This is a genomic window from Prevotella sp. P4-119 (assembly GCF_002251345.1).
Taxonomy (GTDB): Bacteria; Bacteroidota; Bacteroidia; order Bacteroidales; family Bacteroidaceae; genus Prevotella.
Window position 1 is genome coordinate 1 of sequence record NZ_NPJB01000084.1, and the last position, 115,343, is coordinate 115,343.

Genomic DNA, 115,343 nt, shown 5'->3' on the forward strand with positions numbered 1-115,343 from the left:
GGAGCTGCTGGATGCGCTCAGGGGGAACGAAACTGCCGCGCACCAGTTCCTTCATCATGCACTCGGCTATCCACTGTGCATCTTTCACGTCGCTCTTGTGACCGGGAAGCTGCTTGATGAAATAGGGATTGATAAGTTTCAGCTTGAAATGCGGTTCCAGTATGCGCCATACAGGAATCCAATAGACACTTGTGCTTTCCATACCAACCTCCTGCACGTGATACGTGAGCATCAAATCACGCATTTCCTCAAGCTGATTTGTTAAAACACCATACTTTTTCTCAAAAATCTCACCCGTGCTGCTCATAATACAAAGAAATATGCTATCTTTGTGCACGTCAAGTCCGCATACTATTCTCATAAGCCTAACTTTAGAGGATTAAACAATAGGCCCCAAATATACAAAATTGTGACGAAAGAGCACGTATATAGGACAAGAATCTGTGGCGGACTTGACATTTTTTCTCTCAAACACTGCCCGATTCGGGGAAATGACATTAGGTTTTTTATCCCGACTGGCTTATAATTCGGGGGTTTTATGTAAATTTGCATCATGTTAAGGTTTAAATAATAGCATTATGACTTTATTCGATCAGATTAGCGAGGACATCAAGTCCGCAATGAAGGCTCGCGACAAGGTTCGTTTGGAGACGCTCCGCAACATTAAGAAAGTGTTCCTTGAGGCAAAGACTGCTCCTGGAGCCAACGACTCATTGGCTGATGCTGATGCATTGAAGATTATCTCAAAACTTGCCAAGCAGGGCAAGGAGACTGCGGCAACCTACACACAAGCAGGACGCCAGGATTTAGCTGATGCTGAGTTGGCACAGGTAGAAGTGTTGGAGAGTTATCTGCCGAAACAACTTTCCCAAGAGGAAATTGAGGCAGAGGTGAAGAAGATTATTGCTGAAGTGGGAGCCACAAGCATGAAGGAGATGGGAAAGGTAATGGGCACAGCCAGCAAGCAGTTGGCAGGAAAGGCGGATGGCCGAGTCATTTCTGAGATTGTAAAGAAACTCTTGGCATAAACTTTGATTCTATGTCTGGAATTAGTGGCACAATAATGGCACAGAGCACTGTAACTCGTTGGTGCTCAGCACGTGCTTTAAACTTCAATGAGGACGAGTATTAAACACTGCTGGCACTCCCTGTCAGTTTAAACTGTTACATAGCGGTATGTGAATCTTGAGAAGGTTCCCATACCGCTGTTTTTCTCGCGCGCACGCACACGCGATGTCGCAAAGATTCGGCCACTCGACCACCATTGCTTATAAGCAGTTATATCACAATGCTTTATATGGGTGGTCGAATATTTCTTGCTTACGTTTTCGACCACTCTTCGACCACATTGCCACCACTGTTGCACACATGAAACAGTCCAAGTACGATAGTTGCTGTCTCTTCAAGTGCAGTCATTGGCGTTTGCCAGCACATTGTCCCATGTAGGAACAATAGTTTATATCTTGCATTTTCTTGTCGTGAGGTCAATACGCCAATACGTTCCAGAGGTCGCGTATGCGTGCTTCTGGATCCCATTTCTCTTTGAAAGTCCATAGTGCAGTGACTGCATGGAAAAGTGGTTTCTCTTCCGATTCCTCCAGATTATCGTTAAGCCATCCGCTGTTTCCTCCTTCGCGCGAGCAGTTATAATAGTATGTGCGTAGTCCCCAAGGACACGGATCGAGCACCTTGTCGCTGTAAGCATAGCAGATGTTGGTGTCGAGAATCTGTTTCGACAGTCTGCAGTTGAGCAGGAAAAACTGTGAATCGTGGTGGTATCTACCGAGTATGGTAGGCGATTTAGCATCGAAATACGAGTCTTTGATAACCAGTTTCTGGTCTTTCGAACCTCGTCCGTCGTGCCAGATGATGGCGCGGCTATCGCCCAAAAAGCGGCAACGGGTGGCGTAGCACCATCCTCTGGGGCATAGGAAATCCACACCGGGACATCTCAGATACAGGTCAGCGTGGTAGTACATGCCGTCAGTCTTTGCCCACAAAGCCAGTGCATCATTACCGTCCGCCCATACATTAGAGTTGATAACGATGGTTCTGGTGGCTCTTCCGAAGATAGCCATTTGGTGTGTAGTGGTGTTTTCTATTGTTGTTCCGTAGTTGTTATATACCGTCAGTCCGCTTATCACGCAGTCGTCAGCTCCCTCTTGAAGTACTATCACACCGTTGCCAGTAGGCTTTCCGTGATATTCCGGCATTTTATTGGTTTTAGCAGTTTCAGCCAAAACGATGATTGTGCTGTCGCGGTCTTCACCTACCAGTACGATGTTGGGTCGGTCGATCACCACCTTTTGGTGGTAAGTACCCTTGCGAATCAGAATCTTATAGGGTTTGGTAGGTTGCTGTGGCGCCTTCTCAATAGCCAGTTGAATGCTGTCTCCGGGATTGACAATGGCATCAAAATCTGCCATGTTCGCCTTTGGCTTTCTAAACCACTGTAGTAGTCCCGTCTCGTTTCCACCTTTGGTTTGCAGACTGATAGCCACCTTATGTTTGGGATCGTAGCGTTCTGCCCATTTGTTGTAATCTTCATAGAGTGACGAAGGACCTTCGGTGTACCATGCATAACCATTGCGTCGTTCGCTACCAATCTGGTAGAGATGTCTTCTGGGCACACCATCTCTGTCGCAAACAAACGGTTCACCATATTCCAAATCATAGAAGCGAGCCCATATAGGATGTGCATTCTTGTCAGCCACCAGTTGTGTGTCGCGGTAGGGCGATCCCCATTTTCCGATGTGCGCAACCCTCATTCCCGTCAGTTTGTGGTCGTCAAACCATTTCATAGCGCCGTGGATAGCCGTCTTGACCTCGTCACTTGGATGATCCAGGCTCATCAGCAGACGCACCAGTCCGGCACTCTCCGAACTGCAGAACGAAGCCAACTCGAAGGCTCTTGCTTTTGCAGGCTCCAGCGTTTCCCTATCGTGTTGCTGACACCACACCGTAGGTTTACCGTCGCGTCTTATTTGTGTAGCGAGAATACAATCGATACCTTTATCGAAAGCCACTTTCATTTTCTTGCGCATCTCCTTTGTGATGAGTTTTCCTTGATAGGGCTCCTGCTGTTCCACCATGTCTTTCAGCATCAACATGGTGTGTTCCATGGCATGGTCGTTATAGGTGATATGAATCTGATAGTCGCGCATTACAGGCCAAAACTGCGGCCATCCGCCGTTGGGATACTGCCCGCTGAGCAGATAATTCACCCCTTTGCAGAACGCATCTTTATATCGTTCATCCTTCGTTTGTTGGTAGAGTCGTGCCAAGAAAATCATTTGTGTGGTCGTGGCATCATTGTCGGTAGTAGAGTCGTTGCGTCTTGATTTCTCCGCCATCACCTGTTCGCGTTCCTTGTCTGTCATGCGTTTCACCATGTCAATGTTCTTAGGCCATCCGCCTGTCACACGTTGGTAGAGTAGGAGTTGGTCGCCTATACGTCGTGCCTCCTCAGTGCGGAAGAACTGCGGATCAGTTTCCCTCAATACCTGTTTGTAGCCTTTTTGTGCTGTTGCTGCCATGACAAAAGCAAAACACAGTAGGATCATCATCTCGATGCGCTTATTGCGCAGATTGATTTTAGTAGTAGTTGTTATTCCCATACAATTTAGTAGTTTGTTTTTCTAATATAGTAATTGTGCCTACAAAGGTAGTGCAAACCTCTGAAATACAAAAGAAAAACACTTTTTTCTTTTGTATTTCAGAGGTGCCGCCTACCTGTGTCCTCATGTTCTCTTACGATTTTCTGTATCGTTACACAATATATCGTTAGAAAAGTCGTTATATTCTATGTGAAACGTTTACCGCTGATATGGATATTCTTGTTGGCATCACTGCGAGTGTTGGCACAGCAGGATGTGTCTTTTGCACATTATTGGGCAATGGAACCATCATTCAATCCTGCCGCCGTTGGCAAGGAGTCCAAGATCAATATAACGGGAGCCTATCAGTTGAGCATGGCAGGCTATGAACAGCATCCGCGTACGATGAATCTGGCAGCCGACATGCCTTTCCGACTGCTCAATATGACCCATGGCGTGGGCATACAGTTGTTGAACGATGAGATAGGACTCTTCACCCATAAGCGCATGGCGTTGCAGTATGCGTTGCAGTGCCGCTTGTTTGGAGGTCATCTGCGCTTCGGTTTGCAGGCAGGAGTATTGAGCGAGGGTTTCAAAGGCTCCGAACTTGATGCAGAAAACAGTAGCGATCCCGCGCTACCCACCGCCGATGTCAATGGTACAGCCTTCGATTTCAGTGGCGGACTCTATTATCTTCACCGCAACTGGTATGTCGGTGTCTCTGTTTTACACGCCACAGCCCCAGCGGTAGAGATGGGTAATCGCAGCTTGTTACAGGTCGATCGCATCTATTATCTTACTGCAGGCTACACTTTCCGATTGCGCAATCCCCATCTGGCGATATTGCCCAGCGTGCTTGCCTATACCGATGGCACCTCGCAGCGAGCTGATTTCACCGCCCGTTTGCGTTATACCAACGATGAAAAGATGCTCTATGGGGGAGTGGGCTATAGTCCCACCAACTCGGTAACAGCCATGATTGGCGGAAATTTCCACGGCGTACACATTGGTTACAGCTATGAGATGTACACCACAGGAACAGGCGTTGGCAATGGCAGCCACGAACTCTTCGTGGGCTATCAAACCAATATTGACATCGGACCGCGCCGCCGCAACCGCCATCAGAGTGTGCGCATCCTGTAACAGACAATAGACATATAACAACAGACCATAATAGACAAAAAACGATATGAATACACTACGACACATACCACACGTCAGACACACCATCCGCTGGTATCATCCCGCGTTGCTTCTACTCTTCGCAATGCTCGCTGCCAGTTGTCTTGGATCCAAAATCAGTTCGTCTCAAGGTGGCGAAGTGACTGGCCATAGTGGTCGCACCTTTGCCGAACCGACCCCTTACGGCATGACCCTTGTGAAGCGAGGCCATGTCAAAATGGGTATTGAGCAACAAGATTCGCTATGGGGCAGACGCACACCAGTGCGCGACATCTCGGTGGAGAGTTTCTGGATGGACGAGCGCGAGGTGACCAATTCCATGTATCGCCAGTTTGTCAGCTACGTCCGCGACTCTATTATCCGCGAGCGTTTAGCCGATCCAAACTATGGTGGCGATGAGACCTATAAGATAGAAGAAGACCGTTACGGCAATCCCGTCACTCCCCATCTCAATTGGAAAAAACCGTTGCCACGGCGTCCTAACGAGGACGAACAGCGTGCTTTCGAAAGCCTATATACCACCAATCCAGTGACGGGTGAGAAACTTATCGATTGGCGCCAACTCAATTATCGGTATGAAATATACGACTATGCCGAGGCAGCCAAGCGCAAATACCGCACCAATCCGCAAGAACGCGTGTTGAATACCGATTATCGTCCCAATCCCAATGAGCGCATCTGGATATCCAAAGATACGGCATATATCGACGATGAAGGTCGCATCGTGCGAGAAACCATCAACCGCGAATACACCGGTCCGTGGGATTTCCTCAATACCTATATTGTCAATGTCTATCCCGACACCACCTGTTGGGTCAACGATTTTCCCAATGCCGCCAATGAGAACTATATGCGGTTCTACTATTCGAGTGCCGCCTATAATGACTATCCTGTAGTTGGTGTCACTTGGGAACAGGCCAATGCCTTCTGTGCCTGGCGCACTGCCCATCTGTTGCGTGGTCTTGGCGAGGCAGCACGCTATGTGCAGCGCTATCGTCTGCCTACCGAAGCCGAGTGGGAATATGCAGCACGTGGTAAAAACCAGAATGAATTTCCATGGGACAATAAGGAAATGGCATCCGGTAACGGGTGCTATTATGCCAACTTCAAGCCCGACAACGGTAATTACACCAAAGACGGTAACCTCATTACCAGTCGCACAGGCATCTATAATGCCAATTCCAACGGACTTTACGATATGGCAGGCAACGTAGCCGAATGGACCAGCACCATCTATACCGAGGCAGGTGTTGAACAAATGAACGATATCAACCCCGACCTTCGCTACAATGCAGCACCCGAAGATCCCTACCGCATGAAGAAAAAGACCGTGAAAGGTGGATCTTGGAAAGACCCCGAATCGATGGTCCGTTCCGCCTGGCGCACCTTTGAGTATCAGAATCAGCCACGCAGTTACATCGGTTTCCGCTGTGTGCGCAGTATGGCTAATACCAATAGCGGTAAAGTGAAAAACAAAAAATAAGCATATTCACCCTCAAAAACGAAACACCATGACAGAATATAGCAAGTTGAATATCATCTATAAACTACAGAAATGGATGGACAGCGTAGCCGGTCAAACCTTTCTGAACTATGCCTACAGTTGGGGTGCAGCCATAGTCATTTTAGGCACACTCTTTAAGTTGACCTACCTTCCCTATGCCAATATCTTTCTCTATTTAGGTATGGGAACCGAGGTCTTCGTATTTTTCCTGTCGGCTTTCGACCGTCCGTTCGACAAGACAGCCGATGGCATGGAACTGAAAACTCATAGCGATATGGCGGTTAACGAACCATCTTCTGTCTCCGCAACCACTGTGCCTTCATTGTCTGGCACCGCTTCGTCTTCTCCGTCTGGCGTCGCTTCGTCTTCCCCGTCGGGTAGCGTTTCTTCGTCTGGATTTATCTCTGTTTCGGGTGATATCAACATTCCACAATGGCATGCGCCACAGATTCCAGAAGGTCTCGACGAGCAGATAGCCGGTTATACCGCCGAGTTGGAGAATCTCAACCGCACGTTGACCAGCATCAGCCGCGTCTATGAAATGCAGCTCAAGAGTGCCAGTACGCAGATCGGAACAATAGACAGTATCAACGAACAGACGCGCCACATGGCCACTCAGATAGCCGAACTCAACCGCATCTATGCCCGCATGATCGAGGCCATGTCCGTTCAAAACAAGATGCAATAGCCCATTCAAATCCCAATAATTCCGTATTATGGCAATCAAGAAACGTCCATTATCGCCCCGTCAGAAGATGATCAATCTGATGTATGTCATCCTCATGGCGATGCTGGCGCTTAATGTATCGACCGAAGTGCTTGAAGGTTTTTCGGTAGTAGAAGATAGTTTGCGCCGCACAGCGCAGACCGCTACCGATGAAAACCGCACACTTTATGCCGATTTTGAAGCACAGATGAAGCGCAATCCGCAGAAGGTTCGCCAGTGGTTTGAGTGTGCACAGCAGGTACGCCAAATGAGTGATTCGCTCTATCTGTTGGCTGATGAGTTGAAACAAGCCATTGTCTGCGAGGCCGATGGCCCCGACGGCGATGTGCTAAACATCCGCAAGAAGGAAGACCTCGACGCAGCTTCAACGGTGATGCTCACTGTGGGTAGGGGTCGTGGCGAAGCCCTTCGCCAGGCGATAGTGCGCTATCGCGAGTATATACTGACGCTTCTTCCCGACAGTGCCCAGCAGCGCATGGTGGCTCAAAGCCTATCCACCGAACCCTCTGCCGAGGCTCGTGCCGTAGGTAAAAATTGGCAGGAATATATGTTCGACCACATGCCTGTGTCTGCTGCCGTCACTATGCTGACCAAATTGCAAAACGATGTGCGCCATGCCGAAGGTGAGGTTTTACACCGTCTGATGGCCAATGTCGATATGAAAGACCTACGTGTGAATAGCGTCAGTGCATTGGTCATTCCCGAATCACAAACTGTAGTGCGAGGCGAACGCTTTTCTGCCCGCATCGTGATGGCAGCAGTAGATACCACTCAGAATCCTCAGATTTTCATCGGCGGTCGTCCTGTTCAGTTGCCCGGTGGCCGTTATGAGGCACTCACCACCCGTGCTGGCGACTTCACCCTATCGGGTTTTATCCAGATGCCCAACGGTCGTGGCGATATGGTGCGCCGTGAGTTTAGTCAAAAATACACGGTGGTAGAACCCTCCGCCACCGTTTCCGCCTCGTTGATGAATGTGCTTTATGCCGGTTACAACAATCCGTTGAGCATCTCCGTGCCGGGTGTTCCCGTCACCAAGATACAGGCATCGATGACAGGCGGCACCTTGCAGCCCGTCGGTCCGGGTCGCTATATTGCCCGGCCCACTACTCCAGGCAGTGAAGTGGCTATCACCGTCACCTCCACCAACAGTGGTCGTGCGCAACAGATGGGGCGCTTCGCCTTCCGTGTGCGTCGTTTGCCCGACCCCACACCTTATATTAATATAGCTGCCGAAGGTGGTGGCAGAAGTCGTTACCATGGTGGTGCGCTGTCGAAAGCCCAACTCGTAGGCACCGACGGTATAGGCGCAGCCATCGACGATGGTATTCTCGATGTGCCCTTCCGCGTACAGAGTTTTGAAACCGTCTTCTTCGACAATATGGGTAATGCCGTTCCTGTGGCAAGCCAAGGCGCACATTTCTCTGCTCGCCAGAAGGATGTGATACGCCGTTTGCAGCGCAACCGTCGCTTCTATGTATCGCGTGTGACCGCCGTAGGTCCCGATGGAATCGCCCGAAAATTAAACACTTCGATGGAAATTATCGTGAAATAATACATCAATAAACTACCTCCACGACTATGAAGAGAATCCTCCTGATAACCGCTCTCGCCACGGTGTTGACGATTACCGCCACCACTTCAGTGGCACAACCCAAGGCGCGTCGCCAGCAAACCACAGCCACTCCGCAGCAACAAGGCATCAGTCAACGCGCCCGTCTGATGTATCCCACATCGCTCGATATGCCTGAAGATGTGGTGTGGCGTCGTGACCTTTATCGCGAAATCCACCTCGACACCGATGCCAACTCCGGTCTGTATTACCCCGTGGAACCCATCGACCGCCAGTTGAACCTCTTTACCTATATCTTCAAATTGGCACTCAACGGTTATATTCCCATTTACGAATACCGATTAGATGGGCAGGAATCGTTCAGCGACTCCTCGCGTGTGGCTATCAAAACCGTGCTCGACGACCAGCAGATCTATTATGAAAAGAAAAACAATCGCTTGCATGTGGATAATAGCGACATTCCTTCTGCCGATGTCAAACTCTACTATCTGAAGGAAAGTGCCTACTACGACCAGACCAATGCACAGTTTCGTCGCAAGGTCATCGCCCTCTGTCCTGTCATTGTGCTCGACGATGAGTTTGGCGGAATGCCATCCAAGCGTCCTTTGTTCTGGGTGCGTTATGCCGATTTGGAACCCTTCCTCAACCGCCAGACGGTAACAGCATCGTCGGTGAACGATGCTGCCACCATGACGCTCGAAGACTATTTCACCCTCCATTGCTATCAGGGACCCATCTATAAGACCGGTCAGCGACAGGGAAAACGCATGCCGCAGTTTGGCGACACAGCCGATGCCGACCAGCAACAGCAGGCAGCTTTGCGTCAGGCGAAACAGATAGACGAGGAATTGGCAGCCTTCGAACGCCGTGTGTTTGGTCATACACCACAGCGCGACTCTATAGAAGCAGCCAACAAGAAAGCATTGGAACAGGGTGAAACAGTAAAAAGCAAGAAGTCAAAAACCGTAAGAAGTCGCCGCGTGCGCACGGTGAAAAGCAAGGCAGCACCCCGCAGTTCCTCCTCGTCGGCAGGTTCGCGCCAACCCCGTGTGACGGTACGTCGCCAGCGTCATTGACCCACATGATGCAGCAAAAATGATGAAAAACCGACAAAAATGTTGTCTTTCTCAGATATAATGCGTATCTTTGTTGCGCAATTCATAAATTAAAGTAGATATGAAAAAGTTGTTTACCTTGATTGCTCTCGCCTGCATGGCATGGGCAATGCCTGCACAGGCACAGGTTGATTTCGGTGTGAAAGCAGGTCTCAACCTTACCAATTTTTCGATTAACGACAGTAAAGTTCTTGCCGCAGAAAACAAGACTGGCTTCTTTGCCGGTGTTACAGCCAAGGTAACCCTGCCGGTTGTAGGTCTCGGCGTTGATGGATCTGTGCTCTACGACCAGCGTGAAGCTAAGTTGAAAGGACCGGGCACAACCCTGAAACAGCAGTCAATCCAGATTCCTGTCAACCTGCGTTATGGCGTTGGACTTGGTGATATTGCCAATATCTTCGCTTATGCCGGACCTCAGTTTGGTTTCAACATCGGTGGAAAGAACGATTCATTCGATGAAAGACTTGATAACGTCAACAACTGGCGCTTTAAGGACAGCAACCTCAGTGGTAATGTCGGCGTAGGTGTTACCCTGTTGAAACACTTGCAAGCCTCAGTCAACTATAACTTTGCCATCGGTAAAACCGGTGATTTTGATTCTGTTGGTGATGCCATCGACAGTATGGACAAGAAAACTGTCAAAGCCAAAGCCAATGCTTGGCAGGTATCGCTGGCATACTTCTTCTAAGCAAACTGCAACAACCAAAATAGTTTGGGCGGTCCTTCGAGACCGCCTTTTTCTGTTTCTCACCACATCCATGAACCACTCTACGAGACAGCTTCTTGTGGCCAGCCGACATCGTGGAAGAACTGTCCGAAACAACCACTCGCTTGCTCTGCCTCCAACATTTTTCTCTTTTCTATCTATCATTTCCGGTCGGGGAGTATATGCGTTTGCGTTTTTTTTCATTATCTTTGACCCAAGGTCTTAGGTAGGCTGCACCTCGGGAATGAAAAGAAAAACTCGTTTTCCTTTTGCATTTCGCTCGGTTTGCACTACCTTTGCAGAGATGATGACCTATGCTGATATCATTCTGCCCGTGCCTTTGCACGCCACATTCACCTACTCCGTGCCCGAAGGCATGTGTGTAGGCGAGGGAATGCGTGTGCTCGTTTCGTTCGGTCGCAATAAGAAATATGTGGGCATAGTCGATCGTTTACATCACGACAAGCCCGAACACTATGAGGTGAAACCGTTGCTTCAGGTGATGGATCCTATCCCCATCGTCAATCCGTCGCAGTTGAAGCTGTGGCACTGGATAGCCGATTACTATCTGTCGCCCATCGGCGATGTGTATAAGGCAGCCATGCCTGCCGGCTTGAAAGCCGAGGAAGGCTATAAACCCAAGACCGAAACCTATATTCGACTTACGCCAGCCTACCGCAACGAGGCTTCTATCCATGTGGCCATCAATATGCTGACGCGTGCACAGAAGCAGTTGGAGGCCTTCAATACCTATCTATTTCTCTCCCATTGGGATGAGGTAGCCCAGTCAACGCCTATTGCCGAGGTGACGCGCGAAGAACTTATGAACAGCAGTCATGCCACTTCAGCCATCATCAGCCAGTTGGAAAAACGAGGCATGCTTGAGACCTACGAGGTGGAAGTGGGGCGCTTAAACCATGGCGGTGACTATCATCCCGAACTCATCCCGCCGCTATCCGAAGCGCAGACCACTGCCTACAACAGTCTTTTGATGCAGATGATGGGCCATCCCGTCACGTTGCTACATGGTGTGACAGGTAGTGGCAAGACCGAAATCTATATTCACCTCATCCGCCGAGCCCTCGAACACAAGCAACAGGTGTTATATCTCTTGCCTGAAATAGCATTGACGGTGCAGATGATGCAACGCCTGCAACGCGTGTTTGGCGACCGCCTGGGCATCTACCACTCCAAATATTCGGATGCTGAGCGCGTGGAAATCTGGCAGAAGCAACTCTCATCACATCCCTACGACATCATTCTCGGTGCTCGCTCGGCAGTGCTCTTACCTTTTCAGGAACTGGGTTTGGTCATTGTCGATGAGGAACATGAAAACTCTTACAAGCAGCAAGACCCTGCTCCCCGATACCATGCGCGATCGGCAGCCATCGTCTTGGCACACATGACCGGTGCCAAAACCGTGTTGGGCACCGCCACTCCATCCATGGAAACCTACTACAATACGCAGACCGGCAAGTATGGGCTTGTTTCGCTGACTCAACGTTTTCAGGGCATGCAACTGCCGCGTATCGAAGTGGTCGATGTGGCACGGCTGCAACATCGCAAGGAGATGAAAGGGCCGTTCTCGCCACTTTTGCTCACCAGCATGCGTGAAGCGCTGCAACAAGGAGAGCAGGTCATACTCTTTCAAAATCGCCGTGGCTTCGCGCCGATGGTGGAGTGTCATCAGTGCGGATGGGTGCCGAGGTGTCAGCATTGTGATGTTTCGCTCACGTTGCACCGCCAAATCAACCAGCTGACCTGTCACTATTGTGGCTATACGTATCAGATACCTGATAGATGTCCGTGTTGCGAGTCGAAAGATCTGCGTTCGCGTGGTTTCGGAACCGAGAAGATAGAAGAGCAGATACGCGACCTTTTCCCCGAAGCACGCATTGCACGCATGGATCTTGATACCACCCGAACGCGCAATGCCTACGAGCGTATCATCAGCGATTTCGGTGCCGGGCGCACCAACATCCTTATCGGTACGCAGATGGTGACCAAGGGACTCGACTTCGACAAGGTGAGCGTGGTGGGCATATTAAATGCCGATTCCATGCTCAACTATCCCGATTTCCGTGCTTACGAACAAGCCTTTATGATGATGTCGCAAGTGGCAGGACGTGCAGGCAGAAAAGGTCATCAGGGGCTGGTCATACTACAAACGAAGAATACCGAAGTGCCTGTCATCGGACAAGTGGTGGCACATAACTACACAGCGCTCTACCATGACCTTGTGGAAGAGCGCCAGCTCTTCCGCTATCCGCCGTTCACTCATCTGGTCTATGTATTTCTGAAGCATCGCTACGATGCCACGGTAGAGACTGCCGCTATAGAGATGGGGTCGCGGTTGCGTCAGTTGTTTGGCGCCAGAGTGCTTGGTCCCGATAAACCCGCAGTGGCAAAAGTGAAGTCGCAGAATATCCGCAAACTCGTTTTGAAACTCGAACTGGGTATTGATCTGCCTCGTGTGCGCCAATGTTTGTTGCAGGTGCAACAGCAAATGATGGGCGACAAGCGCTATTCATCGCTTGTCATCTACTACGATGTCGATCCGCAATAGGATGTAAAGATCGTTGTTGCACTTTCCAAACCATGATTTCAACCGTCAGAAACCTATGGCAATGCCGTCCTCAAATTTGGTTTATGCCACGCAAAAACCATTCATTTTGCAATGCTTTCGATGTTACAGTAATTCCCTGATAATAAGCTGTTTGAAGCCTGTGTAACTTACATAGCTCTGCAAATTCATTGAGTTTGCAGACCAAATTCATTGAGTTTGCTCAGCAATTTCATTGAATTTGCTGACCAATTTCAATTGAATTGCTGAGGAAAACAAATTGAATTGCTGAGGAAAACAAATTGATTTGCTGAGGAAAACAAATTGATTTGCTGAGGGAAGTATGTTGGGTAGGGATGTGATGTAACGAAAAAAACAAAGCCGTGGAGAAGATTCTCCGCGGCTTTGTTGCGTAAGTATGACAGTCGCGAACGACTTGCTTGTTATGAATGGTATTAGAAATCGATGTCGAGACCCAGCGCAAACACATTGTTGTTGCGGGTGAAATCGCTGCTGTAGCTGAGGCTCTTGTCAGCGGTGAGCTGCACTTTCTCCTCCACCTTCTTATGCTGATAGAAGGTGTGGAAGTAAGCCACGTTGAGATGCATCTTGTCGGTGAGGTGGACCACAGCACCGCCAGCTACTGAGTTGGAACTAACTACGAATGAACGGTCCTCCATATACTCGTCGGAAATGCCGTAGTTGGTGTTCTGCCATCCAGCACTTACGGTGAGTTTCTTGCATACATCATATTCTGCACCGGCATTCCATTCGAGTGTTCCGCGCTTCAACAGTTTCTGACGGTCGTTGTATGAAGTGGCGTGTTTATCGTCAAACCAGTGGAAACCTACGTTGATGCGGAGTGCATCGATGGGTTTGTAGCCAGCACCGATAGTCAGATAGGCAGGAATATCACCGGCAATTTTCTTGCCATCCTCATATTCTCCGATGGCTGCATCCAGTTTCTGGTCGAACTGTGATTTAAGCTGACCCATGGCAGCGGTAACGTGTTCGTTGCCAAGGATAGCGTCAGCAGCAGCTTCGGGAACACCAGCCTGGATATAAGCAGTTCTCAGATTGTCTGCCAAGTTACCGATACTTGGGGCATAGTTGACTGCCTTGTTCTTCAAGCGCATACGAGTCTTGAACTCATACTTTGCAGCGAAGTTCCACTTGCCGGTTTTGTAATCCACAGCAAGGATAGGGGTGAAGCCCAGTCCGCTCTGGTCACAGCTCAGTTCGATATTGGCTGCGTTGGGCTTTGAAGGGTCGAGCACCTGGTAGAGTGGCATTGCGCCAACCTTGATGTCGCGCACATAGCCATAATAGTTACAGGTGGCATATACGCCGCGCACACCGGCAAAGGCGCTGAAGTTGTCGCTTACACGGTATGCAGCACCTACAGAGAGACCGAAGTAATACTGGCGACCGTGCATATAGCTGTCGTAGCTGTATTTGCCATCGGTTCCGAAAGCAGCGTCAGAACTGAAAAAACGGCTGGGAATGGGCAGACCCATGGCTTGTCCTACAGCAGCACCCACCTGGTCGATACCGCCTGCCAACTGGCAAGCACCCATGGCTGTCTCGGCTACAATCTTCTCGAACGAACCCAGTCCGTTGTCGAAAGTACATTTACCGCCGCCACCAGTCAGTGCAAAGTTGGCTTGCAACGACCAACGGTTCTTGTTGTAAGCATACTGAAATGATGGGATGACTGGAGCTAAAGCCTTACCTTTGAAAGTGCGTGGGGTAATGGCATTGTTCACATTATTAGTGAAAAGCATATAATCGTTCTCAATGTCACGGGTCTGATAAGCCAACTGCCAGTTGATGGCGAGGTGGTGTCCGTCGGCCATGAATGCCACGCCGGCAGGATTGTAATATACTCCGTCGATACCGATGGATGCCTCACGGCTCATCATTCGGTTAAAGGCAGCGTGCTGGTTGGTATTGGTCAGCAGACCTCCAGCATACGCACAAATAGTTGTCATCATGAAAACAACACAGGTAATAAAACTCTTTTTCATTCCTTTGAATTAAACAAAATTATCTTAAAATTGGCTGCAAAGGTAGTTGTATTGTTCTGATTTTCCGTAAATGTCACAAGGATATTAAGGTTTGTTAACTAAAATTTGTACTAAACATGCACAAAAAGGCGCGTTTGTGCAGTATTTTCTTGCACAAACACGCCCTTTGGTGTGCAATATTTCGGGTGCGTTTATTCCTTTTTCGCCTCTTTCTTTTCCGTAGGATAGTTGATACGGGTGTGATATACCGTCTTTAGCTTTTCGATGAGTATGGTTTTAGCATACTGTATATCTCTGAAGGTGATAGGACATTCGCGGAAGTATCCTTCGCTCATTTGCGAGTCGATAATGCGGTTCACCAAGTCGCGAATGTTTTGTTCGGTATAGTCGGAGAGCGACCGTGAAGCCGCCTCTACCGAGTCAGCCATCATCAATATGGCTTGTTCGCGAGTGAAGGGATTGGGACCGGGATAGGTGAAGAGCAGGTCGTCAACATCCTCGTTGGGGTGTTCGTTCTTGTATCTGATGTAGAAGAACTTGGCTTTTCCCTGTCCGTGGTGGGTCGATATGAAGTCGCGAATGGGTTTAGGCAGGTTGTAGCGGTCTGCCATTTTCTGTCCTTCGGTTACGTGGCTGATGATAATCTGTGCGCTCTTGATGTCGTCAATCATGTCGTGGGGATCCACACCCGTCTGGTTTTCGGTAAAATAGATAGGGTTCGACAACTTACCTATGTCATGATATAGCGCGCCCGTGCGCACGAGTGTGGCGTTGGCGCCTATCTTGTTGGCAATCTCTCCAGCAAGGTTTGCCACTTGGATAGAGTGGTTGAAGGTGCCGGGAGCTATCTCACTCATGCGGCGCAAGAGGTCGTTGTTGGAATTGGAGAGTTCGATCAGGGTGATGTCGCTGGTGAATCCGAAGAGTTTCTCTACCAGATAGAGTAGCGGATAAGCGAAGAGCAGGGTCACACCGTTTACCATCAGATAGTTGTACGAACTATAGTCTATCTGTGTCAGCGAACTGTTGCGCATCCAGTCGAATGCCAGATTGGTAATCATGGCGGCAGCGGTGGCAATGATGGCTGTCTTGAAAAGCTGGGAACGCTGTGTCATTTCGCGAAGCGAACAGATGGCAGTAAGACCGGCAACCGACTCTACCACGATAAATTCGAAGGGGTGGGCGAGCATGATGGCACAGATGAGTACCATGGTTATGTGTGCCATAAATGCCGTTCGCGAGTCGAGGAACACACGGATAAAGATGGGCACCATGGCATACGGCAACAGATAGACGTGGATGAACGTGTTGCGTACAAAGATTGCTGTGAGCAGACAGAACACCACCGTCAATACGTAGAGCATGGCTATGCTACGCGGTTTCTCCAGATAGTCGCGCCGGAAAAGAAAGATATAGACCGTAAAGGTGATCATGAAGATAGCCACATACATGATCTGTCCGAGCAGTACCAACTGGTTTTGCGTGCTGTCTTGCTGCAACCGCTCGTTTTCTTTCATATACGATTCAATGATGCGGTAGGTCTTGTCGGTCACGATTTCGCCTCGGCCAATCACCTTCTGTCCCTTCTGCACCACACCGCTTGCCAGTGCAATGCTGGAGAGAATGTCGCTCTTGCTTGCTTCGCTGCGCTCGCGGTCAAAGTAAAGATTGTTGGTGATATAGTCGTTGAGGTCGCATTTCTGTAGGATGGGGCGCTGCAGGGCAAGGGGTTCTTCGCGGAAAAGCTGCTCATAGGCGGTCTTGGTGGAATAGACGCTTGCCACAGGAATACTTCCTGCCACCTTGCCGCTTACCACGCGAATCATGGCGGCAGTATCTGCGCGCAGTTCTGAATAATCGGCTGAAGGCATGATGCCCTGCTGGTATAGCTCGTGAAGGCACTTCACTATCATGTTGACATACTCAGGACCAAGGCCTGGAATACCGTCGGCAAAATCGGTGCGGAACTTGCGTATCATGCGACTCTCCGTCTCCTTGTCGTATTTGTAGTAGGGCTCATAGTCCTTCATCAAGCTGTCTTTCTCGGCATTGATGGCGGCTTCCGACTTATAAACGGGGAAATCGAAGGGGGCGGTGAAGTCGGCATATTTCCATGGTTTGCCCTGTTCGGCAAAGAAATAGTTGCGGCTGTCGCGGGGAATGGCCCACACAATCAACAGCACGGAAACGGTGATGAGTGCTGCGCAAATCATTAAGCTGCGCCAATAGTTATTTTCTTTCACGGGCAGAATAATTTTCGTTATTGATAATGAAGCTGTCTTCCGACTTTTTGGCAAAGTTACGATAAAAAACGGAAAGTATGTGGTTTTCAAGCAAAAAAACATGAATATATGAAAAAAAATGTGTACTTTTGCAAAGTATTAATCCGTTTCTAAGATTATTTGTAAGATGACAGAAAGAAAAGTAAGGGTGCGTTTTGCTCCGAGTCCTACTGGCGCGCTTCATATCGGAGGTGTGCGAACTGCATTGTATAATTATCTTTTTGCCCGTCAGCATGGCGGACAATTGGTGTTTCGTATAGAGGATACCGATTCCAACCGCTTCGTGCCTGGTGCCGAAGAGTATATCATAGAATCGTTTAAGTGGCTGGGTATCCAGTTTGACGAGGGTGTTTCCTTCGGTGGCGATAAGGGACCTTACCGTCAGAGCGAGCGTCGCGATATCTACAAGAAATATGTGAAGCAACTGCTCGATGGAGGCAGTGCCTATATTGCCTTCGATACTCCACAGGAGTTGGAAGCCAAGCGTGCAGAGATACAAAACTTCCAGTACGATTGCCACACCCGTCAGCAGATGCGCAACTCGCTGACCATGTCTGCCGAAGAAGTGCAGGCACTGATTGCTGAAGGCAAGCAGTATGTTGTGCGTTTCAAGGTGGAACCCGGTCAGGAGATATTGGTCAACGATATGATTCGTGGCGAAGTACACGTCAAGAGCGATATCGTAGATGATAAAGTGCTCTATAAGAGTGCCGACGAACTGCCCACTTATCACCTCGCCAACATAGTGGATGACCATCTGATGGAAATCTCTCACGTGATTCGTGGTGAGGAATGGTTGCCCAGTGCACCGCTCCACGTCATGCTCTATCGCGCCTTTGGATGGGAAGATACTATGCCACGTTTTGCCCATCTGCCGTTGTTGCTCAAACCAGACGGTAAGGGTAAGCTCTCTAAGCGCGATGGCGACCGCCTCGGTTTCCCTGTGTTCCCCCTCGAATGGCATGATCCTAAGACTGGCGAAGTATCATCGGGATACCGCGAGAGTGGCTATTTTCCAGAGGCTGTTATCAATTTCTTGGCACTGTTGGGATGGAATCCCGGTACCGAACAGGAGATGTTCACACTCGACGAACTCGTCAAGCTGTTTGATATCACTAAGTGTTCGAAGGCTGGCGCACGCTTCGCTTACGAGAAAGGAATATGGTTCAACCACGAATATATCCTTAAGAAGAGCAACGAAGAAATTGCCTCACTCTTCGAACCCATCTGTCGTGAACATGGAGTCAACGATTCATCGGAGCGCATTCTGCAGGTGGTGACGATGATGAAAGACCGCGTCTCGTTTGTTAAGGAACTGTGGCCCCTCTGCTCGTTCTTCTTCGAAGCACCCACAGCCTATGATGAGAAAACAGCTAAGAAACGTTGGAAAGCCGATTCGGCACAGCAGCTTACCGAACTGATTGATGTGCTGGAGGGTATCGACGACTTCTCATTGGAGAATCAGGAAAAGATTGTACACGAGTGGATAGAGCAAAAAGAATATAAACTCGGCAATATCATGAATGCCTGGCGACTCACTCTCGTCGGCGAAGGCAAGGGTCCTGGTATGTTCGACATATCGGCATTCCTCGGCAAGGAAGAGACCATTGCCCGTATGAAAAAGGCAATTGAAGTGTTGGGCTAATCACTTGGCGCGCTATTTATGTATAATATCGTCATTTATATCTATCTCATTGGTGTGGTCATAGCCTCGCTTTTCAGTAAAAAGGTGAGGAATATGTGGCGTGGAGAACGTCAGGCCATTGGCATCATCAAGGAGAAAATGGATCCTAATGCGCAGTATGTATGGTTTCATGCTGCGTCGCTGGGTGAGTTTGAACAGGGGCGTCCGCTCATGGAACAGCTGAAGCGTGAACATCCGGAATATAAGATTCTGCTGACGTTCTTCTCGCCTTCGGGCTATGAGGTGCGCAAAAACTATGAAGGCGCAGATATCATTACCTATCTGCCCCTTGACACGATCATGAATGCACGCCGTTTCCTGCGTACCATACGTCCGGTCATGGCATTCTTCATCAAGTATGAGTTTTGGTACAACTACCTGCACATCCTCAAATACAGAAAGGTGCCGGTATATAGTGTGTCGAGTATCTTCAGACCGGAACAGGTGTTCTTCAAGTGGTATGGACGTAGCTACGGACGCGTACTGCACTGCTTTACCCACTTCTTCGTTCAGAACGAGATCAGCCGACAACTGTTGGCAAAGATTGGCATCAACGAGGTGACCGTGGTTGGCGATACCCGTTTTGACCGCGTGCTGCAAATCAAAGAGGCTGCCAAGCAGTTGCCTGTGGTGGAAGCATTTACTGACGGACACCGCACATTTGTGGCTGGTTCGAGCTGGCAACCCGATGAAGATATCTTCATCCCATGGTTTAATGCACATAAAGACTGGAAACTCATCATCGCTCCACACGTCATCGGGGAGGATCATCTGCAACAGATTCTATCGAAAATAGAAGGTAAGGCGGTGCGCTACACACAGGCTTCGGCTGAAGAGGTGCGCGATGCACAGGTGCTTATCATCGACTGTTTCGGTTTGCTCAGCAGCATCTATCACTACGGTGAAGTGGCGTATGTGGGTGGAGGATTCGGTGTGGGCATCCATAACCTGCCTGAGGCTGCGGTATGGGGAGTGCCCGTGATCTTCGGACCCAACAACCAGCGATTCCAGGAAGCACAGCAGCTCAAGGCGTGCGGCGGTGGACTGGAAATCAACGGTGCTGCCGATTTCCAGCGTATCATGGATCGCTTTGATGCCAACCCACAGCAGGTGGAGGCTGACGGAAAGAAGGCTGGCGACTATGTGAAAGGTAAGGCTGGCGCCACAGACAAGGTGCTGCACAGTGTAGGACTCTAATCATTGACTATCTTATGGCTTTAATCAAGACGATAAAAGGACTCGCACCCAAATGGGGACGCGACTGCTATTTTAGTGAAAATGCCACCATCGTGGGCGAAGTGACCATGGGCGACGAGTGTTCTATATGGTTTAATGCGGTGGTAAGGGGCGATGTGGCTCCTATTACCATCGGCGACCGCACCAATGTGCAAGATGGATCCTGTATTCATGTGACCCACGATACGGGTCCGACAGTGATCGGCAGCGATGTAACCATCGGTCATAACGTCACCGTACATGCCTGCACCATCCACGACGGAGCACTCATTGGCATGGGATCAACACTGCTCGACGGATGTGAAGTGGGCGAGGGAGCTATCGTGGCTGCCGGTGCATTGGTGCTCCAAAACACGAAGATAGGACCTCACGAGATATGGGGTGGAGTGCCTGCCAAATATCTTAAACCTACGCGTCCGGGACAGACAGATAATGCCAAGCACTATGTGGAATACTCCAAATGGTATAAGGAGGAAAATCCAGATTGCCATTTCGGCAAACAAACAGAATAATCATGAACATCGGAAAGACGCTACTGACGGTATTTGCCATGATGGTTGTCATGGCGAAAGTACAAGCCCAACCCGCTCCCTATGAATGGACTTCGCCAAGCAGCAATGCCTCGCAGTCGATGCCGTGTGGCGGAGGTGATGTGGGCATGAACGTCTGGGTGGAACAGGGTGATGTGCTCTTCTACCTCTCGCGCAGCGGCTGTTTCGATGAAAACAATAGTTTGCTGAAGCTCGGACGCTTCCGCATTCATCTCTCGCGACCATTCAATACTACTGCCTTCCGTCAACGGTTGGTGTTGCAGGAAGGCTATTGTGAAGTGACCGACGGTAGTCAGACCGTATTGATATGGGCGGATGTGGAGAAACCCGTGGTACATGTGGAGATGACCGACAAGCAGGGCAACTGTCAGGCAGAGGTATCGTATGAGTCGTGGAGAACCCATGACAGGCTGCTTGGCAAGCGTGGTCGTTTCCAAACTTCCTATAAATTTGCTGCTCCTAAAACGCTTGTCACAAGGCGCGACAGTATTCTGAAGGCTGCGGACAAGCTGATATTCTTCCATCATAACAGTGATGTGACCATCTTCGATGCTACGGTGAAGCAGCAGAAAATGGAGACGGTGAAACAACAGATGTATAATCCTTTGGCGAAACTGACCTTCGGTGGACAACTGACAGGCGACGGCTTTGTGTTTGACAGTCATTCTACAGGGCAATATGCCAGTACCGACTATGAGCGATGGACCTATCGCTCGACCAGAAAAGCATCGCGCCAAGCGGTTATGATTGCTATGGCTACGTGTCAGGGAACCATGGCGCAATGGATGCAACAACTGGCACAAACCACGAAAACCGTCAATCAGAAACGTGACAAGAAAGTCGCTCGGCAGTGGTGGCGGCAGTTCTGGCAACGCAGTTTCGTAGAGGGCAACGTTCCCGCTGTGCGCAACTATACCTTGTTCCGCTATATGTTAGGGTGCAACAGTCGTGGCGAATGGCCTACAAAATTCAACGGCGGGCTCTTTACTTTCGATCCGGAATATGTGGAAAAGGCTCCTGAATATCGCATCACACCCGACTACCGCAACTGGGGCGGTGGTGTGCATACGGCACAAAACCAACGGTTGGTGTATTGGCCGATGCTGAAAAACGGCGATTATGATGTGCTTAAACCACAACTCGACTTCTATCTTCGCATCTATCGCAATGCAGAATTGCGGTCGAAGGTGTATTGGAACCATGGCGGTGCGTGTCTCACAGAACAGGTGGAAAACTATGGTTTGCCTTGTTTGCCGGAGTATGGCACGAAGCGTCCCGATGACTTTGACCCTGGCATGGAGCGCAATGCGTGGTTGGAATACGAATGGGACACCTGCTTGGAGTTTTGCATGATGGCGTTGGAGGCGCATCGCTATTCGGGTATGGATATCTCCGACTATGTGCCGATGATACGATCATGTCTCCGCTTCTTCGATGAACACTATCAGTATCTGGCACGCAAACGCAGTGCAAAGACGCTCGATGGAAATGGAAAACTGGTGCTCTATCCCGGAAGTGGATGTGAGACTATCAAGGGTGCCTATAATTCTACTTCTACTATTGCGGCTTTGCGCACCGTGACCACAGCACTCATTGACTATCTGGGTGGCGACTCGCTGCTCGCTGACTTCTATCAGCGATTGCCGGAGATTACGGTTCGCGATGGAAAAATTGCTCCTGCCGTACATTATGAAAGGGTGCAGAATGTGGAAACACCACAACTCTATCCGGTATTTCCATGGCGCATCTATGGCGTAGGACGCCCTGATATCGACGTGGCGAAACGCACCTATCAGGAAGATTCATTGGCGCTGAAGTTCCGAACGCACATCGGTTGGAAACAGGATGTGATATGGGCAGCATGTCTCGGCATGAGAGATGAGGCAAAAGGACTATTGGAAAAGAAACTTGCCGACGGTCCGCATCGCTTTCCGGCATTTTGGGGACCTGGCTATGATTGGACTCCTGACCACAACTGGGGCGGTTCGGGCATGATTGGCATGCAGGAAATGCTGTTGCAGGAAGTTGGTGATAAACTCTATATCTTCCCGGCATGGCCTGAAGAGTGGGATGTTCACTTCCGACTACATGCTGCTCACGGCACCATTGTTGAGGCTGAAATGAAAGGTGGAAAGGTGGTTTCGGTCAAAGTGACACCTGTCGAAAGACAGAAAGATGTGGTGAATGTATTGCAGTAGCCGTTGCAAGGATTCATGCAGACACCAGTTTGTTGTCGTGTGGTCGAATGGTGGTCGAATGGTGGTCGAATGGTGGTCGTAAATCTGTACTGTATTTTTTGTGATTGATTGTAGGTCAATAAGATAGAAAAACAGGGTGGTCGATGGTCGAATATTTCGTGTGTCGCGTGCGCGTGCGCGATACATATATATAATGTGAACAAATACTTTTCTTGATTTAACCACTATGCTTCATGGTTTATGGAGCTTAGAAACTATGGTGTGTTCCGTTGATAAGCAACATTTCCTATATAACAAAGAAAAGGTCCTGACGGCATGGTCAGGACCTTTGAACAATAGTTCGTGTAAGTTATGAATTAGAGGTTGGGGTTCATTTCCTTCCATTCAGCAACGGGAGGAACGATGCCCAGTTCTACGATCTCGTCGCGCATCTTGCAAAGGTGCTCGTAAGACTTGGCGAGTGAAGCCATCTCCTCTTCTGTACCAGCAGGCTCAACAAAGTGAACACCAGTCTTGTCGATGGTAGAAGGCATAGCCATCATCACGTTCTTGAAACCACACTTGTCGCAGTTTACATAGCAACCAGCAGGCAGAGTGAACTTCTCACCACCCATAGCAGCCTCAATCATCTTCACAGCATTGTAGGCAGGGCTCTGGAATGAGCTACGACCACGGAGCTTGATGATGTTTGAACCACCCTGTACGGTGTGGTGCTTGATCTCTTCCCAACGCTCAGCTGAGAGGCCCATCTCTGAGAGAGGTTTGCCGTCAACCTTAACCTGAGAAGCGAATACTGCCATCTGCTCACCGTGACCACCATAGGTGTGAGCACCGGTAACCTTATCCTGCTGAACACCGAACTCCAGTGCGAGAGCCTGCTGCAGACGGGTTGAGTCAAGAGCAGCAAGTGAAGTCAGCTGGTTGGGTTTCAGACCTGAGTGGATAAGAGCAGTAAGAGCTGTTACGTCAGCGGGGTTGAAGATAACAACAACGTGCTCCACTTCGGGGCAGTACTTCTTGATGTTGTCACCAAACTCAGCAGCGATCTGGCAGTTACCTTTCAGCAGATCCTCGCGAGTCATACCGTCTTTACGGGGAGCACCACCTGAAGAGATGATGTATTTAGCACCTGTGAAAGCCTCTTCGGGATTAACAGTATAAGTAACGTTAGCACCTGCGAAAGCGCACTGCTGAATTTCGTCGAATACACCATGAACACCTGGCTCATAGATATCGTACAGACAGATGTTAGGAGTCAGACCGAGCATCAAAGCGCTCTGTACCATGTTTGAACCAATCATACCGCCGGCACCGACGATCAAAAGCTTGTCATTTGATAAATATTCCATAGTTGTTTTTTATTAATGATGTTTGTTCTTCTTTCGATGCAAAGTTAGCAAAAAAACTTATTATATGAAACACTTTAATTGCAATTTAATGTTATAAAAATTAAAATATCATACGTTTGTAAACTCCATGTGGCATAATGAGCCTGTTATTTTGTATCTTTGCCTATGAATAACAGAAATACTAATGATGAACCCTAAAACGCTCATATATATAATAGGTGTATTAATATTATATTCTTGCCACGGAAAGCAGATGCGTAGCGAACTGCAACGGATAGATTCGCTTAATCAAACTGGTGCAAAACTGGATACTGTGACATCGTTACAGAATATGGTTATGTGGTTTGATAAATGGGGGACTTCTAATGAAAAAATGGCAGCACATTATTTAATGGGTCGTTCGGCTTATGATAAAGGCGATATGCCTAAAGCGCTTGTCTGTTTCCGACAAGCGATGGAGTATGCTGACACCATGTCTGCTGAATGTGATTTTAAAAGGTTGAGTCGGGTCTATGGACAGATAGCGGAGGTGTATCATCAACAACGTGTACCTCAGATGGAACTTGATGCAGAGAAAAAGGCAGTTGATTATGCTTGGCGCGCTAAAGATTCATTGTCTGCATGGATGTTTTATTCTTATCTTGCTCCAGTGTTTAATATGCTGAACCAACCTGACTCTGCATTGTACTATAGTAGAAGAGCATCTGCCATGTTGCGAGCTATGGGGCATGAATCAATTGCTGCGGCAATGGAAATTGATGTGGCTGCTTTTGAATTGCAACGGCGGAATTATCCAGAGGTCATACGCATACTGAATGAATATGAAAAGCATTCTGGTTTCTTTGATCAGAAAGGGAATGTCGAAAGAGGAAAAGAACTCTATTATGTATATCGAGGAAAGTATTACCAATATACAGGCCATTCGGATAGTGCGGTCTTGTATTATCGTAAAGCATTACGTCCATGGGCATCATTCAGTGCCAAAGTAAATGCGTATAAAGGGCTAATGGACTATTTTCAACAACAAAAGCAAGAGGATTCTATTGTAAAATATGCAAAGTTGTATTGTCAAACTAATGATACTGCTAATCTCATTCATTCTGGCGATGAGATTGTAAGGGCTACTGCTATTTATAACTATGAAGATAGTCAGCATAAGGCAATGAAAGCAACGAAAAAGACTAAGCACTATCGATTTGTTACGGGTATAGTAGTTGTTGCGTTTGTGTGTTTGACAGGGCTTCTGTGTGTGTTCGTCCGACGACGTAGAAGAATTGTGCAACAACATAGAAATACTATTTGTGAGAGATATATGCAGTTGACTACTGAATATAATAAAGTAGTGGAGGAACTGAATCAATCGCGATTGGGATGGGAGGAATTCCAAAAGAATAAAAAACAGGAGTTAGAAAAACTTCGTCAGGAATTGGTGCGCTATGTAGATTCAGAGATGAAACAGACAGAATGGAATGATGAAATGGCGTTGTTGCATAGTCCGATAGTATGTCAGTTTCATAAAAATGCATCGCGTGCATTTGTGCCTTCGCAGATGGAATGGATAGAACTCGAAAAGGTGATTAAACAGGATCTTCCGCAATTCACAGAGGTTTTATACGACAAAAGACATATGATGTCTGAAAAGGAACAGATGACTTGTGTGTTGACTCGTCTTCATTTTACTCCTGCAGAAATGTCAGTTCTGATGGGTGTCACTAAACAACGAGTGGCTAATCTTCGCAGTGATGCGAATCGAAAATTGTTTGGAGAAAAAAGTGCAAAGACACTAAAAAAGAACATTATGCGACTTGGATAAGTAAAAGATGTAATAAATGTATTTTATCTGATAACGCTTTGATAATTAAACAGTAAAGCCTCTGTTACTGGTTGACGCATGTAAAAGATGTACTTCTTTTTCTTGCTTAAAAAATAAAAACAAACTACCTTTACCGACGAAAACTAAAACTGTAATGTCAATCTGTGGGCGTCAGGTACGCACAGATTCCAATCATAGATGAAGCAAAATGTAGCTGATTTTGTTGCATAATGGAGGCGAGGGTATCCCAATCTCGGATAGAAACCGGTTAATTGTCGACTGTAAACTGGACGGGAAGTTTGAAAACTTAAACAGATAAAAAAAATGAAAAAGAAACTAATTTCGTTGCTGTTGCTACTTGGTATAGGTATAGCCTTCCCTGTTGTGGCATCAGCACAAACAGAGGTTGTCGTAACTAAACAACGTGTTACAGGCTGTACAATTATAGAGATATATGAAGACGGAGAATTGAAGAGCGAAGCAATTTATAATTCCGATGGTGAACGTATTTTATAAAGAAATCGCTATGTTATAATTTTTATCTTTCCAGGCTTTTATGGGCCTGGAAAGAATAATAATGCAACTATGATTAGATTTGGAATCGTTATAATAATGTGTTTGATGTGTTGTTCATCGAAAGCAATAGAAGTGTTGGACACTTCTTATTTGCACGTGAATTATGAAGCAAAACTGAAAATGAATAAGGAGAAGAAACATATAAATAGAAATGTTGTACTCGAAATAGGTAAAGACGTTTCTGTTTGTTATGATTCTAAATTCAGGCAATTTATCGCATTGGATGATTCGCTTAAAATGGTTCGTGCATCTGTTGGAGAATGGATTCGTACAATGGAAAACAACGGAACACTTGGAAGAACAGTTTCTTTTGCCGTGTATAAACATCTGCCTGCGATGAATGAATTGACATATACAGACGAGATATTCCGATATCTTTATTACTATGAACAGGAACTCCCTGCCATTGACTGGCAGATGCAGAATGCAGATTCTGTAGTGTGTGGCTATTCTTGCAGCAAAGCTGTGGGGGAGTGGAGAGGCCGTAGATGGACAGTATGGTACTCAATGGATATTCCAATAGATGATGGCCCATGGAAACTTCAAGGCTTGCCAGGTTTGATACTCCATGCCGAAGATGCTCAGGGCGACTTCTTTTTTACTTGTGTGGGCATTGAAGAAAAGCGCTCTCCAATAATCTTGTGGGGTGACCATATGCGTAAGTGTACTCCCGAATGGTTTCAACGTGAGATTACGGAGTTTTGGAAGGATCAAAGTGGTTATGTGAGTTTCCGTAACGGAATGCCTAAGCCAGACTATAGTAATACAGATTTTCGTCCTCAATCATTTACACCCTGCTTGATGGAAAACTATGAGTAAAAAAATGATAAGACTTGTTTGTTTGATAGTTATATTATTATCGTCACTTCCAACGTGGGCACAAGATGATAAAGAGGAAAAAATACCGTTGTATTATGATGATGAAACAGAATTGAAGGGGGGACGTCCCCGTACAGTTTTCCTCATTCCTAAACTATATAAGAAAGGAAATTTGATATATCTAAGAACTAATGATGACAGATGTTCTGTGAAGTTAACGATAATTTCAGTTGATAATAATATGTCCTTATTAAAAGAGGTATATGCTTTTGGTTATGTAGAATGTGAACTTCCTGAGGACATCAGAGGTTCTTTTGTTATACAGGTAGTAATAGAAGGGTCTTTATTATACGGACATGTGCAATTATAGAAATATATCTTTTCTTGATGGAAAACTATGAGTAAGAGTTGGACAAGGTGTGTTTGGTTGGCAATCGTGTTACTGTTATTACCTCTTATTGCATGGTCGCAGAGGTATGAGGGACGAGTGACCGATGATCAGGGACAACCTATCAAATCAGTATCCGTATTGCTCTTGGGCGAGAGCAATAGACCGGTGTGCTTTACCAAAACACAGGCAGACGGATTGTTTCGGGTTTCTGTACCACAAGGAAAGCCTGCAAAAAACATCATGTTCTCTTGTTTGAACTATTCCAAAGATACCCTGTCGCTCTCAATGTTCCGACAAGGGCAGACCGTCATACTGAAAGAACAAACAACGGAAATAAAAAACGTAGTGGTGAAATCGTCGAGGATACGCCAAACAGGAGATACACTCGATTATATGGTGAATAGTTTTCGACAGAAACAAGACCGGACCATTGCTGACGTACTTCGTAAGATGCCTGGTATTGATGTAGATAAAAACGGAGCAATATCCTATCAAGGAACGAGAATAAACAAATTCTATATCGAGGGAATGGATTTGCTGGGTGCTAAATACGTACAAGCATCAGAGAACCTGCCTGCTGATTATGTGAAGAAAGTACAGGTGATGGAACATCATCAACCTGTAAAGATGTTGCGTGATGTGGTCTTTTCTGAACAAGCAGCATTAAACCTTGTACTGACAGATAGTGCAAAGAATGTATGGCAGGGCATGGCTGATGTGGCAGCAGGAACGACTGCAAACTCCGGAAACGAATGGCTTGGTGATGTGAAACTGACGGAGATGCTCTTTGCTCGTATGAAGCAGAGTGTCTCGATGTATAAGTATAACAATACTGGAAAAGATATTGGAAAAGAAATCAATGCCATTGCAATACTTGATGATGGAGCACCGACAGAACGTGAAGTGGTACAAGGAGTGGAAGTCAATACCCCGCCACTTGACGACCATCGCACATTATTCAACGAAACTCATGTATTTGCAACCAACTGGCTTTTTAAGCCATCGGCGGATGCGGACTTCCGTATCCAAATAGATGGTAAAACGGATCATACGAAATGGGGACAACATACCGAAACATTCTATGTAGATGTAGATGATGGAAAAATGGTGGTTGAAGAGATGGCTGCTTATCGCAACAGGAGTCAACTGTCTGCTGACGCCACCTATCAATTGAACGGTGACCATATTTATCTGACCAATACCATGAAGGGCTTTCTCCATGTGGAAAACAGCAGAGGTAATACCCAGTGGAATAATCAACCGGTTACGGTTCGCACCAAACCACGCCGCTATTATCTTAACGACCGTCTGCACTTGATCCGTCGGTTGCAGGGCAATGGCTCGGTTTCGGCATCGGCTTATGTGTCGGCGAATCATCTGCCCAGTAGGATGGTGGTGGCAGACGGAACGCTTCAATATCTTGATGCGGACAGTTGGTTCTGGGGAGCATCAGCCGACAGAAAGTATCGTTTGTGGGGACTGCAACTGGGTCATGCCATCGACTATCAGGCTAAACAACAGCGAGGAACATCAACCTTCCAAGCGTTGACATCCGACTTCTGCTTTGAAACGCATCAAGTGAAAGTTGTCAATACGGTCAGTTACAACCGCAAATCATGGAAGTTGAATGCGAATGTGGGAGTGGTGTGGCTTGGTCAGCGCCTCGATAGTGTTCGGTTGAATCGATCCATTTTGGATATTAACTTGCAGGCAATCTGGCAGCCTACATCGCGTTGGCAGTTTTCGTCAACCTATCGGCAGACAGTTTTGCCTATTGATGGATGGAATACTACGGGCATGTCTTACTACACCACCTATTATTTGCGCCATCAAGGACCAAATGGTATAGTGGTTCCAGTGACTCGCAATATATCGTTTGCCATCAAGTATAAAGATGTGATGCAAGGATATTTTGCTTCTGTCCATGTGCAATGGAATCATAAGAACCATCAGCGCCTCTATCGTCATAGCATCGACGAAGCAGGTTACCATAGTATGGCAACCTCTATGGAAACGGATATGGACGGATGGAACATCCTTTCGCGACTGTCAAAGACCTTGCGGTGGTCGCGCATGTTCATGTCTTTATCATGTCATTGGAACTGTAATACGGGGCGCATACTATTAAATGAAGAATGTGTAGGCAATAGGAATGCCATGTTGACAACCAACTTTCATCTGGCGCTTCAACCCAGTGATTGGTTATCGTTGACTGCTGATTCCTTTTGGTTGCAGTCTGTGCAACATCAGGATGTGAATGGCGGTGTGAGTTCAACGCATAATTCTTTTGCTCATCTGTTGAAGATTTATGTAATGCCTGGACGTTGGCGTTTGGAATGGAACAACGAATTCTATCATAGTAACGATGGATCGGTATCGGCTAATTATTTTGCTGATGTGCGCTGCTTCTACAAAAGTATGATGTGGGAAGCAGGTGTGGAATTGAATAATGTGTTTGACCGTTCTAACTACCAATGGTTCAGATTGTCAGCAAACCGACGTGTTACCGTCATAAACCCTTTGCGTTCGAGAGAACTCATGTTTAGACTGAAATTCAGTTTCTAATATTTCAGATGGTGACGAAACACCATTATTCCCTTATATGAAAATGCAATTCGCAGAACCTGCGTATCTTTGCAGCAATAAATCGAAGAAAGAAATGAAAAGAATTGCATTTACTGTATGGTTGACAGTCGTAAGTATGATGGCCATGGCAACCCATTTGCCTGATGTGGAAGGAACCGTGGTCGATGAACAAGGACAACCCCTTGAGTTCGTGAATGTGGTATTGCTTTCAGAAGGTGATTCCGCCTTTGTGCAAGGTGCAACAACTGATGCAACAGGACATTTCCTTATCAAAACACCAGAAAACCATGGTGTGCTAAAAGTGACCAGCGTGGGCTATAAGACGACATTTGCCAATACCCATACCTTTGGAGGACGTGTCGTGCTAAAGGATGATGCGAAGATGTTGCAGGAAGTGACCGTGAAAGGAAGTCTGCCCAAAACCAAACTCACGGGAAACTCGATGGTGACTGCCATACAGGGAACGGTATTGGAGAAATCGGGTTCGGCAAAAGAAATGTTGTCGAAAGTGCCGGGTATGACATTGAAGGGCGATGCTTTGGAAGTGTTGGGGAAAGGCACACCTATTTATTATATTAACGGTAGAAAGATGCAAAATGCCGATGAACTGACCAGATTGCGTAGCGAGGAAATCAAGGAAGTGGAGGTGATTACCAATCCGGGTGCACAGTATGATGCTACTGTGACGGCTGTGGTGCGCATCAAGACAATACGCAGACAGGGCAATGGATTCGGCTTTGATCTGACTGCCAATTCGCAGAACGACCTGCGATATGGGTATTGGGATGGATCGAGTACGCTGAATATGCGGTATCGCTATAAAGCCTTTGAGCTCTTTGGCATGATGAACGGATGGAAACATGATCAGATGAATGATAGTGCGCCCCACCAGTGGAGCTATTATCGTAGTGGCGACCAACTGACTGGCATCGATCAAAACACCCGACTGCTCAACCACTGGACGGGAAAAGGTTTGGACTGGAACGTGGGATTCAACTTGCAACTGGCAGAAAACCATACCGTGGGTATGCGCATCGAACAACATAAGAACTATGATTCGGGCTATGATGCATGGCAGAAAACCTATATGACGAAGATGATTGTGGGCAAGCCCGATAGCAAGGAAGAGACGAACAACGTGACAGAAGAACAACTCCATGAACACTATCCATACAACTGGGAAGGGAATGCCTTCTATAACGGTAAGGTGGGGAAACTCAATATCGACCTCAATATCGACTTCCTGACCAATAAGAAAGAGGAAAATGGTGATATTCAAGAAAGCGTCAATCTGGAGAATAACACGATGACGTCGGATAGTAAAACCACCAATCAGATGTTTGCCGACAAACTGGTGTTGGGCTATCCTGTATGGAAAGGTATGTTGCAGGTAGGGTCGGAGATGAGTCGGGTGACGCGACGGTCGTTCTATCAGATTACCATGGATGGCGTGCCTACCACAGATTCGAAGGTAAAGGAGAATAGTATTGCCGCATTTGTGGAGTATGCCTGTCAGATTCCTAAAGTGGGAAGTGTGAGTGCAGGACTGCGCTATGAGCATGTGGGATTTGACTATAAGGATAGGATAAACAATGACAACTCGTTGGAACGATACACCAACGATCTGTTTCCTTCCTTCTCTTGGGCAAACCAGTGGGGAGCGGTACAGACTTCGCTCAGCTATAGTATGAAGACACAACGTCCTAATTACTGGATGCTCAATGAGGCTGTTATCTATATCAATCCCTATTCGCTGCAAACGGGCGACCCTAAACTGAAGAATGCCAAGACTCACAGTATTGGTGCAAATGCGCGATGGAAATGGCTCAATCTGATGGCTAACTATGAACGGACTGACGATGCGCTGACTCAATGGTCGTATATCTATAATGATCAAGGTGTAATACTCGTCAAAAACCGTAACCTCGATGTGCCGGTGAGAAGTGTATCGGTATTCCTGACAGCATCGCCGACATGGGGGTGCTACTCGCCGAGTTGGACCGTGGGTATGCAGAAATTCGACATGAAACAGACCTTGGCGGATCCTCGCGAAGCCAGTGGTGTGAGAACAGTACACTACAACCGGCCATTTTTTGTGGCAAATCTGAATAATGTGTTTCGACTGCCACATAAATGGCAACTGGAGTCTTATCTTTATTTCCAGCGTAAGGGCGACTGCATGAACTTCCGATTGAAGAACAATGTATGTAATCTTGGATTTGTGGTGCAGAAGTGTTGGCTGAAAAACGATGCCCTGTGCTTGCGAGTAACCGTTGATGATGTGTTGCAGCGTACCCGACAGAAAGTCAATATGGATTGTGGCTATTATACCCTCAACCAAAATTCTGCACAGAGCAACCATCGGTTGAACATCTCGTTGCGCTATTCATTCAATGCCAGCGGAAGCAAATATAAAGGAACTGGTGCTGGAAAGGAGGCTGCAGGACGAATGGCGCAATAACTATCGTTTCCCTTTCTTGACCGTAGTGCCTCCCATCTGTTTCCTATATTGATAGTAAATTGATTCGGACTTACTTGGGATTTACTTGGGATTTACTTGGGATTTGTTCGGGACTTGTTCGGGACTTGCTCGGGAAATGATGCGCACAGGCATGGAAGGTGGATATGGGGCGAAAATCATGTTGAATGGCTTTGATGTGTAAATAAATAATGTCAAAATACGGAGTTTTTTGCCGTTACAGTATTACAGTATTACAGTTTTTGAAAACGGTTTTTAGTGCTCGAAATATGGATTTTTAGGGTTTTGGCAGGAAAATATGCTGCAAATCCATCGTTTTAGCTTTTTGAAAACTGTAATACTGTAATACTGTAACGCGTATGATATATTATACGAGTAAATAAATTTTCTACGATTGACGGTTTTGGCGCGTGGGCTAATCAAAAGAAAAACCAGTTTTTCTTTGTATTTCTCTCGGTTTGCACTACCTTTGACCTGTGGTCCAAGGTAGGCTGCACCTTGGAACCAAAAATAAATAATAGTATTTATTTTGTGTTTCTCTCGGTTTGCACTACCTTTGACCTGTGGTCCAAGGTAGGCTGCACCTCGGAACCAAAAATAAATAATAGTATTTATTTTGTGTTTCTCTCGGTTTGCACTACCTTTGTTGGAAAAATGAGAGATGATGAACAAAGAACTTATAGCTAAAAGACTGGAAGTACTACGCGAGGAAATGCGCCGAGAACATCTGAGCGCATTCGTGTTTACTACGGGAGACCCTCATCATAGCGAATATACTGCGGAACATTGGAAAGGACGCGAATGGATTAGTGGATTCAATGGTTCTGCGGGTACTGCGGTGGTCACACTGAAAAGTGCGGCACTATGGACCGACTCACGCTATTTCATTGCTGCCGAAGAACAACTGAAAGGAACAGAATACCAGTTGATGAAACTGAAAATGCCCGAAACACCAACAGTCGCACAATGGATAGGTAGCGAACTTGCCGACATGGACGATAAAGCTGTGGGAATAGATGGAATGACCAACGGAGTGGCTGAGGTGGAAAACTTGAAATCTCAACTCAAACAACTTGGGGGCATTACGCTGCATACAGCATGGGATCCCTTGCAGCGTATCTGGAAAGATAGACCGACCGTGCCTCTCTGTCCCGTAGAAATACAACCGATGGAATATGCGGGCGAAGAGGCTGCCTCAAAACTGAAACGAATAAGAAAAGCACTTCGGGAAAAACATGCAGACGGTATGTTGGTGGCTTCGCTGGATGATATTGCCTGGACGCTAAACCTCAGAGGCAACGACATCCATTGCTGTCCGCTATTCGTTTCGTTCCTGTTGATTGACACTCAAAGCGCCACCTTATTTATATATAAGGAGAAAGTAGGGGACGAGGTGAAGGCTTATCTCGCAAAACTCGGTGTGCGCATGGCAGACTATAATCAGGTGAAACAAGGACTGAAAGACTATCCGGAATATAACATTCTGATGGATCCTGATGAGGTTTGTTACACGCTCCGACAAGCGGTGACGCGTCCTGTCGTTGAGGCTGCATCGCCCATTCCCGCTATGAAAGCTGTGAAAAACGAGGCTGAACAGAACGGATTCCGATTGGCAATGCAACGAGACGGAGCTGCTTTGGTCAAGTTTCTGAAATGGATGGAAGAACAGACCATAGATGGAACAATGACAGAACTGACCGTTTCTGATCGACTGGAACAGCTACGGTCCGAACAGCCACTCTATCGCGGACTCTCTTTTGATACAATATCAGCATACGGACCACATGGAGCTATTGTGCACTATGAACCGACTCAAGAAACTGATGTGCCCTTGCAAAGGAAAAGTCTTCTGCTCATAGATAGTGGCGCACAATATCAGAACGGCACAACAGATATCACCAGAACATTGGCACTAGGAGAACTCACAGAAGAAGAACGGAAAGTTTATACGCTGGTGCTCAAAGGACACATACAGTTGCAGATGCTCATATTCCCCAAAGGAGCAAGCGGAACACAACTCGACGCTGTGGCACGTCGCGACCTCTGGCAACACGGATACAACTTCCTGCATGGCACAGGACACGGAGTGGGAAGTTTTCTCAATGTCCATGAAGGACCGCATCAGATTCGGATGGAATATGTGGCGCAACCGCTCTGCGAAGGAATGACCGTGACCGACGAACCGGGCATTTATCTCAAAGACCGTTTCGGCGTCAGAATCGAAAACACACTCCTTGTGGTTCCTGCTTTCCAAACCGAATGTGGCACCTTCCTGAAGTTTGAAACCCTCACACTCTGTCCCATCGACAGACGCCCCATTATTCGCGAAATGATGTCGGAAGAAGAAATAGATTGGCTCAACCAATATCACCAAATGGTATATGACCGATTAGCACCAATACTTTCAGAAGATGAAAAAACATGGCTGAAAACAGCCACGAAACCGTTGTAAATGAGTGAAAATCACAAAAAAGCGAAAAAAAACTTGCTCAATTCGTAAATATGTTGTAATTTTGCACCCGCTTAATGGCAGAATAAAAAGTTTAACTAAAATAATAAAAACAAAAAGAACATGATTATTGTACCGGTAAAGGAAGGCGAGAACATCGAAAAGGCCCTCAAAAAGTTTAAGAGAAAGTTCGAAAAGACTGGCGTTGTGAAAGAACTCCGTCGTCGTCAACAGTTCGATAAGCCGTCTGTACTGAAGCGCCTCAAGATGGAACACGCTATTTACGTACAGAAGCTCCGCGCTACTGAAGAATAAAAAAGTAGAGCGAAAATTTGGTGGTTTGATATTTTTTGCGTAAATTCGTTGCCGAAATAGAAACTGTAATGCAACGAGTCTATGATCAAGAAATTCTTAAGCTACCTGCGCTATGAGAGGAATCGCTCCGAACTCACAGTGCGAAACTACGACAAGAGCCTTAGGGAATTCGAGTCGTATTTTAAACTTAGGGATAGTCAGCTCTCATGGGAGACAATAGACTCCGATGTCATCCGAGACTGGATGGAGAGCTTGATGGATAAAGGCGCCATGGCATCAACAGTGAATAACTGTTTGAGTGCCGTGCGTTCTTTTTATAGGTATGCACTTGCATACGGAATCGTTGCAGTAGATCCTTCACACTACGTCAAAGGACCGAAGCTCAAAAAACCACTACCCAAATTCATACGCGAAAAAGATATGGACCGCCTCATGGATCAAGACAACATGTGGGGCGATTCGGTTAAAGACATGCGCGCGCGTACTATTATATTAACGCTATACTCTACAGGAATACGATTGGCAGAACTTATCGGACTTGATGTGAATGACGTTGATTTCGTCAATATGCAACTCAAAGTGACCGGTAAACGAGACAAACAGCGGGTCGTACCTTTCGGAAAAGAACTCTGCGAGACCTTGCAGCAGTATCTTCAAGTACGCGAAACGCTACCGCTGCGTGATACAGAAGCACTCTTTGTGAACGACAAAGGGCTGCGAGTGAGTAGGGGACAGGTGGAAAATATAGTGAGAAACAATCTCTCGAAAGTCACAACACAGCAGAAAAGATCACCACACGTGCTGCGACACTCCTTTGCTACCGCCATGCTGAATAATGGTGCAGAACTGGAAAGCGTGCGCAAACTGCTCGGACACGAGAGCATCGCAACAACGGAAATCTATACACACGCAACATTCGAACAATTGAAAAGCGTGTATGAAAAAGCCCATCCAAGGGCCTGATAAGTGAAATATAAATAGTATTAACCCTAAAAAATGGAGGTAACTATGGAAATTAAGATTCAAGCAATCCACTTTGATGCAACTGACAAACTGCAGGCATTCATCGAAAAGAAAACAGCAAAACTGGAAAAAACCTACGAAGATATCCAAGCCGTAGAAGTGGTATGCAAAGTTGTGAAGCCAGCAACAGCACAAAATAAAGAGGTGAGCATTACTGTTAATGTTCCGGGGAATAGAGTTTTCGTAGAGAAAGTAAGCGATACTTTTGAGGAAGCAACAGACCTTTGCGTCGATTCTTTGAAGGTTCAATTGCAGAAAATCAAAGAAAAAATGCGTAATCGATAAAAAAAATCGCGAAAAGTTTTGGTAATTAAAAAATAATGCCTACCTTTGCATCCGCTTTCCGACAGTTAGCAACTCCTTCGGGAGGTGGATGCTTAGAGAAGCCTCTTTAGCTCAGTTGGCCAGAGCACGTGATTTGTAATCTCGGGGTCGTTGGTTCGAATCCGACAAGAGGCTCAGAAAAAGAACAAGGTCACAAGCAATTTGATGGCAAGTTAAGGAGTAACGGAATTTTTTTTAATGGGTGGTTTCCAGAGCGGCCAAATGGGGCAGACTGTAAATCTGTTGTCTTTCGACTTCGGTGGTTCGAATCCATCACCACCCACTTCCGAATAGGAAGTCTATTGCGGAAATAGCTCAGTTGATAGAGCACTAGCCTTCCAAGCTGGGGGTCGCGGGTTTGAGCCCCGTTTTCCGCTCTAAGCCTGCTGTTATAGCTCAGTGGTAGAGCACTTCCTTGGTAAGGAAGAGGTCCCGAGTTCAAGTCTCGGTAACAGCTCTTGAGAAAACAAGATTTAAATCGAACATTCATTAATTATAATAACAAAGAAAAGCTATGGCTAAAGAGAATTTTGTGCGCACCAAACCGCACGTAAACATCGGTACTATCGGTCACGTTGACCATGGTAAGACCACTCTGACTGCTGCCATCTCTAAGGTTCTCCACGAGAAGGGTTTCGGTACAGAGGATGTTAAGTCTTTCGATCAGATTGACAATGCTCCTGAGGAAAAAGAGCGTGGTATCACCATTAACTCTGCCCACATCGAGTATGAGACCGCTAACCGTCACTACGCACACGTTGACTGCCCAGGACACGCTGACTATGTAAAGAACATGGTTACTGGTGCTGCTCAGATGGACGGTGCTATCCTTGTTGTTGCTGCAACTGATGGTCCTATGCCTCAGACACGTGAGCACGTTCTGCTCGCTCGTCAGGTGAACGTTCCACGTCTGGTTGTATTCCTGAACAAATGCGATATGGTTGAGGATGAGGAAATGCTCGAACTCGTTGAAATGGAAGTTCAAGAGATCCTCGCTCAGTACGATTTCGAAGAAGATACTCCTATCATCCGCGGTTCTGCACTTGGTGCATTGAACGGTGTTGAAAAATGGGTTGACAAAGTTATGGAGCTGATGGATACCTGTGATACTTGGATTCAGGAGCCTCCACGTGATACTGACAAGCCTTTCTTGATGCCTATCGAGGACGTATTCTCAATCACAGGTCGTGGTACTGTTGCTACCGGTCGTATCGAAACTGGTGTTATCCACGTTGGTGACGAAGTTGAACTGCTCGGTCTTGGTGAAGACAAGAAGTCAGTTGTAACTGGTGTAGAAATGTTCCGTAAGATCCTTGATGAGGGTCGTGCTGGTGATAACGTAGGTCTGCTTCTCCGTGGTATCGATAAGAACGAGATCAAACGTGGTATGGTACTCTGCCATCCTGGACAGATCAAGCCTTTCAAGAAGTTCAAGGCTTCTATCTACGTTCTGAAGAAAGAAGAGGGTGGTCGTCACACTCCATTCGGAAACAAATATCGTCCTCAGTTCTATCTCCGTACCATGGACTGCACCGGTGAAATCACTCTTCCCGAGGGAGTTGAAATGGTAATGCCTGGTGACAACGTTGAGATCACTGTTGAGCTCATCTACGCTGTTGCTCTGAACCAGGGTCTGCGCTTCGCTATCCGCGAAGGTGGTCGCACCGTTGGTTCTGGTCAGATTACTGAAGTTTTCGAAGACTAATTCTAAGCAGTTTTTCTCTTACGAGACAAACTTTAGGAATTGACTATAAAGCCCCTGCTCTTCAGGGCAGGGGCTACTTACGGGAATAGCTCAGTTGGTAGAGCATCGGTCTCCAAAACCGAGGGTCGTGGGTTCGAGTCCTCCTTCCCGTGCTAAAACAAGAAGATATGTTTAAATCAATAGCAAATTACTGCAAGTCATGTTATGACGAACTCGTACATAAGGTGACATGGCCGACGCGTAAGGAATTGACACAAAGTGCTGTGTTGGTACTTACAGCTTCTTTGATTATTGCAATTATAGTATGGCTGATGGATATCGCATTCAAAGCCATCATGAGTTTAGTTTATCCCAACTAATTGTTAGATAATACATAAAGATGTCTGAGTCAGGAATGAATTGGTACGTCCTGCGTGCTGTAAGTGGAAAAGAAGGCAAAGTAAAAGAGTTCATCGAAGCTGCTAAGAAGCATAACGATGTGCTCAATGCTTCCGTTGGGGAAATCCTTCTGCCTACAGAGAAATATGCAATGATGCGCAATGGTAAGCGTGTTATTAAAGAAAAACTTTTCCTTCCGGGGTATGTCCTTATTCAGGCCCGCCTGCAAGGTGAAGTGGCACACATGCTTCGTTTCATTCCCAATGTACTTGGTTTTCTTGGTGGTTTGGATCACCCTGAAGTGGTGAGACAGGCCGATATCAACAGAATACTTGGTACAGCAGAGGAATCTTCCATTGAAAATACTGATGTTGCCATCCCATACAATGTGGATGATACTGTAAAGGTCATCGATGGTCCTTTCAGCGGATTCAGTGGTGTCATTGAAGAAGTTAACACTGACAAACGCAAGTTGAAGGTAATGGTGAAGATCTTTGGAAGAAAAACACCACTCGAACTTGCATTCACACAAGTAGAGAAAGAATAGGACATAAGTTACGGTATGTCCACTTCGTATATACGGTTGTTAGAGGCTTCCACTCTGATGGCTTATATAACAAAATTAAAATAATTACAAACAGAAATGGCTAAAGAAGTTGCTGGATTAATCAAATTACAGATTAAAGGTGGCGCTGCGAATCCTTCTCCCCCCGTAGGTCCTGCTTTGGGTTCTAAGGGTATTAATATCATGGGATTCTGCAAAGAGTTCAACGCCAGAACCCAGGATAAGGCTGGTAAGGTTTTGCCAGTTGTTATCACTTACTATGCAGACAAGTCATTTAGCTTCGTGATCAAGACTCCTCCCGCTGCTATCCAGCTCTTGGAGGCTGCCAAGATCAAGGGAGGTTCTGCTCAGCCTAACCGTAAGAAGGTTGCTGCTGTTACTTGGGAACAGGTACGCGCAATCGCTGAGGACAAGATGAGCGACTTGAACTGTTTTACCATTGAGTCAGCTATGAAGCTGATCGCTGGTACAGCAAGAAGTATGGGTATCACTGTAAAAGGGGACTTCCCTGGTAAATAACAAATAACTTCAATTTGAACAATGAGTAAACTGACAAAAAATCAAAAGTTGGTAGCTGGTAAGGTTGAAGCAGGGAAGGCATACTCTTTGAAAGAGGCCGCAGAGCTGGTGAAGGAAATTACCACCACTAAGTTCGAGGCGTCTCTCGATATCGACGTACGCTTGGGCGTAGATCCTCGTAAAGCCAATCAGATGGTTCGTGGCGTTGTTTCGCTGCCGAACGGTACTGGTAAGGTGACACGAGTTCTGGCTCTCTGTACTCCCGATCAGGAAGCTGCCGCTAAGGAAGCTGGAGCTGACTACGTTGGTCTTGATGAGTATATCAACAAGATCAAAGCTGGTTGGACTGATGTTGATGTTATCATCACAATGCCTTCTTGCATGGGTAAACTTGGTCCTCTCGGCCGTATCCTCGGCCCACGTGGATTGATGCCTAACCCAAAGAGTGGTACTGTGACTATGGACGTTGCTAAGGCAGTTAAGGAAGTTAAGCAGGGTAAGATCGACTTTAAGGTTGACAAGGCAGGTATCGTGCACACGTCAATCGGTAAGGTTACATTCACTGCTGATCAAATTTTCGAGAACGCAAAAGAGTTCATTCAGACTATCATTAAGTTGAAGCCTGCTGCTGCCAAGGGTACATACATTAAGAGTATCTTTATCTCAAGCACTATGAGTGCAGGTATTAAGGTAGATCCTAAATCAGTTGAATAACTCGTAAAAGTTTAGTAAAATGAAAAAGGAAGTAAAAGATACTATTATTGTAGAACTCGGAGAATACCTCAAAAAGTATCCTCATTTCTATCTCGTTGACGTAACTGGACTGAACGCTGAAAAAACAAGCGATCTTCGTCGCAAGTGCTTTAAGAGCGAGATTAAAATGGTGGTTGTGAAGAATAAGTTGCTTCACAAGGCTTTCGAGGCTTCTGAGATTGATTTCGAGCCATTGTATGGTTGCTTGAAAGGAAATACTGCGCTCCTCTTCTGTGAGACTGCTAATGTTCCTGCAAAGTTGCTGAAAGAGTACAAGAAGGATGGTATTCCTGCTTTCAAGGCTGCATACGCTGAAGAAGGTTTCTTCGTAGGTGCAGACAAACTCGAAGAACTGGTTTCTATCAAGAGCAAGAACGAACTTATCGCCGATGTTATGGCTTTGCTGCAGTCACCTATCAAGACTGTTGTATCTGGTCTCAACGCTGGTGGTAAAATCCATGGCCTGCTAGACGCTATCGCTGAGCGTAATAAATAAGCGAAACGTATAACAAATAACATTTAAAAACATTAAAAAATTAGAATAAAATGGCAGATATTAAAGCTATTGCTGAAGAGTTGGTAAACCTCTCAGTTAAAGAAGTACAAGAGTTGGCAACTGTCCTGAAGGACGAGTATGGAATTGAGCCCGCCGCTGCAGCTGTTGCAGTTGCTGCTGGTCCCGCCGCTGCAGGTGGTGCTGAGGCTGCTGAAGAGAAGACTTCTTTCGACGTAGTTCTGAAAGAAGTAGGCGCTAACAAGCTCCAGGTTGTTAAGGCTGTTAAGGAAGCTTGTGGTCTCGGTCTGAAGGAAGCTAAGGATCTCGTTGACGGTGCTCCTGCTACTCTGAAAGAGGGCATGGCAAAGGACGAGGCTGAGAACCTGAAGAAGACTATCGAAGGTGCAGGTGCCGTAGTTGAGCTGAAATAATTTAGCACAACAATAAAGAATTGGTTAAGGACTTCCCAGTCGGAGGTTCTTAACCTTTTTGTGTCTTACAAGTAAAGTTCTAGAAATTTCTAGAACACTCTATATTTCTAGAACATCACACATTATAATATATGGCTTCAAAAGTAGTAAACAACAGAGTAAACTTTGGCAGCGTCAAGAATCCGTTACCATATCCGGATTTCCTCGATGTGCAATTAAAGTCATTCAAAGATTTCCTGCAGCTGGATACTCCACCTGAGGAACGCAAGAATGACGGTTTGTATAAGGTGTTTTCAGAGAACTTCCCTATCACCGACACACGTAATAATTTCGTTCTTGAGTTCCTGGATTACTATATTGATCCCCCGCGTTATACCATCGACGAATGTCTGGAACGTGGATTGACATATAGCGTACCCTTGAAAGCTAAACTGAAACTTTATTGTACAGACCCCGATCATGAGGATTTCAGTACTGTGATTCAGGACGTATTCCTTGGTCCTATTCCCTATATGACCGATAATGGTACGTTTGTTATCAATGGCGCTGAGCGCGTAGTAGTTTCGCAGTTGCACCGTTCTCCTGGTGTGTTCTTCGGACAGAGCGTTCATGCCAATGGTACTTTGCTTTATAGTGCCCGTATCATTCCGTTCAAGGGTTCTTGGATTGAGTTTGCTACTGATATTAATAGTGTGATGTATGCTTACATCGACCGTAAGAAGAAATTGCCTGTTACTACCTTGCTGCGTGCAATCGGTTTCGAGAATGATAAGGACATCCTTGAGATTTTCGATCTGGCTGAAGAGGTGAAGGTTAACAAAACTTCTCTGAAGAAGGTTATCGGTCGTAAGCTTGCAGCTCGTGTGTTGAAGAGCTGGAACGAGGACTTTGTTGATGAAGATACAGGTGAAGTAGTATCTATCGAGCGTAACGAAGTGATGATGGAGCGTGAGACCGAAATCACAGAAGATAACGTTGCTGAGATTCTTGAGTGTGGTGCACAGACCATTCTCGTTCATAAAAATGAGAATCAGGCTCAGGATTTCTCTATCATCTTCAATACTTTGCAGAAGGACCCCAGTAACTCAGAAAAAGAAGCTATTCTGTATATTTATCGCCAGTTGCGTAATGCAGATCCTCAGGATGATGCATCTGCACGTGAGGTGATTCAGAACTTGTTCTTCTCAGACAAACGTTATGACTTGGGTGATGTGGGTCGTTACCGTATCAACAAGAAACTTGGTCTTGATACTGACATGTCTGTACGTGTACTGACTAAGGAGGATATTATCGAGATTATAAAGTATCTGATTCAGTTGATCAACTCAAAGGCTACTGTCGATGATATTGACCATCTCTCAAACCGTCGTGTTCGCACTGTTGGTGAGCAGTTGGGCAATCAGTTCTCTGTAGGTCTTGCTCGTATGAGTCGTACTATTCGTGAGCGTATGAATGTTCGTGACAATGAGGTGTTCACTCCTATAGATTTGATCAATGCCAAGACTATTTCGAGTGTCATCAACTCGTTCTTTGGTACTAACCCATTGTCGCAGTTCATGGACCAGACTAACCCATTGGCAGAGGTAACCCACAAACGTCGTCTTTCTGCCCTTGGTCCTGGTGGTCTGTCTCGTGAGCGTGCTGGATTCGAGGTACGTGACGTACACTATACTCACTATGGTCGTCTATGTCCTATCGAAAGTCCTGAAGGACCTAACATCGGACTTATTTCTTCATTGTGTGTATATGCTAAGATTAATGAGCTTGGCTTCATCGAAACTCCATATCGTAAGGTAGAAAATGGTGTGGCCAACCTCAAAAACGATGAAATACTATATCTGACTGCTGAGGAAGAAGAAAACCACGTAATCGGTCAAGGTAATGCACCGCTGAACGACGACGGAACATTCATTCGTGAAGTAGTGAAATGTCGTCAAGATGCGGACTTCCCTGTTGTTCCACCAACAGAAGTTGACTTGATTGACGTTTCTCCACAGCAGATTGCATCTATTGCGGCTTCGCTTATTCCTTTCTTGGAGCATGACGATGCTCACCGTGCACTGATGGGATCGAACATGATGCGTCAGGCCGTACCTTTGCTTCATAACGAGGCTCCTATCGTTGGTACTGGTATTGAGAAGCAGGTATGTGAGGACAGCCGCACCATGGTTACTGCAGAAGGCGAGGGTGTAATCGATTATGTTGATGCAACTACTATTCGTGTGCTCTATGATCGCACAGAGGATGAGGAGTTCGTTAGTTTCGAACCAGCCCTTAAGGAATACCGTATTCCGAAGTTCCGTCGTACCAACCAGAACATGACTATTGACCTTCGTCCTATTTGTGACAAGGGACAGCGTGTGAAGAAGGGCGACATCCTTACGGAAGGATATGCTACCGAGAACGGTGAACTGGCTCTTGGCCGCAACCTGCTCGTTGCCTATATGCCTTGGAAGGGTTACAACTATGAGGATGCTATCGTATTGAACGAGCGTATTGTTCGTGAGGACGTACTGACCTCTGTACACGTTGATGAATACTCTCTTGATGTACGCGAAACTAAGCGTGGTGCTGAAGAGTTCACTTCTGATATTCCCAATGTTAGTGAAGAAGCTACTAAGGATCTCGATGAGAATGGTATCATCCGTGTTGGTGCCCGTGTAGAACCAGGTGACATCTTGATTGGTAAGATTTCACCAAAGGGTGAGAGCGATCCTTCACCTGAAGAAAAATTGCTGCGTGCCATCTTCGGTGACAAGGCTGGTGATGTGAAAGACTCTTCACTGAAGGCTAATCCTTCATTGACAGGTGTTGTTATCGACAAGAAACTCTTTACCCGTGCTACTAAGACTCGTCAGGACAAACAGCAGGACAAGGTTAAGCTTGCAAAAATTGATGAAGAGCACAATGCCAAGATAGAAGATCTGAAGGATATTCTTGTAGAGAAACTTCTGGTATTGACAGATGGTAAAGTTTCACAAGGTGTGAAAGACTATACTGGTGCCGAAATCATTTCTAAGGGTAGTAAGTTTACTATGACCAACCTGAAGAACCTGGAGTATGGTGATGTACAGGTGAGCAACTGGACCGAGGATGATCACAACAACAAGATGATCGCTCAGTTGATTACCAACTTTATGAAGAAGTTCAAACTCCTTGATGCAGAGATGAAGCGTAAGAAGTTTGCCATTACCATCGGTGATGAACTGCCTTCAGGAATCCTGCAGATGGGTAAGGTATATGTTGCCAAGAAACGTAAGATTGGTGTCGGTGATAAACTCGCCGGACGTCACGGTAACAAGGGTATTGTGTCTAAGGTAGTTCGCCAGGAAGATATGCCGTTCTTGGAGGATGGTCGTCCAGTTGACTTGGTACTTAACCCACTGGGTGTGCCTTCTCGTATGAACCTTGGACAGATTTTTGAGGCTATCCTTGGTGCAGCAGGTAAACGTCTCGGTGTGAAGTTTGCTACTCCAATCTTCGATGGTGCAAAACTTGACGACCTCGCAGAATGGACCGACAAAGCAGGTCTGCCACGCCTCTGCTCAACACATCTGTATGATGGTGAGACCGGTGAGCGATTTGACCAGCCTGCTACTATCGGTATCACATACTTCCTCAAACTCGGCCACATGGTAGAAGACAAGATGCACGCCCGTTCTATCGGTCCGTACAGTCTCATCACTCAGCAACCTCTTGGAGGTAAGGCACAGTTCGGTGGTCAGCGTTTTGGAGAAATGGAGGTCTGGGCATTGGAAGCCTTCGGAGCCAGTCATGTGCTTCAGGAGATCCTTACCATCAAGTCAGACGACGTGGTTGGACGCAGCAAGGCCTACGAGGCTATTGTCAAGGGCGATCCTATGCCAACTCCCGACATCCCCGAATCACTCAATGTATTGTTGCATGAGTTGAAGGGTCTTGGTCTAAGTATCAAGATGGATTAATCTGTGAGTTAACGAACAAAGAACAAAGTATATTAAGTATTGAAATATGGCTTTCAAGAAAGAATCAAAGATAAAGAGTAATTTTACCAAGATTACCATCGGTCTGGCTTCACCAGAGGAGATCCTTGAGAACTCCTGCGGTGAGGTGACCAAGCCTGAGACCATCAACTATCGCACCTATAAGCCTGAGCGCGACGGTCTGTTCTGCGAGCGCATCTTCGGTCCTACAAAGGACTATGAGTGTGCCTGCGGTAAGTATAAGCGCATTCGCTATAAGGGTATTGTTTGTGACCGATGCGGAGTAGAGGTGACTGAAAAGAAGGTTCGCCGTGAACGTGCTGGTCATATCGAGTTGGTAGTTCCGGTTGCCCATATTTGGTATTTCCGCAGCTTGCCTAATAAGATTGGTTATCTGTTGGGGCTGCCTACAAAGAAACTCGATTCTATCATCTACTACGAGCGATATGTTGTCATCCAGCCTGGTGTTATGGCTGGCCGTCAGGATGCAGAAGGAAATGCAGCAGTAGGTTCGAATATGTACGACCTGCTCACAGAAGATGAGTATAACGATATCATCGAGAACCAGATTTCTATCGAGAACGACTATCTCGATGATAGCGATCCCAATAAGTTTATTGCCAAGATGGGTGCAGAGGCTATCTATGACCTTCTCGTCCGTCTTGACCTCGACTCTCTGTCGTATGAACTGCGTGACCGTGCCAACAGCGACTCGTCTATGCAGCGCAAGAATGAGGCTTTGAAGCGTCTGCAGGTTGTTGAAGCTTTCCGCAATAGTGTAGAGAAGGGCATCAACCGTCCTGAGTGGATGATAATGAAAATTATCCCTGTAACTCCTCCTGAGTTGCGTCCGCTCGTTCCACTGGATGGTGGTCGTTTCGCTACTTCCGACCTCAACGACCTATATCGTCGTGTCATCATTCGTAACAATCGTTTGAAGCGACTGATGGAAATTAAGGCTCCTGAGGTTATTCTGCGCAATGAGAAGCGTATGTTGCAGGAGGCTGTTGACTCTCTCTTCGACAACAGTCGTAAGTCTTCAGCTGTGAAGAGTGAGAGCAATCGTCCGCTCAAGTCTCTTAGCGATTCGCTGAAAGGTAAGCAAGGACGTTTCCGTCAGAACTTGCTCGGTAAACGTGTTGACTATTCTGCGCGTTCTGTAATCGTAGTAGGTCCTGAATTGAAGATGGGTGAGTGTGGTCTTCCTAAGTTGATGGCTGCCGAGCTCTATAAGCCATTCATCATCCGCAAGCTCATTGAGCGTGGAATTGTAAAGACTGTGAAGTCTGCCAAGAAGATTGTTGACCGTCGTGAACCGGTAATTTGGGATATCCTTGAGAATGTAATGAAAGGACATCCTGTGTTGCTCAACCGTGCGCCAACACTTCACCGTCTCGGTATTCAGGCCTTCCAACCCAAACTGATTGAGGGTAAGGCTATTCAGCTTCACCCATTGGCATGTACTGCATTTAACGCCGACTTTGATGGTGACCAGATGGCTGTCCATCTCCCATTGAGCAATGAGGCCGTGCTTGAAGCACAGATTCTGATGCTTCAGAGCCACAATATCCTGAACCCTGCCAATGGAGCTCCTATCACCGTACCTTCACAGGATATGGTGCTCGGTCTTTATTATATTTCTAAGATCCGTCCAGGTGCCAAGGGTGAAGGCTTGACTTTCTATGGTCCAGAAGAAGCTATCATTGCATACAACGAAGGTCGTTGTGACCTCCACGCTCAAGTGAAGGTTATGGTTGATGACCGTATTGATGGCAAACCTGTCCGCCATTTGGTGGAGACTTCTGTTGGACGTGTTATCGTAAACGGTATCATTCCTGAAGAGGTTGGCTTTGTCAACAAGATCGTGTCTAAGAAGTCACTTCGCGATATCATTGCTGATGTGATTAAGAATGTAGGTTTTGCTGAAGCCTGTGAGTTCCTTGATGGTATCAAGAACCTTGGTTATCGTATGGCTTATGAGGCAGGACTTTCGTTCAACCTTGACGATATCATTATTCCGGAATCTAAGAAGGACCTTGTAGCTAAGGGTAATGAGGAAATCCGTCAAATTACCGAGAACTATAACATGGGTTTCATTACCGACAACGAACGTTATAATCAGGTAATTGATACCTGGACACATATCAATAACGACCTTGGTAATGTGCTGATGAAGGAAATGACAGAGGCCGACCAGGGTTTCAATGCCGTATTCATGATGCTCGACTCTGGAGCCCGTGGTAGTAAAGACCAGATTCGTCAGCTTTCAGGTATGCGTGGTCTGATGGCCAAACCGCAGAAAGCTGGTGCTGAGGGTGCACAGATTATTGAGAACCCAATTCTGTCGAACTTTAAGGAAGGTATGTCAGTGCTGGAGTACTTCATCTCTACCCATGGTGCACGTAAGGGTCTTGCCGATACCGCTATGAAAACAGCCGACGCCGGTTATCTGACACGTCGTCTGGTTGACGTTTCCCATGATGTGATCATCAATGAGGAAGACTGTGGTACACTGCGCGGACTCGTTTGCACTGCATTGAAGAATGGTGATGAAGTCATTTCAACTCTCTATGAGCGTATTATCGGTCGTGTATCTGTTCATGATATTATTCATCCTTCAACCGGAGAACTTATCGTTGCTGCCGGTGAGGAAATAACTGAGCCAATTGCACAGGCTATTGAAGATTCGCCCATCGAGAGTGTTGAAATCCGTTCTGTGCTTACTTGTGAGTCGAAGCATGGTGTCTGCATGAAGTGTTACGGACGCAACCTTGCCACTCGTCGTATGGTACAGAAGGGTGAGGCTGTCGGTGTGATTGCTGCTCAGGCTATTGGTGAACCAGGTACACAGCTTACTCTTCGTACGTTCCACGCCGGCGGTGTGGCTGCCAATGCTGCTGCCAATGCCAGCATCGTGGTGAAAAATGACTCTCGTATCGAATTTGAGGAAGTACGTACCGTACCATTTGATGAAGATGGTCGCGAATGTGAGATGGTTGTCAGCCGTCTGGGTGAAGTACGTTTCGTAGATCCCAATACCAATATCGTTCTTTCTTCGATGAACGTACCTTACGGTTCTTCTCTCTATTTCAAGCATGGAGCTTTGGTTAAGAAGGGCGACAAACTTGCACAGTGGGATCCGTTTAACGCCGTCATCGTTTCTGAATACGCAGGAACCTTGAAGTTCCACGATGTAATTGAAGGTATTACTTACCGTGCCGAGACCGACGAAACCACAGGTCTTACTGAAAAGATTGTCACCGAGTCGAAAGACAAGTCTAAGGTACCTACCTGTGATATTATTGACGCTAACGGTGAGGTTGCTGGAACATACAACTTCCCTGTGGGTGGTCACGTAGTAGTTGAAGATGGTCAGACTATTAAAACTGGTGAGACCCTCGTTAAGATTCCTCGTGCAGCTGCCAAGGGTGGTGACATTACCGGTGGTCTGCCTCGAGTAACAGAGTTGTTCGAGGCACGTAACCCAAGTAACCCTGCCATTGTATCTGAAATTGATGGTGAGGTAACCATGGGTAAGGTGAAGCGCGGTAACCGTGAAATCATCGTTACATCAAAGACTGGTGAGCAGCGCAAGTATCTCGTATCGTTGTCTAAGCAGATTCTGGTACAGGAACACGATGCCGTACGTGCAGGAACTCCACTGTCAGATGGTGTTATTACTCCAGCAGACATCCTTGCTATCAAGGGTCCCACGGCTGTACAGGAATATATCGTGAATGAAGTACAGGATGTGTATCGTCTGCAGGGTGTGAAGATTAACGATAAGCACTTCGAGATTATCGTACGCCAGATGATGCGTAAGGTACAGATCAACGATCCAGGCGATACCTCATTCCTTGAGCAGGAGATTGTTGATAAACTCGACTTTGCAGAAGAGAACGATCGTATCTGGGGCAAGAAAGTGGTTGTAGATGCAGGTGACTCTGAGAACCTTCAGAAAGGTCAAATTGTTACCGCACGCAAACTGCGCGACGAGAACTCAATGCTGAAGCGTCGTGACCTTAAATTGGTTCAGGTACGTGATGCTGTTGCTGCTACCTCTACCCAGATTCTGCAGGGTATCACCCGTGCCGCTCTTCAGACCAAGTCGTTCATGTCGGCTGCATCGTTCCAGGAAACCACTAAGGTGCTCAACGAAGCTGCTATCCGTGGTAAGGTTGATTACCTTGAGGGCATGAAGGAGAATGTGATTACTGGTCACTTGATTCCAGCCGGAACTGGTCTTCGCGAATTTGAAAAGATTATCGTAGGCTCGAAAGAAGAGTATGAGCGCATGCAAGCTAATAAGAAAAATGTGCTTGACTTTGCCAACGAACCTGCAATGGACGAGAAATAATTCTCGCTCCTGACTAATATATCAAAGTGCTGCTATTGTCTGAAAGGACGGTAGCAGCGTTTTTTTTGTATGTTATTTCTATATAGGCATGCTTAGTTGGATTTGGCTTCTCTGCAAAGTTTCTTTCAATTTGGTCCTGTCGATAGTATTGTTATCCCTTCGGATCATTCCTGGGTATTGAGTAAACTATTAAGAACGCATACATGATGCCTACTATAAATACTTGAATTATTCCTTTGTTATTAGCACGATTATTCGTAAATTCGCACATGAAAACTAATTCATGAAATGTTAAAAGTATAAATGAATTGAATATGGAGAATATGTTAAACTTGTGCCGAGAACGTTTCTCGGTTCGTAAATTTACTTCCGAGACAGTATCTCATGAGGATTTAGAATATGTGATGGAATGTGTGCGTATGGCCCCATCTGCTGTCAATAAACAGCCTTGGCATTGGATCGCGGTGAGGAGCGACGAAGGCAAAAGCAAGTTGCAGGAGTGTTATGATCGTGAATGGTTCAAGACTGCTCCGATGTATATTATCGGCATGAAGAATGTTGAGGAAAACTGGGTTCGCAAGTATGATGGTAAACCACATGGTGACGTTGATGTGGCCATTGCTGCCGAGCATTTATGTCTGGCTGCTACAGAGCGTGGACTTGGTACATGTTGGGTGTGCAATTATGATACAGATAAGATGCAACAATATTTTGGTCGTGACGGTTTTGAAGTTGTGGTGGTAGTTCCTATAGGACATGTTGCTCCTGACTGTCCGAAAGCGGAGAAAAAGCGCAAGCCATTAACGGATATTATGGATGTGATATAAAAATATCTGGTTTATCTGGGAAATGGAGTAATCAAATTAATATAGAACAAAACAAAACTGCTGAACATTTTTGTATATTTGAACAACCACAAACGAATATATGATAATGGACAGCAGTTTTCTTTTGTCATGCATGAGCTTTATAGTCTTGAACGTATAAAAAGACTTGTATAGTAGGTAGCCTCATATCAATCCAGAATTTGAGTTTTCGGAAATAAATCGAACATCGAACACTTGTCATGCCGTAATCTGTTGTATGATAGCGGTTTTAGATGGTGTTCGGCGTTCGTATTTTGAGGGTTTCCGAACACCAATCGAACACCAACGAACACCCGCAAAACCTTCATGTCAACATTCCTATCATCTAAATGCAAGTTAATCAAAAGTGCGCTTTTATTATAAATAAGGTATAGCCCGATATTTTGCCAAAGCATTTCAATATTAGGCAAAAGTATTGCCCAATGTTTGGCAAGAGTGTTTTCAACGTTTGTTAAAGGTATTATCCAACGTTTGGCAAGAGTGTTTTCAACGTTTGATAAAGGTGTTATCCAACGTTTGATAAAAGTGTTATCCGACGTTTGATAAAGGTGTTATCCAATGTTTGATAAAAGTGTTATCCAACGTTTGATAAAAGTGTTATCCAACGTTTGGCAAGGTGTTGATAAATATCAAGCCGTTCATCATCAAGCAGGAACAACCAATTTCTCCAGAGATGCGATGGCTTACCAACAGATGATAGAATGGTGGTCGATAATGCCGTTATAAGATTTTCGACCACCCACTTAATCGTATATCTTACAATGTGTTATCCCATATCGGTGGTCGATGGTCGATTATTTGCTACGTCGCGTGTGCGTGCATACGTGTGTGCGCACGCATACCTTATTATATGGATGTTATACCAAATATCATTTCATGGATGTATAATTTGTTGATAAAGAAAATAATGTATAACCTTGCATCCGGAAACGCTTATGTATTGGTGAAATGAGAAGAAATCAAAGAAAAAGTAGAATCTAACTCTTATTATTTTTATATGAAACAAAAATTAAACTGTTGCAAATTTGTTGGCATGCTCTTGGCTTTTACCGCCATCTCCTGCTCTGAGAGCGATGGGTTGCAGAACAACGGTATGTCTGACAAGAAGATTTGCTTTACTGCTATGTTGCAGAAAGGATGGAACGGAGGTGAAAAAACTCGTGGGGCTGTGTCTGAGTCGGCAGCACTTGCCCAAGAGCAGATGGTGCTAGAGGCAGAAGGCCAACTCGACACCCTCTCTATCGCATGCTATTGAAACTGACAATGAAGAATTGAGGGGGGGGATAATTACCCTCCCCTGTACACAAACCCGTTGCGCATTAAATGATGCCGCTGAGGTAGGGAATTTCGGCGTGAGTGCCGTTTACACCAAAGGTTCTACTATTTCTTCCTTGTATCATGATCAGCAAGTCACCAAGAGCGGTAACAACTGGTTTACCGCAGGCAACGAGATGTGGCCTACCGAAGGATCTCTGTCGTTTTATGCTTATGTACTTTATCAGCGTGCCGCCTTGTCTTATATATCTACAGCTGCTGATTTCGCCAAGAATAAAGTCATCCGCTACGTGGCAGATACGGATATAGACCATCACCCCGATTTTATTGTAGCCAAAAACGAAGCTATTGCTTATAACATTTCTACTGCCAGCAAACCTGTGGAGCTTGCTTTCAGCCATACCCTTACTGCCCTTACCTTTGCCGTAGATGCAGAAATGATACCAGGAAAGGTGAAACGTATCACTATAAAAGGAGTGAATGGGCAGGGTGACTATGATTTTGATCCCATTCTCGTTAGGTTTGAACGGTTCCTCGTCGTGTCTTCGATAGACTAACGAATGACGAATGAGAAGCAATCGTGTGTTAAGCGAAAAAGCATGGTTCTTCTGTTGTATCCAGTTGGGGGCGTTGGAAGTGATGCCTGTTAATATAATTGCGTTGTTTTATATTGTACGATAAATGGCTTGTTGCAAAGGTATCTTTTTGTTTTGGAAATCATCCTTAGGTACGGTTGCAAAGATACAACATCACAAAACCCAAATGTCCGTCCTTGTCCGTCTTTGAGATTATTTTTAAGTTCTATTAACTTTTCTACGGATTTTTTTTAAGTTCTGCACATTGAATAGCAAAACGCTTTTGATAAAAGATCAGTAGTCAATCAATAAGTTGCCATATCGTTTATTGATAACAATCCTTAATCGGTTGTCTGATGGTCTGTGAGTATCATTTATCGCAGTTTGCAATCTTTAGTTCTTTATAATGCAATTCTGTTGGTGCAGGTATTGATGGCTTTATGGGAGTATATATAATGAAAATGGTCTTTTCTGCTTGACGTTAGAGATATTCCATCAGTACGTCCCATACGGCGATGATGTGGCAGATGCTGCCAGCTAAGACGAAGAAGTGGAAAACGCTGTGCATATATCGTTTCTTGTTGAGCGAATAGAATACTGCACCGGTAATATAGGCTACTCCTTCAGCAATAATCCATGCCACAGCAGCAGTAGATACGGAGTCGATCAATGGCTTGAATGCCACAAGAACAGAAAGGCCCATGCCTACGAAACAAAATGTCTCAAGATTAGAATGCTCCTTGAGCTTGATGAAACTGATGGCGGTGCCGACTATGGCACAAAGCCACACAAAGGTGAACAGCGACCATCCCCAGTAGCCTTGGCTGCGTAGCGCAATAAGTGTAAGAGGGGAGTAGCTGCCTGCTATGTGCCAGTAGATGGCAGCGTGGTCCCATTTGCGCAACCGTTCTTTCCACTTTGAATGTCTGGGGAGTGCATGGTATGCTGTGGATGCCATATATGATCCTAACATGCCAAAGAGATAGAGACACACGCCGAGGCGTGCCCAAGGGTTGTCACCTTTGAATGCCATGACGAGAAACACAATGCCGAACGCCAAGCCTAATAGTATGCCGCCAGCGTGTGACCATGTGTTCCAAAGTTCTTCTTTATGTGTGTATCTTATAGCCATCGTTTGCAAAGATACGAAATATTTTTGGTTTATTAGGAAAATGAAGTGATAAAGTCTGAATAATAATATTTTGTTTCGTATATATTATATGGATCGCATGCTTCTATACGCGCGTACATTATATTATCGCGTATTCATTTGATAGAGTTTGAACTTACCTAAGGTTTACGTTGGACTTGCTTAGGACTTGCTTGGGACTTGCTTGGGACTTGCTTGGGACTTGCTTTGTACGTCTTCAGAAGTTTCGTGTGTAGAAAAGTAGTGACGACCCGAATGCATCCCGAATGCATCCCGAAGCCCGATGACGCTTGTGCGAGAAAAGGCGGTAAGGATTTCCTTCTTGTGCGAGATTGGCAAGTGCGGCTTGCTTTACTTGGAATGATGTGAGGACTGTGTTGCTGTGGGCGGAAACAAATTTGTGGTTGAGTTGACAAAAGCTTGCTGATGAGTTATGGTAATCCTCTCTTTCTCTGTTTTTATAGAACTTTTATCTGTTAAATATTGCAAAAACACTTATAAAATGTTAAATAATAAAAATGCAGGTGGTATTTGCCTCTTATATATTAGGTAGTTAGGCAAAAAGTTAGTACCTTTGCACCCCAAAAGCGCCTAATATCAATGGGGTAGCTATGTCAAGTTGAGTAATAACAAACAATATAATAAATTAAAAACAAACAATTATGCCTACAATTTCACAATTGGTAAGAAAAGGCAGAAAGGTGCTCGTTGAGAAGAGCAAATCTCCCGCTTTGGATTCATGTCCTCAGCGTCGTGGAGTTTGCGTTCGTGTATATACAACGACTCCTAAGAAGCCTAATTCGGCTATGCGTAAGGTAGCCCGTGTACGTCTGACAAACCAGAAAGAGGTAAACTCTTACATTCCTGGAGAAGGACACAACTTGCAGGAGCACTCAATCGTTCTCGTTCGCGGTGGACGTGTGAAGGACCTTCCTGGTGTACGTTATCACATCGTTCGTGGTACTCTTGATACCGCAGGTGTTGCAAGCCGTACACAGCGTCGTTCTAAGTATGGTGCTAAGCGTCCTAAGGCCAAGAAATAATAGCCGGTGAGGGTTATTTGGCTCGAAAAATCAAAAGTAAAACGTTTTGCTGGAGAATTGTTATAGACAGGTTGAGTAAATGCTCATGTGAGAGCGTTGAAGAACAAGCAAGAACAGCCCCACGCAGACAACAAAACAAAAAAACAAAAAATGAGAAAAGCAAAACCAAAGAAGCGTGTGATCCTTCCAGATCCAGTCTTCAATGACAAAAAAGTGTCTAAGTTCGTTAACCATCTGATGTATGATGGCAAGAAATCAATCTCTTATGAGATTTTCTACAATGCTCTTGAAACCGTAAAGGGTAAGATGCAGAATGAAGAGAAATCTGCTCTTGAGATTTGGAAGCAGGCTCTCGACAACATCACTCCTCAGGTTGAGGTTAAGAGTCGTCGTATCGGTGGTGCAACCTTTCAGGTTCCTACTGAAATCCGTCCTGATCGCAAGGAGAGTATCTCTATGAAGAATATGATTTCTTTTGCACGCAAGCGTAGCGGTAAGTCAATGGCTGACAAGCTTGCTGCTGAGATTATGGACGCATTTAACAATCAGGGTGGTGCCTACAAGCGCAAGGAGGACATGCATCGCATGGCTGAGGCTAACCGTGCTTTTGCCCACTTCAGATTCTAATTATAATATAAGGAGAAGAAAGAAATGGCAAATCGCGACTTACATTTGACTCGTAATATCGGTATTATGGCTCACATCGATGCCGGTAAAACCACTACTTCTGAGCGTATCCTTTTCTATACAGGAAAGACTCATAAGATTGGTGAGGTGCACGATGGCGCTGCTACCATGGACTGGATGGCTCAGGAGCAGGAGCGTGGTATCACTATTACCTCTGCTGCTACTACCTGTAACTGGACTTGGCAGGGTAAATCATTCAAAATCAACTTGATTGACACTCCAGGACACGTTGACTTCACTGCTGAGGTTGAGCGTTCACTGCGTGTTCTTGACGGAGCTGTTGCTACTTATAGTGCTGCTGACGGTGTACAGCCTCAGTCTGAAACTGTTTGGCGTCAGGCAGATAAGTATAATGTTCCACGTATCGGTTATGTAAACAAGATGGACCGTTCTGGTGCTGACTTCTTTGAGACTGTACAGCAGATGCGCGACATTCTTGGTGCTAACCCTGTAGTTATCCAGGTGCCCATTGGTGCTGAGGAGAACTTTAAAGGTGTGGTTGACCTTATCAAGATGAAGGCTATCCTGTGGCACGACGAGACCATGGGTGCTGAATATGATTTAGAGGAAATTCCTGCTGATCTTCAGGATGAGTGCGACGAGTGGCGTAATAAGCTGCTTGAATCTGCCGCTGAATATGATGAGGCCTTGATGGAGAAATACTTTGATGATCCTAACTCAATCACTGAGGATGAGATTATCGCCGCTATCCGTAAGGGTTGTGTAAGCATGGCCTGCACTCCTATGGTTTGTGGTTCTTCATATAAGAACAAGGGCGTACAGCCTCTGCTCGACTATGTATGTGCATTCCTCCCATCTCCTATCGACATTGAGGTAGTTAAGGGTACTAATCCTGATACTGATGAGGAAGAAGATCGTAAGCCCAGCGAGACAGAGCCTACTTCAGCTCTTGCGTTCAAGATTGCTACCGACCCATACATGGGCCGTCTGGTATTCTTCCGCGTTTACTCAGGTAGCGTAAAAGCTGGTTCTTACGTTTACAATCCACGTTCAGGTAAGAAAGAGCGTATCAGCCGTCTGTTCCAGATGAACTCAAACAAGGAAATTCCTATGGAGTCTATCGACGCTGGTGATATCGGTGCGGGTGTTGGTTTCAAGGATATCCGTACTGGTGATACTCTCTGTGATGAAGAGCATCCTATCGTACTTGAGTCTATGAGTTTCCCTGATACTGTGATTTCTATTGCCGTAGAACCTAAGTCACAGGCCGACATTGCTAAGCTTGACAATGGTCTTGCTAAGCTTGCCGAGGAAGACCCAACCTTTACTGTCCGTACTGATGAGCAGAGTGGTCAGACTATTATCTCAGGTATGGGTGAGCTTCACCTCGATATTATCATCGACCGTCTGAAGCGCGAATTCAAAGTAGAATGTAACCAGGGTAAGCCTCAGGTTAACTACAAAGAAGCCATCACCAAGACGGTTAACCTCCGTGAGGTTTATAAGAAGCAGTCAGGTGGTCGCGGTAAGTTCGCTGACATCATTGTTAATGTTGGACCTGTTGATGACGATTGGGATATCAAGGAGAATGGTGGACTTCAGTTCGTCAACGAAGTTAAGGGTGGTAACATTCCTAAGGAATTCATTCCATCAATCCAGAAAGGATTTGAGACAGCCATGAAGAACGGTATCCTCGGTGGTTACCCCGTTGATTCACTTAAGGTAGTTGTTGTTGACGGTTCGTTCCACCCAGTTGACTCTGACCAGCTCTCATTCGAAATCGCCGCTCAAATGGCTTATAAGGAAGCTTGTGCACAGGCTAAGCCCGTACTTATGGAGCCTATCATGAAACTCGAAGTTGTTACTCCAGAGGAGAACATGGGTGACGTGATCGGTGACTTGAACAAGCGTCGTGGCCAGGTAGAAGGAATGGAAGAAGGTCGCAGCGGTGCTCGCATCGTTAAGGCTCAGGTACCTCTGTCAGAGATGTTCGGTTATGTAACCGCTCTCCGTACCATTACTTCTGGTCGTGCAACCAGTTCTATGGAATATGATCACCACGCTCCTCTGTCAAGCACATTGGCTAAGGCTGTGCTCGAGGAAGTTAAGGGACGTGCCGATCTCGTATAATGCAATTCAGGAGTGCCGCTGAGCAAATGACTCTTTAGCGGCCTCCTTTCAATATTTTTATTCATCAATTTATAATTCAAGACAAATGAGTCAGAAAATTCGTATCAAGCTGAAGTCTTATGACCACACGTTGGTTGACAAGTCTGCAGAGAAAATCGTGAAAGCTGTTAAGGCTACAGGCGCTATCATCAGCGGTCCTATCCCCTTGCCAACCCACAAGCGCATCTTCACTGTTAACCGTTCAACCTTCGTTAACAAGAAATCTCGCGAGCAGTTCCAGCTCTCAGATTACAAACGTCTGATTGACATCTATAGCTCTACAGCAAAAACTGTTGATGCTTTGATGAAGCTCGAACTCCCCAGCGGTGTTGAAGTTGAGATCAAGGTCTAGTAACGATTAAGTAAGATACAAAAACGAATTTATTTATTATTATTAAAAAGTAATTGAAATGCCAGGATTAATTGGAAAGAAAATCGGAATGACATCCGTATTCAGTGCCGACGGTAAGAATGTACCGTGCACTGTTATCGAAGCCGGTCCTTGTGTTGTTACTCAAGTAAAGACCGTCGAGAAAGACGGTTATGCTGCCCTTCAGCTGGCCTTTGGTGACAAGAAAGAAAAGAACACCACTAAGGCTATGCAAGGTGTATTCAAGAAAGCAGGTACAACACCTAAGGCTCACTTGGCCGAGTTCAAATTTGACGAAGAGCACAATCTCGGTGATGTTATCACTGTAGAGTTGTTTAGCGACAATGACTTCGTTGACGTTGTAGGAACTTCTAAGGGTAAGGGCTTCCAGGGCGTTATGAAGCGTCATGGCTTCGGTGGTGTTGGTCAGGCTACCCACGGTCAGGATGACCGCGCACGTAAGCCAGGTTCTATCGGTGCTTGTTCGTACCCCGCTAAGGTGTTTAAGGGAATGCGCATGGGCGGTCACATGGGTAGTGAGCGCGTAACCACGCAGAATCTCAAAGTATTGAAAGTAATACCGGAACACAATCTTATCCTTGTCAAAGGTAGTGTTGCTGGTTGTAATGGTTCAACCGTTTTAATTCAGAAGTAAGCAATGGAAATTAACGTATTAGATATCAATGGTCAGGAGACCGGAAGAAAGGTTACGTTAAACGAATCTATCTTCGGAATTGAACCAAATGACCACGTTCTTTATTTGGACGTAAAGCAGTATCTCGCTAACCAGCGTCAGGGTACACATAAGGCTAAGGAAAGAAGTGAGCATGCAGGTTCAACCCGTAAGCTCGGTCGTCAGAAAGGTGGCGGCGGTGCACGTCATGGTGATATTAACTCTCCTCTGTTGCGTGGTGGTGGTCGCGTATTCGGTCCCCGTCCGCGTGACTATCGTTTCAAACTCAACAAAAAAGTAAAGGTTCTTGCACGTAAGTCTGCTCTGTCTTACAAGGCACAGGAGAATGCAATCATTGTTGTTGAAGACTTCAATTTTGAGGCTCCAAAAACTAAAGATTTCATAAAAGTTGCTAAAAATCTTAAAGTTGAGGGCAAAAAACTGCTGATGGTTTTGCCAGAAGCAAATAAAAATGTATATTTGTCAGCTCGTAATTTGCAGCGCTCTGAAATTGCCCTTGCAGCACAGCTCAATTCATACAAAGTTTTGAATGCTGATGTGATGGTGATCACTGAGAATTCGCTCAAGGCTATCGAGGCTGTTTTAAACAAATAAAGGAGACATAGAATATGACATATATCATCAAGCCTCTGATTTCAGAGAAAATGAATAATATCACAGAGAAGTCTTCTGCTGACAGAACTTTCAAAGCTAAGACCGGTGCCCACAAGGGTGAGATGGTTACTAAGAAGGCTCAGGCTAAATACGGTTTCATCGTAAAGCCTGAAGCCAAAAAGCTTGAGATTAAGTCAGAGATCGAAGCTCTGTATAATGTTACAGTAGAGAATGTGAACACACTTCGCTATGCCGGCAAGCGCTCTCAGCGTTACACCAAGGCAGGACTCGTGAGAGGCCAGAAGAATGCGTTCAAGAAGGCAATCGTTACTCTTAAGGAGGGCGACACTATTGATTTTTATAGCAATATTTAAAATAAAAAATGGCAGTACGTAAATTTAAACCCGTTACTCCGGGTCAAAGACACAAGATTATTGGCACGTTCGAGGATATTACTGCATCCGTGCCAGAGAAGTCTCTCGTTTACGGTAAGCGTTCTACCGGTGGTCGAAACAACACCGGTAAGATGACCGTTCGTTATATGGGCGGTGGTCACAAGAAGAAGTATCGTTTGGTCGACTTCAAACGAGAGAAAGATGGTGTTCCAGCCGTAGTAAAGACAATTGAATACGATCCGAACCGTTCGGCTCGTATTGCATTGCTTTTCTATGCTGATGGTGAAAAACGTTATATCATTGCTCCTAACGGACTGCAGGTTGGTGCAACCTTGATGTCAGGAGAGGATGCAGCGCCTGAGGTAGGTAATGCACTCCCATTGGCTAACATTCCCGTTGGTACCGTCATCCACAACATTGAGATGCGTCCCGGTCAAGGTGCTAAGCTCGTTCGTTCGGCTGGTAATTTCGCTCAGTTGACTTCTCGTGAGGGCAGTTATTGTGTTATTAAGCTTCCTTCAGGAGAGACTCGTCAGATTCTCTCTGCTTGTAAGGCTACAGTTGGTAGTGTAGGAAACTCTGACCACGCACTTGAGCAGTCTGGTAAGGCTGGTCGCTCACGCTGGTTGGGCCGTCGTCCTCACAACCGTGGTGTTGTTATGAACCCGCATGATCACCCAATGGGTGGTGGTGAAGGACGTCAGTCTGGAGGTCACCCACGTTCACGCAAGGGCTTGTACGCTAAGGGTCTCAAGACTCGTGCACCTAAGAAGCTTTCAAACAAGTATATTATTGAAAGAGCTAACAAGAAGTAATCACGAAGTTAATTAGAGTAAATTATGAGTCGTTCATTAAAAAAAGGCCCTTACATCAACGTATCTCTCGAGAAGAAAGTTCTTGCCATGAATGAGAGTGGCAAAAAGAGTGTCGTTAAGACATGGGCTAGAGCTTCAATGATTTCCCCCGATTTCGTGGGACATACAGTTGCAGTTCACAACGGAAATAAGTTCATTCCTGTTTACATTACTGAAAACATGGTTGGTCACAAGCTCGGAGAGTTTGCCCCCACTCGTCGCTTCGGCGGACATGCTGGTAATAAGAAATAACAGGCTAATCCACCAGAAATAAAAAGAATAAAATAATGGGAGCAAGAAAAAAAATTGCGGCTAATAAAAGACAAGAAGCCAAAAAGACACAGTATTTTGCAAAGCTGAAAGGTGTTCCTTCTTCTCCACGCAAGATGCGCTATGTCGTTGATATGATTCGAGGCATGGAAGTTAATCGTGCACTTGGCGTACTGAGATTCTCGAAGAAGGCCGCTTCGGCTGACGTTGAGAAACTTTTGCGTTCAGCTATTGCCAACTGGGAAGCCAAAAACGATCGCAAGGCTGAAGATGGCGAACTTTACGTAACACGCGTCTTCGTTGATGAAGGTGTTACAATGAAACGTATGAGACCGGCACCTCAGGGTCGTGGATACCGCATTCGTAAGCGTTCTAACCACGTTACTCTGTTTGTTGACGCTAAAACTAATGATAAATAATAAGTATGGGACAGAAAATAAATCCAATTAGCAACCGTCTTGGAATTATCAAAGGTTGGGATTCAAATTGGTTCGGAGGCAAGGACTTCGGAGATAACTTGGTAGAGGATCAGAAAATCCGCAAGTACCTCAACGAACGTCTGGCTAAAGCTAGCGTATCAAAAATTGTCATCGAACGTACATTGAAGCTCGTTACCATTACTATTTGTACCGCTCGCCCCGGTATTGTCATTGGTAAAGGTGGACAGGATGTCGATAAATTGAAAGAGGAACTGAAGAAGCTCTATGATAAAGAGATTCAAATCAATATCTTCGAAGTGAAGAGACCTGAGCTCGATGCAACAATCGTTGCCAACAACATCGCTCGCCAGATAGAAGGCAAAATCGCTTACCGCCGTGCTATCAAGATGGCTGTTGCCAACACCATGCGTGCAGGAGCAGAAGGTATTAAAGTACAGATCTCCGGTCGTTTGAACGGTGCTGAAATTGCACGCAGCGAAATGATCAAAGAAGGTCGTACTCCACTCCACACTTTCCGTGCTGATATTGACTACTGCCAGGCAGAGGCTCTTACAAAAGTTGGACTGCTGGGATTGAAGGTTTGGATTTGCCGTGGAGAAGTTTACGGTAAGGTTGATCTGGCTCCAAACTTCACTCAGGAGAAAGGCATGGGTCGCTCTAATGGTGGTAACAATGGTGGCAGAAAGTTCCGTAATAGAAAAAAGTAATTAACGTTAAAGTAAGAAGCTAACATGTTACAGCCTAAGAGAGTAAGATATAGAAGACCTCAAGATGGACGTGGCAATAAAGGCAACGCTCACAGAGGTACGCAACTGGCCTTCGGTTCTTTCGGTATCAAGACACTTGACGCCAAGTGGATTGACAGCCGTCAGATTGAGGCAGCCCGTGTTGCTATCAACCGTTATATGAACCGTGAAGGTCAGGTATGGATCCGCATCTTCCCCGACAAACCTATCACCCGCAAGCCTGCTGATGTACGTATGGGTAAAGGTAAAGGTGACCCCGCAGGATGGGTTGCTCCGGTAACTCCCGGACGCATCCTCTTCGAGGTTGAAGGTGTTCCTTTTGAGACAGCCAAAGAGGCTCTTCGCCTCGGCGCTCAGAAGTTGCCTGTTAAGACTAAGTTTGTTGTTCGACGTGATTACGATAAAAACGCTTAATTTATGAAGACAAAGGAAATCAAAGAGCTCGAGACCAAAGAATTGGCCGAGAAATTGGAGACTGAAGTTGCCAAGTACAACATGATGAAGATTAATCATGCAGTAACTCCTGTGGAAAATCCATCTCAGATTAAAGCAGCACGTCGTGATATCGCTCGTATGAAGACGGAGCTCCGTCAAAGAGAACTTAACAAATAATAATGGTTCAGATGGAAACAAGAAATTTAAGAAAGACAAGACAGGGTGTTGTCATCAGCAACAAAATGGATAAAACCATTGTTATTGCCGCTAAGTTCAAAGAGAAGCACCCTATTTATGGTAAGTTTGTCCAGAAGACAAAGAAGTACCATGCTCATGATGAGAATAACGAGTGCAACGTAGGTGACACCGTTCTTGTTATGGAGACCCGTCCCTTGTCGAAGACAAAGAGATGGAGATTAGTACAAATCGTAGAAAAAGCTAAGTAATTATGATACAAGCAGAATCAAGACTGACAGTAGCAGACAACAGCGGCGCTCGCGAGGCCCTTTGCATTCGTGTATTGGGTGGTACACGCCGTCGTTATGCAAGTGTAGGTGATGTGATCGTTGTTGCTATCAAGAACGCCATCCCTACTAGTGATGTTAAAAAGGGTGCAGTATCAAAGGCTTTGGTTGTTCGCACAAAGAAAGAGATTCGTCGTGCTGATGGTTCTTATATCCGTTTCGACGATAATGCTTGTGTGCTTTTGAACAATGCTGGTGAGCTCCGCGGAAGCCGTATTTTCGGTCCTGTTGCACGTGAGTTGCGTGCTGTAAATATGAAGGTCGTTTCACTGGCACCTGAGGTTCTTTAACATTATAAAGTATTAAAGAAATGAGTAAGTTACATATTAAAAAAGGTGATGAGGTAATCGTCCTCGCTGGTAAGAATAAAAACAGCAAGGGAAAGGTGCTCAAAGTCTTGGTAAAGGAAGAAAAGGCTATTGTTGAAGGAGTCAATATGGTTTCTAAAAGCACTAAGCCTAATGCCCAGAACCCTCAGGGAGGTATTATCAAGCAAGAAGCTCCTATTCATATCTCAAATATTAGTCTGATTGACCCGAAGAGCGGTAAGCCTACTCGTGTTTCTATCAAACATGATGGCAAAAACGTAATCCGTGTCTCTAAAAAGTCAGGGGAGGAAATTAAGTAATGGATACAGCACAGTTAAAGAAAGAGTATAAGGAGAAAATTGCTCCAGCTCTCCAGAAGCAGTTCAACTACACTTCAGCCATGCAGATTCCTGTCCTGAAGAAAATTGTTATCAACCAGGGTTTGGGTGATGCAACTCAGGATAAGAAAATCATTGATGTTGCTATCAATGAAATTTCTACTATCGCTGGACAGAAGGCCGTTGCAACCTATTCCAAGAAGGATATTGCTAACTTCAAACTTCGTAAGAAGATGCCTATCGGTGTTATGGTAACTTTGCGTCGTGAGCGTATGTATGAGTTCCTTGAGAGACTCGTACGTGTTGCTTTGCCTCGTATCCGTGACTTCAAGGGTATCGAAAGCAAGTTTGATGGTCGTGGTAACTATACTCTTGGTGTTCAGGAGCAGATTATCTTCCCTGAAATCAACATTGACTCAGTGGACCGCATCCAGGGTATGAACATTACCTTCGTTACTTCGGCTACTACCGACGAAGAAGGTTATGCTCTCCTCAAAGCTTTCGGTCTGCCATTCAAAAACGCTAAAAAAGATTAATAGATATGGCAAAAGAATCTATGAAGGCTCGCGAGGTAAAGCGTGCTAAGATGGTTGCTCAATACGCCGAGAAACGTGCTGCCCTGAAGAAAATCATCGCAACAACAGAGGATCCCGCAGAAGCTTACGAGGCAGCTCGTAAACTTCAAAGCATTCCTAAGAATGCTAATCCTATCCGTCTGCACAACCGTTGCAAGATTACAGGACGCCCCAAAGGTTATATGCGTCAGTTTGGACTGTCGCGTATTCAGTTCCGTGAGATGGCCTCAAACGGTCTGATTCCAGGCGTAAAGAAAGCAAGTTGGTAATCAACATTTGAATCGAAAGAGATTATTTATTTAATATTGTCGGGGTTGTCCCGATTAATTAAACATTTTATTTTATGACAGATCCAATAGCAGATTATCTGACAAGACTCAGAAACGCAATTATGGCTCATCACCGTGTTGTTGAAGTTCCTGCGTCTAACTTGAAGAAGGAAATCACTAAGATCCTCTTCGAGAAGGGTTACATCTTGAACTACAAGTTCGTAGAAGATGGACCTCAGGGAAGTATCAAAGTTGCTTTGAAGTATGACCCTGCAACAAAGGCAAATGCCATTAAGTGTTTGAAACGCGTATCGACTCCAGGTCTTCGCAAATACACTGGCTACAAAGACATGCCGAGAGTTATTAACGGATTAGGTATTGCAATCTTATCTACATCCCAAGGTGTAATGACAGACAAAGAAGCTTCTGATTTGAAGATTGGTGGCGAAATACTTTGTTATGTATATTAAATTGGAGGAATAGCATATGTCAAGAATAGGTAAATTGCCAATTAGTATTCCTGCTGGTGTTACTGTAGCTCAGGGTCAGGATGGAATTGTAACCGTTAAGGGTCCCAAGGGTGAACTCTCTCAAAAGGTTGATTCTTCTATCAAGGTGACTATTGCTGATGGTCACGTTTCTTTCGAAATTGACGAGAATAGTCCTGTTAATCTCAAACAGAAACAGGCTTTCCATGGTCTTTACCGTGCCCTTGTACACAACATGGTTGTTGGTGTAAGTGAAGGTTATAAGAAGGAAATGGAACTGATCGGTGTAGGTTATCGTGTTTCAAACCAGGGTAATCTTATTGAGTTCTCTCTCGGTTATACTCACCCCATTTTCCTTCAGCTTCCAAGTGAAGTAAAGGTTGAGACTAAGTCTGAGCGCAACCAGAATCCTCAGATTGTACTTGAGTCTTGCGACAAACAGTTGCTCGGACTCATCTGTGCTAAGATTCGTTCTTTCCGTATGCCTGAACCTTATAAAGGAAAGGGTATCTTGTTCAAGGGCGAGGTTATCCGTCGTAAATCGGGTAAGTCAGCTTCAGCTAAGTAATAATCATTAAACGAATTGAAGATTATGACAACAAAGAAAGTAGAAAGACGAATTAAGATCAAATACAGAATTCGTAAGAACGTTTTCGGCACAGCCGAGCGTCCCCGCTTGAGCGTTTTCCGTAGTAACAAGCAGATTTATGCTCAGGTGATAAATGATTTGGAAGGTAAAACTCTTGCATCTGCATCTTCTCTCGGTCTTGAGGCTATGCCTAAGATCGAACAGGCTGAGAAGGTTGGCGAATTGGTAGCCCAGAAGGCCAAGGAGGCTGGCGTTGAAAACGTAGTCTTTGACCGTAACGGTTATCTCTATCATGGCCGAGTAAAGTCTTTGGCTGATGCAGCTCGTAAAGGTGGACTTAATTTCTAAACGATTATGGCAATAAATAAAGTTAAAGTAAATAGTGACGTTGAGTTGAAAGACAGATTGGTTGCCATCAACCGTGTTACCAAAGTAACTAAGGGAGGTCGCACCTTTACTTTCGCAGCCATTGTTGTTGTCGGTGACGGCAACGGTATCATTGGTTGGGGTCTTGGCAAAGCTGGTGAAGTTACCGCAGCTATCGCCAAGGGTGTAGAAGCAGCCAAGAAGAATCTTGTAAAGGTTCCCGTACTCAAGGGAACCATTCCTCACGAGATGGAAGCACGTTACAGTGGTGCTCAGGTCTTCTTGAAGCCTGCAGCTGCTGGTACCGGTCTTGTTGCCGGTGGTGCTATGCGTGCTGTGCTTGAGAGCGTAGGTATTAAGGATATTCTGGCCAAGTCAAAGGGTTCTTCTAACCCTCACAACTTGGTTAAGGCAACAATCGTTGCTTTGAGCCAGATTCGTGATGCTTATACTATTGCCGGCACACGTGGAATCAGTATGGATAAAGTATTTAGAGGATAATAAGGAGATATTAACTATGGCAACAATTAAGATTAAGCAAATTAAAAGCAAAATCGGTTACCCTGTAGATCAGAAGCGTACTCTTCAGGCTCTTGGCCTTCGCAAGATCTCTCAGGTAGTTGAGGTGGAGGATACTCCTGTCATCCGTGGTATGGTACGTAAAGTCCATCACTTAGTGACTGTTATCGATTAATTATCATTTATTAAACAGATTCGAATATGAAACTTCATACTTTAAAGCCCGCAGAAGGCTCTACACATTCAAGCCGTCGAATCGGACGTGGTCCTGGTTCAGGTCTTGGTGGTACTTCTACGCGTGGTCACAAGGGTGCAAAGGCTCGTTCAGGTTACAAGAGAAAGATTGGTTTCGAAGGTGGTCAGATGCCTCTTCAGCGCCGTGTTCCTAAGGCTGGTTTCAAAAATATCAACCACAAGGAGTATTTCGCAGTAAACCTTTCTACACTTCAGAAGCTTGCTGAAAAGCATGGTTATGCCAAGATTGGTGTTGCTGAACTCGTTGAAGCAGGTCTTACCAATGGTAAAGAGTTGGTTAAGGTTCTCGGAAACGGTGAACTGAAAGCCAAGGTAGATGTAGAAGCTAATGCATTCTCAAAAACTGCCGAAGAAGCAATCAAGGCAGTAGGTGGTAACGCAACAATTATCTAAAAAAGATGAAGAAGTTTATAGAGACACTGAAGAACATTTGGAAGATTGAGGATTTGCGTCAGCGCATCCTCATCACCTTCTTGTTTGTAGCAATATACCGTTTTGGTTCGTTCGTAGTTCTGCCTGGTATTAATCCTAGCATGCTCGACAAACTGCAGTCACAAACTCAAGGTGGCCTTATGTCACTTTTGGATATGTTCTCCGGTGGTGCATTTTCCAACGCATCAATTTTTGCGCTTGGAATCATGCCTTACATCTCTGCTTCTATCGTTATGCAGCTTCTTGCTGTTGCTGTACCTTATTTCCAAAAGATGCAGCGTGAAGGCGAGAGTGGCCGCAAAAAGATAATGACTTATACTCGGTATCTGACAGTAGGTATCCTGCTGTTTCAGGCACCGAGTTATCTCATTAACTTGAAAATGCAGGCTGGTCAAGCTTTGGCCTCGGGAATCAACTGGACGATTTTCTCAATCCCCGCATGTTTTATTCTCGCAGCAGGAAGTATGTTCATCCTTTGGTTGGGTGAGCGCATTACAGATAAAGGTATAGGCAATGGTATTTCTCTAATCATTATGATTGGTATCATCGCACGTCTGCCTCAAGCTTTCATCCAGGAAGTAGGCTCGCGTTTTACCGCTATTACCAGTGGTGGACTTGTGATGTTCCTTGTAGAGATTATCATTCTCTATGCAGTTGTTTGCGCATCTATCATTCTGGTACAGGGAGTTCGTAAGATTCCCGTACAGTACGCAAAACGTCTTGTAGGTAATAGTCAGGTTGGTGGTGCACGTCAGTACATCCCACTCAAGTTGTTTGCCGCCAATGTGATGCCAATTATCTTTGCTCAGGCATTGATGTTCATCCCCTTGGCATTTGTGCAGTATGCAGCTCCTGAGAATGCAAGTTGGTTTGTTCGTTCGTTGTTGAATCATCACAGTTGGACTTACAATATTATCTTTGCAGTTCTTATCATTCTATTCACCTATTTCTATACAGCTATTACGCTTAATCCAACCCAAATGGCTGAGGATATGAAACGTAACAATGGATTTATTCCTGGTATTAAGCCTGGAAAACCGACTGCTGATTACATCGACACTATTATGTCGCGTATCACATTCCCTGGTTCGTTGTTTATTGCTTTCATTGCTGTTATGCCCGCTTTGGCTGGATTGTTGAATGTTCAGGATGCCTTCTCTCAGTTCTTTGGTGGAACATCTTTGTTGATTCTTGTTGGTGTTGTTATTGATACACTCCAGCAGATTGAGAGTCACTTGTTGATGAAACACTACGATGGACTATTGAGTTCTGGCCGTATTCATGGACGTGGCGTTGTAGCAGCCTACTAATCTGTATGAAGATATTTCTAAAAACAGAGGACGAAATAAACTTGATGCGCGATGCTAACCAACTTGTTGGTAAAACACTCGGGCATCTTGCTAAATATATTAAGCCTGGCGTAACGACCCTTCAGTTGGATCAGATGGCAGAGGAATTTATCCGTGACCATGGAGCTATTCCGACTTTTAAGGGATTTCCAAATCCATATGGAGGGCCGTTCCCTGCCAGTATTTGTACATCAGTCAATGATGTCGTAGTTCATGGAGTACCTAATGCACAGACCATATTAAAGGAAGGTGATATAATCTCCATTGATTGTGGTACGTTATTGAATGGATTTTGCGGTGACTCTTGCTATACGTTCTGCGTTGGGGAAGTCAGTGATGAAGTTAAGAAATTACTTCGCACAACTAAAGAATCTTTGTACAAAGGCATTGAAAATGCAGTTGCAGGAAATCATTTGGGTGACATCAGCAGTGCTGTTCAAGATCATTGTGAAGTACAAAATTACGGTGTTGTCCGTGAGTTAACCGGTCATGGTATTGGTCATGAGATGCATGAAGATCCTCCTGTACCTAATTATGGTCGTAGAGGAAACGGTATTCTCTTGAAGGCCAATATGTGTATAGCGATTGAACCGATGATAACGATGGGAAAACGCGAAATTTGGCTTGATGCCGATAAGTGGACCATTCGTACTCGAGATGGTAAACCTGCTGCACACTTTGAGCATACCATAGCAATTAGAAAAGGCAAGGCTGAAATTTTATCCTCATTTGAAGAAGTTGAAACGATAGAAGGAAAACAATATTAGTATGGCAAAACAAGGCGCTATTGAGCAAGATGGTACAATTGTCGAGGCATTGTCCAACGCAATGTTCCGAGTTGAATTGGCAAATGGTGTGCCCATTATAGCACACATTTCTGGTAAGATGCGTATGCATTATATCAAAATTCTTCCCGGAGACAAGGTGAAGGTTGAGATGAGCCCCTACGATCTTACTAAAGGACGAATTGTATTTAGATACAAATAAATAAGGAGAAAATTATAATGAAGACAAGAGCATCATTGAAAAAACGTACCCCAGAGTGCAAGATTGTACGTCGTAAGGGACGTCTGTTCGTTATCAACAAGAAGAACCCTAAGTATAAAATGCGTCAGGGCTAATGTTAAATAAGCATAAAGGATACATGAAGTTTCGCAAATTCTGTGTATCTTTGCATGCTTTTTAGCAGAAATTCGAATTTTAATTATTTATTTTAAGTAACAAATGGCAATTAGAATTGTTGGAGTAGATTTGCCCCAAGAGAAGAGTGGCGAAATCGCATTGACCTATATCTATGGTATTGGTCGAAGTAGTTCAGCAAAGATTTTGGACAAGGCCGGCGTGAGCCGCGACCTGAAAGTCAGCGAATGGAGTGACGACCAGGCAGCCAAGATCCGTGAGATTATCGGTGCTGAATTCAAAGTAGAAGGTGATCTTCGTAGTGAGATCCAGTTGAATATCAAGCGACTGATGGATATTGGTTGCTATCGTGGTGTCCGTCATCGTCACGGTCTTCCTGTTCGTGGTCAGAGCACCAAGAACAATGCACGTACCCGCAAGGGTAAGAAGAAGACTGTTGCAAACAAGAAGAAGGCCACGAAGTAATTCACAATTCACAAAAATCAGTAACAGTTAAGAATTAAGAATTATGGCAAAGAAAACAGTCACTTCAAAGAAAAGAAACGTGAAAGTAAATGCCCTTGGTCAGCTTCACGTACACAGTTCTTTCAATAACATTATTGTATCATTAGCCAACGATGAGGGTCAGGTTATTTCTTGGTCTTCAGCAGGTAAAATGGGTTTCCGTGGTTCTAAAAAGAACACTCCTTATGCTGCACAGATGGCTGCTGAGGATTGTGCAAAGGTCGCTTTTGACCTTGGTCTTCGCAAGGTTAAGGCCTATGTGAAAGGTCCCGGTAACGGTCGTGAGTCAGCTATCCGTGCGGTGCATGGTGCAGGAATTGAGGTTATCGAGATTATCGATGCAACTCCACTGCCACACAACGGATGTCGTCCTCCGAAGCGTCGTCGTGTATAATTGAAAGGAACATTATTATTATTTATTAGACATCTATTAAGATTATGGCAAGATATATTGGACCGAAATCAAAAATTGCTCGTCGATTTGGTGAAGCCATCTTCGGCGCAGACAAAGTTTTGTCCCGCAGGAACTTCCCTCCGGGACAGCATGGCAACAATCGCCGTCGCAAACAGTCGGAGTATGCTGTCATGTTGGCAGAGAAGCAGAAAGCCAAGTACACCTATGGTGTTCTTGAGCGTCAGTTCCGTAATTTGTTCGAGAAGTCAGCTAAAGCAGCTGGTATCACCGGTGAGGTTCTTCTCCAGCACTTGGAGAGCCGCCTTGACAATGTGGTGTTCCGCTTGGGTATTGCTCCCACTCGTGCCGCTGCCCGTCAGTTGGTTAGTCACAAGCACATTATCGTTGATGGCAATGTTGTGAACATTCCTTCTTATGCTGTTAAGCCTGGTCAGATTGTTGGTGTTCGTGAGAAGTCTAAGTCTCTCGAGGTTATCGACGCTGCCCTTGCAGGTTTCAACCACAGCAAATATCCTTGGATTGAATGGGATGAGCAGACCAAGAGTGGTAAGTATCTCCACGTTCCTGAACGTGCCGACATTCCTGAGAACATTAAGGAGCAGTTAATCGTTGAGTTGTACTCTAAATAAATCATTAAATTAATGGCGATATTAGCATTTCAAAAACCTGATAAAGTCGTAATGTTGGAGGCCAATGACAAGTTCGGCAAGTTCGAATTTCGTCCTCTTGAGCCAGGTTTTGGTGTAACCATTGGTAACGCCTTGCGCCGCATTCTTCTTTCATCGCTCGAGGGTTATGCAATCAACACCATTCGTATTGCTGGTGTTGAGCATGAATTCTCTTCAGTACCTGGTGTAAAGGAAGATGTAACCAACATTATCTTGAATCTGAAGCAAGTAAGATTCAAGCAAGTAGTGGAAGAATTCGAGAACGAAAAAGTCTCTATCACCGTTGAGAATTCTACCGAGTTCAAAGCTGGAGATATAGGTAAGTATCTGACTGGATTTGAAGTGTTAAATCCCGATTTGGTGATTTGTCATTTAGATTCCAAAGCTTCGATGCAGATTGATCTAACAATTAATAAAGGTCGTGGTTACGTTCCCGCAGACGAGAACCGTGAGTATTGTACCGATGTTAATGTAATAGCAATCGATTCAATCTACACCCCAATCCGTAACGTTAAGTATTTTGTTGAACCTTATCGTGTTGAACAGAAGACAGACTACGACAAGCTTGTGCTTGAAGTAACAACGGATGGTTCCATTCACCCGAAAGATGCTTTGAAAGAAGCCGCCAAGATATTGATTTATCACTTCATGCTTTTCTCTGACGAGAAGATTACATTGGAGAATAATGATGTTGAAGGCAACCAGGAGTTTGACGAGGAAGTATTGCACATGCGTCAGTTGCTCAAGACTAAGTTGGTAGATATGAACCTTTCGGTTCGTGCGCTTAACTGTTTGAAAGCAGCCGATGTCGAGACCCTTGGTGATCTTGTACAGTACAACAAGACCGACTTGCTTAAATTCCGTAACTTCGGTAAGAAATCGCTCACTGAGCTTGATGATTTGCTCGAGAGTCTGAATCTGTCGTTTGGAACCGATATTACAAAGTATAAACTGGACCAGGCATAATAAGGCCATTAGTCCTCTAAGAAAAAACGAAAAATGAGACACAATAAGAAATTCAATCATTTGAGCCGTACTGCAGATCATCGCGCAGCTATGCTTGCCAACATGGCTATTTCGCTGATTATGCACAAAAGAATCACTACGACTCTTGCCAAGGCAAAGGCCCTCAAGAAGTATGTTGAGCCCCTGATTACACGCTCAAAGGACGATTCAACCAATTCACGTCGTGTAGTATTTAGCTACCTTCAGAATAAGGAAGCTCTGAAAGAGCTCTTCGGAGTTGTTGCAGAGAAGGTTGGTGACCGTCCCGGTGGTTACACCCGTATCATCAAGCTCGGTACCCGTCAGGGTGACGCTGCTTCTGTAGCTTTCATCGAACTTGTTGACTTTGATGAGAACATGGCCAAGACCGTTAAGTCTGAAGCTAAGAAGACTCGCCGTTCACGCAAGTCAACTGCTGCTAAGACTGAGGCTCCCGCTGAGGCACCTGTTGCAGAAGCTCCCGTAGCTGAAGCACCTGCTGCAGAAGAGGCAAAAGCAGAGTAATCATCGATTAATCTCAAATAGTAGAATCCCGCTTACATAAAGTGAGCGGGATTTTTTTAGATGTTATTTTTGCTTTTATTGCCATTAAGCCAATCAGGTTACAGTGCTTTTATGTATGGTTTATGATCTCTTATATTAAGTTTAATACACTATGTTTAGCGGATTGAAGTCGCTGTCTTTAATTATTGTCGCAGACACCTTATTATATCGGAGAAGTTGCCTTTTGGTATTGGCATATATAGGATCAATGATGTTGCGATGGACTTTAAGCTATGGAACTGTGACTTTGAACCTAAAGTAAGTGCTTTATATATCTCTTGAAGGTACCGTTCAACGATGGTATAAGTGGCATCAAGTAATGAAGAAGTTGTTCTACTGTATATGTAAAACAGTCCTTTTGCAAAGGTGTCATAACGCATATAATTGCGATGACAGCCTTTTATGATAAACGGCATATTGTTTTCAAATGGTTTTATAGCTGCTAAAAAATAAGTTTATAGATAGTATGGGATAACAAGAAACGGAATCGGTATTTGAATGAACATGTTTGAGGTAGAAATCTTATTGTCCTTTCTGTCTTTAGTTGCTGCATTGATGGCATTTGTTCTACATTGATAGAACCAGTCTTAGTTACAATAAGAAGATAACGCAATGCAAAGAATAGCAATGATCGTCATAAGTATGTGTAGATACCGTAGATAATAATAATGATTGTATGATAGAGAATGTAGAAGTGATGGTGATTTTGTTCATCATGGTGATATTAGGCTATGTGCTTTATAAGTTGGGTTACATGGGTGATAAATTCGAACAGAAGTTATCTGCTATTGTAATCGATGTGACGTGCCCTGCGCTTATCTTATCGTCCGTTATGGGTTCAGAAATTCCCGATCGTAGTCTTATTCTTCCTTTGTTGGTTACAGGGTTTCTTACCTATATATTGTTATTGGTCTATGGTTTCTTAGTTCCGCGTTTTATCACGCAAGATCGTGATGCGCGTGGGATGATAGGTTTTGCATTGATGTTTGCCAATGTCGGCTTTATTGGATACCCCATAGTTGCTTCGATATTCGGTGTTAAAGCCGTATTTTACGCAGCCTTATTGAACATGCCCAACACCTTTTTTATCTTTACCGCCGGTGTAATGCTTGTAAAAGGCGAATACAGTATCAAGAGTATCAATCCCAAGTTGCTTTTTTCACCTGCAATGATAGCAGCATTTGTAGCCGCCTTAATGGTTGCATTCGGTATTCATACCCCTGCTATGATAGCTCGTCCCATGACGATGGTAGGTAATATTACAGTTCCAGCCTCATTGATGATCATCGGTTCTTCTATGGCGCGTCTCTCGTTAAGAGAGATAGTAGGCAGCCCGAAGGTATATGTAGCCTCCGTTTTGCGTTTGTCAGTTGTGCCTTTATCCGTTTATTTTCTGTTCAAGATATGTGGTGTAAGCGATGTCATCAACAATATCAATACCGTTGTTATTGCTATGCCCGTAGCATCTTTCGGCACAATGTTCTGCATGAAATACGGTCGCAATCCATCTTTGATGACCGAGATGACCTTCATTACCACTGTAGCCTCCATTCTGAGCATTCCATTAGTAACGCTCTTATTCAAATAAGTGTTATTGATTTAATGTCAGTCGTTATGTGTTTTGAGTCATGCTGACGCGTCATTCATCCGATATATACCTATTCCATTCATCTGATGTATTCCCATCGTAAATGTGATAGCTGTACGAAGTGTGGTAGTCTTTCAATAATCTTGTTGAAAGATGCTTTTTTTGAACTATTAAGCCCATAGAAAACAATTGTTGGGTACGTGCACAGCGTAAATAAGTGTGCAAAATTAACATAATGTAAACATTGACTTTAAAATATTTCGTATTTTTCTTTGAAGTTTCGGGAAAGATGCCTATATTTGCATTGTCTTAATGACACATTGCAACAAAGTTACTAAAATATAAAATCCTTAAAACTATGAATGTAGAGAAAATCATGCAAGACCTGGAACATAAGCACCCAGGTGAAGCCGAGTACTTACAGGCAGTCCGTGAAGTGTTACTCTCTATTGAGGAAGTCTATAACCAGCATCCTGAGTTTGAGCGCGCCAAGTTAATTGAGCGTCTTGTTGAGCCCGAACGTATTATCACTTTCCGTGTTCCTTGGACTGATGATAAGGGTGAGGTGCATGTAAATATCGGCTATCGAGTACAGTACAATAGCGCCATTGGTCCATACAAAGGCGGTTTGCGCTTCCATCCCTCTGTAAACCTCAGTATTTTGAAGTTCTTGGGATTTGAGCAGACATTTAAGAATGCACTGACCACATTGCCTATGGGCGGTGGTAAGGGAGGTTCCGACTTCTCTATCCGTGGTCGCAGTGACAACGAAGTGATGCGTTTCTGCCAAGCATTCATGACCGAACTGTATCGTCATATTGGTCCAGATGAGGACGTTCCCGCTGGTGATATAGGTGTAGGCGCTCGTGAAATTGGTTTCCTGTATGGTCAGTATAAGAAGTTGACCCATCAATTCCAGGGTGTTCTTACCGGTAAGGGCATCGAGTGGGGCGGTTCAAAGATTCGTCCAGAAGCAACAGGCTTTGGTGCATTATACTTCGTCAATCAGATGATGCAGACCCATGGTCTCGACATCAAGGGCAAGACCGTTGCTATTTCAGGCTTCGGCAACGTAGCATGGGGTGCCGCCAAGAAGGCTACCGAACTTGGTGCCAAGGTAATCACTATCAGTGGACCTGACGGCTATATCTACGATCCTGCCGGTTTGGATGCAGAGAAGATTGCTTATATGCTTGAGCTTCGTGCTTCAGGTAACGATATTTGCTCACCTTATGCCGAAGAGTTTGCAGGTTCTGAATTCTACGCAGACAAGAAGCCTTGGGAGCGCGAGGCTGACATTTATCTGCCTTGTGCTACTCAGAACGAACTCAATGGAGCCGATGCCGACCAGATTTTGGCCCACAAGCCACTCTGCGTAGCTGAGGTATCTAACATGGGTTGCACAGCAGAAGCAGCAGAAAAGTTCATTGCTGCCCATCAGCTCTTTGCTCCTGGTAAGGCTGTCAATGCAGGTGGTGTTGCCACTTCTGGTCTTGAAATGACCCAGAACTCTATGCGTTTGGGTTGGAGCGAGGCAGAAGTTGATGAGAAACTCCACTACATCATGTCTAATATCCATGAGCAGTGCGTGAAGTATGGCAAGCAGGCTGATGGCTATATCGACTATGTGAAGGGTGCAAACGTAGCAGGTTTCATGAAGGTAGCCAATGCTATGATGGCTCAGGGTATTGTTTAAAAAACTCTCTTTACTAAGCACTCCGATTACAAGTAGTCGGAACATATCCTTGGGAGGGAAGTCGCAAGACTTTCCTCCTTTCTGTTTTTTCTTGCGTCAAAGCAGCTTTGCAAATCAGCTTTATTGCTTTGCTGAGTGATATTATGACGCGTCCTTCCATGATATGCACAGCAGTTCATTGTGCAAATGCGACATGCGAGCGTGATGTACGGCTGTTGCTTTGGTGTCTGATGTTGTTGATGAAGGGAAATAAATCAGCCTCTGCTCAGAACTTACGCTCTGTGGCAGAGGCCGACTATATGGGTATTATGTGTTAGCGATTGCTTATTTTGCAGTGATGGTAACAACCTGTCCGGGTTGCGTCATGATGTCGTATTCATAGACCGAAGGAATGTTTGCATCTACACCCTCGTCTATGCGTTTAGCCACAATGGGCTTTGCAATGACCGCAGGGGCATAGAGCATGTTTGGACATTGTCCCTTTGCTTTGCGTAGCTTCTTGCCTTTCAACGGCACAGCCGAACGCAGACGGAGCATTCCGCCGATAGTAGAATGGATGGTAGCCTGTGTCAACTGATGGTTGTTCCATGTCATATCCACTTCAAATCCGCCTCGTGCACAAAGTCCGTTGATGCTTCCTTTCGTCCAATCATCGGGTAGGGCAGGCAAGAGATGCACCGCACCATCATGGCTCTGAATAAGCATTTCTGCCACACCAGCCGTTACACCGAAGTTTCCGTCAATTTGGAACGGCGGATGTGCATCGAAGAGGTTAGGGTAGGTGCGACCTTCCGGATACTGTGCCGCCAGTTTATCAGAAGGCAAAAGGTGCAACATATTTCGTATAATACGAAATGCATGATTGCCATCGAGCATACGCGCCCAGAAGTTAACTTTCCATCCCAGGCTCCATCCTGTAGCCATATCGCCACGCTGATGCAGTGTGTTAGCAGCCGCACGGAACAGTTCTGGATGAGAGAAAGGCGATATCTGGTTTGAGGGATAAAGTCCGTAGAGGTGCGAGATATGTCTGTGCTCGTTGTGAGGGTCGTCAGCATCGATGAGCCATTCCTGTAGTTGTGCATATCGTCCGACGTGCATTGGAGGTAGCAAGTCCCTCATTTTCTTCATTTCCTGACGTAGCGGCTCGTCTATTGCGAGCACTTCAGAGGCCTGAATTGCATTCGACAGTGCATCGAAAGCAATCTGATTGTCCATGGTGCAACCAGCCGTTACCGCCGTATGCTTGCCTGTTGGTCCCTGTTCCGGGCTTACCGACGGCACAGCAACACGCCATGTTGTTCCCGGCATGGGTTGCAGATAGTCGAGATAGAACTCCGCTGCGCCCTTAATCACTGGATACCATTGCTTCAAAAAGTCCTTGTTGCCCGTGTAGAGATAGTGTTGCCAGAGATGTGTGGTGAGCCATGCCCCACCGTTGGGAAACATTCCCCATTGTGCTCCGTCTATTGGTCCTGTTATGCGCCAAATATCCGTATTGTGGTGAGCCATCCATCCTCGACATCCATACATCTGTTTTGCCGTTGTCGTGCCCGTGACGCTGAGGTCTTTGATCAGTGAGAACAGTGGTCCCACGGTGCTGCGTAGATTGGTCACCTCCGCCGGCCAGTAGTTCATTTCCGTATTGATATTGATGGTATATTTCGAGTCCCACGGTGCATGGGTATTATCGTTCCATACGCCCTGAAGGTTAGCAGCCTGTCCTCCCTCCTGCGATGATGCGATCAGGAGGTATCTGCCATAGTGGAACATGAGAGCCACCATTGCCATATCCTTGCTTTCTGCAAAGTGAAGCAGTCGTTGATCTGTGGGCAGCAAAGCGTTGCTGTCAGCATCGAGTGTGAGCTCCACGTTGCCAAACTGCCTTTTCCATTCCTTTTCGTGTTGTTCCAAGAGTTGGTTATAGGTGAGTGCTTCTACAGCATTAAGCCATTCGTTATTGCGCTTTGCAGCGTTTCCCGATACATCGTGATAGTTGACGAAATTGGTAGCCGCGCTCAACAGCATGGTTACCTCCGATGCTTTTTCCACGTGTAAAGCATTCGCAGTGTTGCAACTGTCGTTCAAACATTTCTCCACGACCTTTCCATCGGTTCGAATCTCAGCCACACATTCAGCGGTGAGCGCAGCGTCAATGCCTTCCTGCTTGCATCCTTTCACGCTCATTGTAATCTGTTTGCCGTCTGCTTTTGTCGTATAGTCAAACGGTGCATCGAGTGTGGCGGTCATGTTGATAGCTCCTTTCCGATCCGCCGTCAGTCTTACCACGAGCACCTTGCTTGTCATTGAGGCAAACACGGTGCGTGTATAGTTCACGCCGTCAATCTTGAAATGTGTTTCCGCCACTGCACGGTCCAGTTGCAGATTGCGCTGATAGTCGGTAGCCTTACCGTTTCCGTCCATTTTCATCCGCAGATGTCCCATCGGCAGAAATCTCATACCGTGTGGTCCAACGATGAAGTCTTGGTTGATGAGCTTTGCAGCCTCCTCCTCTTTTCCGTTGAAAATGAGGTTGCGCACCTCCGCCAAGCGCCCCAGCGACCTTGTGCTGTTGTTTTGGTGAGGTCCGCCGCTCCAGAACGTCTCTTCGTTGAGTTGTATGGTCTCGTCGGTTGTACCTCCATATACCATAGCGCCCAAGTGTGAATTGCCTACCGGCAATGCTTCAAGCCATTGCGTAGCCGGCCGATCGTACCATAGTTGCATAAGTTCACGGCGGTCGTCGCGTGCTGAAACAGCCACCGCTACGACCGCCATGATAATCAGTGATAATGTTTTCTTCATATTTTTTTAATTCGTAGTATTTCGCATTGTTTCCACCTCATCGCCTTCTGCGCGTGGTGATGGTGAGCGTCTTTCCGCCCTCTTTCACCTCTTGGTCGCCTATTGCTGCGCCCACTCGGATAGTCGCTGTACCGTTTTTCAGTTTTCTATCCGCCAGTATCGTCGCCGTATAGCGTATTCCGGCATTGGGCGAAATGCGCTCCACGTGGAGGTTTGGCGATATGTGGATGTGCTTATTGTTGCTCTCGTCGATGACAAGTGGTTGCACGTCATATACCGTTTCGTTGCTACAGTTCATGATTTCAAACTGTATGGTGCACTCATCTCCGGCACATACCACCTCATCCATTCCCGCATAGCTGATGCGTATTTTTCGTATGTCGAGTGTCGGCTCCGCTTTCGGTTGGTAGCTGTCCGTCTGCTGCATCTCCTTTGGTCCCTGTCCATCGAAGTCGATTACATCGTTGTTGCCTGTTGTATCCACGCTGTATGCGCTGTCGTCGTTAGGTTGCATGGGCTCACACCGTGGGTCGTAAACATCGGCATCGGCCTGTTGCTGCCGTCTGTTCTCCATTTCCTCCTTGTCGTCAGCCGCCTGTCCGACGGCAGCACCGATAGCAGCTCCGCCCGCCATGCCTATCACGGTTCCGATGTCGCTGCCTCTTGGTCCTCCGATAATGCCACCGATGGCAGAACCGAGGATCGTTCCAAACTGTGCTCCCACATAGGTTCCTACCGCAGCGTTATTAGAGCAACTGCTCATCATGATAGTTGCTACTATGATTGCGAAAACTGTCTTTTTCATACTGTTACGTGTTATGATCTATTGTTTTTCGCGGACAAAGTTAACAAATTTCTGTCAGATAGCAAGAAAAAATCCCCATCATTGCATAGGGGAATCCCTAATTCTGTAGCAATGATGGGGTCAGCTGTTACCCTGATGTATTATTTCATGAGGTGCTTAGCAGCGAGTACCAAGAACATATAGTCAGACGATCCGCCTCCCAACACATATTCTGTTTGCTGCCAGAGGTATGGAAATTCCAGCAGTTCGGGGAAGTCTGGGCGTATGATGGCTGTGCCCGAAACCACGCCACCCGGCACGTACGACCAGTCAGCGCGTGTAGTTCCGTAGGCCACGGTAGCCGACTTTGCACCCACACCCGATGCAAACGATGCCGTGTTGGAGCCCGGATGACATCCCAATATAAAGTCGAGTGCACTGTAAACCGGCTGTGGTTCGAACAGTTCGGGATAGTATTTTGTGAGATAGTAGTATTTCACACCGAAACTCTGAATACCCCATCCTGCTCCCCAGATGCTTGGTTCGTAGGGCACCCCGTATGGAGTTTTCGCTGCTTCGTTCTTCATTTGTTCCACACAGGCAGGTAGTGCTTTGCGGAATGTTGCAGCAAAGCGACGTTCCTGCTTGTCGCCTTGTTGTTCCCACTGTCGTGCGAGTCGTGCCAGAATCGGTGCGTTTCTACCGATGTTCTTGATCACTGCCGCCTGATTTCGCAGGATGTAGTTGCGATAAACAGCATCACCAGTGGTCAGATAGAGTTCCACGGCAACGTGCAGTTTAGCCCCAGCCACTGGTTCTTCGCGTGCAAAGAGTGCGCGTGCCATTTCCAGACACTGTGCCGCCAAGGTATCGTTATGCAGTTTCAGCACTCGTGTGGCACCCGCCAGATGTGCAGCTGTAGTCAGGTCGCGCATTGGATTGTCTTCGGTATATACCCATCTGTCGTCGTCGTTGCCTTTGATACCATCGGTCATGGCGGCAGCATCGCCCAGCATGGCATATTGCCTGAGGTCGTGACTGATGATGCCACGGTAGGGGCGGCCCAGTGCGCGATATGCTGCACATACCGACAATGCGCCGTGTTCTATCTGTTGCAGGATGTCGTTCTTACCGTCAGCTTGGTGAATCTCCGTCAGATGCTGCTGTTGATCGATGGTCGTCACATCTATTTCAGGCTTAAACTGCTCGTATATCATCGCCAGATTGTAGGCTTCGCCAATCTGCGACTCGATGCGAAGATCCAGGTCGCCAGCATCGTGCCATCCGCCCACAGCCAGTCCATCCACCTCTTCTTCCTCAGCAAAAGGAGACAGTCCCGGTTTCTGATCATAGCCATCTATACCGTTTTCGTTGCGTGCCATGCGTGCATCGTCCATGTGACATCTGTCGTGCCAAACGCGATATTTCTCGTTGACCCTCATGTGACACATCTGATTAGGCAGGAAATATTCTATCACCGGTTGCCATACACCACGGTCAAACACGGTATCGTCGATTCTAAATACCGACGACTGCACATTGCGATAGCGTATCTTGTAGAGTCCCGGAGTGACAATGTCAGAGAAATCGAGACGTGCATACTGGTAGCGCAGAAAATTTCCCCACTTGTTGAGTGGCATGGTGCGTACCACTTTCTCGCCTTCCGCGCCAATGTATATGAGTTCGGCAGCGCCCTCTGCACCGTCTCGGCTGTCCATTTCCACTACCGCCACCTTCTGTTGGTGAGTGAGATATCCCACCTGTGAGGTTTGTATCACGGGTTGGTAGCGCCATCCTTTCACCACAGTAGGTGTGATAATCCATTTGATAGCCCCTTTGGTTTTGCCCGCAGGAATCTCCGATCGTAACACAAACCAACCGTTGTTATGGTTCATGCGACCGTCGTAGAGCTTCAAATCTGCTGTCATGCTCTCTATCGTCACCTTATTGTAGTTGTCGTCAGGACGCGACACAAAGCGCCTGCCGACGCAGTATGGCTCGGCAATGATGTCGTCGGCAATGATAGGATTGTAGCCCTTATCGGTGCGCGTCAGGCGCTTGAAGTCAATGATCGATTTGCCTTTTTGGTGGAAATCGCCCGTGCGCAGATAGTTGGGTGTGGTTGTAGCGAGCGGAGAGTTCGGTTGCCGTGGGAAAATGCCCGATTGACTGTCCATCAGCCAAGGCTTTCCGAAGAGCGCCCCTGGATAGAATTCAAGGTTGAATCCCACTTTGCCCAACCATTCCTCTGGTATCGGACGATCTAAATCCACGGTTACTTCCACGTGGTTCCCCACAGCCTCAGTTGTTACCGTGTAGCGCAATTGCAGGTCGGGATATATCATCGGGTTGAAGCCCGTGAGGTGTCTTGACGAGTCTGGATAAGCCAGTTCAGCCACGATGGTGTTGCCTTTCGCCTCGCGTCGCAGTTGTTTCGGCACCGGTTGCCATTGTCCTGGAGTAGCTTCCATACGTATATCGCCGTTTGTTGCCACTCTGTTTCCGTTCATCAGGATAGACACTCCGCCTTGATGTCCCTCTGGATAGAAGTCGTAGAATGCCATCACATCGACTCCTTCACACTGGAAGTATCCACCTTCAGTCAGTTTATAATCTTGTGCTTGAATACCAATGGCATATGCCAATGCGACAATCGTCGGTACGAAACTTCCGACATTAGTTTTGAATAGATGCTTAAAATTCTTCATAGTGAGTAGGTTGTTCTATTGTGCTTGAAAGTAGTAGTATTGGACATGATCTGCGCTATTGCGCACCATCTTTAGTTATTTCGTTGCAAAGATACGCTTTTTCTATCAACTCCACAAGTATTTGAGGTTAAGTTACCATTCATTTGAAACATGATAAAAAAGGTTTGAAACAATAGTGCATGTCTCATGCTTTATTTCTTCACACTGTCCTTATGTCATTCATGTATGTTGTATGGTAGAGTGGTTGACGTTGCATACTTTGCCCTGCAATGCCATCTTTCTGTCTTGTCGATATTCTCTTTTTCAGCAAATCAAATTGATTTGCAGACCAAATCAAATTGATTTGCTAACCAAAATAAATTGATTTGCTGACCAAAGTAAATTGATTTGCTGAGTAAACTCATTGAAATTGCAGCGTAAATTGATATTTGCAGCTCACAAATGCTTGATACATAGACAGCTTTCGGATTATGGCAAATCATCGTGAAAAGCATCCTTTTCACAGCGGCGCAATAGTACTTCGCTTGACGCACATCGTGATGTGGCGTAAAACCAAACATGCCCACCTTTGGTGAAAGGTGGGCATGAGTGTAGAGTATGCAGTGGAATTAAAATTCCAGAATCATCGTCTGACGTGGGCGGAGCTTCACATTCTTGTTGAGCGATACATGTCTGCCAGTGGTCACATCGGTGGCTTTGACCGTCTCGCCTATGATTTCAGCATAGCGCTTAACGTCGAGCTCGGCAGCTTCGCGCTTACCGTTGATCACGGTCATCACGCTCTTGCCCTTATACTGACGGGCTACGACATAGACACCCTTGTAGGTGATGAACTGAGTCTGACTGCCTTTGGTAATCACTTCGTTGCCCTTGCGCCAGTGGAGCAAGTTGCTAATCCAGCGGAACATATCGTTTTCCGCCTTTGTTCTACCTTCGGCAGTAAACGCGTTGTGCTTGTCTGAAGTCCATCCGCCAGGAAAATCCTGACGCACATAACCATCGGTAACAGTCTTCGTGCCGTTCATCATCACCTCGGTACCATAGTAAAGTTGCGGTATGCGATTGATGGTAAGCAGCAGCGCCAATGCCTGTTTCAGTGCAACGGAATCTTTTCCCTCGCCCAAGAAACGGTCGGTATCGTGGTTTTCCACAAAAGCCATCACGCTTTTTGGATTTGGATAGAGGTAGTCGTAACACAACACATTATAGATGCGGTTCATGCCGTTCCACCATTCGTCGGTATCTTCGTTCTTCGCCTGATTGATGCGATCGAAGAAAGCAAAGTCCATCACAGTAGGCAGATAACTGTTCTTCTCAGACAACTTGCTATCTTTCTGCCATGCAGCTGTATAGGCAGGCTCGGTAACCCATGTTTCACCCACGGTGTTGAAATTAGGATATTCCTCGCCAAGCACTTTCATCCAGTGTGCCATAGCATCACGGTCAGCATAAGGATAGGTATCCATACGTATGCCATCAATGCCTACGGTCTCTATCCACCACTCGCTGTTTTGGATGAGATAACGTATCACATGGGTGTTGCGCTGGTTGAGGTCGGGCATAGAAGGCACGAACCATCCATCCACAGTCTCGTGCAGATCCACCTTGCTGGCGTATGGGTCGATCACTGGCGTCAGTTTATAACTGGTCTGGAGATACTTGTCGTTCACCTTAGCCACACCATCTATGGTGCCTATGTTCTTCTGATGCTCCGCAGTTTGATTTTCTGGAGCAAGCCATTCCGATGTGTTGAACCAGTCTTTCGATGGCATGTCAGCCACCCAAGGATGGAAATATCCGCAGTGGTTGAATATCATGTCCATCACAATCTTCAGTCCTTTGCTGTGGGCTTCATCTGCCAAACGACGGTAGTCAGCGTTGGTGCCGAAGCGTGGATCTACGCGATAGTAGTCCGTAGTGGCATAGCCATGATAGCTACTGCTCTTTCCGTCGCTGGGACTGTCATTTTCCAAAACCGGTGTAAACCACAGTGCTGTGACACCCAGTTCGGTGAAATAGTCGAGGTGTTGACGGATGCCTTCCAAGTCACCACCGTGGCGCAGACTGGGTGCCTGACGGTCGATGGTCTTATCGCGCATGGTCTTATAGGCATTGTTGTTGGGGTTTCCATTTGCAAAACGGTCGGGCATCAGCATGTACAGTACGTCGGCATTGGTGAATCCCATGCGGCGTTCGCCCGCCATTTCGCGGTTTTTCAACATATATTTCACCTTCTTCTGCTGTTTGCCCACCTTGAAGTTGAGCGTCATCTCTCCAGCCTGTGCATCTTTCAGATTGAGATAAACCAGCAAGTAGTTGGGCGAATCGAGTCGTATCAACGAGTCGATAGCCACACCGGGATAGTCGGTAGTGACGTTAGCCTCGCGGATATTGGGTCCATAGACCATCAGTTGCAGTGTTGCATCCTTCATGCCCACATACCAATCGGTGGGGTCTATGCGGTCTATCTTTACCACAGCCGAAGCGGAAATCATGCTCATAAGCATCAAAAAGGATAAGAAAATTTGTTTTATTTCGATTGTCTCTTAGTTAAATTAGGTGTAGTTATTGACGGTAGAGAATCAGTGCCGACTGACCATCGATGGTAGTTTTACCACCGCTGACGGGCATGCCGATGCCTGCTTCACTAATCACTCCATTGCAGCAAGCCACGCGGTATTCACCTTCGGGAATATCGACAGTCTTGGTGTCGCGGTTGCCGTTTAGCACCACGATGATGTCTTTCCAGGTGTCAATGCCTTCCAGATCTTTCAACTGGAATGCAATGAGACAGTCCGAGGCGGTTAGGAATTGCAGATGGCGCACCACCCTTTCAGCCTTAGCGAAGGCGGAAAGCAGGATGATTCTTACGCAGTTGTATTAGGTTGCGATAGTATTCAAACACCTGAGGATACTGCTTCAGGTTGTCCCAGTTGAACTCAATGATGCTGTCTGACGATGGCACCACGCTGACCATTGACACCTACGGCCTTGGCAAAAGTGCCGGGACACTCGCCGCGACCGATGTCGAAAGTGTAGAACTTGCCGTTGAGGTCGCCTTTCACTGTGGCTTCCCAGCGGTCGGTGCCTACGGCGCGCATCTTCACAGTCTTGATGGGCTTGCCACCCTGACCGTTCTGATAGATACGCACTTTGGGCATAGCAGGTGCGTTGAGGTGGAATACGGTCTGTGTTTTATCATAGACCATCTCGTTGAAACGTCCCTGTGCATGGACCACCGGTGTGATTAGTGTGACCATCAGTGCAGATAGAATATATTTTCCATTCATATTGATTGCTTCAATAGGGGATTATTTAGCCATCAGCGAAATAGCAAAACCACCGCCACGTGCCTCTTTGATCTTCAGCACATCGCCACGTTTCACAGTCTTTTGGATAATCTGATAGGCTTTGGGATTACGCTCATAGTCTGCGTCTTTACCATCCTGATAGATGGCGCAATCGTACTTACGACCCTTATCGAGGAAGTCCAGACGTACTACGGCGGTGCGTGCTTCGGCATCGGTCTTACCGCCAACAAACCAGTTGTCGGTGCCTTTGGCCTTGCGGGCTACGGTAATATACTTGGCAGGCTCTGCCTCAAGATACTTAGAGTCGTCCCAGTCGCAAGCTACGTCGCGGATAAACTGGAAGGCATCATCGTATTTCTCGTAGTGTTCGGGCAGGTCGGCTGCCATTTGCAATGGACTGTACATCACGAGATAGAGTGAGAGCTGACCGCAAAGGGTGGTGTGTACGAAACTTGTGTTACTGCTCCATTCAGAGAGTTTGGTTTCGAAAATACCGGGAGTGTAGTCCATCGGACCGCCTTGCAAACGGGTGAAGGGCAGCATCACAGTATGGTAGGGCACACTACCGCCGAAGGCTTCATACTCGGTGCCGCGTGCGCTCTCGTTGCCTACAAGGTTAGGCCATGTGCGGCAGATACCTGTAGGACGTGTGGCTTCATGGGCATTGACCATGATATGATGCTTGGCAGCAGTCTCTATCACACGCTGGTAGTGGTTGTTGGTGAGTTGGCTGTAGTGGTATTCGCCACGTGGGATGATGTCGCCCACATAACCGGTTTTCACTGCATCATAACCATATTTGTTCATCAACTCAAAGGCTTTCTCCATGTGGCGCTCGTAGTTGAGAGTGGAAGCTGAGGTCTCGTGGTGCATCATCAATTTCACGCCTTTCGAGTGAGCATACTCGTTGAGGGCCTTGATGTCGAAGTCGGGATATGGAGTGACAAAGTCAAAGACATCCAATTTCTGATGGCCGAACCAGTCCTCCCAGCCTTCGTTCCATCCTTCCACAAGTACTTCCTGAAGTCCGTTCTTGGCTGCAAAGTCGATATAGCGCTTCACTTCTTCGTTTGTAGCACCGTGTGTACCGTTGGGCTTACACTTCTTATAGTCCGTTTGACCTAAGCGTACCGATGGAAGATCGTTGGTATAGCTCCATGTTTTAGTACCCACAATCATGTTCCACCATACTCCGCAGTATTTTGTGGGGTGAATCCATGAGGTGTCTTCTATCTTGCAAGGCTCGTTGAGGTTGAGCGTCAGCTTGCATGACAGCATGTCGCGGGCATCGTCGCTGACGAGGATGGTGCGCCACGGTGTGTTGAATGGAGTGTGGATGAATCCTTTGCGACCTACAGCATCAGGGGTGAGCCATGATTCAAAGACGAGGTTTTTATCGTCCAGATTCAGGTGCATCGTGGGATAATCAAGGCATGCTGCTTCGTGGATGTTGATATACAGACCGTCGGCAGTCTTCAGTTGGAGCGATGTCTGAACACCGGTGTCCGAGAATACTGTGGTCGATGAATTGTTCTTATAGCTTTCGCGATTCTTGGCAATGACCTCGCGAATGCCGGTAAGTGGAGTAATCTGGTATTCATACTCCTGTGTGTCGTAGTCGCCAGGAATCCAGTAAGCAGTGTGGTTGCCCGTCATGGCAAACTGAGTGTGCTCTTCTTCTATCACAAAATAGTTGAGCTGATTCTGTTGGGGAAACTCATAACGCAGTCCCATGCCGTAGTCATAGACACGGAAACGAATGGTCATGTCGCGATCAGATGTGGGCTGGTTGAGGCATACCGCCATTTCGTTGTAGTGGTTGCGGATAGTGGCTGTCTCTCCCCAAACGGGGCGCCATGTCTCGTCGAAAGTAGAGGTTTGGGTGTCCTTCACTTTGAAACCTTCCATGAGGTCGGTTTCGTTCATACCTTTCGACGCATGTTTGTCGCAGGCAAGAGCCAGTCCAAGGTGTGAGGGATTAATCACTTTCTTGCCTTTATACGACATCTCATAGGTCGGTTGACCTTGTTCTGTCAGCGAGAAGGTCAGTGTGACATTGCCATTGGGTGATGTCACAGTCTGCGCAGCTACCATCATGGGCAGCAGCGCAAGTACAGTCATTATTGTTTTCAGCATGTGGATAGTTATTTTATGAATATTGTCTCTCGGTTGTGATGAGGAGCTTTACGACCTGCCAGTCTGTCGGATAAGGGTGCTGATGGTGTCGGTCAGCTTGCTGTCGGCCATCAAATCCTCAATGTTGAGATGCATGCGGTAGCGCCAATAGTGTTTCGGATTGGCTGGAATATTGATGCGCTCGGCATCGGCATCGGGTAGGCGGAGACGTTCATCCATAGCCAACCAGTCCTGAATGCTTAGGATGCAGAGCATGGACGGGCATGCCAAATGACGTGCGATGATGTCTTCTGCCAACCATCCGGGGAGTGGATGGGGAGCAACGCCGTTGCGATAGAGCATCGTGTTGTAGTAGTCTTGAGTGCGGTTGTAATCTTCGTCCCACCACTGGCGAAGGGTCGGCATGTCGTGACTTGATATGGTGCAGACCGAACGGTAGGGATTGCTGCTGAGATGACCAAAGCGCACTGTGGGCGACTTGGGCATGCTTTGCAGTTCCAGACTGAGTATCTTCAACTCGTTCATCACCCAGGGCACGCAGTCGGGCACCATACCCAAATCTTCTGCGCATACCAACATGCGGGTGGCTTGTACCAACTTAGGAAGTTTCTTCATTGCCTCGCGATACCAGAACTGGTTGTTGCGGCGATAGAAGTAGTCGTTGTAGAGTCGGTTGAAAGCCGCCTTATCGTTGTCGTAGAGCGATTCATAGATGAAGTCGAGCTGGGCGGAAATGCGTGGATGGAACATGTTGGGATCGCGGCGGTCGCGAACAAAGAGTACGTCGCTTACTAAGGCATATAGTCCATCGCGCAACCATAGGTCTTCCTGACAGGTTGTCTTTGCAAAGCGTGCTTCTATCTTGCGCTGTGTATCTACCTCAGCTTTCATGCGGTAACGCTCGCCATCGATGCGTTCGAGATAGGTTTGGCGCACTTCATCAGCACGCTCGTGGAAGATTCGGTCCAATACCCAGTCGGTAATGAAAGGTTCGGTGAAGCGTTGCTCTTGGAAGTTGAAACCATACTGTGCTATCTCTTCGCGGCTCATGGCCTGCGAAGGAGAAAACTGTCCGAGAAGTCCGTGAACGCTGTCGGTGGGGATTTCCCAAATGCGGAAGAATCCTAAGACGTGGTCAATACGGTAGGCATCGAAGAACTGTGACATATTTTGGAAACGACGAACCCACCATTGGCAGTCGTCTTTCAGCATTTCATCCCAGTTGTAGGTAGGGAATCCCCAGTTTTGACCGTTCACCGAGAAGTCGTCGGGTGGTGCACCGGCCTGTCCGTTGAGGTTGAAATATTTGGGTTCCATCCATACATCGCAACTGTAACGGTTGACACCGATGGGGATATCGCCCTTGAGAATGACACCTTTCTGCTTGGCATAGTCGTGCGTTGCTTTCATCTGTGATGACAAAACGAACTGCACGAAATAGTAGAAGGCTACCTCCTCGTAGGCTTTAGTGCGAGAGTTTGATAAGTTTTGGCGGTCATCCTCATTCCATGTGTTGTGGTCTTTCCATTGAGTAAAGTCGGCTGTACCATACTTATCTCTCAGATATGAATACTGAGCGTATGGTATGAGCCAATTCTGAGTCTCCTGGAAGAATGCCTTAAAATCGGCACTCTTCATCGTCTTTTTACCTTCTTGAAGATAGAGTTTCTGCAAATATGCTAATTTAAATCTGTTTACTGCTTCGTAATCAATCTGTGGCAAAGCGTTCAAACGCTGGCGCTCTGCCTCGGAAGACTTGCGATCTGCCTCATCTGCCAATGCGGGTAAAGCGCGAAGATCGGCATACTGAGGATGGATGGCAAAGATGCTGATGCAACTATAGGGATAGGAGTCGGTCCAGGTGTGCGTAATGGTTGTGTCGTTGATGGGCAACAACTGCAATACGCGCTGACCAGTCTTGACTACCAAGTCTATCATCATCTTCAAATCGCCGAAATCACCAACACCCGCACTGCTCTTGCTTCTCAGCGAGAATACGGGTACCAATGTGCCTGCCAGTTTGTGATTGTAAATCTCGAAAAATGCCTGATCGAGATGATATACCACTACTTGGCCCTTCGACATGGTGGGCAGACTGATGCTACGGTTGTAGCCACATTCCCATAGTTGGATGCTGCCTGAAGCGTCGATGATGACGAACTTCAGTTCTACAGGACCGTTGTGCAAGGGTGCTGCATCAATGTCAATTGCCCATTCACCATAGTTATGGAGGGTCATGGGGAGTGACTTCTCAGGATTCCAACCGCCCAATGAGGGAGCAGAACCTATTACTGCCAATCGCTCGCCATTGCGCAACTGTGGCGCACGAACGGTGATCCGCACTGTTTGGGCGAAAGAGGTAGCCTTCATCTGTTGAGGCTCCTGGTGGTTGATGCAGTCTGTAAAGGCGCTACTGTATAGATATGAGTCATCGGGCATACTGTTCCATCGGTCGTAGATGGTATATTCAGTAGCCGTGGTGCTGGTCATGTCCAACAGGTGTCTTACCATCTGCCATTCGTAACGGTCGCCGTTGCTGCCGCCAGACACCTTATAATAATAGGTGAGGGTAGTGGCTTTGCTCTGTGCTAAATCGCAGTACCAATCTGTGCCGTTGATGGTTGTCATGCGGTACGACTTCACCTCATGGCCTTCTATGATGTTCAGTGATACTTCTTCGCCGAAGTTTGTATTGTATTCAATATGGAAATGTAGAGTCATATTTATATGAGTTATTGGGTTTCTCGGTGCGAAAGTAAGAAAAAAAACTGTACCTTCTGGTGCTCCAATCAAACTATTTTTATCTTAAGACGTGCAAACGTTTGCATTACTTACGCTCCCTTTTTGTCTATCAAAGACACAAAAACGGCACCACGTCTTGTCGCTGAGACTACCAACTATCGGTTGTACGAGGATTCCCATCAATGGTGGGAGAATCCAGAATTAACTCAAATCGTGGGGGCTGCTCCTAAAGTGGCAAAAATACGCGAGATATTTGCGCTTTGCAGGGCGTAGGCAATCTGTACGCCGAAGAATCCAAAACTCAAATTCCAGAGTTTCCAGAATGAAAGATCAGGTTTTTGTGTCATTGTTATTATTGTTTTTTTTATTGTTTAACGTATGAATGAATGTTTTGTGTCGTATGGTATCATGTTGCTTGCCGTATATTATAATATGCTATGTTAGCGTGTCGTACCTCTGATAACCAGTCGGGTACGAACTACACGCAGTTCTACTTCGTCCTTGGGAATACTGCCTTCCACTTGTCCTATTAGAATGTTGGCAGCCTCTTCGCCTACGGCAATACCGCGCTGCTCTACTGTTGTCAGCATTGGATCGCTGGCTCTGGCACGGTCACTATTGGTAAATCCGCAGATACTGATGTCAGTAGGAATGCGGAATCCCATGTGCTTGGCGGTATAGAGTATGCCGATAGCCGTGTCATCGTTGATGGCAAAGAATGCATCGGGTCTTTCGCCTTCTGGTAATGATAGAATTTCTGGTGTAATAGCCTCGGCTTGTGCGCGGTTGTCACATAGTTTAACGAAGCCTTCATGTTCTTTCAAACCATGTTTTGCCAAGGCATCGTGATAGCCGTTATAGCGGTTCTTCGATAGTTCGAGATTCATGGGAGAACCATAGAAAGCAATGCGTTTGCAGCCGGTATCTATCAGATGGGTCACGGCTGTATATGCTCCCATATAGTCATCTACCACAACTCGCGAACCATTCACACCTGTACAGATGCGGTCGTAAAATACCAAAGGTACACCATTGTCCATCAGTTTGCGGAAATGGTCATATTGCTTGGTGTCCTTGGCTTGTGACACAATGATGCCACACACCTTATTCTTATAGAAGGAGTCGCAGATAGCCACTTCCTTATCATAGCGCTCGTTGCTTTGTGCCACCATCACACGATAGCCGCGTGCACGTGCTTCTTCCTCAATGCCCGAAAGTACTGACATGAAATAGTAATGCACAAACTCAGGAACAATTACTCCTATCACCTTCATGGGCTGTATCCTACTGTGACGCAGGGCTTCACCAATGACATTAGGATAGAAGTTGCGCTCCTTTGCGTAGGCTTGGATGCGTTTCTTTTGCGATGCGCTAATGCGTGGACTGTCCTTCAAGGCACGGCTCACGGTAGCTACGGAAACGCCCAATTCGCGGGCGATATCCTTCATTGTTATAGGTATTTTATCACTCATGGTTTTCAGTTGTTGGCACAAAAGTACTTATTATTTTTGAAAACAAAGGTGATTTTTGACGTAAATCAATAAAATCAGATGCAAACGTTAGCATTAAAAAAACATCGGATTTGACCTGAAATACTTTTGCCAAACATCTGAAACTCCTTGTCAAAACATGATCTGCAAATACCGATCAGTTTCATTTCTATGCGATATTTATTGCTTTTGATGGAGAAACAGCAGCACCACACAGATTCGCTTACGGCCATGTTGTGGTCGAAGTGTGGTCGAAATCCCATGATTTGAGCATTCGACCACACCGTAAGATCCTAACAGATAGGATATTGCAAATATCTGTGGTCGTGTGGTCGAAATTTCTTAAAAACTAAATTAACTATGTGCGAGAGTATAGTTGCATATTCGTCATGACTTCTCATCACTAAACCGATGGCAACTGGGTGTTCGATGTTCTTTTAGGTACTCACGTTCAAAAATACTCAAATAAATTTGGCATTTTCTTCACTTAATCGTACCTTTGGTCTTACAGACCTTAGGTACTCACGTTCAAAAATGCTCAAATAAATTTGGCATTTTCTTCACTTAATCGTACCTTTGGTCTTACAGACCTTAGGTACTCACGTTCGAGAATCCAAAAGAAAAAACGAGTTTTCTTTTGTATTCTTCTCACTTAATCGTACCTTTGTAATCAAATAAACGTACTACAATGAGCACAGTACCACAGCAATGGAATCAGTTTTATCTGAAAGACGTATCGTTTGTCAACCTCATGACACGACGCATCTTCAATGTACTTATAGTTGCCAACCCCTATGACGCCTTTATGTTGGAGGACGATGGCAGAGTGGATGAGAAACTCTTCGACGAGTATATGGAACTCGGCATGCGCTATCCACCATCGTTCAGTCAGGTGTCAACCACCGAAGAGGCAGAGCAAGTGCTTAAAACTACCGATGTCGATCTGGTGATATGTATGCCAGGTAATGCCGACAACGATGCCTTTGCTGTGGCGCGTGACGTGAAACGCATGGCACCACAGATTCCCTGTGTGGTGCTGACACCATTCTCACACGGTATCACCAAACGTATAGAAAACGAGGATATGTCTATCTTCGACTATGTGTTCTGCTGGTTGGGAAACACCAACCTCATACTCTCTATCATCAAACTGATAGAAGACCGGATGAATATCGAGCACGATATCAACGAGGCTGGCGTGCAGATGATACTCCTCGTAGAGGACAATATACGTTTCTACTCTTCTGTATTGCCCAACCTCTACAACTATATTCTGGCACAGAGCAAGCGCTTTTCTACCGAAGCGCTCAATCCACATGCTGCAGCACAGCGCAAACGAGGACGCCCCAAAGTGGTGCTTGCCACCAACTACGAGGATGCGATGCGCATCTATGAGAAGTATCATGAAAATACCTTGGGCGTCATCAGCGATACCCGATTCCCCATGCATACCCCACACGGACAGTTGGCACAGGTGCAGGATGGCGATGCTGAGGCTGGACTGAAACTGTTGCGCGAGATACGCAAGCGCGATGAATATGTGCCACTCATTCTGCAAAGTAGCGAAAGCGAAAACCGCGCAAAGGCAGAAGCCGAGGGCTTTGACTTCATCGACAAGAACAGTAAGAAGATGAATGTTGACCTGCGACAGGTGATAGAAGAACACATGGGATTCGGCGACTTCATCTTCCGCGATCCGCAAACCCATGAAGAGGTGTGTCGTGTGCGATCGCTGAAGGAACTGCAAGACAATATCTTCAAGATTCCCAACGACTCGATGCTCTACCATATATCGCGCAACCACATGAGCCGCTGGCTCTGTGCAAGAGCCATCTTCCCCGTATCGGCATTCCTCAAACATGTCACCTGGCACAAGCTACAGGATGTCGATGCCCACAGACAGATTATCTTCGATGCCATCGTGCAGTATCGACACATGAAGAATATCGGCGTGGTGGCAGTATTCGACCGTCTGAAATTTGACACCTACAGCCACTTTGCACGCATTGGAGAAGGATCGCTCGGAGGAAAAGGCCGTGGCCTGGCATTCCTTGACAACATCATCAAGCGCCATCCCGAACTCAACCAGTATCCTAATGCGCGAGTCATGATACCGAAGACCGTTGTGCTCTGCACCGACTACTTCGACCAGTTTATGGATAAGAACAATCTCTGGGGCATAGCCCTCAGCGATGCCAGCGATGACGAGATACTCCATCACTTCCTCAAAGCACAGTTGCCCGATGCACTCATTGCCGACTTCTTCACCTTCTTCGATGCGGTCAAGTCGCCAATCGCTGTGCGCTCGTCATCGCTGCTGGAGGACTCCCATTATCAGCCCTTTGCCGGTATCTACAGCACCTATATGATCCCTTATCTCGACGATAAGTATGAGATGCTCCGTATGTTGGCATGTGCTATCAAAGGCGTGTATGCATCGGTCTATTATAAAGATTCGAAAGCCTATATGACGGCTACTTCCAATGTGATCGACCAAGAGAAAATGGCTGTCATACTACAGGAAGTGGTGGGCAAGACCTATGGCGATAAATACTATCCGACCTTTAGCGGTGTGCTCCGATCACTCAACTATTACCCGATAGGCGATGAGACTGCCGAGGAAGGTATTGCTTCCCTCGCCCTTGGGCTCGGTAAATATATTGTTGATGGAGGGCAGACGCTGCGCGTTTCGCCCTATCATCCCAATCAGGTGTTGCAAACCTCAGAGATGGAAACGGCACTCCGTGAGACCCAGACACGCTTCTATGCACTCGATATGAGTAGGGTGGGCGATGATTTCCAAGTGGATGATGGCTTCAATATCAAGAATCTGAGAGTGAAAGAAGCCGATAAGGATGGGGCGCTCACCGGTATTGCTTCCACCTTTGATCCCTACGATCAAGTGATTCGCGACGGTATCTACGAAGGTGGGCGAAAGATTATTTCCTTCTGTGGCGTACTCCAACACGGGGTGTTCCCACTGCCAGAAATATTGCAGATGTCGGAGCGCTTCGGTGCCGACGAAATGCGCCGCCCGGTGGAAATAGAGTTTGCTTGCAATCTGGAGAATGGCGAACAAGGCAAGATGAACGGCAATTTCTATCTGTTGCAGATACGACCTATTGTCGATTCCAAGCAGGTGCTCGATGCCGACCTCGATGTCATCAGCGATGAGAAATGCTTGTTGCGATCTGCCAACTCGTTGGGACACGGTATTTCGGAAGATGTCACCGATGTGGTATATGTCAAGACCAACGATGATTTTACGGCTTCAGAAAATCCGTATATCGCCGACGAGATAGAACAAATCAACAGACGATTCCTCAACGAGGGACGCAACTACGTACTGGTAGGACCGGGACGATGGGGATCAAGCGACTATTGGTTGGGCATTCCCGTCAAGTGGCCACACATCTCTGCAGCACGCGTTATCGTGGAAGAGGGACTCAAAAACTATCATGTCGATCCCTCGCAAGGCACTCACTTCTTTCAGAATCTCACCTCCTTTGGCGTGGGTTACTTCACCATCAATACCTATACGGGTGATGGCCTATTTCAGAAAGAGGTGCTCGACAGTATGCCTGCTGTGGAAGAGACACCACATGTGCGCCATGTGCGCTTCGACAAGCCGTTGAAGATCATGATGGATGGCAAGAAGCAGAAGGGTGTTGTACTTCTGCCCGATGCCGAACAGTAAACGGAAATAGGCTGTGGGAAGGGGTGACCGACTTTACTGTCCGCCCAAACGCGAGAAGTATTCTATCACCTCTTCCCATGTCTTGAAGGTGTCGCTGCCGTATTCCAATAGCGTGGCCATGGTGTCGGGAGTTTTCTCGCGAGCTATCAGATAGTCGCCATAGAGCAGATGGCGCTGGTTGGTAAATACGGTGTGACCCCAGGCAGGAACACCCACATACTGCGTCAGCCAGTCGGTAGTGACGGCATACTCGGCAGCATCGCTACTGGGCGATGGTGCTACGAAATACACCTGATAGTGCTCAATGAGCATGCGGATAGCTTTTGCCATCGAACTCGTTGGCTTGTTGTAACTGTCGGCAAGAGTCTCAGCACCTATATATATAATAGGTCGTTCGCGTTGCTCCTGGCTGTCGTCAATCCAACGGATGACCGGCAGCACGGAGTGCATAAACGATTTGTCGTTCATGCGGTGCTCACCATGGAAATGCAATGCCTGGCGATAGTGATCATGGAAGTCGGCATAACCATCTACGGTTGTGTCTTCATCGCCAAACAGTCCATAGACCAGCGATTGCTCATCGTCGGTCACTCCCTCAAAACAGTGTTCACAGAAGTCTTTATACTCTTTAGCCAATGCCTTGGTCACGATAAACTCCTGCACTCCGTCCTGTCGGGGGTTCTGAAAAGTCTGTGCCCCGATCATGCCATGACTCTTCATCGTGTCGCCCATCTGTAGGGCAGGGTTTACACAGATGCGAGCATAGCCATAGAGGCGCTCGGCATACATGCCACCCATCGATGTGCCGATAATCAGATGAGGCTGTTCCTTCTGGCAGATGTCCTGTAGCAAGGCGATGGCTTCATCGGGATGCAAAGGCAGATCGGGTGCAATCACATGGGCGTTGGGCATCACTTCGCGAAGGCGTGCCACAGTGCCCGACTGTCCGCTTGAAGCAAAGCCATGAACATAGAGTACGGTCTTTCCCGACATCAGTTCGGGATATTGTTGTATGTAAGGATTTTCCATTGAAGTGAAATTTTTTGCAAAGTTACTGATTATTTGCGAAATATTTCGTAACTTTGAACCCAAATATGACTAATAAATCGTAACATGAGAAAAGTATTTCTACTATTGATGACATGGGTGGCTGCTATGACCGTTTCTGCTCAGCCCCTGCGCAACCCTATCATTCCAGGTTATCATCCTGACCCAAGTATCTGTCGTGTCAATAGCGACTTCTATCTCGTCAACTCTTCATTTCAATATTTTCCAGGTGTACCCATCTTCCATTCCACTGATTTGGTCAATTGGAAGCAGATTGGCAATGTGCTCGACCGTTCCTCACAACTGAATCTGAAGGGTGCGTCGTCATGGTTGGGCATCTATGCACCTACCATTCGCTACCATGAAGGTGTGTATTATATGATCACCACCAATGTGGGTAATGGCGGCAACTTCATGGTAACAGCCAAAGATCCAAAGGGGCCATGGAGCGAACCGATATGGCTTGAGCAGCAAGGCATCGATCCATCGCTGTGGTTTGAAGATGGCAAATGCTATATGATGTCTAATCCCGACAATACCATCATGCTCTGTGAGATAGACCCTGCAACAGGCAAACAACTCACCGAGAGCCGTCCACTGTGGCAAGGCACTGGTGGACGCTATCCCGAAGGACCGCACATCTATAAGAAAGATGGCTATTACTACCTGCTCATCTCTGAGGGTGGCACCGAATTGGCACACCGTCTGACCATAGCACGCAGCAAAGATATCTATGGTCCCTACGAGTCGAATCCCGCCAATCCGATTCTCACCAACTGCAACATGAAGGGACAGACGATGCAAATACAAGGCACCGGACATGGCGATTTCGTTCAGGCTGCCGACGGAAGTTGGTGGATTACCTTCTTGGCATACCGCAATTTTGGCGGTTCATACCATCATCTGGGCAGGGAAACCTATCTTGCACCCGTTGAATGGAAGGAGGGTGAATGGCCTGTGGTCAATGGTGGTAACCCTATCGATACACTCATGCAGGTGCCGGCGCTCTTTGGCACACTTGCCGACAGCGTGAAGAGTCAGCATGACATCAATCCCAAAGACCCACAATGGGTGTATATCCAGAATCCCATCGCCGACAACTATCGCTTTGCCAAAGGTGGTGTCACACTGAAAGCGTCAGCCAGTACGCTGACGGAGAACAGTCAGCCGACATTCATCGGACGCCGACAGGAAAGCAACACCATGATTATGGAGACCGAGATTGATGTGGCTTCGCTGGATAAAGGATGTGAGGCTGGCATCACGGTCTATCAGATCCATGACGGACACTTCGACCTTGCACTCGTCAAAGACGACAAGGGTGGGGTGGAAATACAAGCTGCCTATACCATCAAGACATTCCATCAGGCGCAGAAGGCAATGCTGGCAAAAGCCAAGAAGGTGCGTTTGCGTATCAATGCCGTTGCCGACCACTATGTGTTTGAATATGCTGCCGACGGTGCACCGTTCACAACGATGTCCCGTCAGGCCTGTTCGTTGGTCAGCACCGAAGTGGTGGGTGGCTTCACCGGAGTTGTCGTTGGCATGTATGCCCAAGGCAAAGGCGCTGCCCGTTTCAATTATTTCGACTATATAGAAAACTAATCATCAACAAATATATTCACTAAACACGTAACACGATGAAGAAGTACTTAGCAGAAATGGTAGGCACATTCGTGCTGACCTTCTTAGGCTGCGGTGCAGCAGTAAGTTTGAATTGTGGTGTCGATACGGCATCAGTAGTGGGAACGGCTATGGCTTTCGGTATCTCGGTCATTGCCATGGCATATACCATCGGCGGCATTTCCGGTTGCCACATCAATCCTGCTATTACGCTGGGTGTATTCCTCAGTGGACGCATGAATGGCAAGGATGCCGGCATGTATATGGTGTTTCAGACCATTGGAGCCATCATAGCTGCTGCAGTACTATCGCTCCTGGTATGGACCGACCCCAGTTTGGTGGAAGGTACGGCAACTGGCGCAAACGCATGTGCTTCCAATAATGTGTTCAACGGATTGTTGGCAGAGGTGTTGCTCACCTTCCTTTTCGTCCTCGTGGTGTTGGGTGCTACCAGCAAGACCAATGGTGCTACCAACAATTTTGCAGGTCTTGCCATCGGTTTGTCGCTCATCCTCATCCATCTCGTAGGTATTCACTATACCGGAACATCGGTGAATCCCGCTCGTTCCATCGGTCCTGCCCTCTTCCAAGGCGGTCAGGCATTGAGCCAACTCTGGGTTTTCATCGTCGGTCCGTTTGCCGGTGGCGCATTGGCAGCAGGGGTGTGGAAGATGATTGCACCAGATGGAAAATAAGTATATCGGCTCTGTAGCAACAGAAACAGTTTGATGCGGTCGTTCTGACTGTCATCCATCAATATGGCGTGGCTCCTGCAGAGGGAGTCACGCCATTGCTATGTTAAGCAATGTCAATGGCGCACAGTCATCATGGGGTGCTGTGTAAACAGAGTGAAAAGAAGTATAACAATACTTGCAAAACGATGGTGTTGGGCAGAATCTTTGTATTTTTGCCGATGAAATGGAAACACAAACATATCATACAGGCATTGCCCTGACACTGCTCACACTACTGTTGGCAGTGGTGGAAAGTCATGCAGAAGAGGCTGACAGCTGTAGCCATCAGCGCCAACTGGTAGTGGTCGATATGGAAACGGGTGTTCCGCTGCGCAACGTGGAGGTATCTACCGACGACGGACAGCACATGCGCACACCGTGGAATGGTGTGTTCTGTCTGTGCAATGGTTATAAAAGAGTTGATCTGGCTTGCCCCAACTATCAGAGTCGCTATCTATTTCCCGACGAGGTGAAAGGCGACACCATCGGACTGTTGCCCAATCTTAATGCCCTGCGCGAAGTGATAGTCTATGGGCATCGGCGCGACAAAACGGCAGCCATCAATGCCCATCTCAACAAGGTGGATGCTCAGTTGATGCAGAAAATACCTGTCGGTTTCAATCCTTTGGCATTGGTGGGATGGGCCATCGGCAAGATAGTTGGTCCGAAGGGACCTTCCAAAGCTGAGCGCCAACGGCAGAAGCAGCAGGCTCTGCTCGATAATTATTAACCCACCTTCGGGTGTCTAAAGCGTAAAGAGCAGGTGGTGGATGGATATGAAGAATGGCAAAAAATGGAATGTGGATTTTGCAAAATGGCAATTGACCAACTGATATATATTAATAATGTGTAAAGATGAGCTACAAACGGATAACTTTTTGTTACCACATCTGACACTTTCAAATATTTTTTTCTACCTTTGCATCAGAATTTAACTAACATATATAAAAATATAAAAGAATATGGTAAATTACAAAGACCTCGGCCTCGTAAACACTCGTGAGATGTTTAAGCGTGCCGTTGCTGGCGGTTATGCTATCCCAGCATTCAATTTCAACACTATGGAGCAGATGCAGGCTATCGTACAGGCTGCTGTTGAAACAAAGTCTCCAGTTATCATGCAGGTTTCTAAAGGTGCACGTAACTATGCTAACGGAACTATCCTCCGCAACTTGGCTAAGGGTGCTGTAGAGTATGCAAAGGAACTCGGTTGCGAGCATCCTGAGATTGTGCTCCACCTCGACCACGGAGACACTTTCGAGCTCTGCAAGGATTGTATCGACAATGGCTTCTCTTCTGTAATGATCGACGGTTCATCACTGCCTTACGAGGAGAACGTTGCTTTGGCCAAGAAGGTTGTTGAATATGCACATCAGTTTGATGTAACTGTTGAGGCTGAGCTCGGCGTACTTGCTGGTGTTGAGGATGATGTAGTTGCTGCTGAGTCACACTATACCAAACCTGAGGAAGTTATCGACTTCGCTACACGTACTGGTTGCGATTCACTCGCTATCTCTATCGGTACTTCACACGGTGCTCACAAGTTTACTCCAGAGCAGTGCACGCTCGTGAACGGTGTGCTCGTTCCACCGCCACTCGCATTCGACGTACTCGCTGAGATCGAGAAGAAACTCCCCGGATTCCCCATCGTTCTCCACGGTTCTTCATCAGTTCCTATGGAAGAGGTTAACACTATCAATAAGTACGGTGGTCACCTTGAGGCTGCTATCGGTATTCCTGAGGATCAGCTCCGTCAGGCTGCTAAGTCTGCTGTTTGCAAGATCAACATCGACTCAGACTCTCGTCTTGCCATGACTGCTGCTATCCGCAAGCACTTAGCTGAGCATCCTGGAGATTTCGATCCACGTCAGTATCTGAAGCCTGCTCGTGAGAACATGAAGAAGATGTACATCCACAAGATTGTGAATGTGCTCGGTTCTGATGGCAAACTGGCTCAGTGCTAAGTCTATTCATCGCGTAAGCGATAGATAACAATACTATAAATCACTCTGTTGTCCGATGGACGGCAGAGTGATTTTCTTTCTGTCAGGCTAATCAGTGGATGCGGTTTGTCAAAGAGGCAGTTAGCGCTTATCTTTTCTGTTTCTTCACTCTGGCTTTGTAAGATCGCAGCGAGTCTTCTCCTACGCATAGTATTTGTGCTATGTCTTTGTTGGAGTAGCCCATGTGAGAGAGTGTTTCAAAAAACTGAAGTTTGGGTGAAAGGGTGTTGTATTCCTTTTCTTGTTGTTCCACAAAGGTTGGTTCTGTCATGCGGTAATACTCCATAAATGCCATGAAGTCTTGTTTATGCCATAGCGCAGTGTTGCCACCCTGCATGATTTCATCGTAGCGTTGTTTGCCTTTAGCCAACAGTTGCGACTGTTCGGTGCGTAGCATTTCCATTTCCTTATGCAGGTGTTTAAGGTCTTTTGCCGATTGTTCCGATGATTGTTGCAGGCTTCTGAGGATTTCCTGATTCGACAATGCTTCGTTTTTGTGGTGGCTAATCTCTTTTCGATAGTGTCTGCGTCGCACAGTATAAATGGCAATGCCGATACAGATAGTTACTATGAGTCCACAGCAGATGGCAATCAGCATGTGGCGTTCTTCGCGTGCTTCTTGCACCACATACTCCTGCTCCAACATGTTTTGTATCTCTTTGATACTGTCTCGTTGCTCGATTATCGCCATGCTATCCTTCAGTGCAATAATCCGTTTTGCCACTTGGTGGGCTTCGTGCTCTCGGTCATGTTCATTCAGATATTGGTGCTGTTGCTGTAGTATTTCTATTTGGAAACTGATGTCTGGTGAGTTTAGAGATTTATTCCATAGTGTCATCGCTTTATCTACGTCACCTGCTTTGTAATATATATTAGCCATAAACCCATAGATTTTCGGCTCTTCTTCAATGTGCAATGCTTCATTGTAGAACGAAATAGCCTTCTTTGGGTTAATTTTTTCCAGAAATCTTCCCATATTCCCCAAGAAACTAATTCTGATTGATGAGACAAGGTATTTGGTGAGTGGAGTAGCTTGGTTAATATAATAGCAGGCGCTGTCAATGTTGTTTTGATCAAGATGAATGTCTATTAATCCTGTCAAGGCAGCAGATTTCCAAATATTGTTGTTTATCTTATTGGAAATCTCTAACATCTTTTTTAAGTACTTTTCTGCTTCCTTTTTGTTATTGGCTGCAAGATTGAAATAGCTGAGGTTATTATATATTTTCAAGTTCAGTATGTCATGATGCAGAGTCTTAGCAACTAATTCTGCTTTCTTTTCAAGGTATATAGCTTCTTTTTTCTTCCCTTGCAAATATAAGATACCACTCTTGTAGTGGTATGCATTGGCCAACTTTTTAAGGTCTTTGTTTTGCTCATAGTAATTGATGGAAAAGCTGATAATAGAATCATTTTTAATCTTTTCTTCTTTTTGCCACATGATTTCTGTCTTCATCAAATTATAATAGGCAGAGTCTGATGTGGACTTTATGGATGTTGGGTCAATGCTATTAAATATGTTGCTTGCAGAGTCAAGAAGATCTCGGTCGAGAAGTTCCTCTACTAATTGTAGATTATGGCAAGGTTTATTTTGACACCCTGCGTGGCAGCAAATCACAATTATAATGAATATGTATTTGATGGTTTTTTGAATGTTCATAATACTCTTAATGTGCTTCAAAGGTAAAGAATTTTATGGGATAATACAAATAAAACGTAGAATTTTTTATTGTTGGTAGCGTCGCTTTGTTGACTAAAACTCTTGTAATCAGTATGATAAGATATTTTATAAATGTTGCGGTAAAAATGTTAAAACGGTATTACCTTCTTTTGATAGCAAATAATGAAGTAAATTTGCAATGCAAACTTTTATGAAGAATAGATGATATCGTAGTTATAATAACAGCGATATTCTATATGGTTTAATATTAAATATAAAAATGTTTTTTATGAAAAAGATTGGTATTATGATGTTGCTTTGCATGCTGGCGATAGGTGTGCAGGCACAGGAAGAGCGTTGTCCACTGCATTATGAAGGTTCGTTCTCTATGGGAGCATCTTCCAAAGATTTGTCTTTTATGGGTGCAAACATTGATTTGGGCTATTCCCCCGTCAATCGGTTGTCTATCCATGCACTGGCACATTCCGATTTCTTTATCCCCAAACTTGGTGCAACCAAAGACTATAACAATGCCGTTAACTTAGGAGGCGGTATCGGCTATCAGTTGCTCAACAACAAGAATTGGCGTATGGGAACACTCGAACTCCGAGGAACACTGACTACATCGTTGGGAAGTTCTACGTATAAGAATACTTCGTATGGTGTGGGACTGTATTTCTATAAACATTCCAATGCACAGCGCTTCCAACCAGTTATTGGTATAGGCTTTAATGCCAGAAACTTCCATGGTAATGTGCCAAACTTCTATGGCCCTTACGTATCGTTGGGCATTCGCTTCTGATGCTGTGATATTTGCGCTCTGTAATGCGCATTAGACCATGATAGGAGGTGGCTGTCGTCAGACAACGCCTCCTCTTTTATTTCTTATTGTCTTAGGTACTGAGGCTCGGAAAAACTCAAATAGATTTGGTTTTTCACTCACTTAATCGTACCTTTGACGTATTGCATCTTAGGTACTCACGTTCGAGAAAGCAAAAAGAAAACGAGTTTTCTTTTGTTTTCTTCTCACTTAATCGTACCTTTGGTCCTATGGACCTTAGGTACTCACGCTCGGAAATGAAAATAAAAGCGAGCATTTATTTTGCATTTCACTCACTTAATCGTACCTTTGCAAACATGAAATCATTAAGAGAACTATACCGAATAGGTAAGGGTCCATCGAGTAGTCATACGATGGGACCACAGAAGGCTGCGCAAATCTTTGCCAGTCATCATGGCGACGCCTATTCTTTCGAGGTGACACTCTATGGCAGTCTGGCTGCTACGGGACGTGGCCACATGACCGATGTGGCTATCAAAGAAGTGCTTGAACCCATCGCTCCGTTGCAGTTGGAATGGCAACCGCAGGTATTTCTGCCGTTCCATCCTAATGGAATGAAGTTCGTGGCACGCGACGCGAACAATAATATAATAGATGAGTGGATCTGCTATAGCGTGGGAGGCGGTGCTCTTTCAGAAGGCGAACATCCAAGTTGGTTTGCTGATCAAAGTGAAGTGTATGAGCTGAATACCATGGCTGAGATTCAACAATGGTGCGAGAAAAGTGGTCGCAACTATTGGGAATATGTCGGCGAATGTGAGGATGAGGGCATCTGGGACTATCTTGCTGAAGTTTGGAAAGCCATGCAGGAGAGTGTGGAGCGCGGCATCGACCACGAAGGCGTATTGCCCGGTCCGTTGCATCTGCCTCGCAAAGGTCCTACCTACTATGTGAAAGCCAGCGGTTATAAACAGTCGTTGCAAACCCGTGCCTTGGTTTATGCCTATGCACTGTCGGTAAGCGAGGAGAATGCTTCAGGTGGTACCATCGTTACTGCCCCCACTTGCGGATCGTGTGGCGTATTGCCTGCCGTGCTCTATCACTTGTCTCGCGGTCATAAGTTTAGCGATATTCGTATTCTCCACGCTTTGGCTACTGCCGGTATCTTTGGCAATGTGGTGAAACGCAATGCTTCTATCTCTGGTGCCGATGTAGGTTGTCAGGGCGAAGTAGGTGTGGCGTGTGCCATGGCATCTGCCGCTGCTTGTCAATTGTTTGGTGGTAGTCCGTCGCAGGTGGAGTATGCAGCCGAGATGGGATTGGAGCATCACCTTGGAATGACATGCGATCCGGTGTGCGGTCTGGTGCAGATTCCATGTATTGAACGCAATGCTTTCGCAGCTACCCGTGCTCTCGATGCCAACCTTTACGCTGCTTTGTCAGACGGTAGCCACCGTGTTTCGTTCGATCGTGTAGTGAAGGTGATGAAGCAGACCGGTCACGACCTGCCGTCGCTCTATAAGGAGACGAGTGAAGGCGGCCTTGCCCGTGCCTATCAGCAGCATCTCGACAAGAAGAAACAACAGTAATAATACGACAAACAGTCTATCAACAAAAGCGTCCCCGATACCTTGTGAAGTATCGAGGACGCTTTCGCTATTCTCGTGATTTATTTTGTAGGCATGTCGGCATGTATTGTCTCCACAGAACCCGTAACGGGGTTAAGGGTCATGTGGGTGACATAGCGTTTGAAGAGTGAGCCGCTGCGCAGTTCTACAAAACCAAACTGTGCGGCATAGAGGTTGAACGATGCCAACTGATGGTCTTCGCGCAACAGGGTAAACTTGATTCTTCCGGGTACGTTGACAAAGAATCCACCGTCCTTTTTATTCTCAGGAATATCATATTTCTGTAGCGTGGTATGGTGCTCATCTTCAATGTTCATGTAGTAGGGGATGCCCGACAGATCGTCTTTATCTACCAGACCGATCTTCTTGTTGAGGCGGAAAACAACTTCGCGCTTCACTTCTTTCTCCGGACAAATCGTGATAACCTGCTCTACAGTATCGCGTGTAGTGGTGCCAAGAAACATCGACATGAGTGCTTCGCGCTCTTTGTCGAGCTGGTCAATCATCAGTTGCAACTGATCTTTATCGGTCGGCACGTCTTCCGCCTCACCGCTGATGAGCATTTGACGATGGTTTTGTATCTCAAGAATCTGCTGCACGGTCAGTTCAGCCATCTTTGCCACACTACCTGCCGACAATACTTCGGCACTGAGATACTGTTTGGAATCGACAGGCGCCTTGCGTGGCGCAGGTTTGAAAGGCTCTTTCACTTTCACTTTAGCCGGTTCGGCATTGACCGCCTGAAGCACACCGTCGTCGCTCAACTTCACTTCTGCAGTAGCACTCTTGCCTTTCAGCATGACGGTATAACACTTTGATGTGTCGCGAACACCAACAGGTGTGAGTCCGTAACTGACGATGCTGTGGGTCACTTCCTCTTCCTGTGCAATGCCAGAGAGACGTAGAAATTTCTCCGCATATTTACAAAATTCGCCCGGCTTGTAGGTCTTTTTCTCAACCAGCAGATTGAGTTGAAACACCGTTTTGGGTAGGAAATATACCACACCCTCAGGAGTTCTTCCGGGTTTCAAAGGTGTTGATACCGCCTGTGCCATGGTGATGATGCTCACGAAGAGCAAGGGCAGTGTGAGTATGTACTTCTTCATATTAGTCAATAGTTGTTATGTTTTTATTCTTTTAATCTTTTGAATGCTCGAGGCAGATAGTCGATGATATCGCTTGCCGTGAGGCTCTCTTCTCCCAAGTCGCGTGCAGCGAGGTCGCCAGCCAGTCCGTGGAGATACACACCCACAATACAAGCATGTTGAGGCTCATAGCCACGTGCCAATAGTGCGGTAATGATTCCGGTGAGCACATCGCCACTTCCAGCAGTTGCCATCCCCGCATTACCTGTCGAATTGAAACGTATATGTCCGTCGGGCATGCAGATGGCGGTATATCTTCCCTTTACGATGACATAGCCATGCAGTCGTTCTGCCAGTTGGTGAGCTTTGGTTAGTCGTTCAAAGCTATCCATCGATGCACCTTCCAGTCGGTCGAGTTCCTTGGCGTGTGGGGTGAGTATGATGCCTTTGGGCAGCTGTTGCTTCCATGCGCGATGACTTGCCAGGATATTGATGGCATCTGCGTCAGCCACAATGGGGCAGGTGGCGCGTCGCAACTGTGCGATGAATGGTATGGCAGTAGCTTCGTTTTGTCCTATACCAGGTCCAATGCCCAGTGCTTGGAAGTTTTCTGTATCTACCGCTTCAGTGATGATAGTTTCTTCATGGTCGAGCTGCAACACCGCTTCGGGCACTGCCACTTGCATGATCTGACAGTTCTTGCGTGGAGTATGAACCGTCACTTTTCCAGCGCCAGCACGCAGACATGCCTTGGTAGCGAGTATGGCAGCACCTGCCATGCCGTAACTTCCAGCCATAATCAGTGCGTGTCCCATCTGTCCCTTGTGGGCGAAAGGATTGCGATCTTTCAACAATGGCCTGACATCAGACTCTTCGATGACGGTGTAGTTGGCATCTATTTTACTGATACCCTCCTGACTCAGTCGAATGTCGAGTGTTCGCAATCGGCCGATAAACTGTTGGTTTTCAGGGAAGAGAAACGAGAGTTTGGGTTGTTGCAGCGTCAGTGTGACCGATGCCCTGATGATGTTAGAGCTGACATTGTAGGTATTGTCTTCACTCATCAAGCCAGAAGGCATGTCGATAGCCACGACCTCAGCCGGCGAAGCATTGATGTATTTCACCAGTGAGGCAAATCCACCCGCCAGCGGTTTGTTGAGTCCCGACCCGAAAAGTCCGTCGATGACAAGCATTCCCTTCTCCAGTTGTGGCGGGTCAAACTCTTGTGTTACCTCTACAAATTTCTTGATGTGCTTACATTCCTGCCCTCTCCGTTTGTTGATCAGACAGTCGGGCGATAGTCTGCCTCTGATGTTGAAGAGAAAAACAGCCACTTGATACCCTTGCTCGCCGAGGAGTCGTGCCACGGCAAGCGCATCACCGCCGTTGTTGCCAGGGCCGGCAAAAACGACAACTTTCACTGAGCTGTCCCATGTATTGGCAATGGTTCTTGCCAATGTGGAAGCTGCTCTTTCCATCAGATCGATACTCTGAATGGGCTCATGCTCAATGGTATATCGGTCAAGCTCACGAATCTGAGCGCTTGTAAATATCTTCATTTCACTGCAAAATTAGCAAAAATATAGTAATATATAGTCATACTTTGCTGAAAATTTAGTAATTTTGCAAGAAATTTTATATTCCTTATATATGGGAGTCGTAAAGATCAAGGACAAAACATTCGAGACATCGATATCAGAATCGCAAATCAAACAACGCCTCAAGGAGCTCGGCAGCCAGATCAGTGCCGACCTGAAGGATGACAATCCGCTGTTTATGGCGGTGCTCAACGGAGCGTTTATATTTGCCGCTGACCTATTGCGCGAGGTGACGATTCCCTGTGAAGTGACCTTTGTCAAGGTGGCAAGCTATGAAGGTACAGCCTCTACTGGTAAGGTGAAGCAGTTGATCGGTGTGAACCAAGACCTCACCGGACGCACAGTGGTTATTGTGGAAGACATCATCGAGAGCGGTCTGACCATGCGCAGCATCCTCAACGAACTGTACAACCGCCATGCCGAGCGTGTGTTGATATGTACGCTGACGATGAAACCCGACCGCTTGCAGGAGCAGCTCGATATTAACTATGTGGCATTCACCATCCCCAACGACTTCATTGTGGGCTATGGTTTGGATTATGACCAGCAAGGTCGTCAGTTGAAGGAAATTTACAAAGTAAAGACAGATAACGAGTAAGGATAAACTTTTTAATTTTATTTGGAAAAGAAATGAAGAATATTGTAATCTTCGGAGCTCCTGGCTCCGGTAAAGGAACACAGAGCGATTTGCTCATCGAGAAGTATGGCTTGGGTCATATCTCTACTGGCGATGTGCTTCGCAACGAGATTAAAAACGGAACAGAGTTGGGCAAGACCGCTCAAAGCTATATTGAAAAGGGTGCGTTGATTCCCGACGATCTGATGATTAGCATCCTTGCCAATGTGTATGACTCATTTGGCAAAGATCACGCCGGAGTAATCTTCGACGGTTTCCCCCGCACCATTCCACAAGCTGAAGCACTGAAGAAAATGCTTGATGAGCGTGGCCACAAGGTAGCTGCCATGATTGAACTCGACGTGCCCGAAGAGGAGTTGATGACTCGACTCATCAAGCGCGGAAAGGAAAGTGGTCGTGCCGACGACAACGAGGAGACTATCAAGAAGCGCCTCGTAGTATATCATTCACAGACCATGCCCCTCGTAGAGTGGTATAAGAAGGAAGGCCTTCACCACCACATCGACGGACTTGGCACTCTGGATCGCATCTTCGGCGACATCCAGAAAGTAATCGATAATCTTTAATACGACTGATATGCCGGAAAGCAATTTCGTTGACTATGTGAAAATCTGTTGCCGTTCGGGTAAAGGCGGACGTGGGTCTATGCACCTGCGCCATGTGAAATACAACCCTAACGGCGGCCCCGACGGGGGCGACGGAGGCAAGGGCGGAAGCATCATTCTGCGTGGCAACCACAACTATTGGACGTTGTTACACCTGAGATACGAGCGCCATATCTTCGCCGAACACGGCGGTAATGGCGGTCGCGACAAGTGTCACGGCACCGACGGCAAGGATATCTACATCGACGTGCCCTGTGGCACGGTGGTCTATAATGCTGAAACCGGCAAATATGTCTGCGATGTAACCTACGACGGACAAGAGGTGATGCTCCTTAAAGGCGGTCGCGGCGGATTGGGTAACTATCAGTTCCGATCAGCCACCAACCAGGCTCCGCGCTATGCGCAGCCCGGTGAACCGATGCAGGAAATGACTGTGATCCTCGAACTGAAATTGTTGGCAGATGTCGGCCTTGTCGGTTTTCCCAATGCCGGAAAATCCACACTGGTCTCAGCCTTGTCGAATGCCCGTCCGAAGATAGCCAATTATCCCTTCACCACGATGGAGCCCAGCCTCGGTATCGTGGGCTATCGCGACCACAAATCGTTTGTGATGGCAGATATTCCCGGTATCATTGAGGGAGCCAGCGAAGGCAAAGGACTCGGTTTGCGATTCCTCCGCCACATTGAGCGCAACTCACTATTGCTCTTTATGGTGCCTGGCGATACCGACGATATCAAGCGCGAATACGAGATACTGCTCAATGAATTGCGGCAGTTTAATCCCGATTTGATCGATAAGCACCGTGTGCTGGCGGTCACCAAGTGTGATTTGCTCGACGAGGAACTGATCGACATGTTGCGTGAGACTCTGCCCGACGATCTCCCCGTGGTATTCATATCGGCTGTTGCCAACCAAGGTCTTGACGAGCTCAAAGATGTGCTTTGGGCAGAACTCAACGACGAAAGCAATAAGTTGGCTACTGCCATCGGTGAAGAGAATATCGTACACCGCGACAAGGATATGTCGATGTTTGCACAGGAAATGGCGGATGAGGGCGAAGATGAAGATATCATCTACCTCGACGACGACGACCTTGAGAATGTTGACGACCTTGAAGATTTTGAATACGAAGATGAAGAATAATCTGCCCCAGTGGCACGATTACGATATGGGAAACGGCGTGATTGCCTTCAGTACCACCAGAAAAGGTGGATGCAGCGAGGGCAATTACGCTGCTTTTAATATCAATAGATATTGTGGCGACGACCCTGCCCACATCGAAGCCAACCGCACAGCGCTCTGCCAACGCCTTGGCATCGGTATGGCGCAACTCGTAGTGCCCCACCAGGTGCATGCTGCCGAGGTCAAACAGATAGGCCGCGACTTTACCGAACAGCCTGCTGTGGTGCGTGACGAACTGACAGACGGTTTCGATGCGGTGATGACCGATGTGCCGGGCATCTGTGTTGGCGTGTCAACAGCCGATTGCATTCCCGTGTTGATCTATGATGCGGCACACCATGCCGTATGTGCTGTCCATGCCGGATGGCGTGGCACCGTACAGCGTATTGTGGTCAAAGCCATTGAACGCATGCGTGCTGCTTACGGTACACAACCTTCAGAGCTTACCGCAGCAATAGGTCCTGGTATCAGTATCGACCATTTTGAAGTGGGCGATGAGGTCTATCAGCAGTTTGTTGATGCTGGCTTTGAGATGGAACCAATCAGCCGGCGATACCAGAAATGGCATATTGATCTGCCCGAATGTAATCGTCGCCAGTTGATTCAACTTGGTGTTGACCCTCAGCGCATCATCTCTTCAGGCATTTGCACTTATGCGCAGTCGGATATGTATTTCTCTGCGCGCCACCTTGGAATAGACAGTGGTAGGATATACAACGGCATCATGCTGACTCCCCATCGCGATTGACGGTGATGGGAGCATGCTGTTGCGATTGATATAGTCGGTTTCTGCGTGTGTTTTTGAGTATCATTGAAACCGCAAAGTATCAATCAATTACACCATTTGAAACGGTCTGTTTGCTTGCAAATTCAATGAATTTGCTGAGTAAAATCAATGAATTTGGTCTGCAATTTCAATGAATTTGCTGAGGAAAGTAAATTGATTTGCTGAGGAAAACAAATTGATTTGCTGAGGAAAGTAAATTGATTTGCTGAGGAAAACAAATTGATTTGCTGAGGAAAACAAATTGATTTGCAATGCCAGGTGATAATTGCAAGGGAGGAATGTGGTATCGGTTGGTGGTCAAATGGTGGTCAGAGAACGTCGTGTGTAACGTATCAGTCCGATGTTTCCATGCAGATCTATCCATGCATCACTATGTGGGAAATCGGTTTCGGATAGTGCTTTCATCTGGTGTGCCACCAAGAAACGCTTACCATCTTGCTTGCGCGGACCTGTGCCGTAGCTTTGTATGAACGAATAGATGCGACCTTTTTGAAATCTGCCCTTGTGGTCGATTGTCACCGTCACTATAGGTGCGTAGCCAGAAACACCTTGCAGACTGATGCCGAAGGGTGTGCAGAAATTGCCCAGACTGTAGGCAATGAACCGTCCTTTATAGACTTCAATGCCCCTAACCACATGCGGACCGTGACCATAAACCACGTCGGCACCGTGGTCAATGCAGTAGTGTGCCAGTTGGCGCAATGCTCCACGACGCTCGCCCAGAAAGCCCTCCATACCGTTGGGTACATGACTCTGTGCCGTCCCCTCGGCTCCACCGTGGAACGAAACGATGATGATGTCGCACTGTTGGCGCAGCTGTTTCAACAGTTTACCCACTTTCTTCAGGTCGAGATGACTGACTGTATAGCTGTTGTGGCCTAAGGCGCAGAGACCGATGCGCACACCTTGGCGCATGACAACGGCTGTTTCCGATCGTCCGGCAATGCCTGCAAAGGCGATGCCCTGCTGTCGCAAAGCGTGCTCGGTGGATATGACTCCCTCTATGCCGAAGTCGAAACTATGGTTGTTTGCCATGCTCACAAAGTCGTAGCCGGCATCCTTCAGCCACCAGGCGTAGCTTGTTGGTGTGCGAAAAGCATAGTTGTTGGCTTTGCCCTCCTTGCGTGTTTCACCCTTGTCGCATAGCGTTCCTTCAAGATTGCCCACTGCCAAGTCGGCTTGCCTGAGGATGTCGCGTGTGTCGCGAAACAGGTATTTGCCATCCCCTCGCGGTAGTCGTGGTGTGGGATAGGTGGTGCCCATCATGATATCTCCCGTAAGAGCGATGGTCAGTGAAGCAGAAAGGCAGGTCAAAGAATGACCTGCCCATATAGTAAGAGTGAGTAATAATCGGAACATGAAGATGCTGTTACTTCGCCACGCGGCGTGCGCCTACATAGCGGCGATTATAGTAGCCTTCGGTAGAACTGCTGATTTTCACACCTTCGTTGGTGCTGGCGTGGATAAAGGTGAAGGTGTTGTTGATGGGATCATAGTCCATCACAATACCTACGTGACCTACACCGCGTCCGGAGCGAGGACTGGTGAAGAACACCAAGTCGCCACGTTGCATCTCCCAGCGCTTGATGGGGATGTTGCGTGCATACTGGTCGCGCGACGAACTGCCGATGTTGATATCGTGTTGTCCAAACACATAGCTGGTGAAACCAGAGCAGTCGAAGGCGTAAGGGCCTTTGCTTCCGCTGCGATAGCGTGTGCCGATGAGAGCTGTGGCCTGATCCATGATGCTGTTTGAAGTGGCAAATGTTGCCGTACCGTCATAATCATCGGTATATAAGAAGTCGAAATTCTCTATCTCTTCATAGACAGTTTCGGTGCGTTGGGTCTTTCTTGTCTTCTTTCTCTTGCCTTTTGCCCATGTCATATCCACAGAGGACAGCAACACAAGCATGATGCATAGTAGAATTTTCTGTTTCATTTTCTTTAGTTTAGGTTATTTGGTTGGTTTAGTTATATTTCAGGATTTGACCTGGTCTGAGTCTGGTGCTCTTGCTGATGTGATTCAGTTTGCAGATGGCATCAACAGACGTACCGCGCTTGCGAGCGATAGAATAGAGCGATTCACCCTTTGATACTTTGTGGAAACGAGCTGCTGCAGAGCGGCTGCTTGTGCCCTTCTGGCGTGCAGCAGGAGTGCTGTTGTCAGCAAAATCGAGGTCGTCGCCAAATGACCTGCCGCCGGCTACACCACGCAGACGGGTAGCTTCTGCCGACTCGCGATTGTAGGTAGATTTGCGGAATACATAGTAGTCGTCAACCACGTCTTGGTTTCTGAAGTCGAACATCAGGGCAGGGTTGAGTGCTATGCCACACAGACGCGTCTCGAAGTGGAGGTGTGAACCAGTGCTGCGTCCGGTGTTTCCGCCCAGTCCGATGGGATCTCCGGCACGCACCTCTTGGTTTTCAGCCACCAATTGTGCAGACATGTGACCGTAGATGGTTTCCAGTCCGTTGTTGTGTCTGATGACTACGTATTTTCCGTAGCCACGTCCTTCGTAGCGCACGATGCGCACCTTGCCACTGAAGGCAGCGCGGATGGTATCGCCGATATATACTTTGATGTCCAGTCCCTTATGTTGGCGTCCCCAACGCGAACCGAAGTTGCTGGTGATAACGCGGTTGGTGGTGGGCATGCAGAAGTTGCGCAGGTTGATGCGGAAAGTGTCGGGGAGGTTGGTTGCTTTATGGGCATATCTGTTATCCCAGTCGTTATAGAGGTCTGCTGCTGGTGATTCATAGCTCTCTGCCTGAATGAGGCGACGGAGAGCCATGCTATCTACTGCTTTCATCTTTCTGTCTATAGGGGCCTGACGTGCCAACAGATCCTGTCCCATCGTCGGGAGAGTACATACGGTTGCAACGGTTAGGAATGCTATTTTCTTTAGATTTTTAAAAAACATAATTATTCTTTTCGGTTCGTATTCTCGTTCGGTTTCAATAAAAACAGAACGATGCAAAGTTACGAAATTATTTCTAAAATCGGTAAAGTGTTAACACTATTTGTGTGTAATTTAACACTTTACGTAGCGGATTTTGCCTTTTTTTTGATTTGTCGCAGGTTGTCTTTTGCCTGTTTTTGCCCTCGTTTTTATGGGACGATCGTGCATTTTCTATGGGAAAAATAGATTTTCCCAGTTCGTTTTCCCCACTTTTTACGAGATGGCAGACCAGTTGATATTGGTCTTGCGAAGTTGGCGCAGACGGTCCCAAAGCATGTGGTAGCGCTCCGACTGACAGGTGGGGTCTGCGTCGATGATGCGTTGTGCCTCGTCGCGTGCCATCTGTACAATCTGTCCGTCGCGTGCGATATCGGCAATTTTGAGGTCGAAAGCCATGCCGCTCTGCTGTGTTCCCTCCAGATCGCCCGGTCCACGCAGTTTCAAGTCGGCTTCGGCAATGCGGAAACCATCGTTGGTCTCACACATGATGTCTATGCGCTTGCGCGTCTCTTCAGCCAGTTTGGGTGAGGTCACAAGGATGCAGTAGCTCTGTTCGGCACCTCTGCCCACACGTCCGCGCAGTTGGTGGAGCTGGCTGAGTCCGAAGCGTTGCGCCTCCATGATGACCATCACCGAGGCATTGGGCACGTTGACTCCCACCTCAATCACGGTCGTTGCCACGAGCATCTGTGTCTCACCGCGTGCAAAGCGCTGCATCTCTTCGTCTTTCTCCTTGGCTTTCATCTTGCCGTGTACCTTGCTCAGTCGGTATTCCGGAAACACCTGACACAGCGTGGCATAGCCATCTTCCAGGCTTTTCAAGTCGATGCGCTCGCTCTCTTCGATAAGCGGAAAGACCACATAGACCTGTCGTCCCTGTTGCATCTGCTTGCGCAGTCCATCGTAGAGCGATGGTATTCGGCTGTCGAAGGCATGGGTGGTGACCACGGGCTTGCGTCCTGGCGGCAGTTCATCGATGATGCTGACATCGAGATCGCCGTAGAGTGTCA

General features: G+C 46.5%; 105 protein-coding genes, 5 tRNA genes and 1 pseudogene (1 of these 111 running past the window's edge). 86 read left to right on the forward strand and 25 right to left on the reverse strand.

The window, feature by feature from the left end; genetic code table 11:
- Positions 1–361 (reverse strand): transposase (locus CIK89_RS09375; protein WP_144007394.1); only part of this gene is annotated, 361 nt, incomplete at its 3' end.
- Between the two features lie 217 nt (positions 362–578).
- Here CIK89_RS09375 and CIK89_RS09380 point away from each other — a divergent pair.
- The gene (locus tag CIK89_RS09380; protein ID WP_094391109.1) at positions 579–1,028 is read left to right on the forward strand and encodes a GatB/YqeY domain-containing protein; all 450 of its coding nucleotides are present in this window, start codon (positions 579–581) and stop codon (positions 1,026–1,028) included.
- Positions 1,029–1,484: 456 nt separating this feature from the next.
- Here CIK89_RS09380 and pelA read toward each other — a convergent pair whose 3' ends face one another.
- Positions 1,485–3,587 (reverse strand): pectate lyase, encoded by a 2,103-nt coding sequence (pelA, locus tag CIK89_RS09385; RefSeq protein WP_094391294.1) that lies wholly within the window; start codon positions 3,585–3,587, stop codon positions 1,485–1,487.
- A gap of 219 nt (positions 3,588–3,806) precedes the next feature.
- Between pelA and CIK89_RS09390 the strand changes: the two genes are divergently transcribed.
- The 7 genes from CIK89_RS09390 (at position 3,807) to priA (ending at position 12,969) form a co-directional block, all read left to right on the forward strand.
- The gene (locus CIK89_RS09390) at positions 3,807–4,739 is read left to right on the forward strand and encodes a type IX secretion system membrane protein PorP/SprF (protein ID WP_254046663.1); all 933 of its coding nucleotides are present in this window, start codon (positions 3,807–3,809) and stop codon (positions 4,737–4,739) included.
- A 124-nt stretch (positions 4,740–4,863) separates the two neighbouring features.
- On the forward strand, positions 4,864–6,261 hold the full coding sequence (locus CIK89_RS09395) for an SUMF1/EgtB/PvdO family nonheme iron enzyme (RefSeq protein WP_173815120.1): 1,398 nt from the start codon (positions 4,864–4,866) through the stop codon (positions 6,259–6,261).
- A gap of 28 nt (positions 6,262–6,289) precedes the next feature.
- The gene (gene gldL / locus CIK89_RS09400; RefSeq protein WP_094391111.1) at positions 6,290–6,970 is read left to right on the forward strand and encodes a gliding motility protein GldL; all 681 of its coding nucleotides are present in this window, start codon (positions 6,290–6,292) and stop codon (positions 6,968–6,970) included.
- A 28-nt stretch (positions 6,971–6,998) separates the two neighbouring features.
- Positions 6,999–8,564, forward strand: coding sequence for a gliding motility protein GldM (gldM, locus tag CIK89_RS09405; RefSeq protein ID WP_094391112.1), 1,566 nt, complete (start codon positions 6,999–7,001; stop codon positions 8,562–8,564).
- A 26-nt stretch (positions 8,565–8,590) separates the two neighbouring features.
- Complete coding sequence (gene gldN, locus CIK89_RS09410; protein ID WP_094391113.1) at positions 8,591–9,658, forward strand: gliding motility protein GldN; 1,068 nt, start codon at positions 8,591–8,593, stop codon at positions 9,656–9,658.
- Between the two features lie 100 nt (positions 9,659–9,758).
- Entirely contained in the window at positions 9,759–10,385 is a 627-nt protein-coding gene (locus tag CIK89_RS09415) for a porin family protein (protein WP_094391114.1), read from the forward strand.
- Positions 10,386–10,710: 325 nt separating this feature from the next.
- Positions 10,711–12,969, forward strand: a complete 2,259-nt coding sequence (priA, locus tag CIK89_RS09420) for a primosomal protein N' (RefSeq protein ID WP_094391296.1) — start codon at positions 10,711–10,713, stop codon at positions 12,967–12,969.
- A gap of 452 nt (positions 12,970–13,421) precedes the next feature.
- On the opposite strand, the gene CIK89_RS09425 is transcribed toward priA, so the two are convergent.
- Positions 13,422–14,993, reverse strand: coding sequence for an OmpP1/FadL family transporter (locus tag CIK89_RS09425; RefSeq protein ID WP_094391115.1), 1,572 nt, complete (start codon positions 14,991–14,993; stop codon positions 13,422–13,424).
- A 191-nt stretch (positions 14,994–15,184) separates the two neighbouring features.
- A complete protein-coding gene (locus tag CIK89_RS09430) occupies positions 15,185–17,236 on the reverse strand; it encodes an HD family phosphohydrolase (protein ID WP_371592611.1) in 2,052 nt (683 codons plus the stop codon).
- Between the two features lie 166 nt (positions 17,237–17,402).
- On the opposite strand from CIK89_RS09430, the gene gltX reads away from it, so the two are divergent.
- From gltX to CIK89_RS09450, 4 genes are read left to right on the forward strand one after another with little or no spacing between them, the layout of a single operon-like run.
- Positions 17,403–18,920 (forward strand): glutamate--tRNA ligase, encoded by a 1,518-nt coding sequence (gene gltX / locus CIK89_RS09435; protein WP_094391117.1) that lies wholly within the window; start codon positions 17,403–17,405, stop codon positions 18,918–18,920.
- 18 nt (positions 18,921–18,938) lie between these two features.
- Complete coding sequence (locus CIK89_RS09440; RefSeq protein WP_094391118.1) at positions 18,939–20,156, forward strand: 3-deoxy-D-manno-octulosonic acid transferase; 1,218 nt, start codon at positions 18,939–18,941, stop codon at positions 20,154–20,156.
- 14 nt (positions 20,157–20,170) lie between these two features.
- Positions 20,171–20,707 carry a gamma carbonic anhydrase family protein gene (locus CIK89_RS09445; protein ID WP_094391119.1) on the forward strand — a complete coding sequence of 179 codons (537 nt, stop codon included), beginning with the start codon at positions 20,171–20,173 and terminating at the stop codon, positions 20,705–20,707.
- A 2-nt stretch (positions 20,708–20,709) separates the two neighbouring features.
- Positions 20,710–22,944 (forward strand): DUF5703 domain-containing protein, encoded by a 2,235-nt coding sequence (locus CIK89_RS09450; protein WP_371593402.1) that lies wholly within the window; start codon positions 20,710–20,712, stop codon positions 22,942–22,944.
- A 356-nt stretch (positions 22,945–23,300) separates the two neighbouring features.
- Here the strand turns inward: CIK89_RS09450 and CIK89_RS09455 are convergent, their stop codons facing one another.
- Positions 23,301–24,293: a malate dehydrogenase gene (locus CIK89_RS09455; protein ID WP_094391120.1), complete on the reverse strand. Its 993-nt coding sequence runs from the start codon at positions 24,291–24,293 to the stop codon at positions 23,301–23,303.
- A gap of 184 nt (positions 24,294–24,477) precedes the next feature.
- Between CIK89_RS09455 and CIK89_RS09460 the strand changes: the two genes are divergently transcribed.
- The 27 genes from CIK89_RS09460 (at position 24,478) to CIK89_RS09595 (ending at position 52,932) form a co-directional block, all read left to right on the forward strand.
- A complete protein-coding gene (locus CIK89_RS09460; protein WP_094391121.1) occupies positions 24,478–26,106 on the forward strand; it encodes a lipopolysaccharide assembly protein LapB in 1,629 nt (542 codons plus the stop codon).
- Between the two features lie 324 nt (positions 26,107–26,430).
- Positions 26,431–26,622 carry a hypothetical protein gene (locus CIK89_RS09465; RefSeq protein WP_094391122.1) on the forward strand — a complete coding sequence of 64 codons (192 nt, stop codon included), beginning with the start codon at positions 26,431–26,433 and terminating at the stop codon, positions 26,620–26,622.
- A 96-nt stretch (positions 26,623–26,718) separates the two neighbouring features.
- Positions 26,719–27,501 (forward strand): GLPGLI family protein, encoded by a 783-nt coding sequence (locus tag CIK89_RS09470; RefSeq protein ID WP_256387827.1) that lies wholly within the window; start codon positions 26,719–26,721, stop codon positions 27,499–27,501.
- Entirely contained in the window at positions 27,494–27,871 is a 378-nt protein-coding gene (locus CIK89_RS09475; RefSeq protein WP_094391124.1) for a hypothetical protein, read from the forward strand. The genes CIK89_RS09470 and CIK89_RS09475 overlap by 8 nt, the downstream gene beginning before the upstream one ends.
- 27 nt (positions 27,872–27,898) lie before the next feature.
- Positions 27,899–30,457: a carboxypeptidase-like regulatory domain-containing protein gene (locus CIK89_RS09480; protein ID WP_144007395.1), complete on the forward strand. Its 2,559-nt coding sequence runs from the start codon at positions 27,899–27,901 to the stop codon at positions 30,455–30,457.
- A 94-nt stretch (positions 30,458–30,551) separates the two neighbouring features.
- Positions 30,552–32,939 carry an outer membrane beta-barrel family protein gene (locus CIK89_RS09485; RefSeq protein WP_158215010.1) on the forward strand — a complete coding sequence of 796 codons (2,388 nt, stop codon included), beginning with the start codon at positions 30,552–30,554 and terminating at the stop codon, positions 32,937–32,939.
- Positions 32,940–33,618: 679 nt separating this feature from the next.
- Positions 33,619–35,409 (forward strand): aminopeptidase P family protein, encoded by a 1,791-nt coding sequence (locus tag CIK89_RS09490; RefSeq protein ID WP_371593404.1) that lies wholly within the window; start codon positions 33,619–33,621, stop codon positions 35,407–35,409.
- A 120-nt stretch (positions 35,410–35,529) separates the two neighbouring features.
- On the forward strand, positions 35,530–35,721 hold the full coding sequence (gene rpsU / locus CIK89_RS09495) for a 30S ribosomal protein S21 (RefSeq protein WP_094391127.1): 192 nt from the start codon (positions 35,530–35,532) through the stop codon (positions 35,719–35,721).
- 81 nt (positions 35,722–35,802) lie between these two features.
- A complete protein-coding gene (gene xerA / locus CIK89_RS09500) occupies positions 35,803–36,684 on the forward strand; it encodes a site-specific tyrosine recombinase/integron integrase (protein ID WP_094391128.1) in 882 nt (293 codons plus the stop codon).
- Positions 36,685–36,729: 45 nt separating this feature from the next.
- Positions 36,730–37,029: a ribosome hibernation-promoting factor, HPF/YfiA family gene (hpf, locus tag CIK89_RS09505; protein ID WP_094391299.1), complete on the forward strand. Its 300-nt coding sequence runs from the start codon at positions 36,730–36,732 to the stop codon at positions 37,027–37,029.
- Positions 37,030–37,129: 100 nt separating this feature from the next.
- A tRNA-Thr gene (locus CIK89_RS09510) sits at positions 37,130–37,203 on the forward strand.
- Between the two features lie 65 nt (positions 37,204–37,268).
- Positions 37,269–37,351: transfer RNA gene (locus tag CIK89_RS09515), tRNA-Tyr, on the forward strand.
- A gap of 21 nt (positions 37,352–37,372) precedes the next feature.
- Positions 37,373–37,445 (forward strand) — tRNA-Gly (locus tag CIK89_RS09520).
- A gap of 8 nt (positions 37,446–37,453) precedes the next feature.
- Positions 37,454–37,525, forward strand: a tRNA-Thr gene (locus CIK89_RS09525).
- A 57-nt stretch (positions 37,526–37,582) separates the two neighbouring features.
- A complete protein-coding gene (gene tuf, locus CIK89_RS09530; RefSeq protein WP_094391129.1) occupies positions 37,583–38,773 on the forward strand; it encodes an elongation factor Tu in 1,191 nt (396 codons plus the stop codon).
- A 79-nt stretch (positions 38,774–38,852) separates the two neighbouring features.
- A tRNA-Trp gene (locus tag CIK89_RS09535) sits at positions 38,853–38,925 on the forward strand.
- A 15-nt stretch (positions 38,926–38,940) separates the two neighbouring features.
- Positions 38,941–39,132 carry a preprotein translocase subunit SecE gene (gene secE, locus CIK89_RS09540; protein ID WP_094391130.1) on the forward strand — a complete coding sequence of 64 codons (192 nt, stop codon included), beginning with the start codon at positions 38,941–38,943 and terminating at the stop codon, positions 39,130–39,132.
- Between the two features lie 20 nt (positions 39,133–39,152).
- Positions 39,153–39,698 (forward strand): transcription termination/antitermination protein NusG, encoded by a 546-nt coding sequence (gene nusG, locus CIK89_RS09545; protein WP_094391131.1) that lies wholly within the window; start codon positions 39,153–39,155, stop codon positions 39,696–39,698.
- Positions 39,699–39,794: 96 nt separating this feature from the next.
- Positions 39,795–40,235 (forward strand): 50S ribosomal protein L11, encoded by a 441-nt coding sequence (rplK, locus tag CIK89_RS09550; protein ID WP_094391132.1) that lies wholly within the window; start codon positions 39,795–39,797, stop codon positions 40,233–40,235.
- Between the two features lie 21 nt (positions 40,236–40,256).
- The gene (rplA, locus tag CIK89_RS09555) at positions 40,257–40,949 is read left to right on the forward strand and encodes a 50S ribosomal protein L1 (protein ID WP_094391133.1); all 693 of its coding nucleotides are present in this window, start codon (positions 40,257–40,259) and stop codon (positions 40,947–40,949) included.
- A gap of 19 nt (positions 40,950–40,968) precedes the next feature.
- Entirely contained in the window at positions 40,969–41,484 is a 516-nt protein-coding gene (rplJ, locus tag CIK89_RS09560) for a 50S ribosomal protein L10 (protein ID WP_094391134.1), read from the forward strand.
- A gap of 50 nt (positions 41,485–41,534) precedes the next feature.
- Entirely contained in the window at positions 41,535–41,915 is a 381-nt protein-coding gene (gene rplL, locus CIK89_RS09565) for a 50S ribosomal protein L7/L12 (protein WP_094391135.1), read from the forward strand.
- A 131-nt stretch (positions 41,916–42,046) separates the two neighbouring features.
- Positions 42,047–45,859: a DNA-directed RNA polymerase subunit beta gene (gene rpoB, locus CIK89_RS09570; RefSeq protein WP_094391136.1), complete on the forward strand. Its 3,813-nt coding sequence runs from the start codon at positions 42,047–42,049 to the stop codon at positions 45,857–45,859.
- A 46-nt stretch (positions 45,860–45,905) separates the two neighbouring features.
- Complete coding sequence (rpoC, locus tag CIK89_RS09575; protein ID WP_094391137.1) at positions 45,906–50,234, forward strand: DNA-directed RNA polymerase subunit beta'; 4,329 nt, start codon at positions 45,906–45,908, stop codon at positions 50,232–50,234.
- Between the two features lie 314 nt (positions 50,235–50,548).
- On the forward strand, positions 50,549–51,061 hold the full coding sequence (locus CIK89_RS09580; RefSeq protein WP_094391138.1) for a nitroreductase family protein: 513 nt from the start codon (positions 50,549–50,551) through the stop codon (positions 51,059–51,061).
- A 1,036-nt stretch (positions 51,062–52,097) separates the two neighbouring features.
- The gene (locus CIK89_RS09590) at positions 52,098–52,355 is read left to right on the forward strand and encodes a hypothetical protein (RefSeq protein WP_094391140.1); all 258 of its coding nucleotides are present in this window, start codon (positions 52,098–52,100) and stop codon (positions 52,353–52,355) included.
- A gap of 16 nt (positions 52,356–52,371) precedes the next feature.
- Complete coding sequence (locus tag CIK89_RS09595; protein ID WP_158215011.1) at positions 52,372–52,932, forward strand: fimbrillin family protein; 561 nt, start codon at positions 52,372–52,374, stop codon at positions 52,930–52,932.
- A gap of 499 nt (positions 52,933–53,431) precedes the next feature.
- Here CIK89_RS09595 and CIK89_RS09600 read toward each other — a convergent pair whose 3' ends face one another.
- Positions 53,432–54,082 carry a hemolysin III family protein gene (locus tag CIK89_RS09600; RefSeq protein WP_094391142.1) on the reverse strand — a complete coding sequence of 217 codons (651 nt, stop codon included), beginning with the start codon at positions 54,080–54,082 and terminating at the stop codon, positions 53,432–53,434.
- 680 nt (positions 54,083–54,762) lie between these two features.
- On the opposite strand from CIK89_RS09600, the gene rpsL reads away from it, so the two are divergent.
- From rpsL to CIK89_RS13600, 36 genes are all read left to right on the forward strand, one after another.
- Positions 54,763–55,143 carry a 30S ribosomal protein S12 gene (rpsL, locus tag CIK89_RS09605; protein ID WP_094391143.1) on the forward strand — a complete coding sequence of 127 codons (381 nt, stop codon included), beginning with the start codon at positions 54,763–54,765 and terminating at the stop codon, positions 55,141–55,143.
- A gap of 150 nt (positions 55,144–55,293) precedes the next feature.
- On the forward strand, positions 55,294–55,770 hold the full coding sequence (rpsG, locus tag CIK89_RS09610) for a 30S ribosomal protein S7 (protein WP_094391300.1): 477 nt from the start codon (positions 55,294–55,296) through the stop codon (positions 55,768–55,770).
- Between the two features lie 24 nt (positions 55,771–55,794).
- A complete protein-coding gene (fusA, locus tag CIK89_RS09615; RefSeq protein WP_094391144.1) occupies positions 55,795–57,921 on the forward strand; it encodes an elongation factor G in 2,127 nt (708 codons plus the stop codon).
- 85 nt (positions 57,922–58,006) lie between these two features.
- On the forward strand, positions 58,007–58,312 hold the full coding sequence (rpsJ, locus tag CIK89_RS09620; RefSeq protein ID WP_091962586.1) for a 30S ribosomal protein S10: 306 nt from the start codon (positions 58,007–58,009) through the stop codon (positions 58,310–58,312).
- 58 nt (positions 58,313–58,370) lie between these two features.
- Positions 58,371–58,985 (forward strand): 50S ribosomal protein L3, encoded by a 615-nt coding sequence (gene rplC, locus CIK89_RS09625; RefSeq protein ID WP_094391145.1) that lies wholly within the window; start codon positions 58,371–58,373, stop codon positions 58,983–58,985.
- Positions 58,986–58,988: 3 nt separating this feature from the next.
- Positions 58,989–59,618, forward strand: a complete 630-nt coding sequence (gene rplD, locus CIK89_RS09630) for a 50S ribosomal protein L4 (RefSeq protein ID WP_094391146.1) — start codon at positions 58,989–58,991, stop codon at positions 59,616–59,618.
- Positions 59,619–59,632: 14 nt separating this feature from the next.
- The gene (gene rplW, locus CIK89_RS09635; RefSeq protein WP_094391147.1) at positions 59,633–59,992 is read left to right on the forward strand and encodes a 50S ribosomal protein L23; all 360 of its coding nucleotides are present in this window, start codon (positions 59,633–59,635) and stop codon (positions 59,990–59,992) included.
- Between the two features lie 8 nt (positions 59,993–60,000).
- On the forward strand, positions 60,001–60,828 hold the full coding sequence (gene rplB / locus CIK89_RS09640; RefSeq protein WP_094391148.1) for a 50S ribosomal protein L2: 828 nt from the start codon (positions 60,001–60,003) through the stop codon (positions 60,826–60,828).
- 24 nt (positions 60,829–60,852) lie between these two features.
- A complete protein-coding gene (gene rpsS / locus CIK89_RS09645) occupies positions 60,853–61,119 on the forward strand; it encodes a 30S ribosomal protein S19 (RefSeq protein ID WP_094391149.1) in 267 nt (88 codons plus the stop codon).
- Between the two features lie 35 nt (positions 61,120–61,154).
- Entirely contained in the window at positions 61,155–61,556 is a 402-nt protein-coding gene (gene rplV, locus CIK89_RS09650) for a 50S ribosomal protein L22 (RefSeq protein WP_094391150.1), read from the forward strand.
- Between the two features lie 5 nt (positions 61,557–61,561).
- Entirely contained in the window at positions 61,562–62,284 is a 723-nt protein-coding gene (rpsC, locus tag CIK89_RS09655) for a 30S ribosomal protein S3 (protein WP_094391151.1), read from the forward strand.
- 24 nt (positions 62,285–62,308) lie between these two features.
- Entirely contained in the window at positions 62,309–62,737 is a 429-nt protein-coding gene (gene rplP / locus CIK89_RS09660; protein WP_091960123.1) for a 50S ribosomal protein L16, read from the forward strand.
- A gap of 3 nt (positions 62,738–62,740) precedes the next feature.
- Positions 62,741–62,935, forward strand: a complete 195-nt coding sequence (rpmC, locus tag CIK89_RS09665) for a 50S ribosomal protein L29 (protein ID WP_094391152.1) — start codon at positions 62,741–62,743, stop codon at positions 62,933–62,935.
- Between the two features lie 2 nt (positions 62,936–62,937).
- Positions 62,938–63,204 carry a 30S ribosomal protein S17 gene (gene rpsQ, locus CIK89_RS09670; RefSeq protein WP_094391153.1) on the forward strand — a complete coding sequence of 89 codons (267 nt, stop codon included), beginning with the start codon at positions 62,938–62,940 and terminating at the stop codon, positions 63,202–63,204.
- Between the two features lie 2 nt (positions 63,205–63,206).
- A complete protein-coding gene (rplN, locus tag CIK89_RS09675) occupies positions 63,207–63,572 on the forward strand; it encodes a 50S ribosomal protein L14 (RefSeq protein ID WP_094391154.1) in 366 nt (121 codons plus the stop codon).
- Between the two features lie 20 nt (positions 63,573–63,592).
- Positions 63,593–63,910, forward strand: a complete 318-nt coding sequence (gene rplX / locus CIK89_RS09680; protein WP_094391155.1) for a 50S ribosomal protein L24 — start codon at positions 63,593–63,595, stop codon at positions 63,908–63,910.
- Positions 63,910–64,464, forward strand: coding sequence for a 50S ribosomal protein L5 (rplE, locus tag CIK89_RS09685; protein ID WP_094391156.1), 555 nt, complete (start codon positions 63,910–63,912; stop codon positions 64,462–64,464). The genes rplX and rplE overlap by 1 nt, the downstream gene beginning before the upstream one ends.
- Positions 64,465–64,469: 5 nt before the next feature.
- Positions 64,470–64,772, forward strand: coding sequence for a 30S ribosomal protein S14 (gene rpsN, locus CIK89_RS09690; protein WP_094391157.1), 303 nt, complete (start codon positions 64,470–64,472; stop codon positions 64,770–64,772).
- 74 nt (positions 64,773–64,846) lie between these two features.
- Positions 64,847–65,242: a 30S ribosomal protein S8 gene (gene rpsH, locus CIK89_RS09695; RefSeq protein ID WP_094391158.1), complete on the forward strand. Its 396-nt coding sequence runs from the start codon at positions 64,847–64,849 to the stop codon at positions 65,240–65,242.
- Positions 65,243–65,258: 16 nt separating this feature from the next.
- Positions 65,259–65,828, forward strand: coding sequence for a 50S ribosomal protein L6 (rplF, locus tag CIK89_RS09700; protein ID WP_094391159.1), 570 nt, complete (start codon positions 65,259–65,261; stop codon positions 65,826–65,828).
- A 24-nt stretch (positions 65,829–65,852) separates the two neighbouring features.
- On the forward strand, positions 65,853–66,197 hold the full coding sequence (gene rplR / locus CIK89_RS09705) for a 50S ribosomal protein L18 (protein ID WP_094391160.1): 345 nt from the start codon (positions 65,853–65,855) through the stop codon (positions 66,195–66,197).
- Positions 66,198–66,203: 6 nt separating this feature from the next.
- The gene (gene rpsE, locus CIK89_RS09710) at positions 66,204–66,716 is read left to right on the forward strand and encodes a 30S ribosomal protein S5 (protein ID WP_094391161.1); all 513 of its coding nucleotides are present in this window, start codon (positions 66,204–66,206) and stop codon (positions 66,714–66,716) included.
- Between the two features lie 16 nt (positions 66,717–66,732).
- Entirely contained in the window at positions 66,733–66,909 is a 177-nt protein-coding gene (rpmD, locus tag CIK89_RS09715; protein ID WP_094391162.1) for a 50S ribosomal protein L30, read from the forward strand.
- Positions 66,910–66,935: 26 nt separating this feature from the next.
- Positions 66,936–67,382: a 50S ribosomal protein L15 gene (rplO, locus tag CIK89_RS09720; RefSeq protein WP_094391163.1), complete on the forward strand. Its 447-nt coding sequence runs from the start codon at positions 66,936–66,938 to the stop codon at positions 67,380–67,382.
- 5 nt (positions 67,383–67,387) lie between these two features.
- Positions 67,388–68,731, forward strand: coding sequence for a preprotein translocase subunit SecY (secY, locus tag CIK89_RS09725; RefSeq protein WP_094391164.1), 1,344 nt, complete (start codon positions 67,388–67,390; stop codon positions 68,729–68,731).
- 5 nt (positions 68,732–68,736) lie between these two features.
- The gene (gene map, locus CIK89_RS09730) at positions 68,737–69,537 is read left to right on the forward strand and encodes a type I methionyl aminopeptidase (protein WP_094391165.1); all 801 of its coding nucleotides are present in this window, start codon (positions 68,737–68,739) and stop codon (positions 69,535–69,537) included.
- A gap of 1 nt (position 69,538) precedes the next feature.
- On the forward strand, positions 69,539–69,757 hold the full coding sequence (infA, locus tag CIK89_RS09735; RefSeq protein WP_094391166.1) for a translation initiation factor IF-1: 219 nt from the start codon (positions 69,539–69,541) through the stop codon (positions 69,755–69,757).
- Between the two features lie 17 nt (positions 69,758–69,774).
- Positions 69,775–69,891, forward strand: coding sequence for a 50S ribosomal protein L36 (gene rpmJ, locus CIK89_RS09740; RefSeq protein WP_094391167.1), 117 nt, complete (start codon positions 69,775–69,777; stop codon positions 69,889–69,891).
- A gap of 103 nt (positions 69,892–69,994) precedes the next feature.
- Positions 69,995–70,375 carry a 30S ribosomal protein S13 gene (rpsM, locus tag CIK89_RS09745; protein ID WP_094391168.1) on the forward strand — a complete coding sequence of 127 codons (381 nt, stop codon included), beginning with the start codon at positions 69,995–69,997 and terminating at the stop codon, positions 70,373–70,375.
- A gap of 43 nt (positions 70,376–70,418) precedes the next feature.
- Positions 70,419–70,808, forward strand: coding sequence for a 30S ribosomal protein S11 (gene rpsK, locus CIK89_RS09750; RefSeq protein ID WP_094391169.1), 390 nt, complete (start codon positions 70,419–70,421; stop codon positions 70,806–70,808).
- 44 nt (positions 70,809–70,852) lie between these two features.
- On the forward strand, positions 70,853–71,458 hold the full coding sequence (rpsD, locus tag CIK89_RS09755; RefSeq protein ID WP_094391170.1) for a 30S ribosomal protein S4: 606 nt from the start codon (positions 70,853–70,855) through the stop codon (positions 71,456–71,458).
- A gap of 12 nt (positions 71,459–71,470) precedes the next feature.
- On the forward strand, positions 71,471–72,463 hold the full coding sequence (locus CIK89_RS09760; RefSeq protein ID WP_094391171.1) for a DNA-directed RNA polymerase subunit alpha: 993 nt from the start codon (positions 71,471–71,473) through the stop codon (positions 72,461–72,463).
- A gap of 33 nt (positions 72,464–72,496) precedes the next feature.
- Positions 72,497–73,006 (forward strand): 50S ribosomal protein L17, encoded by a 510-nt coding sequence (rplQ, locus tag CIK89_RS09765; protein ID WP_094391172.1) that lies wholly within the window; start codon positions 72,497–72,499, stop codon positions 73,004–73,006.
- Between the two features lie 715 nt (positions 73,007–73,721).
- Positions 73,722–74,633, forward strand: a complete 912-nt coding sequence (locus CIK89_RS09770) for an AEC family transporter (RefSeq protein WP_094391173.1) — start codon at positions 73,722–73,724, stop codon at positions 74,631–74,633.
- 358 nt (positions 74,634–74,991) lie between these two features.
- Positions 74,992–76,329: an NADP-specific glutamate dehydrogenase gene (gdhA, locus tag CIK89_RS09775; protein WP_094391174.1), complete on the forward strand. Its 1,338-nt coding sequence runs from the start codon at positions 74,992–74,994 to the stop codon at positions 76,327–76,329.
- Between the two features lie 143 nt (positions 76,330–76,472).
- Positions 76,473–76,646, forward strand: a complete 174-nt coding sequence (locus tag CIK89_RS13600; protein ID WP_158215012.1) for a hypothetical protein — start codon at positions 76,473–76,475, stop codon at positions 76,644–76,646.
- A 7-nt stretch (positions 76,647–76,653) separates the two neighbouring features.
- Here CIK89_RS13600 and CIK89_RS09780 read toward each other — a convergent pair whose 3' ends face one another.
- The 11 genes and pseudogenes from CIK89_RS09780 to CIK89_RS09825 form a co-directional block, all read right to left on the reverse strand.
- Complete coding sequence (locus CIK89_RS09780; RefSeq protein WP_094391175.1) at positions 76,654–79,134, reverse strand: glycoside hydrolase N-terminal domain-containing protein; 2,481 nt, start codon at positions 79,132–79,134, stop codon at positions 76,654–76,656.
- Between the two features lie 37 nt (positions 79,135–79,171).
- Positions 79,172–79,939 carry a hypothetical protein gene (locus CIK89_RS09785; RefSeq protein ID WP_094391176.1) on the reverse strand — a complete coding sequence of 256 codons (768 nt, stop codon included), beginning with the start codon at positions 79,937–79,939 and terminating at the stop codon, positions 79,172–79,174.
- A 140-nt stretch (positions 79,940–80,079) separates the two neighbouring features.
- Entirely contained in the window at positions 80,080–82,626 is a 2,547-nt protein-coding gene (locus CIK89_RS09790; protein WP_094391177.1) for a glycoside hydrolase family 9 protein, read from the reverse strand.
- A 608-nt stretch (positions 82,627–83,234) separates the two neighbouring features.
- Positions 83,235–85,127: a glycoside hydrolase family 13 protein gene (locus tag CIK89_RS09795; protein ID WP_371593411.1), complete on the reverse strand. Its 1,893-nt coding sequence runs from the start codon at positions 85,125–85,127 to the stop codon at positions 83,235–83,237.
- Positions 85,128–85,191: 64 nt separating this feature from the next.
- A complete protein-coding gene (locus CIK89_RS09800; RefSeq protein ID WP_144007397.1) occupies positions 85,192–85,452 on the reverse strand; it encodes a hypothetical protein in 261 nt (86 codons plus the stop codon).
- A 13-nt stretch (positions 85,453–85,465) separates the two neighbouring features.
- Positions 85,466–85,603, reverse strand: coding sequence for a hypothetical protein (locus CIK89_RS13605; RefSeq protein WP_158214627.1), 138 nt, complete (start codon positions 85,601–85,603; stop codon positions 85,466–85,468).
- The gene (locus CIK89_RS09805) at positions 85,566–85,916 is read right to left on the reverse strand and encodes a hypothetical protein (protein WP_094391180.1); all 351 of its coding nucleotides are present in this window, start codon (positions 85,914–85,916) and stop codon (positions 85,566–85,568) included. The genes CIK89_RS13605 and CIK89_RS09805 overlap by 38 nt, the downstream gene beginning before the upstream one ends.
- Before the next feature lie 21 nt (positions 85,917–85,937).
- Positions 85,938–88,073, reverse strand: coding sequence for a glycoside hydrolase family 97 protein (locus CIK89_RS09810; RefSeq protein ID WP_094391181.1), 2,136 nt, complete (start codon positions 88,071–88,073; stop codon positions 85,938–85,940).
- A 48-nt stretch (positions 88,074–88,121) separates the two neighbouring features.
- Positions 88,122–90,794, reverse strand: coding sequence for a 4-alpha-glucanotransferase (locus CIK89_RS09815; protein WP_094391182.1), 2,673 nt, complete (start codon positions 90,792–90,794; stop codon positions 88,122–88,124).
- Between the two features lie 141 nt (positions 90,795–90,935).
- Positions 90,936–91,162 (reverse strand): annotated as a pseudogene (locus tag CIK89_RS09820) (MFS transporter); the annotation flags it as partial.
- A 93-nt stretch (positions 91,163–91,255) separates the two neighbouring features.
- Positions 91,256–92,287, reverse strand: a complete 1,032-nt coding sequence (locus tag CIK89_RS09825) for a LacI family DNA-binding transcriptional regulator (RefSeq protein ID WP_094391183.1) — start codon at positions 92,285–92,287, stop codon at positions 91,256–91,258.
- A gap of 706 nt (positions 92,288–92,993) precedes the next feature.
- On the opposite strand from CIK89_RS09825, the gene CIK89_RS09835 reads away from it, so the two are divergent.
- Positions 92,994–96,002: a PEP/pyruvate-binding domain-containing protein gene (locus CIK89_RS09835; protein ID WP_094391185.1), complete on the forward strand. Its 3,009-nt coding sequence runs from the start codon at positions 92,994–92,996 to the stop codon at positions 96,000–96,002.
- A 33-nt stretch (positions 96,003–96,035) separates the two neighbouring features.
- On the opposite strand, the gene CIK89_RS09840 is transcribed toward CIK89_RS09835, so the two are convergent.
- Positions 96,036–97,031: a YqiA/YcfP family alpha/beta fold hydrolase gene (locus CIK89_RS09840; RefSeq protein ID WP_094391186.1), complete on the reverse strand. Its 996-nt coding sequence runs from the start codon at positions 97,029–97,031 to the stop codon at positions 96,036–96,038.
- A gap of 84 nt (positions 97,032–97,115) precedes the next feature.
- Between CIK89_RS09840 and CIK89_RS09845 the strand changes: the two genes are divergently transcribed.
- From CIK89_RS09845 to CIK89_RS09860, 4 genes are all read left to right on the forward strand, one after another.
- Positions 97,116–98,654: a glycoside hydrolase family 43 protein gene (locus CIK89_RS09845; RefSeq protein WP_094391187.1), complete on the forward strand. Its 1,539-nt coding sequence runs from the start codon at positions 97,116–97,118 to the stop codon at positions 98,652–98,654.
- Positions 98,655–98,689: 35 nt separating this feature from the next.
- Positions 98,690–99,367 (forward strand): MIP/aquaporin family protein, encoded by a 678-nt coding sequence (locus CIK89_RS09850; RefSeq protein ID WP_094391188.1) that lies wholly within the window; start codon positions 98,690–98,692, stop codon positions 99,365–99,367.
- Between the two features lie 223 nt (positions 99,368–99,590).
- A complete protein-coding gene (locus CIK89_RS09855) occupies positions 99,591–100,136 on the forward strand; it encodes a hypothetical protein (RefSeq protein WP_094391189.1) in 546 nt (181 codons plus the stop codon).
- Between the two features lie 232 nt (positions 100,137–100,368).
- Positions 100,369–101,370 (forward strand): class II fructose-bisphosphate aldolase, encoded by a 1,002-nt coding sequence (locus CIK89_RS09860; protein ID WP_094391190.1) that lies wholly within the window; start codon positions 100,369–100,371, stop codon positions 101,368–101,370.
- Positions 101,371–101,497: 127 nt separating this feature from the next.
- On the opposite strand, the gene CIK89_RS09865 is transcribed toward CIK89_RS09860, so the two are convergent.
- Positions 101,498–102,865, reverse strand: a complete 1,368-nt coding sequence (locus CIK89_RS09865) for a tetratricopeptide repeat protein (protein WP_094391191.1) — start codon at positions 102,863–102,865, stop codon at positions 101,498–101,500.
- 493 nt (positions 102,866–103,358) lie between these two features.
- On the opposite strand from CIK89_RS09865, the gene CIK89_RS09870 reads away from it, so the two are divergent.
- Entirely contained in the window at positions 103,359–103,871 is a 513-nt protein-coding gene (locus CIK89_RS09870) for a hypothetical protein (RefSeq protein WP_094391192.1), read from the forward strand.
- Positions 103,872–104,206: 335 nt separating this feature from the next.
- Complete coding sequence (locus CIK89_RS09875; protein WP_094391193.1) at positions 104,207–105,439, forward strand: L-serine ammonia-lyase; 1,233 nt, start codon at positions 104,207–104,209, stop codon at positions 105,437–105,439.
- An 80-nt stretch (positions 105,440–105,519) separates the two neighbouring features.
- Here CIK89_RS09875 and CIK89_RS09880 read toward each other — a convergent pair whose 3' ends face one another.
- Both CIK89_RS09880 and CIK89_RS09885 read right to left on the reverse strand, forming a co-directional pair.
- Positions 105,520–106,584, reverse strand: a complete 1,065-nt coding sequence (locus CIK89_RS09880) for a DUF4831 family protein (protein ID WP_094391194.1) — start codon at positions 106,582–106,584, stop codon at positions 105,520–105,522.
- Between the two features lie 23 nt (positions 106,585–106,607).
- Positions 106,608–108,122, reverse strand: coding sequence for an NAD(P)H-hydrate dehydratase (locus CIK89_RS09885; protein WP_094391195.1), 1,515 nt, complete (start codon positions 108,120–108,122; stop codon positions 106,608–106,610).
- A gap of 91 nt (positions 108,123–108,213) precedes the next feature.
- Here CIK89_RS09885 and hpt point away from each other — a divergent pair, with 91 nt between their 5' ends.
- The 4 genes from hpt to pgeF are packed head-to-tail and all read left to right on the forward strand — an operon-like array spanning position 108,214 to position 111,334.
- Positions 108,214–108,759: a hypoxanthine phosphoribosyltransferase gene (gene hpt / locus CIK89_RS09890; RefSeq protein WP_094391196.1), complete on the forward strand. Its 546-nt coding sequence runs from the start codon at positions 108,214–108,216 to the stop codon at positions 108,757–108,759.
- Between the two features lie 32 nt (positions 108,760–108,791).
- Positions 108,792–109,364 (forward strand): adenylate kinase, encoded by a 573-nt coding sequence (locus CIK89_RS09895; protein ID WP_094391197.1) that lies wholly within the window; start codon positions 108,792–108,794, stop codon positions 109,362–109,364.
- Positions 109,365–109,374: 10 nt separating this feature from the next.
- Positions 109,375–110,547: a GTPase ObgE gene (gene obgE, locus CIK89_RS09900; protein ID WP_094391198.1), complete on the forward strand. Its 1,173-nt coding sequence runs from the start codon at positions 109,375–109,377 to the stop codon at positions 110,545–110,547.
- Complete coding sequence (gene pgeF / locus CIK89_RS09905) at positions 110,537–111,334, forward strand: peptidoglycan editing factor PgeF (RefSeq protein ID WP_094391199.1); 798 nt, start codon at positions 110,537–110,539, stop codon at positions 111,332–111,334. Before obgE ends, pgeF begins: the two co-directional genes overlap by 11 nt.
- 336 nt (positions 111,335–111,670) lie before the next feature.
- Here the strand turns inward: pgeF and CIK89_RS09910 are convergent, their stop codons facing one another.
- From CIK89_RS09910 to recG, 4 genes are all read right to left on the reverse strand, one after another.
- The gene (locus tag CIK89_RS09910) at positions 111,671–112,732 is read right to left on the reverse strand and encodes a CapA family protein (RefSeq protein ID WP_094391200.1); all 1,062 of its coding nucleotides are present in this window, start codon (positions 112,730–112,732) and stop codon (positions 111,671–111,673) included.
- Between the two features lie 10 nt (positions 112,733–112,742).
- The gene (locus tag CIK89_RS09915) at positions 112,743–113,312 is read right to left on the reverse strand and encodes a C40 family peptidase (protein ID WP_094391201.1); all 570 of its coding nucleotides are present in this window, start codon (positions 113,310–113,312) and stop codon (positions 112,743–112,745) included.
- Between the two features lie 28 nt (positions 113,313–113,340).
- Positions 113,341–114,294 (reverse strand): M23 family metallopeptidase, encoded by a 954-nt coding sequence (locus tag CIK89_RS09920; protein ID WP_173824984.1) that lies wholly within the window; start codon positions 114,292–114,294, stop codon positions 113,341–113,343.
- Between the two features lie 252 nt (positions 114,295–114,546).
- Positions 114,547–115,343 carry the end of an ATP-dependent DNA helicase RecG gene (gene recG, locus CIK89_RS09925; RefSeq protein ID WP_094391202.1) on the reverse strand. The gene runs 1,303 nt beyond the window's last position, so only the last 797 of its 2,100 coding nucleotides appear in the window; its start codon lies beyond the right edge, outside the window; its stop codon occupies positions 114,547–114,549.

What these genes read in the sequence shown, in the direction of transcription:
- CIK89_RS09380 (WP_094391109.1), top strand. Translation starts at nt 579, where the DNA reads ATGACTTTATTCGATCAGATTAGCGAGGACATCAAGTCCGCAATGAAG.
- CIK89_RS09395 (WP_173815120.1), top strand. Translation starts at nt 4,864, where the DNA reads ATGCTCGCTGCCAGTTGTCTTGGATCCAAAATCAGTTCGTCTCAAGGT.
- gldL (WP_094391111.1), top strand. Translation starts at nt 6,290, where the DNA reads ATGACAGAATATAGCAAGTTGAATATCATCTATAAACTACAGAAATGG.
- gldM (WP_094391112.1), top strand. Translation starts at nt 6,999, where the DNA reads ATGGCAATCAAGAAACGTCCATTATCGCCCCGTCAGAAGATGATCAAT.
- gldN (WP_094391113.1), top strand. Translation starts at nt 8,591, where the DNA reads ATGAAGAGAATCCTCCTGATAACCGCTCTCGCCACGGTGTTGACGATT.
- CIK89_RS09415 (WP_094391114.1), top strand. Translation starts at nt 9,759, where the DNA reads ATGAAAAAGTTGTTTACCTTGATTGCTCTCGCCTGCATGGCATGGGCA.
- priA (WP_094391296.1), top strand. Translation starts at nt 10,711, where the DNA reads ATGACCTATGCTGATATCATTCTGCCCGTGCCTTTGCACGCCACATTC.
- CIK89_RS09425 (WP_094391115.1), bottom strand. Translation starts at nt 14,993, where the DNA reads ATGAAAAAGAGTTTTATTACCTGTGTTGTTTTCATGATGACAACTATT.
- gltX (WP_094391117.1), top strand. Translation starts at nt 17,403, where the DNA reads ATGACAGAAAGAAAAGTAAGGGTGCGTTTTGCTCCGAGTCCTACTGGC.
- CIK89_RS09440 (WP_094391118.1), top strand. Translation starts at nt 18,939, where the DNA reads ATGTATAATATCGTCATTTATATCTATCTCATTGGTGTGGTCATAGCC.
- CIK89_RS09445 (WP_094391119.1), top strand. Translation starts at nt 20,171, where the DNA reads ATGGCTTTAATCAAGACGATAAAAGGACTCGCACCCAAATGGGGACGC.
- CIK89_RS09450 (WP_371593402.1), top strand. Translation starts at nt 20,710, where the DNA reads ATGAACATCGGAAAGACGCTACTGACGGTATTTGCCATGATGGTTGTC.
- CIK89_RS09455 (WP_094391120.1), bottom strand. Translation starts at nt 24,293, where the DNA reads ATGGAATATTTATCAAATGACAAGCTTTTGATCGTCGGTGCCGGCGGT.
- CIK89_RS09460 (WP_094391121.1), top strand. Translation starts at nt 24,478, where the DNA reads ATGATGAACCCTAAAACGCTCATATATATAATAGGTGTATTAATATTA.
- CIK89_RS09465 (WP_094391122.1), top strand. Translation starts at nt 26,431, where the DNA reads ATGAAAAAGAAACTAATTTCGTTGCTGTTGCTACTTGGTATAGGTATA.
- CIK89_RS09470 (WP_256387827.1), top strand. Translation starts at nt 26,719, where the DNA reads ATGTGTTTGATGTGTTGTTCATCGAAAGCAATAGAAGTGTTGGACACT.
- CIK89_RS09475 (WP_094391124.1), top strand. Translation starts at nt 27,494, where the DNA reads ATGAGTAAAAAAATGATAAGACTTGTTTGTTTGATAGTTATATTATTA.
- CIK89_RS09480 (WP_144007395.1), top strand. Translation starts at nt 27,899, where the DNA reads ATGAGTAAGAGTTGGACAAGGTGTGTTTGGTTGGCAATCGTGTTACTG.
- CIK89_RS09485 (WP_158215010.1), top strand. Translation starts at nt 30,552, where the DNA reads ATGAAAAGAATTGCATTTACTGTATGGTTGACAGTCGTAAGTATGATG.
- CIK89_RS09490 (WP_371593404.1), top strand. Translation starts at nt 33,619, where the DNA reads ATGATGAACAAAGAACTTATAGCTAAAAGACTGGAAGTACTACGCGAG.
- rpsU (WP_094391127.1), top strand. Translation starts at nt 35,530, where the DNA reads ATGATTATTGTACCGGTAAAGGAAGGCGAGAACATCGAAAAGGCCCTC.
- xerA (WP_094391128.1), top strand. Translation starts at nt 35,803, where the DNA reads ATGATCAAGAAATTCTTAAGCTACCTGCGCTATGAGAGGAATCGCTCC.
- hpf (WP_094391299.1), top strand. Translation starts at nt 36,730, where the DNA reads ATGGAAATTAAGATTCAAGCAATCCACTTTGATGCAACTGACAAACTG.
- tuf (WP_094391129.1), top strand. Translation starts at nt 37,583, where the DNA reads ATGGCTAAAGAGAATTTTGTGCGCACCAAACCGCACGTAAACATCGGT.
- secE (WP_094391130.1), top strand. Translation starts at nt 38,941, where the DNA reads ATGTTTAAATCAATAGCAAATTACTGCAAGTCATGTTATGACGAACTC.
- nusG (WP_094391131.1), top strand. Translation starts at nt 39,153, where the DNA reads ATGTCTGAGTCAGGAATGAATTGGTACGTCCTGCGTGCTGTAAGTGGA.
- rplK (WP_094391132.1), top strand. Translation starts at nt 39,795, where the DNA reads ATGGCTAAAGAAGTTGCTGGATTAATCAAATTACAGATTAAAGGTGGC.
- rplA (WP_094391133.1), top strand. Translation starts at nt 40,257, where the DNA reads ATGAGTAAACTGACAAAAAATCAAAAGTTGGTAGCTGGTAAGGTTGAA.
- rplJ (WP_094391134.1), top strand. Translation starts at nt 40,969, where the DNA reads ATGAAAAAGGAAGTAAAAGATACTATTATTGTAGAACTCGGAGAATAC.
- rplL (WP_094391135.1), top strand. Translation starts at nt 41,535, where the DNA reads ATGGCAGATATTAAAGCTATTGCTGAAGAGTTGGTAAACCTCTCAGTT.
- rpoB (WP_094391136.1), top strand. Translation starts at nt 42,047, where the DNA reads ATGGCTTCAAAAGTAGTAAACAACAGAGTAAACTTTGGCAGCGTCAAG.
- rpoC (WP_094391137.1), top strand. Translation starts at nt 45,906, where the DNA reads ATGGCTTTCAAGAAAGAATCAAAGATAAAGAGTAATTTTACCAAGATT.
- CIK89_RS09580 (WP_094391138.1), top strand. Translation starts at nt 50,549, where the DNA reads ATGGAGAATATGTTAAACTTGTGCCGAGAACGTTTCTCGGTTCGTAAA.
- CIK89_RS09590 (WP_094391140.1), top strand. Translation starts at nt 52,098, where the DNA reads ATGAAACAAAAATTAAACTGTTGCAAATTTGTTGGCATGCTCTTGGCT.
- CIK89_RS09600 (WP_094391142.1), bottom strand. Translation starts at nt 54,082, where the DNA reads ATGGCTATAAGATACACACATAAAGAAGAACTTTGGAACACATGGTCA.
- rpsL (WP_094391143.1), top strand. Translation starts at nt 54,763, where the DNA reads ATGCCTACAATTTCACAATTGGTAAGAAAAGGCAGAAAGGTGCTCGTT.
- rpsG (WP_094391300.1), top strand. Translation starts at nt 55,294, where the DNA reads ATGAGAAAAGCAAAACCAAAGAAGCGTGTGATCCTTCCAGATCCAGTC.
- fusA (WP_094391144.1), top strand. Translation starts at nt 55,795, where the DNA reads ATGGCAAATCGCGACTTACATTTGACTCGTAATATCGGTATTATGGCT.
- rpsJ (WP_091962586.1), top strand. Translation starts at nt 58,007, where the DNA reads ATGAGTCAGAAAATTCGTATCAAGCTGAAGTCTTATGACCACACGTTG.
- rplC (WP_094391145.1), top strand. Translation starts at nt 58,371, where the DNA reads ATGCCAGGATTAATTGGAAAGAAAATCGGAATGACATCCGTATTCAGT.
- rplD (WP_094391146.1), top strand. Translation starts at nt 58,989, where the DNA reads ATGGAAATTAACGTATTAGATATCAATGGTCAGGAGACCGGAAGAAAG.
- rplW (WP_094391147.1), top strand. Translation starts at nt 59,633, where the DNA reads ATGACATATATCATCAAGCCTCTGATTTCAGAGAAAATGAATAATATC.
- rplB (WP_094391148.1), top strand. Translation starts at nt 60,001, where the DNA reads ATGGCAGTACGTAAATTTAAACCCGTTACTCCGGGTCAAAGACACAAG.
- rpsS (WP_094391149.1), top strand. Translation starts at nt 60,853, where the DNA reads ATGAGTCGTTCATTAAAAAAAGGCCCTTACATCAACGTATCTCTCGAG.
- rplV (WP_094391150.1), top strand. Translation starts at nt 61,155, where the DNA reads ATGGGAGCAAGAAAAAAAATTGCGGCTAATAAAAGACAAGAAGCCAAA.
- rpsC (WP_094391151.1), top strand. Translation starts at nt 61,562, where the DNA reads ATGGGACAGAAAATAAATCCAATTAGCAACCGTCTTGGAATTATCAAA.
- rplP (WP_091960123.1), top strand. Translation starts at nt 62,309, where the DNA reads ATGTTACAGCCTAAGAGAGTAAGATATAGAAGACCTCAAGATGGACGT.
- rpmC (WP_094391152.1), top strand. Translation starts at nt 62,741, where the DNA reads ATGAAGACAAAGGAAATCAAAGAGCTCGAGACCAAAGAATTGGCCGAG.
- rpsQ (WP_094391153.1), top strand. Translation starts at nt 62,938, where the DNA reads ATGGTTCAGATGGAAACAAGAAATTTAAGAAAGACAAGACAGGGTGTT.
- rplN (WP_094391154.1), top strand. Translation starts at nt 63,207, where the DNA reads ATGATACAAGCAGAATCAAGACTGACAGTAGCAGACAACAGCGGCGCT.
- rplX (WP_094391155.1), top strand. Translation starts at nt 63,593, where the DNA reads ATGAGTAAGTTACATATTAAAAAAGGTGATGAGGTAATCGTCCTCGCT.
- rplE (WP_094391156.1), top strand. Translation starts at nt 63,910, where the DNA reads ATGGATACAGCACAGTTAAAGAAAGAGTATAAGGAGAAAATTGCTCCA.
- rpsN (WP_094391157.1), top strand. Translation starts at nt 64,470, where the DNA reads ATGGCAAAAGAATCTATGAAGGCTCGCGAGGTAAAGCGTGCTAAGATG.
- rpsH (WP_094391158.1), top strand. Translation starts at nt 64,847, where the DNA reads ATGACAGATCCAATAGCAGATTATCTGACAAGACTCAGAAACGCAATT.
- rplF (WP_094391159.1), top strand. Translation starts at nt 65,259, where the DNA reads ATGTCAAGAATAGGTAAATTGCCAATTAGTATTCCTGCTGGTGTTACT.
- rplR (WP_094391160.1), top strand. Translation starts at nt 65,853, where the DNA reads ATGACAACAAAGAAAGTAGAAAGACGAATTAAGATCAAATACAGAATT.
- rpsE (WP_094391161.1), top strand. Translation starts at nt 66,204, where the DNA reads ATGGCAATAAATAAAGTTAAAGTAAATAGTGACGTTGAGTTGAAAGAC.
- rpmD (WP_094391162.1), top strand. Translation starts at nt 66,733, where the DNA reads ATGGCAACAATTAAGATTAAGCAAATTAAAAGCAAAATCGGTTACCCT.
- rplO (WP_094391163.1), top strand. Translation starts at nt 66,936, where the DNA reads ATGAAACTTCATACTTTAAAGCCCGCAGAAGGCTCTACACATTCAAGC.
- secY (WP_094391164.1), top strand. Translation starts at nt 67,388, where the DNA reads ATGAAGAAGTTTATAGAGACACTGAAGAACATTTGGAAGATTGAGGAT.
- map (WP_094391165.1), top strand. Translation starts at nt 68,737, where the DNA reads ATGAAGATATTTCTAAAAACAGAGGACGAAATAAACTTGATGCGCGAT.
- infA (WP_094391166.1), top strand. Translation starts at nt 69,539, where the DNA reads ATGGCAAAACAAGGCGCTATTGAGCAAGATGGTACAATTGTCGAGGCA.
- rpmJ (WP_094391167.1), top strand. Translation starts at nt 69,775, where the DNA reads ATGAAGACAAGAGCATCATTGAAAAAACGTACCCCAGAGTGCAAGATT.
- rpsM (WP_094391168.1), top strand. Translation starts at nt 69,995, where the DNA reads ATGGCAATTAGAATTGTTGGAGTAGATTTGCCCCAAGAGAAGAGTGGC.
- rpsK (WP_094391169.1), top strand. Translation starts at nt 70,419, where the DNA reads ATGGCAAAGAAAACAGTCACTTCAAAGAAAAGAAACGTGAAAGTAAAT.
- rpsD (WP_094391170.1), top strand. Translation starts at nt 70,853, where the DNA reads ATGGCAAGATATATTGGACCGAAATCAAAAATTGCTCGTCGATTTGGT.
- CIK89_RS09760 (WP_094391171.1), top strand. Translation starts at nt 71,471, where the DNA reads ATGGCGATATTAGCATTTCAAAAACCTGATAAAGTCGTAATGTTGGAG.
- rplQ (WP_094391172.1), top strand. Translation starts at nt 72,497, where the DNA reads ATGAGACACAATAAGAAATTCAATCATTTGAGCCGTACTGCAGATCAT.
- CIK89_RS09770 (WP_094391173.1), top strand. Translation starts at nt 73,722, where the DNA reads ATGATAGAGAATGTAGAAGTGATGGTGATTTTGTTCATCATGGTGATA.
- gdhA (WP_094391174.1), top strand. Translation starts at nt 74,992, where the DNA reads ATGAATGTAGAGAAAATCATGCAAGACCTGGAACATAAGCACCCAGGT.
- CIK89_RS13600 (WP_158215012.1), top strand. Translation starts at nt 76,473, where the DNA reads ATGACGCGTCCTTCCATGATATGCACAGCAGTTCATTGTGCAAATGCG.
- CIK89_RS09780 (WP_094391175.1), bottom strand. Translation starts at nt 79,134, where the DNA reads ATGAAGAAAACATTATCACTGATTATCATGGCGGTCGTAGCGGTGGCT.
- CIK89_RS09785 (WP_094391176.1), bottom strand. Translation starts at nt 79,939, where the DNA reads ATGAAAAAGACAGTTTTCGCAATCATAGTAGCAACTATCATGATGAGC.
- CIK89_RS09790 (WP_094391177.1), bottom strand. Translation starts at nt 82,626, where the DNA reads ATGAAGAATTTTAAGCATCTATTCAAAACTAATGTCGGAAGTTTCGTA.
- CIK89_RS09795 (WP_371593411.1), bottom strand. Translation starts at nt 85,127, where the DNA reads ATGAGCATGATTTCCGCTTCGGCTGTGGTAAAGATAGACCGCATAGAC.
- CIK89_RS13605 (WP_158214627.1), bottom strand. Translation starts at nt 85,603, where the DNA reads ATGGTCAGCGTGGTGCCATCGTCAGACAGCATCATTGAGTTCAACTGG.
- CIK89_RS09805 (WP_094391180.1), bottom strand. Translation starts at nt 85,916, where the DNA reads ATGAATGGAAAATATATTCTATCTGCACTGATGGTCACACTAATCACA.
- CIK89_RS09810 (WP_094391181.1), bottom strand. Translation starts at nt 88,073, where the DNA reads ATGCTGAAAACAATAATGACTGTACTTGCGCTGCTGCCCATGATGGTA.
- CIK89_RS09815 (WP_094391182.1), bottom strand. Translation starts at nt 90,794, where the DNA reads ATGACTCTACATTTCCATATTGAATACAATACAAACTTCGGCGAAGAA.
- CIK89_RS09825 (WP_094391183.1), bottom strand. Translation starts at nt 92,287, where the DNA reads ATGAGTGATAAAATACCTATAACAATGAAGGATATCGCCCGCGAATTG.
- CIK89_RS09835 (WP_094391185.1), top strand. Translation starts at nt 92,994, where the DNA reads ATGAGCACAGTACCACAGCAATGGAATCAGTTTTATCTGAAAGACGTA.
- CIK89_RS09840 (WP_094391186.1), bottom strand. Translation starts at nt 97,031, where the DNA reads ATGGAAAATCCTTACATACAACAATATCCCGAACTGATGTCGGGAAAG.
- CIK89_RS09845 (WP_094391187.1), top strand. Translation starts at nt 97,116, where the DNA reads ATGAGAAAAGTATTTCTACTATTGATGACATGGGTGGCTGCTATGACC.
- CIK89_RS09850 (WP_094391188.1), top strand. Translation starts at nt 98,690, where the DNA reads ATGAAGAAGTACTTAGCAGAAATGGTAGGCACATTCGTGCTGACCTTC.
- CIK89_RS09855 (WP_094391189.1), top strand. Translation starts at nt 99,591, where the DNA reads ATGGAAACACAAACATATCATACAGGCATTGCCCTGACACTGCTCACA.
- CIK89_RS09860 (WP_094391190.1), top strand. Translation starts at nt 100,369, where the DNA reads ATGGTAAATTACAAAGACCTCGGCCTCGTAAACACTCGTGAGATGTTT.
- CIK89_RS09865 (WP_094391191.1), bottom strand. Translation starts at nt 102,865, where the DNA reads ATGAAGACAGAAATCATGTGGCAAAAAGAAGAAAAGATTAAAAATGAT.
- CIK89_RS09870 (WP_094391192.1), top strand. Translation starts at nt 103,359, where the DNA reads ATGAAAAAGATTGGTATTATGATGTTGCTTTGCATGCTGGCGATAGGT.
- CIK89_RS09875 (WP_094391193.1), top strand. Translation starts at nt 104,207, where the DNA reads ATGAAATCATTAAGAGAACTATACCGAATAGGTAAGGGTCCATCGAGT.
- CIK89_RS09880 (WP_094391194.1), bottom strand. Translation starts at nt 106,584, where the DNA reads ATGAAGAAGTACATACTCACACTGCCCTTGCTCTTCGTGAGCATCATC.
- CIK89_RS09885 (WP_094391195.1), bottom strand. Translation starts at nt 108,122, where the DNA reads ATGAAGATATTTACAAGCGCTCAGATTCGTGAGCTTGACCGATATACC.
- hpt (WP_094391196.1), top strand. Translation starts at nt 108,214, where the DNA reads ATGGGAGTCGTAAAGATCAAGGACAAAACATTCGAGACATCGATATCA.
- CIK89_RS09895 (WP_094391197.1), top strand. Translation starts at nt 108,792, where the DNA reads ATGAAGAATATTGTAATCTTCGGAGCTCCTGGCTCCGGTAAAGGAACA.
- obgE (WP_094391198.1), top strand. Translation starts at nt 109,375, where the DNA reads ATGCCGGAAAGCAATTTCGTTGACTATGTGAAAATCTGTTGCCGTTCG.
- pgeF (WP_094391199.1), top strand. Translation starts at nt 110,537, where the DNA reads ATGAAGAATAATCTGCCCCAGTGGCACGATTACGATATGGGAAACGGC.
- CIK89_RS09910 (WP_094391200.1), bottom strand. Translation starts at nt 112,732, where the DNA reads ATGTTCCGATTATTACTCACTCTTACTATATGGGCAGGTCATTCTTTG.
- CIK89_RS09915 (WP_094391201.1), bottom strand. Translation starts at nt 113,312, where the DNA reads ATGAAACAGAAAATTCTACTATGCATCATGCTTGTGTTGCTGTCCTCT.
- CIK89_RS09920 (WP_173824984.1), bottom strand. Translation starts at nt 114,294, where the DNA reads ATGTTTTTTAAAAATCTAAAGAAAATAGCATTCCTAACCGTTGCAACC.